The sequence below is a fragment of the Loktanella sp. D2R18 genome (assembly GCF_003318235.1).
In the GTDB taxonomy this organism is placed as follows: Bacteria; Pseudomonadota; Alphaproteobacteria; order Rhodobacterales; family Rhodobacteraceae; genus Yoonia.
Genome location: NZ_QOCG01000006.1, coordinates 285,804 through 400,232, shown reverse-complemented (window position 1 = coordinate 400,232; position 114,429 = coordinate 285,804). Strand labels below are relative to the sequence as shown.

113 protein-coding genes and 2 tRNA genes (2 of these 115 running past the window's edge) are annotated in these 114,429 nt (G+C 55.8%); 50 read left to right on the top strand and 65 right to left on the bottom strand.

Annotation, left to right across the window (positions count from 1 at the left end; translation table 11 throughout):
* Positions 1–39, bottom strand: the beginning of a protein-coding gene (locus DS901_RS04725) for a GntR family transcriptional regulator (RefSeq protein ID WP_113775760.1). It extends 615 nt beyond the left edge of the window; only the first 39 of its 654 coding nucleotides appear in the window; it begins with the start codon at positions 37–39; its stop codon lies off the left edge, out of view.
* 100 nt (positions 40–139) lie between these two features.
* Between DS901_RS04725 and DS901_RS04720 the strand changes: the two genes are divergently transcribed.
* Complete coding sequence (locus DS901_RS04720) at positions 140–787, top strand: pyrimidine 5'-nucleotidase (protein WP_113775816.1); 648 nt, start codon at positions 140–142, stop codon at positions 785–787.
* Between the two features lie 38 nt (positions 788–825).
* On the top strand, positions 826–2,019 hold the full coding sequence (locus DS901_RS04715) for a UbiH/UbiF family hydroxylase (RefSeq protein ID WP_113775759.1): 1,194 nt from the start codon (positions 826–828) through the stop codon (positions 2,017–2,019).
* On the opposite strand, the gene DS901_RS04710 is transcribed toward DS901_RS04715, so the two are convergent.
* Together DS901_RS04710 and DS901_RS04705 are read right to left on the bottom strand one after the other, a co-directional pair.
* Positions 2,016–2,468: an Lrp/AsnC family transcriptional regulator gene (locus DS901_RS04710; protein ID WP_113775758.1), complete on the bottom strand. Its 453-nt coding sequence runs from the start codon at positions 2,466–2,468 to the stop codon at positions 2,016–2,018. The genes DS901_RS04715 and DS901_RS04710 overlap by 4 nt on opposite strands.
* Positions 2,465–2,920, bottom strand: coding sequence for an Lrp/AsnC family transcriptional regulator (locus DS901_RS04705; protein WP_113775757.1), 456 nt, complete (start codon positions 2,918–2,920; stop codon positions 2,465–2,467). Before DS901_RS04705 ends, DS901_RS04710 begins: the two co-directional genes overlap by 4 nt.
* A 133-nt stretch (positions 2,921–3,053) precedes the next feature.
* On the opposite strand from DS901_RS04705, the gene ilvC reads away from it, so the two are divergent.
* Positions 3,054–4,076, top strand: coding sequence for a ketol-acid reductoisomerase (gene ilvC / locus DS901_RS04700; RefSeq protein WP_113775756.1), 1,023 nt, complete (start codon positions 3,054–3,056; stop codon positions 4,074–4,076).
* A 59-nt stretch (positions 4,077–4,135) separates the two neighbouring features.
* Here the strand turns inward: ilvC and DS901_RS04695 are convergent, their stop codons facing one another.
* Positions 4,136–4,813, bottom strand: a complete 678-nt coding sequence (locus DS901_RS04695; protein ID WP_113775755.1) for an ArsR/SmtB family transcription factor — start codon at positions 4,811–4,813, stop codon at positions 4,136–4,138.
* 70 nt (positions 4,814–4,883) lie between these two features.
* Between DS901_RS04695 and DS901_RS04690 the strand changes: the two genes are divergently transcribed.
* From DS901_RS04690 to DS901_RS04675, 4 genes are all read left to right on the top strand, one after another.
* A complete protein-coding gene (locus tag DS901_RS04690) occupies positions 4,884–5,207 on the top strand; it encodes an NIPSNAP family protein (RefSeq protein WP_113775754.1) in 324 nt (107 codons plus the stop codon).
* Positions 5,204–5,548, top strand: a complete 345-nt coding sequence (locus DS901_RS04685; protein ID WP_113775753.1) for an antibiotic biosynthesis monooxygenase family protein — start codon at positions 5,204–5,206, stop codon at positions 5,546–5,548. Before DS901_RS04690 ends, DS901_RS04685 begins: the two co-directional genes overlap by 4 nt.
* A gap of 13 nt (positions 5,549–5,561) precedes the next feature.
* The gene (locus DS901_RS04680) at positions 5,562–6,461 is read left to right on the top strand and encodes a DMT family transporter (RefSeq protein WP_113775752.1); all 900 of its coding nucleotides are present in this window, start codon (positions 5,562–5,564) and stop codon (positions 6,459–6,461) included.
* A 78-nt stretch (positions 6,462–6,539) separates the two neighbouring features.
* A complete protein-coding gene (locus DS901_RS04675) occupies positions 6,540–7,382 on the top strand; it encodes a DUF533 domain-containing protein (protein WP_113775751.1) in 843 nt (280 codons plus the stop codon).
* A gap of 20 nt (positions 7,383–7,402) precedes the next feature.
* On the opposite strand, the gene glmM is transcribed toward DS901_RS04675, so the two are convergent.
* The 8 genes from glmM to DS901_RS04635 all read right to left on the bottom strand — a co-directional run bounded on the left by glmM (position 7,403) and on the right by DS901_RS04635 (position 17,882).
* The gene (glmM, locus tag DS901_RS04670; protein WP_113775750.1) at positions 7,403–8,746 is read right to left on the bottom strand and encodes a phosphoglucosamine mutase; all 1,344 of its coding nucleotides are present in this window, start codon (positions 8,744–8,746) and stop codon (positions 7,403–7,405) included.
* Positions 8,747–8,749: 3 nt separating this feature from the next.
* On the bottom strand, positions 8,750–9,754 hold the full coding sequence (folP, locus tag DS901_RS04665; protein ID WP_181820765.1) for a dihydropteroate synthase: 1,005 nt from the start codon (positions 9,752–9,754) through the stop codon (positions 8,750–8,752).
* Entirely contained in the window at positions 9,754–10,671 is a 918-nt protein-coding gene (locus DS901_RS04660) for a dihydroneopterin aldolase (protein WP_113775748.1), read from the bottom strand. The genes folP and DS901_RS04660 overlap by 1 nt, the downstream gene beginning before the upstream one ends.
* A gap of 99 nt (positions 10,672–10,770) precedes the next feature.
* Positions 10,771–11,439 carry a cell wall hydrolase gene (locus DS901_RS04655; RefSeq protein WP_113775747.1) on the bottom strand — a complete coding sequence of 223 codons (669 nt, stop codon included), beginning with the start codon at positions 11,437–11,439 and terminating at the stop codon, positions 10,771–10,773.
* Between the two features lie 177 nt (positions 11,440–11,616).
* The gene (locus tag DS901_RS04650; protein WP_113775815.1) at positions 11,617–14,169 is read right to left on the bottom strand and encodes a putative PEP-binding protein; all 2,553 of its coding nucleotides are present in this window, start codon (positions 14,167–14,169) and stop codon (positions 11,617–11,619) included.
* Between the two features lie 88 nt (positions 14,170–14,257).
* Positions 14,258–16,438, bottom strand: coding sequence for a glycine--tRNA ligase subunit beta (glyS, locus tag DS901_RS04645; protein WP_113775746.1), 2,181 nt, complete (start codon positions 16,436–16,438; stop codon positions 14,258–14,260).
* Positions 16,438–16,926 (bottom strand): DUF6446 family protein, encoded by a 489-nt coding sequence (locus DS901_RS04640; protein WP_404932334.1) that lies wholly within the window; start codon positions 16,924–16,926, stop codon positions 16,438–16,440. The genes glyS and DS901_RS04640 overlap by 1 nt, the downstream gene beginning before the upstream one ends.
* Positions 16,927–16,961: 35 nt before the next feature.
* On the bottom strand, positions 16,962–17,882 hold the full coding sequence (locus DS901_RS04635; protein WP_113775744.1) for a glycine--tRNA ligase subunit alpha: 921 nt from the start codon (positions 17,880–17,882) through the stop codon (positions 16,962–16,964).
* Between the two features lie 177 nt (positions 17,883–18,059).
* Between DS901_RS04635 and DS901_RS04630 the strand changes: the two genes are divergently transcribed.
* Positions 18,060–19,802 (top strand): trypsin-like peptidase domain-containing protein, encoded by a 1,743-nt coding sequence (locus DS901_RS04630; RefSeq protein WP_113775743.1) that lies wholly within the window; start codon positions 18,060–18,062, stop codon positions 19,800–19,802.
* A gap of 141 nt (positions 19,803–19,943) precedes the next feature.
* Here the strand turns inward: DS901_RS04630 and DS901_RS04625 are convergent, their stop codons facing one another.
* A complete protein-coding gene (locus tag DS901_RS04625) occupies positions 19,944–20,462 on the bottom strand; it encodes an acyloxyacyl hydrolase (protein ID WP_113775742.1) in 519 nt (172 codons plus the stop codon).
* 529 nt (positions 20,463–20,991) lie between these two features.
* On the opposite strand from DS901_RS04625, the gene DS901_RS04620 reads away from it, so the two are divergent.
* Positions 20,992–22,383, top strand: coding sequence for an IS1182 family transposase (locus DS901_RS04620; RefSeq protein WP_113775741.1), 1,392 nt, complete (start codon positions 20,992–20,994; stop codon positions 22,381–22,383).
* Positions 22,384–22,594: 211 nt separating this feature from the next.
* On the opposite strand, the gene DS901_RS04615 is transcribed toward DS901_RS04620, so the two are convergent.
* The 4 genes from DS901_RS04615 to DS901_RS04600 form a co-directional block, all read right to left on the bottom strand.
* Positions 22,595–24,043 carry a TrkH family potassium uptake protein gene (locus tag DS901_RS04615; RefSeq protein WP_113775740.1) on the bottom strand — a complete coding sequence of 483 codons (1,449 nt, stop codon included), beginning with the start codon at positions 24,041–24,043 and terminating at the stop codon, positions 22,595–22,597.
* Between the two features lie 107 nt (positions 24,044–24,150).
* Positions 24,151–24,915, bottom strand: a complete 765-nt coding sequence (locus DS901_RS04610; RefSeq protein WP_113775739.1) for a gamma-glutamyl-gamma-aminobutyrate hydrolase family protein — start codon at positions 24,913–24,915, stop codon at positions 24,151–24,153.
* Positions 24,916–25,094: 179 nt separating this feature from the next.
* Positions 25,095–25,523, bottom strand: coding sequence for a GlcG/HbpS family heme-binding protein (locus DS901_RS04605; protein WP_113775738.1), 429 nt, complete (start codon positions 25,521–25,523; stop codon positions 25,095–25,097).
* A gap of 40 nt (positions 25,524–25,563) precedes the next feature.
* Positions 25,564–27,690 (bottom strand): malate synthase G, encoded by a 2,127-nt coding sequence (locus DS901_RS04600; protein ID WP_113775737.1) that lies wholly within the window; start codon positions 27,688–27,690, stop codon positions 25,564–25,566.
* Positions 27,691–27,914: 224 nt separating this feature from the next.
* Between DS901_RS04600 and pepN the strand changes: the two genes are divergently transcribed.
* The 4 genes from pepN (at position 27,915) to DS901_RS04580 (ending at position 33,426) form a co-directional block, all read left to right on the top strand.
* Positions 27,915–30,467: an aminopeptidase N gene (gene pepN, locus DS901_RS04595; RefSeq protein WP_113775736.1), complete on the top strand. Its 2,553-nt coding sequence runs from the start codon at positions 27,915–27,917 to the stop codon at positions 30,465–30,467.
* A gap of 50 nt (positions 30,468–30,517) precedes the next feature.
* Positions 30,518–31,387 carry a 1-acyl-sn-glycerol-3-phosphate acyltransferase gene (locus DS901_RS04590; RefSeq protein ID WP_113775735.1) on the top strand — a complete coding sequence of 290 codons (870 nt, stop codon included), beginning with the start codon at positions 30,518–30,520 and terminating at the stop codon, positions 31,385–31,387.
* Between the two features lie 73 nt (positions 31,388–31,460).
* On the top strand, positions 31,461–32,975 hold the full coding sequence (gene gatB, locus DS901_RS04585; protein WP_113775734.1) for an Asp-tRNA(Asn)/Glu-tRNA(Gln) amidotransferase subunit GatB: 1,515 nt from the start codon (positions 31,461–31,463) through the stop codon (positions 32,973–32,975).
* A gap of 79 nt (positions 32,976–33,054) precedes the next feature.
* Entirely contained in the window at positions 33,055–33,426 is a 372-nt protein-coding gene (locus tag DS901_RS04580; protein ID WP_181820760.1) for a DUF4177 domain-containing protein, read from the top strand.
* On the opposite strand, the gene DS901_RS04575 is transcribed toward DS901_RS04580, so the two are convergent.
* Positions 33,427–33,678 carry a BolA family protein gene (locus DS901_RS04575; RefSeq protein ID WP_113775733.1) on the bottom strand — a complete coding sequence of 84 codons (252 nt, stop codon included), beginning with the start codon at positions 33,676–33,678 and terminating at the stop codon, positions 33,427–33,429.
* Positions 33,679–33,756: 78 nt separating this feature from the next.
* Between DS901_RS04575 and DS901_RS04570 the strand changes: the two genes are divergently transcribed.
* Positions 33,757–34,392: a J domain-containing protein gene (locus DS901_RS04570; RefSeq protein ID WP_113775732.1), complete on the top strand. Its 636-nt coding sequence runs from the start codon at positions 33,757–33,759 to the stop codon at positions 34,390–34,392.
* A gap of 51 nt (positions 34,393–34,443) precedes the next feature.
* On the opposite strand, the gene DS901_RS04565 is transcribed toward DS901_RS04570, so the two are convergent.
* The 5 genes from DS901_RS04565 to DS901_RS04545 form a co-directional block, all read right to left on the bottom strand.
* On the bottom strand, positions 34,444–34,995 hold the full coding sequence (locus DS901_RS04565; protein WP_113775731.1) for a hypothetical protein: 552 nt from the start codon (positions 34,993–34,995) through the stop codon (positions 34,444–34,446).
* A gap of 310 nt (positions 34,996–35,305) precedes the next feature.
* The gene (msrB, locus tag DS901_RS04560; RefSeq protein WP_113775814.1) at positions 35,306–35,767 is read right to left on the bottom strand and encodes a peptide-methionine (R)-S-oxide reductase MsrB; all 462 of its coding nucleotides are present in this window, start codon (positions 35,765–35,767) and stop codon (positions 35,306–35,308) included.
* 123 nt (positions 35,768–35,890) lie between these two features.
* Positions 35,891–36,460 (bottom strand): fasciclin domain-containing protein, encoded by a 570-nt coding sequence (locus tag DS901_RS04555; protein WP_113775730.1) that lies wholly within the window; start codon positions 36,458–36,460, stop codon positions 35,891–35,893.
* Positions 36,461–36,641: 181 nt separating this feature from the next.
* Positions 36,642–37,316, bottom strand: a complete 675-nt coding sequence (locus DS901_RS04550) for an anti-sigma factor (protein WP_113775729.1) — start codon at positions 37,314–37,316, stop codon at positions 36,642–36,644.
* Positions 37,313–37,855, bottom strand: a complete 543-nt coding sequence (locus DS901_RS04545) for a sigma-70 family RNA polymerase sigma factor (RefSeq protein WP_181820759.1) — start codon at positions 37,853–37,855, stop codon at positions 37,313–37,315. The genes DS901_RS04550 and DS901_RS04545 overlap by 4 nt, the downstream gene beginning before the upstream one ends.
* Before the next feature lie 152 nt (positions 37,856–38,007).
* On the opposite strand from DS901_RS04545, the gene cobS reads away from it, so the two are divergent.
* The 5 genes from cobS to DS901_RS04520 all read left to right on the top strand — a co-directional run bounded on the left by cobS (position 38,008) and on the right by DS901_RS04520 (position 43,725).
* Complete coding sequence (cobS, locus tag DS901_RS04540) at positions 38,008–38,994, top strand: cobaltochelatase subunit CobS (protein WP_113775727.1); 987 nt, start codon at positions 38,008–38,010, stop codon at positions 38,992–38,994.
* Between the two features lie 167 nt (positions 38,995–39,161).
* Positions 39,162–39,524: a hypothetical protein gene (locus DS901_RS04535; protein ID WP_113775726.1), complete on the top strand. Its 363-nt coding sequence runs from the start codon at positions 39,162–39,164 to the stop codon at positions 39,522–39,524.
* Between the two features lie 81 nt (positions 39,525–39,605).
* A complete protein-coding gene (cobT, locus tag DS901_RS04530) occupies positions 39,606–41,486 on the top strand; it encodes a cobaltochelatase subunit CobT (RefSeq protein WP_113775725.1) in 1,881 nt (626 codons plus the stop codon).
* A gap of 37 nt (positions 41,487–41,523) precedes the next feature.
* Complete coding sequence (locus DS901_RS04525) at positions 41,524–43,308, top strand: aminopeptidase P family protein (RefSeq protein WP_113775724.1); 1,785 nt, start codon at positions 41,524–41,526, stop codon at positions 43,306–43,308.
* A gap of 75 nt (positions 43,309–43,383) precedes the next feature.
* A complete protein-coding gene (locus DS901_RS04520) occupies positions 43,384–43,725 on the top strand; it encodes a DUF427 domain-containing protein (RefSeq protein WP_113775723.1) in 342 nt (113 codons plus the stop codon).
* Here the strand turns inward: DS901_RS04520 and DS901_RS04515 are convergent.
* From DS901_RS04515 to DS901_RS04450, 14 genes are all read right to left on the bottom strand, one after another.
* A complete protein-coding gene (locus tag DS901_RS04515) occupies positions 43,722–45,410 on the bottom strand; it encodes a chloride channel protein (RefSeq protein WP_113775722.1) in 1,689 nt (562 codons plus the stop codon). The genes DS901_RS04520 and DS901_RS04515 overlap by 4 nt on opposite strands.
* 684 nt (positions 45,411–46,094) lie before the next feature.
* Entirely contained in the window at positions 46,095–47,750 is a 1,656-nt protein-coding gene (recN, locus tag DS901_RS04510; RefSeq protein WP_113775721.1) for a DNA repair protein RecN, read from the bottom strand.
* Between the two features lie 24 nt (positions 47,751–47,774).
* A complete protein-coding gene (locus DS901_RS04505; protein ID WP_258546651.1) occupies positions 47,775–48,569 on the bottom strand; it encodes an outer membrane protein assembly factor BamD in 795 nt (264 codons plus the stop codon).
* Positions 48,570–48,747: 178 nt separating this feature from the next.
* Complete coding sequence (gene lpxC / locus DS901_RS04500; protein ID WP_113775719.1) at positions 48,748–49,665, bottom strand: UDP-3-O-acyl-N-acetylglucosamine deacetylase; 918 nt, start codon at positions 49,663–49,665, stop codon at positions 48,748–48,750.
* 199 nt (positions 49,666–49,864) lie between these two features.
* Positions 49,865–51,478 carry a cell division protein FtsZ gene (gene ftsZ / locus DS901_RS04495; RefSeq protein ID WP_113775718.1) on the bottom strand — a complete coding sequence of 538 codons (1,614 nt, stop codon included), beginning with the start codon at positions 51,476–51,478 and terminating at the stop codon, positions 49,865–49,867.
* 175 nt (positions 51,479–51,653) lie between these two features.
* Positions 51,654–52,988, bottom strand: a complete 1,335-nt coding sequence (gene ftsA / locus DS901_RS04490) for a cell division protein FtsA (RefSeq protein WP_113775717.1) — start codon at positions 52,986–52,988, stop codon at positions 51,654–51,656.
* The gene (locus DS901_RS04485; RefSeq protein WP_113775716.1) at positions 52,988–53,884 is read right to left on the bottom strand and encodes a cell division protein FtsQ/DivIB; all 897 of its coding nucleotides are present in this window, start codon (positions 53,882–53,884) and stop codon (positions 52,988–52,990) included. Before DS901_RS04485 ends, ftsA begins: the two co-directional genes overlap by 1 nt.
* Positions 53,872–54,069 carry a hypothetical protein gene (locus DS901_RS18660; protein WP_113775715.1) on the bottom strand — a complete coding sequence of 66 codons (198 nt, stop codon included), beginning with the start codon at positions 54,067–54,069 and terminating at the stop codon, positions 53,872–53,874. The genes DS901_RS04485 and DS901_RS18660 overlap by 13 nt, the downstream gene beginning before the upstream one ends.
* Positions 54,070–54,145: 76 nt before the next feature.
* Positions 54,146–55,084: a UDP-N-acetylmuramate dehydrogenase gene (gene murB, locus DS901_RS04475; RefSeq protein ID WP_113775714.1), complete on the bottom strand. Its 939-nt coding sequence runs from the start codon at positions 55,082–55,084 to the stop codon at positions 54,146–54,148.
* Entirely contained in the window at positions 55,084–55,341 is a 258-nt protein-coding gene (locus DS901_RS04470) for a DUF2484 family protein (RefSeq protein WP_113775713.1), read from the bottom strand. The genes murB and DS901_RS04470 overlap by 1 nt, the downstream gene beginning before the upstream one ends.
* Positions 55,338–56,741 carry a UDP-N-acetylmuramate--L-alanine ligase gene (murC, locus tag DS901_RS04465; RefSeq protein WP_113775712.1) on the bottom strand — a complete coding sequence of 468 codons (1,404 nt, stop codon included), beginning with the start codon at positions 56,739–56,741 and terminating at the stop codon, positions 55,338–55,340. Before murC ends, DS901_RS04470 begins: the two co-directional genes overlap by 4 nt.
* Positions 56,742–56,756: 15 nt before the next feature.
* A complete protein-coding gene (locus DS901_RS04460) occupies positions 56,757–57,857 on the bottom strand; it encodes a UDP-N-acetylglucosamine--N-acetylmuramyl-(pentapeptide) pyrophosphoryl-undecaprenol N-acetylglucosamine transferase (protein WP_113775711.1) in 1,101 nt (366 codons plus the stop codon).
* Positions 57,854–59,023: a putative lipid II flippase FtsW gene (gene ftsW / locus DS901_RS04455; protein WP_113775710.1), complete on the bottom strand. Its 1,170-nt coding sequence runs from the start codon at positions 59,021–59,023 to the stop codon at positions 57,854–57,856. The genes DS901_RS04460 and ftsW overlap by 4 nt, the downstream gene beginning before the upstream one ends.
* 151 nt (positions 59,024–59,174) lie before the next feature.
* Positions 59,175–60,527: a cellulose binding domain-containing protein gene (locus DS901_RS04450; protein WP_258546650.1), complete on the bottom strand. Its 1,353-nt coding sequence runs from the start codon at positions 60,525–60,527 to the stop codon at positions 59,175–59,177.
* A 183-nt stretch (positions 60,528–60,710) separates the two neighbouring features.
* On the opposite strand from DS901_RS04450, the gene DS901_RS04445 reads away from it, so the two are divergent.
* Positions 60,711–61,889, top strand: a complete 1,179-nt coding sequence (locus DS901_RS04445; RefSeq protein WP_113775708.1) for an NAD(P)/FAD-dependent oxidoreductase — start codon at positions 60,711–60,713, stop codon at positions 61,887–61,889.
* Between the two features lie 18 nt (positions 61,890–61,907).
* On the opposite strand, the gene murD is transcribed toward DS901_RS04445, so the two are convergent.
* The 6 genes from murD to DS901_RS04415 form a co-directional block, all read right to left on the bottom strand.
* A complete protein-coding gene (murD, locus tag DS901_RS04440) occupies positions 61,908–63,305 on the bottom strand; it encodes a UDP-N-acetylmuramoyl-L-alanine--D-glutamate ligase (RefSeq protein ID WP_113775707.1) in 1,398 nt (465 codons plus the stop codon).
* A gap of 100 nt (positions 63,306–63,405) precedes the next feature.
* Positions 63,406–64,413 (bottom strand): alpha/beta hydrolase, encoded by a 1,008-nt coding sequence (locus DS901_RS04435; protein ID WP_147249850.1) that lies wholly within the window; start codon positions 64,411–64,413, stop codon positions 63,406–63,408.
* Positions 64,406–64,684 carry a DUF4389 domain-containing protein gene (locus tag DS901_RS04430; RefSeq protein WP_113775705.1) on the bottom strand — a complete coding sequence of 93 codons (279 nt, stop codon included), beginning with the start codon at positions 64,682–64,684 and terminating at the stop codon, positions 64,406–64,408. The genes DS901_RS04435 and DS901_RS04430 overlap by 8 nt, the downstream gene beginning before the upstream one ends.
* 9 nt (positions 64,685–64,693) lie before the next feature.
* On the bottom strand, positions 64,694–65,662 hold the full coding sequence (locus DS901_RS04425; RefSeq protein WP_113775704.1) for a Gfo/Idh/MocA family protein: 969 nt from the start codon (positions 65,660–65,662) through the stop codon (positions 64,694–64,696).
* 128 nt (positions 65,663–65,790) lie between these two features.
* On the bottom strand, positions 65,791–66,690 hold the full coding sequence (gene rpoH / locus DS901_RS04420; RefSeq protein ID WP_113775703.1) for an RNA polymerase sigma factor RpoH: 900 nt from the start codon (positions 66,688–66,690) through the stop codon (positions 65,791–65,793).
* Between the two features lie 159 nt (positions 66,691–66,849).
* Positions 66,850–67,878: an RluA family pseudouridine synthase gene (locus DS901_RS04415; RefSeq protein WP_113775702.1), complete on the bottom strand. Its 1,029-nt coding sequence runs from the start codon at positions 67,876–67,878 to the stop codon at positions 66,850–66,852.
* Between the two features lie 311 nt (positions 67,879–68,189).
* Here DS901_RS04415 and DS901_RS04410 point away from each other — a divergent pair, with 311 nt between their 5' ends.
* Positions 68,190–68,816: a LysE family translocator gene (locus DS901_RS04410; RefSeq protein ID WP_113775701.1), complete on the top strand. Its 627-nt coding sequence runs from the start codon at positions 68,190–68,192 to the stop codon at positions 68,814–68,816.
* Positions 68,817–69,614: 798 nt separating this feature from the next.
* On the opposite strand, the gene DS901_RS04400 is transcribed toward DS901_RS04410, so the two are convergent.
* Positions 69,615–69,691, bottom strand: a tRNA-His gene (locus tag DS901_RS04400).
* A gap of 140 nt (positions 69,692–69,831) precedes the next feature.
* Between DS901_RS04400 and DS901_RS04395 the strand changes: the two genes are divergently transcribed.
* The gene (locus tag DS901_RS04395) at positions 69,832–70,023 is read left to right on the top strand and encodes a DUF6324 family protein (RefSeq protein ID WP_113775813.1); all 192 of its coding nucleotides are present in this window, start codon (positions 69,832–69,834) and stop codon (positions 70,021–70,023) included.
* Here DS901_RS04395 and DS901_RS04390 read toward each other — a convergent pair.
* A complete protein-coding gene (locus tag DS901_RS04390) occupies positions 70,010–70,468 on the bottom strand; it encodes an MmcB family DNA repair protein (protein WP_113775699.1) in 459 nt (152 codons plus the stop codon). The genes DS901_RS04395 and DS901_RS04390 overlap by 14 nt on opposite strands.
* Positions 70,469–70,778: 310 nt before the next feature.
* Here DS901_RS04390 and DS901_RS18655 point away from each other — a divergent pair, with 310 nt between their 5' ends.
* Positions 70,779–70,925 carry a hypothetical protein gene (locus DS901_RS18655; RefSeq protein ID WP_181820758.1) on the top strand — a complete coding sequence of 49 codons (147 nt, stop codon included), beginning with the start codon at positions 70,779–70,781 and terminating at the stop codon, positions 70,923–70,925.
* A 311-nt stretch (positions 70,926–71,236) separates the two neighbouring features.
* A complete protein-coding gene (locus DS901_RS04385; RefSeq protein WP_113775698.1) occupies positions 71,237–71,752 on the top strand; it encodes a GNAT family N-acetyltransferase in 516 nt (171 codons plus the stop codon).
* On the opposite strand, the gene nusB is transcribed toward DS901_RS04385, so the two are convergent.
* The 5 genes from nusB to DS901_RS04360 form a co-directional block, all read right to left on the bottom strand.
* Positions 71,749–72,216: a transcription antitermination factor NusB gene (gene nusB, locus DS901_RS04380; protein ID WP_113775697.1), complete on the bottom strand. Its 468-nt coding sequence runs from the start codon at positions 72,214–72,216 to the stop codon at positions 71,749–71,751. The genes DS901_RS04385 and nusB overlap by 4 nt on opposite strands.
* Positions 72,213–72,752 carry a 6,7-dimethyl-8-ribityllumazine synthase gene (locus DS901_RS04375; RefSeq protein ID WP_113775696.1) on the bottom strand — a complete coding sequence of 180 codons (540 nt, stop codon included), beginning with the start codon at positions 72,750–72,752 and terminating at the stop codon, positions 72,213–72,215. The genes nusB and DS901_RS04375 overlap by 4 nt, the downstream gene beginning before the upstream one ends.
* Positions 72,752–73,882, bottom strand: a complete 1,131-nt coding sequence (gene ribB, locus DS901_RS04370) for a 3,4-dihydroxy-2-butanone-4-phosphate synthase (RefSeq protein WP_113775695.1) — start codon at positions 73,880–73,882, stop codon at positions 72,752–72,754. The genes DS901_RS04375 and ribB overlap by 1 nt, the downstream gene beginning before the upstream one ends.
* A gap of 116 nt (positions 73,883–73,998) precedes the next feature.
* The gene (locus DS901_RS04365; protein WP_258546646.1) at positions 73,999–74,568 is read right to left on the bottom strand and encodes a hypothetical protein; all 570 of its coding nucleotides are present in this window, start codon (positions 74,566–74,568) and stop codon (positions 73,999–74,001) included.
* Positions 74,565–75,161, bottom strand: coding sequence for a riboflavin synthase (locus DS901_RS04360; protein ID WP_113775811.1), 597 nt, complete (start codon positions 75,159–75,161; stop codon positions 74,565–74,567). Before DS901_RS04360 ends, DS901_RS04365 begins: the two co-directional genes overlap by 4 nt.
* 130 nt (positions 75,162–75,291) lie before the next feature.
* On the opposite strand from DS901_RS04360, the gene DS901_RS04355 reads away from it, so the two are divergent.
* Both DS901_RS04355 and DS901_RS04350 read left to right on the top strand, forming a co-directional pair.
* A complete protein-coding gene (locus DS901_RS04355; protein WP_113775694.1) occupies positions 75,292–76,563 on the top strand; it encodes a capsule biosynthesis protein in 1,272 nt (423 codons plus the stop codon).
* 4 nt (positions 76,564–76,567) lie between these two features.
* Positions 76,568–78,568 carry a capsular polysaccharide biosynthesis protein gene (locus DS901_RS04350; RefSeq protein ID WP_113775693.1) on the top strand — a complete coding sequence of 667 codons (2,001 nt, stop codon included), beginning with the start codon at positions 76,568–76,570 and terminating at the stop codon, positions 78,566–78,568.
* Here DS901_RS04350 and ribD read toward each other — a convergent pair.
* The 3 genes from ribD to DS901_RS04335 form a co-directional block, all read right to left on the bottom strand.
* Positions 78,565–79,653 (bottom strand): bifunctional diaminohydroxyphosphoribosylaminopyrimidine deaminase/5-amino-6-(5-phosphoribosylamino)uracil reductase RibD, encoded by a 1,089-nt coding sequence (gene ribD, locus DS901_RS04345; protein ID WP_113775692.1) that lies wholly within the window; start codon positions 79,651–79,653, stop codon positions 78,565–78,567. The two genes, DS901_RS04350 and ribD, sit on opposite strands and share 4 nt — an antisense overlap.
* Entirely contained in the window at positions 79,650–80,117 is a 468-nt protein-coding gene (gene nrdR / locus DS901_RS04340; RefSeq protein ID WP_113775691.1) for a transcriptional regulator NrdR, read from the bottom strand. The genes ribD and nrdR overlap by 4 nt, the downstream gene beginning before the upstream one ends.
* 137 nt (positions 80,118–80,254) lie before the next feature.
* Complete coding sequence (locus DS901_RS04335; protein WP_113775810.1) at positions 80,255–80,662, bottom strand: secondary thiamine-phosphate synthase enzyme YjbQ; 408 nt, start codon at positions 80,660–80,662, stop codon at positions 80,255–80,257.
* Between DS901_RS04335 and DS901_RS04330 the strand changes: the two genes are divergently transcribed.
* The 3 genes from DS901_RS04330 (at position 80,645) to DS901_RS04320 (ending at position 83,895) form a co-directional block, all read left to right on the top strand.
* On the top strand, positions 80,645–82,357 hold the full coding sequence (locus DS901_RS04330) for a tetratricopeptide repeat-containing sulfotransferase family protein (RefSeq protein ID WP_181820757.1): 1,713 nt from the start codon (positions 80,645–80,647) through the stop codon (positions 82,355–82,357). The genes DS901_RS04335 and DS901_RS04330 overlap by 18 nt on opposite strands.
* Positions 82,358–82,424: 67 nt before the next feature.
* Complete coding sequence (locus DS901_RS04325) at positions 82,425–83,114, top strand: nitroreductase family protein (protein WP_113775689.1); 690 nt, start codon at positions 82,425–82,427, stop codon at positions 83,112–83,114.
* Positions 83,115–83,268: 154 nt separating this feature from the next.
* Positions 83,269–83,895, top strand: coding sequence for a hypothetical protein (locus DS901_RS04320; RefSeq protein ID WP_113775688.1), 627 nt, complete (start codon positions 83,269–83,271; stop codon positions 83,893–83,895).
* Between the two features lie 20 nt (positions 83,896–83,915).
* Here DS901_RS04320 and DS901_RS04315 read toward each other — a convergent pair whose 3' ends face one another.
* The 4 genes from DS901_RS04315 to dnaG form a co-directional block, all read right to left on the bottom strand.
* On the bottom strand, positions 83,916–84,188 hold the full coding sequence (locus tag DS901_RS04315; protein ID WP_113775687.1) for an HlyU family transcriptional regulator: 273 nt from the start codon (positions 84,186–84,188) through the stop codon (positions 83,916–83,918).
* A gap of 215 nt (positions 84,189–84,403) precedes the next feature.
* Positions 84,404–84,670 carry a hypothetical protein gene (locus DS901_RS18530; RefSeq protein ID WP_147249849.1) on the bottom strand — a complete coding sequence of 89 codons (267 nt, stop codon included), beginning with the start codon at positions 84,668–84,670 and terminating at the stop codon, positions 84,404–84,406.
* 51 nt (positions 84,671–84,721) lie between these two features.
* Positions 84,722–86,695 carry an RNA polymerase sigma factor RpoD gene (rpoD, locus tag DS901_RS04310; RefSeq protein ID WP_113775686.1) on the bottom strand — a complete coding sequence of 658 codons (1,974 nt, stop codon included), beginning with the start codon at positions 86,693–86,695 and terminating at the stop codon, positions 84,722–84,724.
* A gap of 124 nt (positions 86,696–86,819) precedes the next feature.
* On the bottom strand, positions 86,820–88,790 hold the full coding sequence (gene dnaG, locus DS901_RS04305) for a DNA primase (protein ID WP_113775809.1): 1,971 nt from the start codon (positions 88,788–88,790) through the stop codon (positions 86,820–86,822).
* Positions 88,791–89,135: 345 nt separating this feature from the next.
* Here dnaG and DS901_RS04300 point away from each other — a divergent pair, with 345 nt between their 5' ends.
* From DS901_RS04300 to DS901_RS04290, 3 genes are read left to right on the top strand one after another with little or no spacing between them, the layout of a single operon-like run.
* On the top strand, positions 89,136–90,680 hold the full coding sequence (locus DS901_RS04300; RefSeq protein WP_181820756.1) for a Tad domain-containing protein: 1,545 nt from the start codon (positions 89,136–89,138) through the stop codon (positions 90,678–90,680).
* Positions 90,677–91,243 (top strand): TadE/TadG family type IV pilus assembly protein, encoded by a 567-nt coding sequence (locus tag DS901_RS04295; protein ID WP_258546645.1) that lies wholly within the window; start codon positions 90,677–90,679, stop codon positions 91,241–91,243. Before DS901_RS04300 ends, DS901_RS04295 begins: the two co-directional genes overlap by 4 nt.
* Complete coding sequence (locus tag DS901_RS04290; protein WP_113775684.1) at positions 91,233–91,826, top strand: TadE/TadG family type IV pilus assembly protein; 594 nt, start codon at positions 91,233–91,235, stop codon at positions 91,824–91,826. Before DS901_RS04295 ends, DS901_RS04290 begins: the two co-directional genes overlap by 11 nt.
* On the opposite strand, the gene DS901_RS04285 is transcribed toward DS901_RS04290, so the two are convergent.
* Entirely contained in the window at positions 91,823–92,308 is a 486-nt protein-coding gene (locus DS901_RS04285) for a hypothetical protein (protein WP_113775683.1), read from the bottom strand. The genes DS901_RS04290 and DS901_RS04285 overlap by 4 nt on opposite strands.
* Before the next feature lie 91 nt (positions 92,309–92,399).
* Between DS901_RS04285 and DS901_RS04280 the strand changes: the two genes are divergently transcribed.
* The 3 genes from DS901_RS04280 (at position 92,400) to glpX (ending at position 95,040) form a co-directional block, all read left to right on the top strand.
* Entirely contained in the window at positions 92,400–92,630 is a 231-nt protein-coding gene (locus tag DS901_RS04280) for a hypothetical protein (protein ID WP_113775682.1), read from the top strand.
* Positions 92,631–92,686: 56 nt separating this feature from the next.
* Positions 92,687–93,973: a homoserine dehydrogenase gene (locus tag DS901_RS04275; RefSeq protein WP_113775681.1), complete on the top strand. Its 1,287-nt coding sequence runs from the start codon at positions 92,687–92,689 to the stop codon at positions 93,971–93,973.
* Positions 93,974–94,074: 101 nt separating this feature from the next.
* A complete protein-coding gene (gene glpX / locus DS901_RS04270) occupies positions 94,075–95,040 on the top strand; it encodes a class II fructose-bisphosphatase (RefSeq protein WP_113775680.1) in 966 nt (321 codons plus the stop codon).
* 349 nt (positions 95,041–95,389) lie between these two features.
* Here glpX and DS901_RS19115 read toward each other — a convergent pair whose 3' ends face one another.
* A complete protein-coding gene (locus DS901_RS19115) occupies positions 95,390–95,521 on the bottom strand; it encodes a zincin-like metallopeptidase domain-containing protein (RefSeq protein ID WP_404932337.1) in 132 nt (43 codons plus the stop codon).
* A gap of 457 nt (positions 95,522–95,978) precedes the next feature.
* Between DS901_RS19115 and DS901_RS04265 the strand changes: the two genes are divergently transcribed.
* The 8 genes from DS901_RS04265 to DS901_RS04230 are packed head-to-tail and all read left to right on the top strand — an operon-like array spanning position 95,979 to position 103,977.
* Positions 95,979–96,965 carry a 3-dehydroquinate synthase family protein gene (locus tag DS901_RS04265; protein WP_181820754.1) on the top strand — a complete coding sequence of 329 codons (987 nt, stop codon included), beginning with the start codon at positions 95,979–95,981 and terminating at the stop codon, positions 96,963–96,965.
* 37 nt (positions 96,966–97,002) lie between these two features.
* Complete coding sequence (locus DS901_RS04260) at positions 97,003–98,220, top strand: MFS transporter (protein ID WP_113775678.1); 1,218 nt, start codon at positions 97,003–97,005, stop codon at positions 98,218–98,220.
* Positions 98,221–98,229: 9 nt separating this feature from the next.
* Entirely contained in the window at positions 98,230–98,871 is a 642-nt protein-coding gene (locus tag DS901_RS04255) for a 6-phosphogluconolactonase (protein ID WP_113775677.1), read from the top strand.
* Entirely contained in the window at positions 98,868–99,983 is a 1,116-nt protein-coding gene (locus DS901_RS04250; protein ID WP_113775676.1) for a DegT/DnrJ/EryC1/StrS family aminotransferase, read from the top strand. The genes DS901_RS04255 and DS901_RS04250 overlap by 4 nt, the downstream gene beginning before the upstream one ends.
* Complete coding sequence (locus DS901_RS04245; protein WP_113775675.1) at positions 99,973–101,088, top strand: MDR/zinc-dependent alcohol dehydrogenase-like family protein; 1,116 nt, start codon at positions 99,973–99,975, stop codon at positions 101,086–101,088. Before DS901_RS04250 ends, DS901_RS04245 begins: the two co-directional genes overlap by 11 nt.
* Entirely contained in the window at positions 101,085–101,798 is a 714-nt protein-coding gene (locus DS901_RS04240) for a ribulose-phosphate 3-epimerase (protein ID WP_113775674.1), read from the top strand. The genes DS901_RS04245 and DS901_RS04240 overlap by 4 nt, the downstream gene beginning before the upstream one ends.
* A complete protein-coding gene (locus DS901_RS04235; RefSeq protein ID WP_113775673.1) occupies positions 101,795–102,886 on the top strand; it encodes an ROK family protein in 1,092 nt (363 codons plus the stop codon). Before DS901_RS04240 ends, DS901_RS04235 begins: the two co-directional genes overlap by 4 nt.
* Positions 102,883–103,977 (top strand): alcohol dehydrogenase catalytic domain-containing protein, encoded by a 1,095-nt coding sequence (locus DS901_RS04230; protein ID WP_113775672.1) that lies wholly within the window; start codon positions 102,883–102,885, stop codon positions 103,975–103,977. The genes DS901_RS04235 and DS901_RS04230 overlap by 4 nt, the downstream gene beginning before the upstream one ends.
* 20 nt (positions 103,978–103,997) lie before the next feature.
* On the opposite strand, the gene DS901_RS04225 is transcribed toward DS901_RS04230, so the two are convergent.
* Complete coding sequence (locus DS901_RS04225; protein WP_113775671.1) at positions 103,998–104,621, bottom strand: NUDIX hydrolase; 624 nt, start codon at positions 104,619–104,621, stop codon at positions 103,998–104,000.
* A gap of 1,097 nt (positions 104,622–105,718) precedes the next feature.
* Here DS901_RS04225 and recJ point away from each other — a divergent pair.
* On the top strand, positions 105,719–107,473 hold the full coding sequence (gene recJ / locus DS901_RS04215; protein ID WP_113775669.1) for a single-stranded-DNA-specific exonuclease RecJ: 1,755 nt from the start codon (positions 105,719–105,721) through the stop codon (positions 107,471–107,473).
* Positions 107,474–107,561: 88 nt separating this feature from the next.
* Positions 107,562–107,636: transfer RNA gene (locus DS901_RS04210), tRNA-Glu, on the top strand.
* A gap of 236 nt (positions 107,637–107,872) precedes the next feature.
* Here the strand turns inward: DS901_RS04210 and DS901_RS04205 are convergent.
* Positions 107,873–108,271, bottom strand: coding sequence for a hypothetical protein (locus DS901_RS04205; RefSeq protein WP_113775668.1), 399 nt, complete (start codon positions 108,269–108,271; stop codon positions 107,873–107,875).
* Between the two features lie 300 nt (positions 108,272–108,571).
* On the opposite strand from DS901_RS04205, the gene DS901_RS04200 reads away from it, so the two are divergent.
* Positions 108,572–109,000, top strand: coding sequence for a VOC family protein (locus DS901_RS04200; protein WP_113775667.1), 429 nt, complete (start codon positions 108,572–108,574; stop codon positions 108,998–109,000).
* A complete protein-coding gene (locus DS901_RS04195; RefSeq protein WP_258546644.1) occupies positions 108,994–109,710 on the top strand; it encodes a DUF1194 domain-containing protein in 717 nt (238 codons plus the stop codon). The genes DS901_RS04200 and DS901_RS04195 overlap by 7 nt, the downstream gene beginning before the upstream one ends.
* Here DS901_RS04195 and DS901_RS04190 read toward each other — a convergent pair.
* Both DS901_RS04190 and DS901_RS04185 read right to left on the bottom strand, forming a co-directional pair.
* Entirely contained in the window at positions 109,707–110,228 is a 522-nt protein-coding gene (locus DS901_RS04190) for a MarR family winged helix-turn-helix transcriptional regulator (protein WP_113775665.1), read from the bottom strand. The two genes, DS901_RS04195 and DS901_RS04190, sit on opposite strands and share 4 nt — an antisense overlap.
* 97 nt (positions 110,229–110,325) lie before the next feature.
* On the bottom strand, positions 110,326–111,045 hold the full coding sequence (locus tag DS901_RS04185; protein WP_113775664.1) for a helix-turn-helix transcriptional regulator: 720 nt from the start codon (positions 111,043–111,045) through the stop codon (positions 110,326–110,328).
* Positions 111,046–111,126: 81 nt separating this feature from the next.
* Here DS901_RS04185 and DS901_RS04180 point away from each other — a divergent pair, with 81 nt between their 5' ends.
* The gene (locus DS901_RS04180) at positions 111,127–112,071 is read left to right on the top strand and encodes an alpha/beta fold hydrolase (protein ID WP_113775663.1); all 945 of its coding nucleotides are present in this window, start codon (positions 111,127–111,129) and stop codon (positions 112,069–112,071) included.
* 37 nt (positions 112,072–112,108) lie between these two features.
* On the opposite strand, the gene DS901_RS04175 is transcribed toward DS901_RS04180, so the two are convergent.
* The gene (locus DS901_RS04175; protein ID WP_113775662.1) at positions 112,109–112,381 is read right to left on the bottom strand and encodes a succinate dehydrogenase assembly factor 2; all 273 of its coding nucleotides are present in this window, start codon (positions 112,379–112,381) and stop codon (positions 112,109–112,111) included.
* Complete coding sequence (locus DS901_RS04170; RefSeq protein WP_113775661.1) at positions 112,378–112,773, bottom strand: helix-turn-helix domain-containing protein; 396 nt, start codon at positions 112,771–112,773, stop codon at positions 112,378–112,380. Before DS901_RS04170 ends, DS901_RS04175 begins: the two co-directional genes overlap by 4 nt.
* A gap of 82 nt (positions 112,774–112,855) precedes the next feature.
* Here DS901_RS04170 and DS901_RS04165 point away from each other — a divergent pair, with 82 nt between their 5' ends.
* Together DS901_RS04165 and DS901_RS04160 are read left to right on the top strand one after the other, a co-directional pair.
* Positions 112,856–114,058: a pyridoxal phosphate-dependent aminotransferase gene (locus tag DS901_RS04165; RefSeq protein WP_113775807.1), complete on the top strand. Its 1,203-nt coding sequence runs from the start codon at positions 112,856–112,858 to the stop codon at positions 114,056–114,058.
* Positions 114,055–114,429 carry the 5' portion of a hypothetical protein gene (locus tag DS901_RS04160; protein WP_113775660.1) on the top strand. 30 nt of this gene lie beyond the right edge of the window, so the window shows 375 of its 405 coding nt (coding positions 1–375); the start codon lies at positions 114,055–114,057; the stop codon falls past the right edge of the window. The genes DS901_RS04165 and DS901_RS04160 overlap by 4 nt, the downstream gene beginning before the upstream one ends.

Sequence of the window (114,429 nt, the reverse complement as noted above, 5' to 3'; positions counted from 1 at the left end):
AGCATAAGCATCTTTTTGGGTCGCGCGCGGGTCATGCATGGCGTTGGCCTTTCTTAATTCGCTGACACTACCCCTGCCCGCGCCCTGCAATCAAGCCAAACCGATTGCGCTGCCAAAAACAGGCGCATACTGTCCACGCATGGTAGCGCAGCATTTTGAACATATCGATACGTGGGTTTTTGATCTCGACAACACGTTATATCACCCGTCGGCTGATCTTTTTGGTTTGATGGACCCGCGTTTTGCAGATTACGTCATGCGCGTCACCGGATATGATGCCGACCGCGCCGCGCAATTGGCGATAGACTATTGGCACAGCCACGGATCAACAATGGCCGGATTGATGGAAGAACATGACGTTGATCCGCATCACTTTTTGGCCGATGTCCACGACATAGATATTTCGCATCTGACGCCTGACCCAGAGCTGGCCGAAACGATTGGCACCCTACCCGGTCGCAAAATTGTCTACACCAATGGCTCAAATAACCACGCCGCGCGGGTTCTTAGGGCGCGCGGGCTGACACATGCGTTTGACGCTGTCTTTGGCATAGAAGAGGCTGCTCTTACCCCCAAACCTCATGCGCAAAGCTTTGCCACCGTATTCGCACGCGCAGATGTGATACCGACCACAGCAGCCATGTTCGAGGACGAAGCGCGCAATCTTGTGGTCCCCCATGAATTGGGAATGCGCACCGTGCATGTACACGAAGACCCGCTGGATGCCACACATGTTCATCATGGCACCGATGATCTGAGGGCTTTCTTGTCGCAGGTGACGCGCTAGCCCTTTTCGTGCAGGGCGCATAGGCCTATGTCTAGCTTATGAAACGCAAATCAACCGATATATTCATCGCTGGCGGCGGGGTCGCCGGTCTGACCGCCGCAGCCGCCTTTGGCACGGCCGGATTTAACGTCACGATTGTGGATCCGACGCCCCCGGTGACGGTTGAAGACGCGCGCGGTGCAGACCTGCGCACCACCGCATTCTTGCAGCCAGCGCAGCAGTTTCTACAGAACGCCGGTCTGTGGGAACGGCTCGCTGAATATGCAGCCCCCTTACAAATCATGCGCATCGTGGATGCCGCTGCGGAGCCGCATATCACCCGCGATTTTGATGCCTCCGATATTTCAGACAAACCATTTGGCTGGAACCTGCCCAACTGGCTGCTGCGCCGTGAAATGGTCGCGCGGCTTGATGCGCTGCCCAATGTTGATTTCCGGCCCGGTACCGGGTTCAAATCCATGCTGGCGCGGGATCATTCGGCCATCGTTACCCTCTCAGACGACGGCCAATTGGATGCGCGTCTTGTGATCGGCGCGGATGGACGCAATTCTGTGGTTCGTCTCGCCGCTGGCATTTCTACCCGCGTAAAACGCTATGGCCAAAAGGCCGTGACATTCGCCGTCACCCATGACGAGCCCCACAACAATATATCCACCGAAGTTCACCGCGCGGGTGGCCCGTTCACCTTGGTGCCGCTGCCTGATCACGATGGCAAACCCTGTTCCGCCGTGGTCTGGATGGAAAGCGGGCCAGAGGCATTGCGGCTAAGCCAATTGGACGTCCCCGCATTTGAAGCGGCTGCCAACGACCGATCGGCCGGGATCAATGGCGCGCTAACGCTTGCATCGCCGCGCAGCGTTTGGCCCATTATCAGCCAGATCACCGATGAAATCACCGGCCCGCGGATGGCGTTAGTTGCCGAAGCGGCCCATGTCATGCCACCAATCGGCGCGCAGGGGTTGAATATGTCACTGCGCGATATGGCGTGCTTGCTTGATCTTGCGCTGGCGGCACCTGACACATTGGGTGACCGGACGATGCTAGACAGCTACGCACGCGCCCGGCACAGTGATATTAAGCTACGGATCGCGGGGATTGATGCGCTTAACCGTGCGTCAATTGCGGGCGGCGCGCTCACGCAGGACTTGCGCGCACAGGGGATAAAGATGCTTTATGGGCTTTCGCCCGTCCGGCGCAAACTGATGGAGATGGGGCTCGGCGTCGGCGGTTAAAGCGGGCCGGGCAGCCGTTCTTCCGACAAAAGCACATTTGCTTCGACATTGCCCACACCGGGCAAGGTCATCACACGACGCCGTAAAACCCGTTCAAAATCGGCCAGATCACGGGCAACCACGCGCAGGCGGTAATCATAAAGCCCCAAAACATGTTCGACCAACTGCACCTCAGGGATCGCTGACACCGCCCTTTCAAAATCCTCAAGGCTGATACGCCCCTTTGTTGCCAGTTTAACGCCCAAGAACACAGTCACCCCAAAGCCAACTTTTTCCGCATCCAGCATCAATTGTCGCCCGGCGATCACCCCCGCATCCTGTAACCTACGCAACCTGCGCCACGTCGCCGGTTGGCTAAGCCCAAGCTTTTGACCAAGCTGCGTCGTCGATTGATCCGCGTTCAAAGCTACCGCGCGTAACAGCGCATGATCGATATCATCCAAATTCATAGCGGCAGGCTTTCATCATGTTTGACTTGAGCAACCGTCATCAGGGCCTCAATATCCGCGATATGCGGCAGGGTCAGAATTTCATCGCGATAGACACGCTGATAATCGGGCAAGTCACGGGCGATCAGTGATAGCCGCACATCGACACGCCCCAAAAACGTTTGCATTTCAATCACGGCCCGCACATTGCGCGCGGCGGCCATAAATTCATCAAACGCGCGCGGCACGGTTTTGTCCAAGGTCACGCGCAGGCTCACCTCAATTGTATAGCCCAAAACGCGCCAATCGATGATCGCACGCTGCCCTAATAACACGCCATCTTGACGTAACCGATCTAACCTGCGCGTCACCCGCGCAGGCGTCAGTCCCGCAAGTGCGGCAAGGTCGGGAAAAGGCTGCGTCGGGTCACTTTGCAAAAGGCGCAAAATACGGCGATCAATATCATCAAGCATAAAAATCTATATAAACCGAATTATGACGCATAACAATTTTATTCTTTCCGCAAATACCCCAATATCAACACTCGCAATTCACAGGGACGCCAGTCATAAACCGCACAGGACTAAACTCATAAAGGATGCGGATATGCGCGTTTATTACGATCGCGATTGCGATGTTAACCTGATCAAAGACAAAAAAGTCGCTATTCTTGGCTATGGCTCACAAGGTCACGCGCATGCGCTGAATCTGCGTGATTCCGGCGCGAAGAACCTTGTTGTGGCGCTGCGCGAAGGGTCCCCTTCACAAGCCAAAGCCGAAGGCGAAGGCCTCAAAGTTATGGGCATTGCCGAAGCCGCAGCTTGGTGTGATGTGATCATGTTCACAATGCCCGACGAATTACAGGCTGAAACCTACAAAAAATACGTCCACGACAACATTAAGCCGGGTTCCGCAATCGCGTTCGCCCACGGCCTGAACGTGCACTTTGGTCTGATTGAGCCAAAAGAAGGCATCGACGTGATCATGATGGCGCCAAAAGGCCCAGGTCACACAGTACGCGGCGAATACACCAAAGGCGGCGGCGTGCCCTGCCTGATCGCGGTTGACACCGATGCGTCTGGCAAAGCCCAAGAAATTGGCTTGTCCTATTGTTCCGCAATCGGTGGCGGTCGCTCTGGCATCATCGAGACAAACTTCCGTCAGGAATGTGAAACTGACCTGTTCGGCGAACAAGCTGTTTTGTGTGGCGGTATCGTTGAACTGATCCGCATGGGCTTTGAAACCCTTGTTGAGGCGGGTTACGAGCCTGAGATGGCTTACTTTGAGTGCCTGCACGAAACCAAGCTGATCGTTGACCTGATCTATGAAGGCGGCATCGCGAACATGGATTATTCCATCTCGAACACCGCGGAATACGGTCAATACGTCACCGGCCCGCGCATCCTGCCATATGAAGCAACAAAGAAAGCGATGAAAGAATCGCTTGCTGACATTCAGTCCGGTAAATTTGTGCGTGACTTTATGCTTGAAAACGCAGTTGGCCAGCCAACAATCAAAGCGTCCCGTCGTGCAAACGACGAACACCAGATCGAACAGGTTGGTGCAAAACTGCGCGCAATGATGCCTTGGATTTCCGAAGGCAAAATGGTCGACAAAGCAAAGAACTAATCTGACTTATGTTAGATGACGAGGGGCTGGCGAAAACGCTGGCCCCTTTTTGCATGATATCACCCGACTGGGAATGCTTTCTCAAAAGCGGTGGTTCCTTGCGCGTTGAATATCAACGCCCGGCTCTGATTGTCGCGTTGAACCCAATGAAGCTCCTCCATCCGCGCGAGCATCGCCCGCCCCAGTGATCCGGCCAAATGTGTGCGACGTTCGCTCCAATCCAGACAGCTTCGGCAGAGCGGTGCACGCATTGCATCCAGCGCGGCAAGGTCCACCCCAAATTCGGTGACAAAGGCGCGTCCAGTATCTGTCAGGACTGGCGCATCGACATCATTCCGTAGAAATACACGTTGCGTCAAACTAGCAAACATTTGAACACCTAGATGGCCCGCTAGGTGATTATAGCACACTCGCGCGCGCCGTAAGGCGATGTCTTTGGGGCCCGTGCGTGTACGCCGCACGTCGCTGGCCAACCCCATCAAGCTTTCGAGCGCCACAGCAACATCACCATGCGCCAAGGCAAAGTATTTGTGCCGCCCTTGTTTGCGCACCTGCAGCAGCCCGCCATCAACCAGCTCGGCCAAATGGCCGCTGGCGGTTTGAGGTGTCACCCCGGCCTCGACGGCCAATTCAGTTGCGGTCAGGGCCACGCCCGTCATCAGCGCGGTCAATATATTTGCGCGGGCGGGATCGCCAATCAGCGTGGCAACGCGGGATATGTCGGGACCTTCTTTCATACTTCGACCGTAACCGAAGCATCTCGGAAAATCCACAGGCTACAACAACGTATCAACACAGGAGATACACATGCTGACCTGCATCATTCGCTACCAAATCGACCCTACTAAAAGGGCACAATTCGAAACCTATTCGCGCAATTGGGGGCAAGCCATTCCACGCCATGGCGCCGACCTTATCGGCTACTACGCCCCACATGAGGGCTCATCAACACTTGCCTACGGCATCTATAATATCCCGTCGCTTGCCGCATATGAGACCTACCGCGCGCGGCTGAGCGCTGACCCGCTTGGGCGCGAAAACTATGAATTTGCTCAAAAAGAAAAGTTCATCCTGCGCGAAGATCGCACTTTTTTACGCTGCGCCTCTCTTCCGCATGGGGTTTCAAAATGATCGCCGTGATATTTGAAGTTACGCCAGCGCAAGGACAAAAGAAGGCCTATTTGGATCATGCGGCAAAGCTGCGCTCGCTTTTGGAAAATATCCCCGGCTTCATTTCGGTGACACGGTTCCAAAGCCTCGCAAGCGCTGACACACTCTTGTCACTGTCGTTTTTTGAAGACGAAGATGCCGTCGCAGCATGGCGCAACAGCAAACCCCATCGCGAAAGCCAATCAGCCGGCCGATCAAGAATTTTCGCAGATTATCGCATCCGGATCGCGACGGTTTCGCGCGACTATAGCTTGCATGATCGGACGCAGGCCCCCACTGATAGCAACCAATTACATCTGTGATCGGACCTAAAAAATGACCACCCAACCCAGCCTTTCGAACTGGCTTTCCATTCTTGCGCTTGGGTTAATCTGGGGCGGGACATTTATGGTCGTGTCGATTGCATTACGCGGCTACGGGCCGCTCACGGTGGCTTGCGCACGGACCACATTGGGGGCGTTTGCGCTCTTGACCCTAATGGCAGCCCTGCGCCGCCCCCTGCCCGATTTTACGCCGATAATGGTGAAATATTTATTGGTGATCGGCTTATTGAACACCGCCATCCCCTTTGCCTTGCTCAGTTGGGGACAGCAATTTGTGCCCTCGGCCTTTGCCGGGATTTCAATGGCTGCGTTGCCACTGTTTGTGCTGCCGCTGTCGCATCTTTTCACCGACGAAAAGATGGATATGCGCAATAGCCTTGGGGTGCTGTTAGGTTTTATAGGGGCCGCGATTCTGATTGGGCCCGGGATCTTGCGAATTGGCACAGGGATGGAACCATTGGGGCAAATTGCCTGTCTTCTTGCGGCGCTTTCATATGCAGTTTCAAGCATCATGACCCGCCGCTGCCCGCCGATCGACCCAATCACCATGGCCGCGCTATTGCTAGCTGTCGGCGCTTGCGCACTGATCCCTGCAATGCTGTTAGTCGAAGGGGTACCGCACGCGACCGACACAACAACCACGCTCGCGATTGTATTTTTGGGCGTCGTGCCGACCGCTCTTGCCGCGCTGATCCGCGTCACCGTGATCCGGTCAGCGGGCAGCATATTCTTGACGCTGGTAAACTACCAAGTCCCCGTCTGGTCAATGATTTTTGGCGCGCTGATCCTAAGCGAAGCCCTGCCATGGCGGTTTTTCGCAGCGCTTGGGTTAATCATGTGCGGGCTTATCGTCAGCCAATGGAAAGGCCTTAAGAAACTCTTACCCGGATAGAAAGTTTAGCAACAATGCGTCATACTAAGGCCCCATTTTGCCCTGCAATTGGCATTCAAGAAACAATCGGAGCCAATTATGCGATCTTTATTCACAGGCCTTATGGCCGCATTTCTTTTAACTTCATTCGCCACACAAGCCGAGGCCCGGCGCGGCGGCGGTTACTCCACAGCCCAAGAGCTATTGTTTGTTGCGCCAACCGAATTAGGCACCCCAGATAAACCACTCGCGCTGTGTCACTTGGTGGAAACCAATTCCGTGATTTTCGTCAATTTTTGGCGCTCGATGCAGGGCTATGCAATCGCTGAAAACGGCTGTCAGACCGATAGCTATTATGATTTTGACGCCGAAGGACTTAAACTTGCCCAAGCGGCAGGCGTGATCGATACGGATATCCCATCGGTGCCAAAACTATCGCTTGCAGAAATCGCCGGCGGCTTTTGGGGTTTTGGCGCGATTGGCCTGCTATTGATCTTTGCCGCACTCAAGGCAGCGAAAGCAGCCGCGCGCAAGAAACAGCGATTGGCGTTGATGGCAAATGGATCGCGGGGGGCAAAAGCCATTTTGGACGCGATGTGCCATGCCGCAAAAGCTGATGGGCGCGTTGATCCATCAGAGATCGCAACGATCAAATCCGTCGCAGAGCAAATGACCGGCGAAGTGTTTTCTGAAGACACTGTAAAACAAATGACCGACCTTGCGAACACAGGCCTGAACGATGCGGGTTATAGCGCCTTAATCAAAGGATGCAGCAAAGAAGAGCAGCTTGATATGATGCGCGGCGTTCTTCTTGTTGTTGCGGCAGACGGACACTTTGCAGGTAAAGAAAAGGAATTTGTCGGCGGGCTCGCCAAGGCAATGAAAATGGGACCGGATATCATCACCAGCCTACTGGCCGAAATCACGGCACCGAAAACCTAGTAGATCAAAAGCGTGGCGGCCTAGATGGCCGCCGCGACCTCAGCCACGATGCCATCGACGGTTTGCGCGAGCAACGCATCGTCTTCGCATTCTGCCATCACACGGATCAGCGGTTCGGTCCCTGATTTACGGATCAGCAGACGCCCTTTACCAACCAGCGATGCTTCGGCCGCTTTAATCGCATCCTGCACGGCTTGCACCGCAAGCGGGTCTTGCCCCGCCGTGTAGCGCACGTTTTTGAGCATCTGCGGGACGGTCTCAAAGCTCTTGCTCAACTCGCTCGCCTTCTTGCCGGTCTCGATCATCGCGGCAAGGAATTGCAGCCCCGCAAGCAGCCCATCCCCCGTCGTCGCAAAATCGGTCATCACGATGTGACCCGATTGCTCTCCGCCTAGGTTCCAGCCATTTGCGCGCATCGCTTCGACAACATAACGGTCTCCGACTGAGGTGCGCTCCAGACGCAGACCGCGCCCATCAAGGTACCTTTCCAACCCAAGGTTGGACATCACTGTCGCGACAAGCGTGCCGCCGTTCAACCGCCCCTGATCCGCCCAACGCCCTGCAAGAAGCGCCATGAACTGATCACCATCAGCGACTTGCCCCTTTTCATCGATCATCATCACCCGGTCCGCGTCTCCATCTAGGCAAATCCCGACGTCGGCACCAGTTTCAAGAATCTTGGCCGCCGCCGTTTGCGGGCTGGTAGAGCCACATTTTTCGTTGATGTTCAGCCCATTTGGCGAAACGCCGACAGGGATCACTTCGGCGCCTAGCTCCCAGAGAACTTCGGGCGCAACCCGGTGTGCAGCGCCATTTGCGCAATCAATCACGACCTTCAGCCCATCCAAACGCATCCCATATGGGAAGGTGGATTTGATCCGTTCGGCATAGCGAAACCGCCCATCATCCACACGTTTTGCCCGACCGATATTTTCGGCCTGCGCTGGGGTGATGTCGCTTTCGATCAACGCTTCGATCTCGGTCTCGGCCTCGTCTGACAGCTTAAACCCGTCTGGCCCAAAGAATTTGATCCCATTGTCATGGTGCGGATTATGGCTAGCTGAGATCATGATCCCCACATCTGCGCGCATCGACGTGGTCAACAGCCCAACCGCCGGTGTCGGCACAGGCCCCAGCAACAGCACATTCATGCCCGTACTGGTCAACCCGGCTGTCAGCGCATTTTCAAACATATAGCCAGACAGGCGCGTATCTTTGCCGATCACGACGCGGTGCCCATTGGAGCCGTCATTGCGAAAATAACGCCCGGCGGCGGCCCCAATTTTCAACGCCATATCGGCGGTCATTGGATAGGTGTTTGCTTTGCCGCGCACGCCGTCCGTGCCAAAAAATTTACGTGCCATATTTTAAACTGCCCCGTTGATTGCCCAATCCAGGTCAAGCGCCTGTTTGGTGGCGCTTATATCGTGAACGCGCAGCAGTTGCACCCCTTGACGCGCACCGTGCAAGGCCACGGCAACCGATCCCGACACGCGATCTGCAGCATCTTGCCCACCGCTCAGCGTGCCGATAAATTTTTTACGCGACGCGCCCAACAGTACCGGGCACCCCAAGGCGTGAAACAACGATAATCCACGCAGCAAAGCCAAATTGTGATCCAGCGTTTTGCCAAAGCCAATCCCCGGATCAACGACGATGCGGTCGCGCGCTATACCGGCTGCAACCGCATGATCGATACGCTGTGCAAGATAGTCATACACATCCAGCAAAACGTCATCATAACGCGGATCTTGTTGCATCGTGGCAGGCGCTCCTTGGGCATGCATCAGGCAGACAGGCGCGCTTGATTGGGCCACGACCTGCGCGGTCTCAGCATCATAACCTAGTGCGGCAACATCATTGACCAGGTTTGCACCAGCGTTGATCGCCGCACTTGCAACGGGTGCTTTGCGTGTGTCGATCGAAATAGGAACGTCGCTGCACGCTCGGATCGCGGCAATGACAGGTGCAGTGCGTGCGATTTCCACGTGCGCCGCTACCGTGTCGGCGCCGGGCCGCGTGCTTTCGCCGCCAATGTCAATGATAGATGCCCCAGCTTGCGCCATTGCAAGTGCGTGCGACAGGGCCACATCTGCACCCGTAAACTGCCCACCATCCGAGAAACTATCCGGCGTGACGTTCAAGATGCCCATCAAATGTGGACGGGTCATCGCCATTCCTGCAATTGGCGTATGTGGACGGGTCAATCGGGACAGTATTTCAGCCGGAATGTCATCCGCTGCGATCCATTGATCGGTTTGCCCACGTTGCCTTAAAATAGCCTGATCAAACCAACAAGCACCGCCCGCCAATTGATACGCACCGGGCGCGCGATCTGCCCCCATACGCATAACCGGTTGGTAGTAGATCATCATACCAGCACTGCACCTTGGCCGTCATTCACACGCGTCGGTACAGAAGATGTTGGCGCATCGGCCCCGATAACAAGCAATTCTTTGGCTTCTATTTCTTGGGCGAACCACGCCACAAGCTGCGCGGCATCGCGCGGGCTGGCAGATGGTCCATCAACCGCATCCAGCACGATTTTTGATGGGGCCCAAATACAAATCTGGTCGTTTTTCATCGCCCAATCCAATTCGGTCCGCGTGCCCACCACCATACAGCGGCGGTCACGACTGGCGAGCAGCCACGCGTTTTGTTCAATGGCCAAAAGGTCAATCCGGCGCTGTGCCAGCGGGTTTTGCGATTGCGGCGCAGCCACATCCGCGGCACCAACACAGATAATCAACGGCGCGTCACGATCTGAAAGCTGATCAATCCATCCACCTATATGCGGCGAGGCAACAGCTTCGTTGGACAGATAGACCACACGCGGATGCGGGGCCTCGACATGGGATTGCCCGGCGTCAGCGACACCATCACGCGCACGCAAGATTTCCACCCCAAGCGAAAACGGCCCGCGATCCAGTTTCTCAATCCGTACAAAGACGCGTTCGGCTTGCGGCTCTAGCAATATCCGTTCTGCCACACGTGCAGCGAGGGTTTCGAGCAAGTTGATCCGCTCAGCTTCAAGCTCGATCCCGATGGCTTCGGTGACTTTGTCATATGAAAGGATCCGGTCAACATCATCGTCGATCACACCCAGCGGCGAGACCTCAACAACCACGTTAAAGCGTACCCGCTGCAAATGCCCGCGTTCTTGTTGGAACGCACCGATTTCGACCTGCACGGTATAGTCGCGCAGGGAAATTCGGTCACATGGGGTTTGGCTGCTGGCTTCTGCGCGTTCGCTCGGATGCGCGAATGCGAGCCGGATTTCATCTGTCATAGGCGCGTCCTGTCAATCAACGTCAATTGCGGATCGCATATAGATCAAATTCGGGTCGGGCAACCGCCAGCCACGACACCAGCCGTGGCAATGGCGACGTTATTTCGACGCGGTCCGGACCGGCTGACGGTAAAAGTAGTGCGACCCAATTGATGCGGTCCGCGGGAAACGTTGTGCCCAAGATGGGCTAACAGCTTTGGTATGGTAATGCGTCGCACCACCGGTCAAAACGCGCGGCGCGCCATCAATCAAAATACGTGCAACTTTGCCCACGCGTTCCCAAGCGCGAGGTTCGCTGATCACTTCAGCACGCCCGTCACAGGTATAGGTAAACTGGCAAGCATAACGACGCCCTGTGCCCTGATTAATCACACCGCAAAGCGTTCCCGGATAAGCGCTGCTATCCACACGGTTCAAGATCACCTCGCCAACGGCAAACAGCCCCTCAACGCTTTCGCCGCGCGCTTCGAAATAAAGCGCCTCGGCCAGACATTCCCATTGTGCGCCGCCGCTCGCTACGGATTGCGTCGCAAGATATTCAGCGTTGTAAATTTCGCCAGTTTGGGTTTGTACACCACGTTCATCAGCTGGGGGAAGGCTCGTTAGCAGGCTCAGTCGGCTATCAGGGACGACAGAAAGCGCATCGCGCTCTTGACCAAGAATTGCACCGAGGCGGCTTTCCAAAACTTCGTCCGCAAATACGGATTGCGCGCTCAAGGAAACCGATGCTGCAACAACCGCGACCCAAACTGATTTAAGAAACGTCATATTTTCCCACCAAGGAGACCACGCGGCAAAGCCCCACGCAAGCGTCGGTGTCTTTAGGGGAAAGAATGCGCTGCGTCTACCCCTTCAAATGGGGGCGCGACAAAAGACGCCACGGAATAGCGTCACTTGCGATACTAAACGCAATATCAGAACATTTCCAAAGCAAATGCAACAACATTATTTGGCTAATTTTGCATTAAGTTGATCCGTAAGCGCCAGCTGCGCCGCGGTGAGTCGCGCGACAGGCACACGGAAAGGTGAACAAGATACATAATCAAACGCATGTTCCCGGCAAAACGCAATTGCCGTTCGACTGCCCGCATGTTCGCCACAAATCGACAAGGTCACATCCTTGCGGCTCTTGCGGCCCCGCTCTGCCCCCAGCGCCACGAGTTCGCCGACACCTTCGACATCCAGCGTGTGGAACGGGTCTTCGGCGTAAACGCCTTGCTGGACATAGGCTGACATGAATCGGCCAGCGTCATCGCGCGACAGGCCGTAGGTCATCTGAGTCAGATCATTGGTCCCGAACGATAGGAATGACGCATATTCAGCGATATCTTCCGCCCGCAAGGCCGCGCGCGGCGTTTCTACCATCACGCCAAGGCGATAATTAAGCGCCGATTTACTCTTGCTCAGCACTGCATTTGCAACGGAATCAACACGGGTTTTCACAAGTTCCACTTCGCGCATCGCACTGACAAGTGGGATCATAATTTCCGCAGAAATATCGACGCCTGCTTCGCCGACCGCGACCATCGCCTCAAAAATCGCTTGGGCCTGCATGTCGTAGATTTCAGGGATCGCGATGCCAAGACGCACGCCGCGCATCCCCAACATCGGGTTATATTCTGACAGCGCGTTCACCCGTTCGGTGACATCCGACAGCGGCAGCGCAAGCTGTTCTGCTAAATCGCGCAGGCCAGCTTTGTCCGAAGGTAGGAATTCATGCAACGGCGGGTCAAACAGGCGCACGCACACGCTTTTACCTGCCATGATCGTAAACAGAGCCTCAAAATCACCGCGCTGCATCGGCAACAAACGGTCAAGCACCGCACGCCGATCATCAGAGCTTTCGGCGAAAATCATTTCGCGCATGACCCCCAACCGATCCCCGTCAAAGAACATATGTTCCGTGCGACACAGCCCGATCCCTTCGGCAGCAAAATTCTGGGCAGCTTGGGCATCGGCAGGGGTATCCGCATTCGCGCGCACGCCGATATCACGGTAATCATCGGCCCATTCAAGTAAGGTCTGAAAGGCCCCATCAAGCGCAGCTTCGAGCATGGCGGGCGCGCCAGCAAGCACTTCGCCCGTGGTTCCATCAACGGTGATCACATCGCCCTTGGCAAATTTGCGCCCGTCCGGGCCGCTGATCACAGATTTCTTCCAGTCAATCGTCAGATCAAAGGCGCCCACAACGCACGGCAGCCCCAAACCGCGCCCGATCACCGCCGCGTGGCTGGTCACACCGCCACGCATGGTCAGCACAGCCTGCGCCGCATGCATGCCGCGAATATCTTCGGGGGTGGTTTCACGGCGCACCAGCACGCAGGCTTCACCACGTGCCGCACTTGCTTGGGCTTCAGCGGCAGTTAAGACAATACGCCCCGACGCAGCCCCCGGACTGGCGGCAATGCCGCGCACGATCAAATCGCGTTTGGCGTTTGGGTCGACCTGACGGTGCAGCAATTCTGAAAGGGCTGCGGGTTCAACGCGCATCACGGCCTCTTCACGGGGAATAATACCATCCTGAGCCAAGGCAACGGCAATCCGCACAGAGGCACGCGACGACCGCTGCACACGGATCGCATCGAGAATAAACAGCTCTCCACGGCTTAGTGTGAATTTAATCTGCATTTCCTCGCGTAGCCTTTGGCGGGCCAAAGCCCCATACGCCAACAATTGGGCGAATACCGCAGGGCAGCGTTCCTCGAGCGATGGGCCGCGCCCATCTTTGCACAGATAAATCGCGCCGTCCGCCTCGCGCAGGCCTGGCCTGCCGTTGCTTTGAGGCAGGTACCGGCCTCGCACGCGCGGCAAACCAGATTGATCATCAACATATTCAATCTCGCCAGAGCCGCTTTCGTCCGGCCCAACCCCCAAGGCCATCGCCTGCACCACAAGGCCCAGCCCCGCATCAATAGGCGCGCCCTTCGCCTGACGCAGCAATCGCGCCGTTGTGCCATCCCATGCGCGTGCCATTGATCGCAAAACCTCGGCCAATTGCACGCCGACGTCTTGGGGGAACACCTCGTCTGTTTCGAATTCATAGGTGGCCAGCATCGCCTTAAGACTGGCAGCATCCGCGACATCCGGCAGATAAAATTCGTCTGGATCAAGCCGCGCCACATGCACTGCATAGGCCTGCACAAATCGCAGATAAATCTTGGTCGCTTCGGCTTCGCCAAGCTGTTCGACCAATTCCGCGTGGCGCGCATCATTCATACCAACATGCAGCATCGCACCCGGCCCGCCCCAATCAGGATCAAGGCTGGATGGGCGCACCGACAAAAGCGGATTTTCACCAAACGGGGCAATCAGCGCCGCCATATCCGGCATCTGCCCAACGGCGATGTCGCGCACCGCATCAAAGGACAGCGCCACAGTCATCGGCACCGGCATATCCAAACGGATCAGCCGTTGCAGACATTTCGCACGCCCACCATGCACATCCGCCAACATTGCTGCCGTGGGCGTGATCAAGGTGAGTGGCTGAATTTCCGTCATATGCTGCACTGCGGCGAACCTCTATACTGTCGGTGCAGCATAAAGGATTGCCTACCTATTAAGCAAAGGAAACTTAACAGTCTTGTGACTAGCCGTCGATCTTGGTCAGATCGGCGACAGACAGGCACAGATTTCTGATGCGTGACAAAAGGTTAAGCCGGTTTCGGCGCAGCACTTGGCTATCGGCATTTACCTGCACATCGGTAAAGAACGCATCAACAGCGGGACGAATTGCCGCCATCGCGGCCATCGCAGTGCTGAAATCTTCAGCAGCCATCGCAGGCGCGATCTTTGCATCTGCCGCATCAAGCGCCGCAAACAACGCCTTTTCGACGTCATCTTCGGCGAATTTGATGTCGGCGCCATAGGAATATTCAACACCGTCTTTTTCTTCGGCCTGCGTCAGGATGTTATTGGCGCGTTTGAACCCCTGAATAAGGTTTTCACCGTCATCCGTGGCCAATGTTTCCGCCAAAGCCTCTGCCCGTTTGACCAAGAGCGTCAAATTATCATCGCCGTCCATAGCAATGCATGCGTCAATGATATCGTGACGGATACCCTTGTCTTTGAGGAATACTTTCAAGCGGTCGTGGAAGAAAGAGAGGAGATTAGACCCTAGCGCAAGGCTTCTTTCTTCCCAGAAAACGTTTCGGCGTTCACCATCAACGTCAATGCTCGCATCAGTTGTGCGCTGCCAAACCTCGGCGAAGCAAGTCCACCCATCGCCCATATTTGGACGTACCTCTCGCATGTACTGGTTGCTCATTGCGTCCAACAGAGACAAGGTAACGTTGTTTTCCAACACCAACCGAATAACCCCCAACGCAGCCCTGCGCAGCGCGAATGGGTCTTTTGATCCTGTCGGCTTCTCGTCAATCGCCCAGAACCCGGTCAGCGTGTCGATTTTATCGGCCAGCGCTACGGCTACGGATACGGGCGCGGTTGGCACATCATCAGATGGGCCGAGCGGCGAATAGTGTTCTTGGCAGGCGGCGGCGACGGATGTGTCCAGCCCGGCCTCGGTTGCGTAGTAGCGGCCCATCAACCCTTGCAGTTCAGGGAATTCATATACCATTTCAGACGACAGGTCGGCCTTAGCCACGCGTGCGGCTTGTTCGGCCAATTCTGGGTCTGCGCCAACCGCAGGTGCGATTTCACGGGCCAGTGCTGCGATGCGCTCAATCCTGTCTTTCTGGCTGCCCAGTTTGTTGTGGAAGGTCACGTTGGACAGGCTATCCAGCCATGGGTCCATCCCCGCCTTTGCCACACGCAAATCATTTTCCCAAAAGAATTTCGCATCCGCCAAACGGGCGAACAGCACCTTTTGGTTCCCCGCCAAAATGGTCGCGCCATGATCGGCGGTTTCCATGTTGGCGACGGTCACAAACCGTTCAATCCGGTTGGTTTTGGGATTGCGCACGGAAAAGAATTTTTGGTGCTCTTTCATCGATGTTTGCAGCACCTCGGGCGGCAGGCCAAGGAAGTCATCAGCGATCTGCCCTAACAGAACAACAGGCCATTCGACCAGCCCGGCAACCTCTGCCAACAATCCGCGATCCTCGACCACTTCAAGCCCCAGCGCAAAGGCTTGGTTTGTGGCATCATGCCAGATGAGTTCCGCACGTTCATCGGCGCGCAGGATTACATGGGCGCGTTTCAACTTCGCCTCGTAGTCGTCAAATCCGGTGACGCTAAACGCATCCGGCGCAAGGAAACGATGCCCGCGCGTGCTGTCGCCCGACGCAATTCCGTCGATATCCACTGGCACGACCTGCGCGCCTGCCTCGTCCGACAGGATACAGATGATGGAATGTAAGGGACGCACCCATTTCAGCGGGCCGTCGCCCCAGCGCATGGATTTCGGCCATGGGAAATTGCGGATCGTTTTTTCAAGCACTTCGGCGATGATATCGGCGGCCAGACGCCCCGGCTTTTCGATCACGGCAAAGTACACTTGACCCTTTTTATCGTCGCGGATTTCCAGGTCTTCGCGTGTCACCCCTGCCCCGCGCAAAAACCCATCGATCGCTTTGTCAGGCGCGCCGACCTTGGGTCCTTTACGTTCTTCACGGGTGGCTTTGCTTTCGGCGGACAGCCCATCAAGCGACATCGCCAAGCGGCGTGGTGTCGAAAACGCCGCAGCGCCTGCATAGGTTAAGCCAGCCTCGACCAGACCATCCGTCACCAGTTTTTTCAGATCATCGGCCGCACGCGTTTGCATACGGGCTGGGATTTCTTCGGAGAAGAGTTCAATCAGCAGATCAGGCATCAGTTCTGGCTTTCGGGTGGGCAGGTTTCTGGGGCTGGGTTGCCGTCAAAGACGACCGCGCCACATTCATTGATTTCGTGCCACGCATAGGCGCGGCCATCGGGGTAGACGGCAACAATGCGGTCAATCCCGTAGTGGATGTTTTCGGTCCCCAGAAACGCAATCGCATCCCCGGTTTCAAGGTCCGCGCCGATTTGGTCAGCGTCAAAGCAGTCGAACCAACCGGGCGCAACACGCGGTTCCGCATCATCCGCGATGACATAGGTTTCTGTCAGCATGGCTTGGCTCAGGGCCGTGGTGAAACACGCACGGTACCGGATTGGACTGCTATCAGAATCGATGGCATCAAAGCTATCGTAGATGATCGGCTCTGCCTCGCCTGTGACAACAGAGGTCAGTTCAACCTGCGCATCCGCAGCGCCGACCTCGACATAATAAGCATAGACCTGAAGGTAATAAAGCGCGGCACCCGCGATCAGTGCTGTCATGATAATCCCCACAATTGCGATACGAGCGCCGGACATTAGGCTGCCGCCCCGCCGGCTTCGGTTTGCACGAAGGCATCGGCGCATTGTTTGGCCAGCGCACGCACGCGGCCGATATAGGCTTGGCGTTCGGTCACAGAGATCACGCCGCGTGCGTCGAGCAGGTTAAACAAATGGCTGGCTTTGATGCATTGATCATAGGCAGGGTGGGCCATGATGATACGTTTGCCGGTTTTGGGGTCGTCGGCTGGCTGTTCAAGAATGCGTTGGCATTCGGCCTCGGCATCTTTGAAATGTTGCAGCAGGATATCCGTGTCAGCCACGTCAAAATTCCAGCGCGCGTATTCTTCCTCGGTCTGTTTGAACACATCGCGGTAGGTCAGCGGGCTGGGTGATTGCGGGTCATTGAATGGCATATCCATCACGTGATCCACGCCCAAGATATACATCGCGAGCCGTTCCAGCCCGTAGGTCAATTCACCGGATACAGGTTTGCAGTCATAGCCGCCAACCTGTTGAAAATAGGTGAATTGCGAGACTTCCATTCCATCGCACCAGACTTCCCAACCAAGCCCCCACGCGCCAAGTGTCGGGCTTTCCCAATCGTCTTCGACAAAACGGATGTCGTGCAGGGATGCGTCGATGCCGATCGCCTTGAGCGATCCGAGGTAGAGCTCCTGTAGATCCGGCGGGCTGGGTTTGATCAGGACCTGATATTGGTAGTAGTGCTGCAAACGGTTCGGGTTTTCACCATAACGGCCATCGGTTGGGCGGCGTGACGGCTGCACATAGGCGGCGGCCCATGCTTTGGACCCAAGCGCGCGCAGGGTTGTGGCAGGGTGAAACGTGCCTGCGCCGACTTCCATGTCATAGGGTTGCAAAATGGCACAGCCTTTGCTGGCCCAATAAGTTTGAAGCCGCAGGATGATTTCCTGAAAACTGCGTGGTTTGTCTGCCATGATGACCCTCATCTACAATTATGTGTTCAATAGGCTGCTGTGCCCAAAGGGTCAATTGGGCAACGGCTTGTCAAAAAATGTTCGGAATGTGTAAAAACTGTGGCAGCAAGTCTTGCGTCCGACACAATCCCGCGCCAGTGATGGTGTGTTGTGACTAAAAATGCCTTCGGAGTTGAAATGATCAAAGTAATTGCAGCGTTTGTCCTATTGAGCGTTTCGACGGTTTCAGCGGCGGCACAAGAACATTTCTGGGTTCAAGTCGAAGCCCAAACCGCATTGACCAGCGCACAAACCCGCGCACGTGAATATGCAAGCACCCTCGACGATGTGCACGGCTTTTACTTGGGTGACGGGTTCTACGGTATCTTTATCGGCCCCTACACAGAATCGAACGCAGAAACCGCATTAGAAACTCTGCTACGCCTGCGCGTGATTCCAAGCGATAGTTTTGTCAAAGACGGACGCCGTTTTCAGCAGCAATATTGGCCCGTTGGGGGGCGCGCGCCAGAGCCAGCACAGCTGCCCGGTACCCCCTCAGAAACTGTAGATCCGGTCACGCAGATTGCCGCGCCGACACCGCCGGCCGCGCCAAGTGGCGAAACCGTCGCTGAGGCCCGCGCAAGTGAATCAGCGCTTGACCGCCCCGCGAAAGAGGAACTGCAAGTCGCGCTCCGCTGGGCTGGGCATTATAATGCAGCCATTGATGGATCATTTGGGCGTGGCACCCGCGCGGCGATGCAAGCTTGGCAGGCTGCGAACAATGAAGAACCTACTGGGGTTCTGACCACCCGTCAGCGGGCCAAATTGTTTGAGCAATACAATAGCGTGCTTGAAGGTACCGACTTGCGGCTTGTGCGCGACGACGCTTCTGGCATCCAGATGCAAATCCCGACAGGGCTTGTTGCCTTTACCGAATATAAACCGCCTTTCGTGCGGTTTGACCCCAGTGTCGCCGAGCCCCAAGCCCAGGTGTTGTTCATTTCGCAATCGGGCGACGCGGGCCGCCTCGTGGGTCTGTATGAAATTATGCAGGTGCTTGATATCGTGCCAACAGAGGGTCCACGCAACCTAACAAGCACCGGATTTGAGATCGAAGGCATCAGCGATGAACTGCATTCCTATACTTCGGTCAGCCTAGAAGGCAACGATATCAAAGGGTTTACGCTCGTATGGCCTGCGGGCGATGACGCGCGCCGGACCCGTGTGCTCGACATCATGAAAGCCAGCTTTGAACGTCTTGATGGCACGCTTGATCCGGCGATCGTCCCCCCTGGCGAAGATCAATCCATCGATTTGGTCTCTGGCCTTACCGTACGCCAACCGACATTGTCGCGCTCTGGTTTCTATGTTTCCCAAGACGGCGTTGTCGCAACGACACCCGAAGTCATTGCGCAATGTGACCGCATTACAATTGACCGCGAAACGGATGCCGAAGTGATCGCAAGTGATGCAGAGCTGGGTGTGGCTCTTTTGCGCCCGACCACAGAAATCGCTCCACACGGCTTGGCCGCTTTCCAAACCACCACGCCACGCCTTCAGGATCAGGTTGTCGTTGGGGGCTACCCCTATGACGGTGTGCTGAGCGCGCCAACCCTCACGTTTGGGCAGGTCATCGATATTCGCAGCCTGACCGGCGATGATCGGTTGGGACGTCTGTCTATCTTGCCCCAGCCAAGCGATGCGGGGGGCCCCGTGTTCAATAAATCCGGCGCTGTGATTGGTATGCTGTTGCCACGGATCGATGGCAATTCACAAGTTCTGCCCGCCGAGGTCAACTTTTCACTTGATGCAACACAAATCGTTGCACTGATGGAAACACATGCCATCCCCGCGACGATGAGCGATACAGTAGCAGAGATCAGCCCAGTACAGATGACCCGCAACGCCGCCGATATCACCGTATTGGTCAGCTGCTGGTAGCCAGTTGCGGAACGCCAACCATTTAGACCCAGATCGGCGCATTAGCTGCAACCCTTTCCTAGGTCTGCTTAGAGGACATTTCCGCCATTCGCGCGTTTTCCGACAATGGCAAAAGCCAGCCAAAAGAAGACTTGGACGGCTCTATCCGTTCCAGTTGGTCGTCCAACGGATGGCAAGAGTCTCGCGGCTCGGGCTGTCATCGAAAAAATCTGCATTGGACATACTGTCGTAGGTGATCGTCAGGTTACTGCCGTTGTCAAACGTATACCCAATACCAAGTCCCGCCCGAAATTGCAGCGTTCCATCAAGATCAGCGCCGTCGCCTTGCCTGTAAAAGCCAGGCATCAGCGTGGTTTCGATGAACAATGGAGTGTCGAAAACATATTGGCTGCTCCACTTCCCGCCGATCCCGAACCATGCAGCCCCATCGGTTGTAAGCGAAAGGCCATAAGTGGGGCGAAAGGGGCCGCGTCGACGATGGCTGTCGTAGCCAAGGTAAGCCTCATTTGCACTCGGAAATTCATCAGATTGCAGTTGCCCCAGCTGATAAAATATCTGTGGTTCTTGCTTTTCGGTACGAAGGCAACCGTTGGGGCAATCATTCAATGTCATATCTGTCAAAGTCGTCAGCAGCCAGATTAGACCAAGTGTACCGTCCATGATGTGATCCTATTTTTTTGTGCCCGTTGGAGCCTGTCGAAAGGTGTAATAAGGTGTAATAAGGTCAGTAAAACTAAGTCGCATATCTGTCTGTAGAAGCCAGCTCAACAATATGCCTTACGTAATCTCTCCAAAAAATCGGGTTTTGAACTTTAAACTTACATCTTGCGTGACCGCAACACAAAGACAAGGTACAGCGCGTCAATCGCCGCAACAATGGGCATTTTCCTCATGGCTGATGTATGCAGCGCCCCGAGGCTGACAACCCCAAGGCAGCCGAGAAAGATTGAATTTACCCCGCACGATAGCGCCCCCTCGACATGCTACGAGCGGGTCGGTCATTCTGATCATTGATACAACACCCGATCAGCCTTATTGCTGAGAACAAGAGGCGGTGCGAACGCCATAGACTGTTCTGGGTTTGCAATTTTGCAGTGTCCGCCTTTAGCCTATTCTGTTGAAAAACTCTTGTTGATTTAGGCCCTGACGGCTGATTCAATATCTGTATTGATATTGGAGATTGATCGCGATGATGGGACCACGTCAGGAAGCACAATCTGCTCTTTTCTACGATTTCTCGATAGAGGATCACGTCCCCGTCGATCACGTTCTACGGGCTATTGATAGTGTTATCGATCTGTCCAGCGTTCGAACACATCTGACCGATTTTTACAGCTCCACTGGCCGGCCCTCAATTGATCCAGAATTGATGGTGCGGATGTTGTTGGTGGGATACGTCATGGGCATTCGATCAGAACGACGGCTGTGCGAAGAGGTCCATCTGAACCTCGCCTATCGTTGGTTCTGCAAGATGGATTTGTCGGATCCAATTCCCGACCACTCGACCTTTTCCAAGAACAGGCATGGTCGCTTCCGCGACAGCGGTGTGCTGCGTCATGTGTTCGAGACAGTGGTCGCCCAGTGCATTGAAGCAGGCTTGGCGAGTGGCCAAAGATATGCCGCCGATGCCAGCATTATCGCAGCAGATGCCAATCGCCAAAAATCCACGCCCAAGGCAGATTGGAGCCCAGAGGCTATCGATCCTGACAGTGCGCCACGAGCGGTTCGGGAGTACCTCGACACGCTAGATGATGCTGCGTTTGGTGCAGCCAGCCCAGTTGTGCCCAAGTTCATCTCACATTCGGATCCAGCATCCCAATGGACCGGCGCTCGCGGCGGGCCTGCATATTTTGCTTATTCTACGAACTATCTGATCGATACCGACAATGCGGCAACCTTGGATGTAGAGCCCACGCGATCCATTCGGCAGGCTGAGGTAGGCGCGGTTCGAACGATGATTGATCGCGTGCAGGAGAAGCATGACTTAATGCCAAAGCGCCTTATCGCTGATACGGCTTATGGCTCAGGCCCCATGCTGGACTGGCTGGTAGAGAAGCGTGGGATTGCGCCGCACATTCCTGTCATCGATAAATCAGGCCGTACAGATGGGACATTCGAACGTGCCGACTTCACGTTTGACGCCGAGAACGACCTCTACATCTGCCCAAACGGTAAAGAGCTCAAACAGTTTCGACGCGCGTATAGAACGCCACGACCAAGTTCGAATAAAGATGAAACGAAGCGTTACCGGGCCCGCAAGCCCGACTGCGATGTTTGTCCGCTGAAGACACGCTGCTGCCCCAAAGAGCCTCAACGTAAAGTGACAAGACCGATCTACGAAACATCGCGCGATGTTTCCCGCCAATTGGCGCAAACCAGGCAATACAGCGTCTCGTGCAAGTTGCGCAAAAAGGTTGAGATGTCTTTCGCGCATCTCAAGCGCATTCATGGTCTGAGTAGGCTACGATTACGAGGACCATGCGGCGCACATGATGAATTTATCCTCGCAGCAACCGCCCAGAACCTTAAAAAGTTGGCAAAACTAACCCCAAACCAAAGCCGTGTTGGAAAAGCGGCATGACAAAGCCACATAACCAGATTGTTCAGCGAATATCAGTTCGGGAAACAGCGAGTTTTTCAACAGAATAAGCGCGCCGCTGCCGTTCAGGCACCACGCAGCATTCGCCACTCTGGGCTCACTGGAAACATTCTCAACAGCCGATCCCAAAGTCCGCTTTGTTTATCGGGGGCAATGTTGTGACGTGAAGGGCAAAGTCATTAGACCTTCGGCATCAGGTTTTCCAAAACTTGATGGAAAGAATGGTCAACACGACCATGATCTCAAGCCGTCCAATAAACATCGCGGCGGACAGTATCCATTTTGCGCTGTCGTTGATGTGCACATAGTTCCCCGCTGGGCCGATCTCTGTTCCGAGGCCCGGACCGATGTTCGCGATTGCGGTGGCCGCCCCCGAAATTGACGTGATAAAATCAAGCCCCGTCATTGCCAGCAACACCGATGTCACGCCCAACAGCAAAACAAAGGCCACGAAAAAGGCCATCACTGAGCTCATGACATCTTCGCTGATGGCACGCCCTTCAAAGCGTGGCGTAAAAATACCGTGCGGCGAATGGATCTGGCGGATCTGTGCTTTGATCGAAGCAAACAGGATTTGGTAGCGGAAAATCTTTACGGAACAGGCAGTGGAACCCGCACAGCCCCCTACCAACCCAATAAAGAAAAATATTACTACAGGAAATGGCCCCCATGTCATGTAGTCCGCGCTCGAATAGCCGGTTCCAGACATAATCGACACGATGTTAAACAGCGCTTCGCGGAACGCAAGTTCGGTAAATTCGCCTTCACGTCCCCACACCCAAGCGGTCACCAACAGCACGGTTACCGCAATCACGGTAAAGAATGCACGAACTTGGCTGTCGCGCCAAAGCGGCCGCGCAGAGCCTGCCATCAACTGCACGAACCGCACGAATGGAAGCGCCGCCAAAACCATAAACACGGTTGCGATATAATGTGCGGCCGCACCAAAATCGCCAAAGGACGAGTCGTAGTTCGCCATCCCCCCCGTAGAAACAGTGGTCATCGCATGCACCATAGCGTCAAACGGCCCCATGCCCGCCGCCCCATAAGCCAACCCACATGCCACCGTAAGCCCGATGTAGATGACCGATATGCTGCTTGCGATTTCTCCCGCACGGGGCAGGATTTTTCCCATTGTCTCAAATGCTTCGGATCGAAAAATTTGCATCCCACCGACCCGCAGTTCGGGCAAGAACACCATCGCCACAACAATGATCCCAACGCCGCCCAACCATTGTAAGGTTGCCCGCCAAAGTTTGATCCCATCGGGTAGCATGTCCAGCCCTTCGAATGTGGTCGCCCCTGTCGTGGTCAGCCCGGACATGGCCTCAAAAAACGCATCGGTAAAGCTGGCATGCGGCACCCCGATCATAAAGGGCAAGGCCCCGAATATCGGCAAGGTCAACCAGACAAGCGTGGTCAGCAAAAACGTCTGCCGCAACGTTAAGCCCTCAGCAAGCCCGTTTGCGCAGGCCATCGCCACCAAAGCACCGGTCAAAATCGTAATGACCGCGCTTTCAAAGAACACCGGCCAATGCCCGTTTTGCGCGATTGCATCCGCACCCAGCGCAGCCAGCATCGTCACACCAAGCGCCGCAACGAGCAGACCAATAACATATCCAACAGGGCGAAAATCAATCATATCGCAGCGTTGAACCGACTTGGCACCAGTGTCAAGAATTCACACGGGTTTCTCCGCGCATCCATGCTGCTTAAGCCCCATAAGGTGGGTTGTCGCAACAGCTTTGGTCAAACGGCCATGGCAACCGGACGTGCGGCCCATGCGCGACAGGCGGCTCCAAAAGCCTCGAACAAGGGGCGTGAAACCGGATCATCGCAGGCGTTCCATTCTGGGTGCCATTGCACAGACAGCGTAAAGCCCGGCGCATCCGCGATATAGATTGCTTCAGGCGTACCATCAGGCGCATGCCCATCGACCACCACACGTGGACCAGCCTGCTTGATCCCCTGCCCGTGCAGCGTGTTGGTCATAACGTCTTGCGCGCCCATCAGCGCCTGAAAAGGGCCATCGGGCGCGAACGTCACCTTATGACGCAGCGCAAATTTTTCATCCAATGTGCCATCGGGGGGCATCCGGTGGTTATCACGCCCGGGCAGATCGCGAATTTCAGGATACAGCGTGCCGCCCATCGCGACGTTTACTTCTTGGAACCCGCGGCAGATGCCCAAGATCGGCTGCCCACGCGCCACGCAGGCCCGGATCAGCGGCAATGCGATCCCATCGCGTGCGCGATCAAAGTCACCATGCGCGGGGGTCGCATCCTCACCGTATTCTTCGGGGTGCACATTTGGGCGGCCACCCGTGAACAAAAACCCGTCACAGCGTGCCATCAACGCATCAAGACAGACCATCCCTGCGCCCGTGGGTACGATCAAGGGTAACCCGTCTGCCACATCAGCGACGGCGCGCACATTCATTTCTCCAGCGGCAAATGCCGGGTACTCATCGTTCAAAAGATGCGCATTGCCGATAATCCCAATGACTGGTTTCATAAGGTAGACCTTTCCTATGCCCACTAGATAGCGCGCAGGCGTCGCCAAGAAAAGATAAGCAAGCGCACAATCGCGCCGTCCCAAATGCACAGCCCGCCAAATTGGCGGTCCGCTAGAAAAACGCACAAAGCCGCGCCTTTTTTCAAAAAGCGCGGCTTTGATTTGGGAGTAAATGAGGTTTAGGCTTCGCCGATCAACCCGGCCCCTTCAAGCCCTGCCATGCCCGCAACGACATCGTTGTCAGATGTGTCGCCTGTCACGCCAACAGCACCGATAACAGCACCGCGCTTATCACGCACCAAAATCCCACCCGGCACAGGCACAACCTGACCGCCATAGACGCCATTCACGGCTGCCATGAAATAACCCTGCTGTTCCGCGCGCGCCATCTGTGCAGTGCCCGCGAGCCCCAGCATGACTGCGCCGTAGGCTTTGCCCTGCGCGATACCAAAACGCCCCGGTGCCGCACCATCCGCGCGTTCAAACGCTTTCACGTGACCGCCCGCGTCAAGCACGACGATCGACAGGGGCTTAAGGCCCAATTCTTCGCCCTTTGCCATCGCTTTGCGAATGATGGACCGGGCTTTACTTGCTGAAATTTCTGCCATGTTTCTTACTCCTCGTAGGGTGGATCTTGATCCACCTGCGTTAGTGATTGCGTTGTGCTTTCAATTCCAACCGGCGTTGATGCAACACGGGTTCGGTGTAACCAGAAGGCTGAATCCGCCCCTTAAAAACCAAATCACAGGCCGCTTGAAACGCGATCCCGTCGAAATTGGGGGCCATAGGAAGGTAAGATGCGTCGCCTGCGTTTTGCCCATCTACCACAGCGGCCATTTTGCGCATCGCGTCCATGACTTGCCCTTCGGACACCACATCATGGTGCAACCAATTGGCCAAAGCTTGGCTCGAAATCCGGCAGGTCGCCCGGTCTTCCATCAGGCCCACATTATGGATGTCAGGGACCTTAGAGCACCCCACACCCTGGTCAATCCACCGCACCACATAGCCCAAAATACCCTGCGCGTTATTCTCAACCTCACGGGTGATCACATCGGCGGACCAATTGGCGTTCGCGGCCACTGGCACCGTCAAAAGATCTGCCAAAGTCCCGCGCGCACCGCCCGCTTTGATCTCGTCCTGACGGGCGATCACATCGATGGCGTGGTAATGGGTCGCGTGCAACGTGGCCGCCGTTGGCGACGGCACCCACGCACAGTTCGCTCCAGATTTTGGGTGACCGACCTTGGCTACCAGCATATCAGCCATCAAGTCGGGCATGGCCCACATACCTTTGCCGATCTGCGCCTTACCCTGCAAACCGCAGGCCAGCCCGATATCAACATTGCGATCTTCATAGGATTTGATCCACGCGCTATCCTTCATTTCGCCCTTAGGGACCATTGCCCCAGCTTCCATGCTGGTGTGGATTTCATCGCCCGTGCGATCAAGGAACCCGGTGTTAATAAAGGCCACACGGGATTTGGCCGCGCGGATACATTCCTTGAGGTTTACAGATGTGCGGCGCTCTTCGTCCATAATACCCAGCTTGACGGTATTTGCAGGCAAGCCCAGCACAGTCTCAACCCGATCAAAGGTTTCGCAAGCGAATGCGACCTCTTCAGGGCCATGCATCTTGGGTTTTACGACGTAGACGGAGCCATGCAGCGAATTGCCGCCATCGCGCTGCAGATCATGCATCGCAATCAAGGTTGTACACACGGCATCCATCAGGCCTTCACCAACCTCATGCCCATCAGCGTCCAAAATCGCGGGGTTGGTCATGAGATGCCCGACATTCCGCACCAACATGAGCGACCGCCCCTTATGTGTCTGCGCACTACCGTCAGGTGCTGTGAAATGCACATCTGGGTTCAGCTTGCGGGTAAATGTCTGACCGCCTTTTGTGACCTCTTCTTCAAGGTCTCCACGCATCAGGCCAAGCCAGTTGGTATAGGCGACGACCTTATCTTCTGCATCAACCGCAGCAACAGAATCTTCGCAATCCATGATGGTGGACAGGGCGGATTCGAGCACGATATCGGAAATACCGGCCGCATCCGCGCTGCCAATCGGACTGGTCGGATCGACGACAATTTTGATCAGCAGACCGTTGGCGCGCAAGAATACCTCTGCATCGGCATTATGGCCTGCAAATTGCTGCGGATCACCGAGCGCAGGTGACAAAACCCCATCCACAACGGATAGGGCCGCAATATCCCCCCAAGACCCATCAGCCAGCGGCGCAACCTTATCCAGATGCGCCCGCCCCCAAGCAATCACGCGCGCACCACGTGCCGGGTCATATCCCTTACCGCTTGGCAAATCGCCCAGCGCGTCAGTCCCATAGAGCGCATCATAAAGGCTGCCCCAACGGGCATTGGCCGCATTCAGCGCAAAACGTGCATTGGTTATTGGCACCACCAATTGCGGCCCCGGCAAGGTCGCGATTTCAGGGTCAACATTGACGGTTTCAATCGCGAAATCAGGGCCTTCTGGCACCAAATAGCCAGAGGTCTCGAGGAATTTTTGATAGGCTGCGGCGTCATGCCCCGCGCCGCGGTTGGTCACGTGCCAATCATCCAATGCGGCTTGCATATCTTCGCGTTTTTGCAACAAGTCGCGCCCGCGCGGCCCCATTTCTGCGACCAGATCAGCGAAACCGGCCCAGAACGCGTCAGCGCTCACGCCCGTCCCAACAAGCCCCTTTTCATCAATGAATTGGGCAAGTTCAGTTGCGACCTGCAACCCGTGCTTTTCGATCCGATCGGTCATGGCGTCTCTCCCTGTCGGTTGCCGCGCGCAGGCAGCAACGGTGTATCATCCGATATGGTTAGAACAGTTGGATCAAGTAAGCAACAAACGCGGTAATATATTTTTACCAATTAGCAAGGCGCCGCCAAATACACCTATTCGAAATGCAAGATAATCACCGCCGAACCTAGGTTGCAGCGGGTCAGATGCAGGCATAACGTCGGCACAAAGCATAAGGACCCCCCATGTCAAACCACGCCCCCCAAACGATCTACCTGAAAGACTACACCGCCCCTGCATTTCTGGTGGATAGCGTGCATTTGACGTTCAAGCTCGCCCCCACGACGACACGGGTGGTGTCGCGCATCGCCTTTCGGCCCAATCCAGATGCGCAATCGCGCGACTTCTTCTTGCACGGCGAAAAACTGCGTTTGATCGCGGCCACGATTGACGGGCAAGCGATCACCCCCGATGTGACCGCCAACGGCCTGACCTGCCCCGTGCCTGACGCGCCTTTCGTGTTTGAAGCTGAGGTTGAAATCGCCCCCGAAGCCAACACCGCGCTAGACGGGCTTTACATGTCCAACGGCATGTATTGCACCCAATGCGAGGCCGAAGGGTTCCGCAAAATCACCTATTACCCCGACCGTCCCGATGTCATGGCGATATTTACCGTGCGTGTCGAAGGTGATCTGCCCGTCCTCTTGTCGAACGGCAACCCTATCGCAAAAGGCGACGGTTGGGCCGAATGGCATGACCCTTGGCCCAAACCGGCCTATCTGTTTGCCCTTGTTGGTGGCGATCTTGTGAACCATGCCGACCAGTTCACCACGATGGAGGGGCGCGATGTCGCCCTGAATATTTGGGTCCGGCCCGGTGACGATGAAAAGAAATGCGCCTTTGGGATGGGGGCGCTCAAGGCCTCGATGAAATGGGATGAAAAGGTCTATGGGCGCGCCTATGACCTAGATATTTTCAATATCGTTGCTGTCGATGACTTCAATATGGGGGCGATGGAAAACAAAGGCTTGAATATTTTCAACTCTTCCGCTGTTTTGGCCAGCCCAGAAACCGCGACGGATGCGAATTTCGAACGGATCGAAGCGATCATCGCGCATGAGTATTTTCACAATTGGACCGGCAACCGCATTACCTGCCGCGATTGGTTCCAACTTTGTCTGAAAGAAGGGCTGACCGTATTTCGCGATCAGCAATTCACCGGGGATATGCGCGGCCATGCGGTCAAACGCATCGATGATGCACTGGTCCTGCGCGCGCATCAATTCCGCGAGGATGGCGGCCCATTAGCCCACCCTGTCCGGCCCGCCAGTTTTGTCGAGATTAACAATTTCTACACGGTCACCGTTTATGAAAAAGGCGCCGAAATCATCGGGATGCTGAAACGGCTGGTCGGGGATGATGCCTATAAAAAGGCGCTTGATCTTTATTTTGACCGGCACGATGGCGATGCAGCCACAATCGAAGATTGGCTACAGGTATTCACCGATGCGACCGGGCGCGACCTGACCCAATTTGCGTTGTGGTATAGCCAAGCAGGCACGCCGCGCGTCACCGTGCGCGACGCATTCAAAGACGGCACCTATACGCTGACCCTATCCCAAGAAACACCGCCGACACCGGGCCAGTCGGACAAAGCACCAATGCTGATCCCTGTGGCAGTGGGCTTGCTGGATCATGCTGGCCAAGAACTCGTAGCGACCCAAGTGCTTGAGTTGACGCAAGCAACTCAAACCTTCACCTTTGAAGGGCTACAACACAAACCGATCCCGTCGGTTTTACGCGACTTTTCGGCACCCGTGATCCTTGACCACCCGCAAACTGCGGCGGAACGTGCGACCCTCCTTGCGCATGACACCGACCCGTTTAACCGTTGGGACGCGGGGCGCAATTTGGCGCAGGATGTTTTGATTGCCATGCTGCGCGATGACACAGCGCCTGATAGCGCTTTTCTGGACGGGCTTGCCGCCGTGTTGCGCGATGATGAACTTGATCCGGCCTTTCGCGCACTTGTCCTGACCCTGCCCAGCCAAGAAGACACAGCCCAAGCCTTGGTCGACGCGGGCCACACCCCGGATCCGACAGCTATTGCGCGCACCCATGAGGCGCTGACCCTTCATATCGCCCAGCATTTGCAAGACACATTGCCGCGCATCTACGCGGCGATGACAGTGACTGGTGCCTATACCCCCGACGCGATCAGCGCAGGCAAACGCGCGCTTGGGAATCGGGTTTTGGCGCTAATGTCAAAACTTGACGGCGGCAAACAAGCGACGCAGCAATATGCGCAAGCCGACAATATGACCCAACAAATTGCCGCGCTCGCGGCTTTGCTCAAAATCGGCAAAGGTGTTGATGAGCTCGCCGCATTCGCCGCCCAATGGCAACAGGATCGGCTTGTCATGGATAAATGGTTCGGGTTGCAAGTCAGCTGCGCCAGCCCTGATGACGCGGCCAGCGTGGCGGCCAAACTGACAAAGCACCCGGCGTTTACCATGAAAAACCCTAATCGGTTCCGGGCGGTATTTGGCGCGCTCAAGGCGAATACAGCGGGGTTCCATGCGCCGATGGGCGCAGGCTATGACTTGCTGGCAGATTGGCTGATCAAGCTTGACCCGATCAACCCGCAGACCACCGCGCGGATGATCACATCATTTGATACGTGGACACGCTATGATACCGACCGGCAAGACAAGATGCGCGCCGCGTTGACGCGCATCGCGCAGACGCCAAATCTGTCGCGCGACACCACGGAAATGGTGACCCGTATCTTGGGCTAAGGGCCTATTCGTGTCGCACAACCGTTACGCGCGCTTTGTAATCTGCAAAGATGGAACATCGCATTCAACCACTGATCGCCGAGCGCGCGCCTTGGCTTTACAAAGACCGCCCCGGCACCAAGATCATGCGTACCGGGTTGCACCGTATACTATCTTACGACACGACGCTTGAAATCGCGCGAACCTTTGCGCAGACCCCGGCCCCCGCGATCATGGATCAGATGGGTGCCCGATTGGCGCAATCGGTCACTGCACGCGGTTTAGGGCACCTGCCCGCGCATGGTGCCGCATTGGTGGTGGCCAACCACCCCACGGGGATCGCCGATGGAATCATCTTGAACCACCTTTTGGCCAAAGTACGGCGTGATACGTATTTCTTTGCCAACAGCGATATTTTGCGGGTGCTGCCGCAGATGGACGAAATGATCGCCCCGGTGGAATGGCGGGTCGAAAAACGCTGCCACGCCAAGACACGCGCAACCATGGCCTATGTGCGCAAGGCGACCAATGCCGGGCGCATGGGGGTGATTTTTCCTTCGGGTCGCTTAGCCAAACGGCGCGGGCTGCGGCTTTACGAGCGGCCATGGATGGCATCGGCGGCAATGCTTGCACGCAAATTTGATATCCCGGTGATCCCGGTGAACATCCAAGCGCGCAATTCGGCCCTGTTTTATCTGTTTGACGCGTTGCATCCGACCCTGCGCGACATCACCCTGTTTCACGAGACGCTGAACAAATCCAAGCAACCTTTCCATGTTGAGATTGGTGAACCGATCTCGGCCAGTGCGATCCCGAAAAACCCCGAAGCGGGAATCGCGCTCTTGCGCAAAGCCACGCTTGCGCTTGGCGGCAAAGACGCGCCTGCCGTAAATATGGTCACCACATCGCGTCCTTGGTTAAAGTGGCCGCAAGCGGACTGATCGCAGCCTTGTTGTCTTGAAGCCCGGCCCCGGTTCTTTTAGACAGCTTTCAAACTTGCCAAAGGATGCGCAGATGCTCGACCTGACTTATGAAACGCCGACCCCAAAAGTAATCGCAGGCGCCAAGCACGACTGGGAACTTGTGATCGGGCTGGAAGTACACGCACAGGTGGCGACCAAAGCGAAACTGTTTTCCGGCGCATCAACCCTTTTTGGGGCAGAACCTAACAGCAATGTGGCGTTTGTTGACGCAGGCATGCCCGGCATGTTGCCCGTTATCAACGAAGCCTGTGTCGCGCAGGCCGTGCGCACCGGGCTTGGCCTGAAAGCAGAAATCAACCTGACATCTGCCTTTGACCGCAAAAACTATTTCTACCCTGATCTGCCCCAAGGCTACCAAATTTCGCAACTCTACCACCCGATTGTGGGCGAAGGCGAAGTCCTGGTCGAAATGGGCGACGGCACTGCGCGCAATGTGCGGATTGAACGCATCCACCTTGAACAGGACGCAGGAAAGTCGATCCACGATATGGACCCGAATATGTCGTTCGTGGACCTGAACCGGACCGGCGTTGCCCTAATGGAAATCGTCAGCCGTCCCGATATTCGCGGCCCCGAAGAAGCCGCAGCCTATGTGCTGAAACTGCGTCAAATCCTGCGCTATCTGGGCACTTGCGACGGCAACATGCAAAACGGCAACATGCGTGCGGATGTGAACGTGTCGATCTGCCGTCCGGGCGACTACGAAAAATACCAAGCGACCCAAGACTTTAGCCATTTGGGAACGCGTTGCGAAATCAAGAACATGAACTCGACCCGGTTTATTCAAGCCGCGATCGATGTTGAGGCACGTCGCCAGATTGCCCTTCTCGAAGATGGCAAAGAGGTGGTGCAAGAAACACGTCTTTATGATGCGGATAAAAACGAAACGCGCTCTATGCGGTCCAAAGAAGAGGCGCATGACTACCGCTACTTCCCGGATCCAGATCTTCTGCCGCTCGAAATCGAACAAGCATGGGTAGACGATATCGCGGCCTCATTGCCCGAACTGCCTGACGCCAAAAAGGCCCGGTTTATCGCAGATTTTGGACTGTCTGATTATGACGCGTCAGTCCTGACCGCCGAAGTGAACAACGCCGCCTACTTTGAACAGGTCGCCGAAGGGCGCGACGGGAAACTGGCCGCAAACTGGGTGATCAACGAATTGTTCGGCCGTTTGAAAAAAGATGATGATAAGTCAGTCGACGACAGTCCGGTCAGTGCCGCGCAGTTGGGCCAGATCATCGCCTTGATCAAAACCGATGTGATTTCAGGAAAAATCGCCAAAGACGTCTTTGAAATTTGCTACACCACCGGCCGCGATCCAGAAGAGATCGTCGAAACCGAAGGGATGAAGCAGGTCACTGACACGGGCGCGATTGAAGCCGCCGTCGATGAAATCATCGCGGCCAACCCTGCACAGGTCGAAAAGGCAAAGGCCAACCCCAAGTTGGCCGGTTGGTTTGTCGGTCAGGTCATGAAAGCCACGGGCGGCAAGGCCAACCCAGCAGCCGTGAATAAAATTGTTGCAGCCAAGCTGGGATCATAGACGCGTGATCATGGCGCTAGGCTCTTGGAAATCTGAACCGTTAGCGCTAATACTTGGGGTCTAATAAAGGGGTGACGGAATGTCATACGAATATATGGTCGTACCGGCGCCAACGCGCGGGATAAAAGCCAAAGGCGCGCGAACCGCCGAAGAACGGTTTGCAATCGCGCTTGAAACAAAGATGAACAAAATGTCCAACGATGGCTGGGACTATATGCGCACCGACACATTGCCTGCTGAGCAGCGAGAAGGTCTGATGGGCAAAACCACTGTTTACCAAAACATGCTGGTGTTTCGGCGCGCCAAAAAAGCGCAACGCCCAGCGACACCGGCGGCTGCGCCTGTTGTCGCAGCCCCTACCCCTCCCAAGCCTGCGCCGAAGGTCGAACCGGTGAAAGAAGTCGCACCCGTGAAACCCGTATCAGATGACGCAGGTGACGCAGACGCGTAGCTACTTGATATCAATCGCGAGCGCATGAATGCGACCGATAATATCCGGCCCCAAAGCCTCATGAATAGCACGGTGGCGCGCAATGCGTGACATGTCATCAAACTGTGCGGATGCGATCATAATACGCCAATGGCTTTCGCCCGACCCGTCATCTCCTGCGTGGCCCGCATGCTGCGCACTTTCGTTAATCACTTCCAGAACCGTTGGTGAAAATACCGTCAATGCTGTGCAAATTTCTGCCTGAATTGCCATTATTTTTCGTCTACCCTCTTCAATCTCACGCTGTGGGGTTTAAAGTCTGTTGTCCGAGTCGGAAAGGTGAGACACGCCATGAAAAAGAATGATCCCTTTGGTTTTGACATGTCAGTGTCGAGTTCAAAGAAGAAAAACCCGCGTGGGCGCAGGGGCCTATCAGGTGCGTCGGAAACGTCGCAGCGTATTTGTAGCCACGAAGGCTGCGAAGAAGAGGCGAAGTTTCGCGCACCCAAATCGCCTGATATTTTGGACGACTATCACTGGTTTTGCCAGCAGCATGTGCGCGAATACAACCTAAAGTGGAATTTCTTTGAAACCACGACAGAGGCAGAGCTTGCTGCGCAGATGACCAACGACCGTGTATGGGAACGCCCAACAAAGCCAATGAAGCGCAGCGTCGAAGAACGTGCTTGGGCGCGTTTAGGCATTGAAGACCCACATCAAGTGCTCGGTGAAAACGCCACGCGCAATCCGGGTCGTGGCGCCCCAACAGGGCGTAAGCTGCCGCCAACTGAGCGCCGTGCGATCGACGTTTTAGAGGCCAAAGACAGCTGGTCAAAACCACAAATTCGCAAAGCCTACAAAGCGCTGATTAAGGTCTTGCACCCCGACATGAATGGCGGTGACCGCAGCCAAGAAGAACAGCTTTCCGAGGTTGTCTGGGCTTGGGACCAAATCAAAGTCAGCAAGCACTTTCGTGATAAAGACTAAAAACAAAAGGGGCCACTGGCCCCTTTTTTACTCGCTAAAATTTGTACGCCTTTAATGCAGGTGATTGCGTTTGTGATACAGGTTCGCCTGAGACAAGGCGCTCAATTGCCCAATTGCAGTACTGTCGGTCTTGCGTGTGACTTCGCGCAGCCCTTTGGTGCGCCGCGCTAAAAGTCCATGCGCCATCAGCACGACCCCAAACCAGGCGGCGGCAAGCCATGGCTTCAACCCGAAGGCCGCAACCAGCATAATTGGCGCAAAAACTGTTCCTGAAAGCGGCGCAATTAATGTGCCAGCAATCACCGCCGCCACAAGTGCCATCGCACAACCGCCGACCATCGCGCGCGCAACGCCAAGTTTACCGGGCATGCCCATCCAGCGGCGGGTTAGGTATAATGCAATCAACCCGCTTACCGCGCCGGTTAACACGATCCCGGCCTCTGTACCAAGGGGCGAGCGCGCGAGCACATCCGCCGCATTATTGCCTGACATAACAAAGAGGGTCATCCCTGCAGATGTCGCCCCGATAGCGGCATAGGCCGTTGCTAGCGCTTTTCCTCCGCGCGAAAGATTGAATAAATCCCCAAATACTTTTGCCATCATACGCCCTCAAAACTCGTCTCTACTCAGGTCACCATACGAGGTAGATGGTTAACAATCCGTGCCAAACATCACAGAACTCCACCTTGCACGCCATCTTTATGCCATATTTGCCTTATTTTCACAACATTTATTGAAAATTGCGCGTGAGGTAAAATTGTCAAAAAAATATAAGCGATGTCAAAGACCTATCGCACGAGATCGCACCATAGCCGATCAAATTTCGAAACAGTGACTTAAATTGAGAAAAACTGTATCCATAATGGATACTGATAACCTGCTGAGCGATTCCCTATCACGACCCCCAGGTCAATTAGGCCGCACGGAAAACCAAGCTTACCCCGTTCAAACAATGACGCTTGCCTGTGGGCTGCGGGCCGTCATTAAAAATATGCCCCAAATGGCTTCCGCAACGGCGGCAATGACATTCGGTGCGCACAGAGAACAACTTGCGGTCCTCCATCGTGCCAATTGCATTTGGCAGGCTTTCGTAAAAGCTGGGCCACCCAGTCCCGCTGTCATATTTTGCCTCGGATGCATACAGCGACAAATCGCAGCCGCGACAAAAATAGGTCCCGGGCGCATAATTTTTATCAAGCGGCGACGAGCCGGGGCGTTCGGTCGCTTCGTGACGCATCACTTGATATTGCAAATCGGTTAGCATCGCCCGCCATTCAGCATCAGCACGGGTTACCTCGAAGGTTTCTTGCGCAAGGGCCGCACCCCCAGACAATAGGGTGGCTAACGACGTAACAACAAATTCTCGGCGGTGCATAATCATTCCTTTCAACGTTAGATTATAATAGCGCATCGCCGTGTTACAGGCGATGCACCTTGCCGTGAGGGCGGCGATTATTCATGCTTATTTACCTACTGACATGCCGCCCATCACAACCCCTTAGCCTGCAACAGCAGGCAGCATGACCGTGTCAATCACGTGGATCACGCCGTTTGATTGCTTCACGTCCGCAACGGTAACAGTGGCGATTTGGCCCTGCTCGTCTTCGAGCATGATTTCACCGTTGTCATATGTCGCTTGCAATGTGCAACCACCCAAGGTTGGGACCGGGTGGCTGCCATTATCATCCGCGATCATTCCCTGAATGGCGTCAGACATCGCGTTTGCCGCAACAACGTGGCAGGTCAGGATTTGCGCCAGACGGTCTGCGTTCTCTGGCTTCAAAAGCTCTTCGACAGAACCAGCAGGCAGCTTTGCAAATGCGTCATCGGTTGGCGCAAATACGGTGAACGGACCTTCGCCAGACAATGTTTCAGCAAGCTCAGCCTGTACAACCGCCGCCACCAATGTCGTGTGGATCGGGCTATTCACGGCGTTTTCAACGATGTTCTTGGTTGCCAGCATTTCTGCGCCGCCAACGGTTGGGTTCATGGCGTGGCTATCGGCAAATGATGTGCCCGCAATAAATGTCATAGCTACGGTCGCCGCGATTGTTTTTGTAAAAGTCATTTTGGTCTCTCCTAGTTTATCCGCAGCGTGTTTGCCGCGGTCGAGAGAAGCCACGCAACAATCACAGCATGAGTTTCAAAGTTTCGCATATTTTTTCGAATTTTTTTACAAGGCACTGAATAAAAAGAAAAAGCCGCCCCATTTTTTGGGGACGGCTATTACCACAATGGTGTAAGTTGCTTTATACGCTGCTAAAAGGGGCCAAGGCGACGACGTCACCCGTTGGTGCACCTGTTGGGGACCCGCCGAGGGGTTCGTCGCTGAGCGCGAGAATACCGCCCGCAACCCGTGCGGCCAGATCAGCAGCGATCTGCACCTGCCCTGTTTGCGCATCAGGCAATAGTCCCAGCGAAATCGGTGCGTCATCCCCAGCGATGAGCCACATCTCAAGTACGCGCCCGTCAGCAGGGGCACCCGCAACGCGGTTAAGCAGCAGTGTGTTTGTGTCAGGGTCAAACGTTGCATCGACGCGCAGGTCGATGTCCGCACCAACCAGCCCAGCAACAAGATCATTGGTTGTTGGATTTGGCGCCGGAAGCACAACGGTCATCACTGCCGCCGCCGTGACGACCGCGCTCGCAGCACCTGCAAGCCAGCCGAACCAGTTGCGGCGCAACTGTGGCGCATCGAACAAACGCGCGGATATAGCGTCGAATGTCGCCTTGGGTGGGGTCACTGGCGCAATATCGTCTGTCAGGGTAACGAAATGTTCCTGCCAATGCGCAAGCTCTGCCCGCAAAGACAGGTCACTATTCATATCCGCCTCAAACGCGCGCGCCTGTGCCGGGGTCAATAGGCCCAGCGCATATTCGGCAGCGGCCGAAAGGGGGGCATCATCTGTGACGTCATCAGTCATTGTGACAGACAGTCCTTAAGTTTGATCAGGCTGCGACGCAGCCATGTACGCATTGTATTCAGCGGAACCTGCATTGCATCAGCAAGATCCTGATAGGTGTCTCCATCTAGATAGACCCGACGCACCGCTTCTGCGCGGTCTTTGGGCAACTCATCCAGGCAATCGTTTATTTGCGCGCGCGCTGACGACGCGATTGCTTGTTGTTCGGGGCCTGGCGCCGAATCCGCCAGTTCGGCAACTTCGTCCAGTCCTGCTTGGCCTTTCTTGCGGGCGCGCAGCCGATCGATTGCGTGATTGCGGGCAATTGTAATCAACCATGTCATCGGGCTCAGCCCATTCGTTTGATAGCGGTCCGCAGCCCGCCAAACTTTGATAAAAACCTCTTGTAATGCGTCGTCAGCTTCGGCGCGGTTATTTAACACACGCAAGGTCACACCAAAAAGTTTCGCCGAAGTTGCACTATATAATGCAGCAAAGGCCGCGCGGTCGCCCAAAGCGACACGGCCAATATAAGTTTCGATATCTTCGCGTGTTGCCAAGTCTGCCTCCGGGTTTGTGCGACAAAACCACAAATCACAGTGCGCGCCAATCGCAATTCGCAAACTTTCGCGTGGCCTCTGGTACTTGCAGCGGCACGCGATATGTTGCATCCCGGAACACAACATTCGACGATAGATGCAAAGGCACGCACATGGCTGACGGTACATTAGATATGAACGCAAAACCGACCGAAGATATTTCGGTCCGCGAAGTTTTTGGCATCGACAGCGATATGAAGATCAAGGGCTTTGCAGAAGCCACGGATCGCGTGCCTGAAATCGACGGCACCTATAAGTTTGATCCAGATACCACCCTCGCGATTTTGGCCGGTTTTGGCTATAACCGCCGGGTGATGATCCAAGGTTACCACGGGACTGGTAAGTCATCGCATATTGAACAGGTCGCGGCCCGCCTGAACTGGCCAGCCGTGCGTGTGAACCTTGATAGCCATATTTCACGGATTGATTTGATCGGGAAAGACGCGATTAAACTGCGTGACGGCGTACAAGTCACCGAATTCCACGAAGGCATCTTACCATGGGCGCTGCGTAACCCCGTCGCGATTGTGTTTGATGAATACGATGCGGGCCGGGCGGATGTGATGTTTGTCATTCAGCGCGTGCTTGAAGCTGACGGCAAACTGACCCTGATGGACCAAAACGAAATCATTACGCCCAACAAATACTTCCGCCTGTTTGCGACCGCCAACACCGTTGGTTTGGGCGACACCACGGGGCTTTATCACGGCACGCAACAAATTAACCAAGCCCAGATGGACCGGTGGTCGCTGGTCGCGACGCTCAACTATCTATCGCATGACGCGGAAGCGGCCATCGTTCTAGCAAAATCACCGCATTTCAACACCGAATCCGGCCGCAAGACGCTGAGCCAGATGGTGACTGTCGCAGACTTGACCCGCACCGCATTTATGAACGGCGATCTATCGACTGTCATGTCGCCGCGCACCGTGTTGGCGTGGGCAGAAAATGCGCGCATTTTCCAAGACGTCGGCTATGCGTTCCGCCTGTCATTCCTGAACAAATGTGACGAGCTTGAACGCCAAACCGTCGCTGAATTCTACCAGCGATGCTTTGACGAAGAACTGCCCGAAAGCGCCGCAAGCCTCAGCCTCGGTTAGGCCGCTCAAAATACTGATATCCGCGCGTTACTAAAGCCGCGCGGATATTGACCAATTTTCATAGATTTCACCAAAAGCGCCCACAGACGCGAAACCGCCGCGTGGTGGCCACAATCCCGTCCGTTTTGTCAGCATTATACTGGCGACGACACAACCGGGAGCAGACCATGAAAATGAAAATTGGCACAGCGTTGCCTTCGGATTACGTGGTCAGCCACGCAGACCTCACAGATGCAGCAACCACATTGATAGCCCAGACATTGCTACCGCTCTTTGCGGAAAGCATGACCGAAGAGGTCGCGCGCGCCAATGTCGAGGGCATCGTCACTGAGCTGGCCTATTTGTTTGACGAAGGCGCCATCGAAATCGGTGGCAAAACCTATTTGCCACGCTTGGCCTTTGTCGACGAGGCTGGTGCCACCTTGCCCGGCGTCGCAGAGCTGACCACGATGCACGAATTTGTCGAAGATCTTTTTGATATCGATCCAGCCGCGCAAATCACCTTTGAAGAGCTTGAATTCGATGAATAGCGGGCGGTAGATTTGCCTGTCTAGGCTCTGGTCATTGCGGCGTTGCGCCTTTAGTTTGCATCTTAACAAAGGACGCAGCGCATGAAGAACCCGACCGACAACCCCGCAGATCCGTTTAAAAAAGCGCTGGCCGAGGCGACCAAGACGATGGCCGATGACACAGAGCTGTCGGTCACCTATTCTGTTGATCCTGCAGGACAAACCGCTGATAGCATCCGCTTGCCGCAGGTCACGCGGCGCATGACCCGTGACGAAGTGCTGCTTGCGCGCGGCACGGCTGATGCCTTTGCGCTACGCCACAAATTTCATGATGCAAACCTTGCCGCCCGCTATATGCCGCAGGGCCAAATGGCGCGTGATCTGTACGAAGCAATGGAAACAGCCCGGATCGAGGCCGTAGGCGCACAACATATGCCCGGCACCGCAGGCAATATTGATGCGAAAATAGAAAACGAAGCCACGCGCAAGGGCTATGACCAAATATCGAACGCCTCTGACGCGCCGTTGGCCGTTGCAGCAGGCTATATGATCCGTCAGTTGGCGACAGGGCGCGATCTCCCCAAAGGCGCGGACAATGTGCTGGACCTATGGCGCGGATTTATCGAAGACCATTGCGACGGAACACTTGATGGATTGGGCGATGTGCTGAATGATCAGCAGGCATTCGCCAAACTGGCGCGCCAGATGATCAGCGACATGGGCTATGCCGATCAATTGGGGGATGACCCTGACAGTCTTGACGATGACCAAAACGACGAGGCTGAAGACGGCGGCGACGAGGATCAAGAGCCCGAAAGCACAGGCGATGACGATGACAGCGACGGTGAAGAAGCCGACGCTTCGCCCGAGCAGTCACAAGACGAACAACAAGACGCAAGCCAAGCCCAAGTCAGCATGGATGATCAGGCCGATCAGGACATGGGCGAAGAAGCCGAAATGCCAGAAGGCGAAGCCCCGCTTGATCCGCCTGCCCCGCAACCTGTGTCTGATGCAGACCCAGAGTACACTGTCTATAGCGCAGAATTCGATGAAGAAATCGGCGCCGAAGATCTCGCAGAACCTGCTGAATTAGACAGGTTACGCGCCTATCTGGATCAGCAGCTTGAACCGCTCAAGGGCGCAGTTAGCCGATTGGCTAACAAATTACAGCGTCGTTTGCAGGCGCAACAGAACCGATCATGGGAATTTGACCGCGAAGAAGGCATATTAGACGCTGGACGACTTGCCCGCGTGGTTGCATCCCCGACGACCCCCCTGTCGTTTAAGATCGAAAAAGACACCGAATTCCGCGATACGGTCGTGACATTGTTGCTTGATAACTCTGGTTCTATGCGCGGTCGCCCAATTTCAATCGCAGCCATCTGTGCCGACGTGATGGCGCGCACGCTAGAACGTTGCGACGTGAAGGTCGAGATCTTGGGCTTTACCACGAAGGCCTGGAAAGGCGGGCAGTCGCGTGAAAAATGGCTCGGTGATGGGCGCGCGGCAAAACCGGGACGGCTGAACGATCTGCGCCATATCATCTATAAGTCGGCGGACGCCCCGTGGCGGCGGACGCGTCCAAATCTTGGGTTGATGATGAAAGAAGGACTGCTGAAGGAAAACATTGATGGTGAGGCACTCGAATGGGCGCACCGCCGCGCAGTGAATCGGCCAGAGGCACGCAAAATCTTGATGGTGATCTCTGATGGGGCACCTGTCGACGATTCCACGCTGTCCGTGAACCCGGCAAATTATCTCGAAAAACACTTGCGCGACGTTATCGCCATGGTCGAAAAACGCAAAGCCGTCGAACTGGTCGCGATCGGGATCGGTCATGATGTGACCCGCTACTATGAACGCGCGGTGACGATCACGGATGTGGAACAGCTCGCTGGCGCGATGACCGAACAGCTTGCGGGCTTGTTCGATAGCGATCCGCGCAAACGGGCGCGTGTTCTGGGCATGCGCAAGGCCAGTTAGGCACAAATTTCGTCCGCACTTACGATAGGGGCATTCCATGTTTCAAACTTTTGCGGCGCAGACTTCGCCGGAACAAGGCCCGCCCCGGCTAATGGCTTTGCGGGCGCAAATGCAAACCGCAGGTGTCGATGCCTTCATCGTGCCGCGTGCCGACGCCCATCAGGGTGAATATGTCGCCCCGCGCGATGCGCGGCTTGCGTGGTTGACGGGGTTTTCAGGCTCTGCAGGTTTTTGTGTGGTGCTTCCCGATATTGCCGGCGTGTTTGTGGATGGGCGCTACCGGGTGCAGGTCCGCGCCGAGGTTGCGGATGTGTTTACCCCCGTGCATTGGCCGGAAACGCAGCTTGCAGATTGGGTCCTGACACATTTGCCCAAAGGCGCGGTGATCGGCTTTGATCCGTGGTTGCATAGCGCGCAAGAGATCGCATCGCTGACGAAGAAACTAAGCGCATACGACCTGCGCGCGACAGATAACTTGGTCGACGCCATCTGGCACGATCAACCCTCTGCACCGTCCACCCCGTTCTTGGTCCAACCGATTGAATTTGCAGGCGAACCCCATACGGAAAAACGCATACGGATTGCAGATACCCTTACCGCAGATACAGCGGTGATTACCCTACCTGATAGCATCGCATGGCTGCTCAATATCCGTGGGACAGATATTGCGCGTAATCCCGTTCCCCAAGGTTTTGCGATCTTACATGCGGCGGGCAAGGTCGATCTTTTCGCCGGGCCGGGCAAGGCAGACGGTATCCGTGAACACCTTGGGTCTGATGTGCAGCTGCACGACGTCAGCGCATTTTTGGATAGCGTTGCCCAACTCTCGGGCTCCGTCCAAATAGACCCAAAATCCTGCCCTGACATCGTTGTACAAACGCTGATCAGGGCCGGTGCATCGGTTCAACATTGCGCAGATCCGTGTTTGTTGCCTAAGGCCATCAAAAACTCGACCGAAATCGCAGGGGCAAAAGCCGCACATCACCGCGACGGCATTGCGATGGTGCGCTTTCTTGCGTGGCTAGATGCCGAGGCACCAAAGGGCGCGCTGACTGAAATCGATGTGGTCACCGCACTTGAAGGTTTCCGCGCGCAGACCAACGCACTACGCGACATCAGCTTTGAAACCATTTCTGGCGCTGGCCCAAATGCGGCCATCGTGCATTACCGCGTCAATGAAAATACGAACCGTACCGTCAATCCCGGTGAATTACTGCTGGTCGATAGCGGTGGCCAATATGTTGATGGGACAACGGATATCACACGAACAATTGCGGTTGGCATCCCGACCGAGGATCATCGCAAATGCTACACACGGGTCCTGCAAGGGATGATTGCAATCAGCTGCATCCGGTTCCCCAAAGGGGTCGGCGGGCAGCATTTGGATGCGCTGGCGCGCGCGCCGCTTTGGCTGGCAGGTCAAGACTATGATCACGGTACCGGGCATGGTGTCGGCAGCTACCTAAGCGTCCACGAAGGCCCGCAAGGTATTTCGCGCCGTTCCGAAGTTGCGCTGGAAGCGGGGATGATTCTATCGAATGAACCCGGCTATTACCGCGAGGGCGCATTTGGTATCCGGATCGAAAACCTGATCACGGTCATCACTGCCCCTGCCCTGCCCGGCGCGGATGCGCGTGATATGCTTGGCTTTGACACGCTGACCTATGTGCCACTTGACCGACGGTTGATTGATAAATCCCTGCTCACAGATGCAGAACGCGACTGGATTGATCAGTATCATGCGGATACAGTCGCGCTTCTTGCTTCGCATCTTGATGCGACAACTTGCGCATGGCTGAAAGCGGCCTGCGCGCCGCTTTGACATAAAACTGTCACGGCCCCCCCATACCACGCTACGGCGGTCATCGATTGCCGCCCCTACCAAAGGAATTCGCTTATGGCTGACCACATTCAAATTCGCCCTGCAACCGGTACTTGGGTCGTGCGCGCTGGCGGGGCCGTTCTAGGCGAAAGCCAGAACGCACTTGAATTGACCGAAGGCGATTACCCAGCCGTGATCTATTTCCCACGCGGCGATATCGCTATGGCGTTTCTAGAGCCGTCCGACACAACATCATCATGCCCACATAAGGGCACGGCGTCTTATTTTTCAATTGTCGCAAAAAGCGGCCCTATCGCGGATGCGGTGTGGTCCTATACGGATCCAAAGGCAGATGTTGCCGCAATCAAAGATCACCTCGCGTTTTACAGCACTAAGGTAACCGTCGAACAGGTCTAGGAATGTTCCTCGGCTGCGGTCGCTGACAAGGCTTGGTTCATCGCCTTCAGCGCATCAACCTGAAAAAGCGCGCCCCATAATGCGGGCGGGTTATCTTCGCCGCCCAATGTGACCACGGGAATAAACATATGCCCGCCCTGATCAAACATCGGCATCGCCTGTTCAAGCGTGGCGTTGCCGTCGATATAGACACCGTCACGGATAAGATCCCAACACGCATCCTCAGCGGCTGCGCGCGGCGTATCGGTAGGGCGCATAATGGTCGAGACTTTGAATGTCGCTAAAAGATAGGCCTGTGGCCCAGCAGCAAGATGCACATTGCGCCGTTCAAGCTGCGTAAGGAAAAACGACCGATCCACTAGCCGTGACGCGAGCGCCGTTGACAGGGATACAGCCACCATCACCGCAAGCCCGGTCTGCCAATCGCCCGTCAGTTCAAACACAATCAACGTCGTCGAAATCGGCGCGCCCAATACAGCAGCCGCAACCGCGCCCATCCCAGCCAAAGCATAAAGCGTACCTTCACCTGACACCGTTGGGAAAATCGCCGTTGCGACGGCCCCAAAAGCCAAGCCAGTAAGCGCCCCCACCATCAACGACGGGGAAAACACGCCCCCGCCCATACGACCGCCCATGGTAATGGCCACGGCAATGACCTTGAGAACGCCAAAGATGATCGCTTCATGCAGCAATAATTGCCCCGTAAGCGCCGCAGATGTCGTCTCGTAGCCGACACCAATGACATGCGGCCACCAAATGGCCAAAATCCCCACCAACCCACCTGCGATCGCAGGGCGTAAAAAACGGGGGAGCCCTGTTTCGTTTTGAACATAGGTGCCAAAATTATCGGCCCAAAAGATGGCCTTCATCAAGATGACGGCCACGAGCCCACAAAGCATGCCGAGGATTAAAAACGCAGGCAGTTCGACATAAAACGCCAAGGTTTGTTGGGTCGGCAAGATAAATTCGGTCACATCGCCAAAGGCCAAACGATTGATCACCGTCCCCGCGACTGATGCAATCACGATCGGCGCAAAAGCGTGCACGGCGAAATGGCGCAAAACGACCTCGAGTGCAAAAAGCGCCCCGGCAATCGGCGCGTTAAAACTCGCCGAGACGGCAGCAGCAACAGCACACCCCAACAGATCGCGACCTGTGATTCCATTGGCATTGATCCAACGACAAATAAGCGTTGAAATGACAGCGGCAAGGTGAACCACCGGACCTTCGCGGCCAGTAGAACCGCCAGACGATAGGGTAATGAGCGAAGCAAAAGCCGATGCAAGCCCCCTACGCGCCTCGACACGCCCCTCTGACAGGGCTGCGGATTCGATCACATCCCCAACAGAACGCACGCGCCCGTCATCGGTAAACCGATCCAGAATGATCCCCACAACCAGCCCGCCAACAATAGGAATTGCGATGATTAGGTACCAATCAAGCCCCGCAACATGGCTATGTAGGCGCGTCACATCATCGGTGCCGTAAAGTGTCGCTTGAATGTAGTCGATGCCCAGCCGAAACAGTAACGCGGCCAGCCCTGCACAGACCCCTATCGCCAAAGCAATAAACCAAAACTGAATTTGCGTGGGGCCACGAGTTTTGATCACATGCGCGGCTTCAAAGCATGCGGCCTTTGTGTCGCCAATCGCTTGATCTAGCAGTTTCTTAATCGGCTCGCCCATGCCGTTGGTAATCCCAAAACTTTAAATGCCCCGTTTAGGCCGTCCATCTTGGTGTAAGCGATCCACGGGGCCAGTCCAAGTACCCAGCGTAAAACAGTGTGTGTTTGTCTAAAAGCGAATCAAAACTCCAGATTCGTACCAAGCCCCACCCGCAGCAGGTGTATGATGGAAGCCCAGAATGTCAGTCCGCATTGCAGATCATCAAAACCACACGAAACAACTAAAAGTTGCTTTTTGCATTTCTACACGTCGACAAAAACATAGGTGCTGTTTCTTTTTACATTAGTATCAACACTTAACGATCCTGAAAACGATTACGTATATGTTGAAGAAAACTCCCAATTTTTTATAAAACATTTAACTACGCTACAAAGTTGCAGGGAAAATACCCAAAATAGGTCAGCCATGATGATATACTTTGGTACAGGTTGATTGAAGGCCACCCGCTCTGGTAGATTGTTACTTAGAGGAAATTAGTCCTCTGGTATTAGCTAGTTTATAAATCGTTTGACGGTTATTCAGCGATTTCTGTGTTGAGAACGAGGCACGGTTAAGGTCTCTCTCAAGACGACGGTGTGAGATACGTACCTTCGACGTGAGTGGAAAAGGTACGTCATAATGAGTGGGTCGGGTAACAATTTCTAGGGGTGGGATATGTGCAATTTCGCGTATTCCGCCCCTAACTTATTTCTGACCTGAAATAAGCGCCTGAGCCGCTGCACGCGCCGCGTCGGTGACCCGGTCACCCGAAATCATCCGCGCAATTTCGTCGATTCGATCGTTGGTATCTAGCGCGACAACGGTGGATGTCGTCGTAACGTCATCTTGCCGTTTTTCGACCCGCCAGTGGTGCCCCCCCAAGGCGGCAACTTGAGGCGAATGCGTGACGACCAAAACTTGCCCGCCGTCTGCCAATTCAGCCAAACGGCGGCCAACAGCATCAGCCGTAGCCCCGCCAACCCCACGGTCAATTTCGTCAAAGATCATAGTTAGGCCGGACTCGGCCTGTGTCAAACAGACTTTCAACGCCAATAAGAACCGGCTGAGCTCACCGCCGGAGGCGATTTTATTGAGCGGCCCAGCGGGCGCACCGGGGTTGGTAGCAACGGTAAAGGCCACTGTGTCCTGACCCGATGGTCCCGGCTCTGCGGCTGCAATATTCGTCGCAAAAATGGCGCGCTCCATTTTCAGCGGGGCCAGCTCTGCCGCCATCGCCTGATCCAATAGCTGTGCCGCTGCACGGCGCTTGTCAGTCAACCTAGTCGCGGTTTCTGCATATATGGCCTGCGCCGTCTGTAGATCACCGTGAAGCGCCTGCAGATCACGCGCACCATCATCCAGCAGCGCCAAGCGGGCGCGCAACCCATCGGCAAACCCGCGCAGATCATCCGCCAGCACCCCGTGTTTGCGGGCCAGACCACGAATAGCGAACAGCCGTTCTTCGACATTTTCAAGATCAGAGGTATCGAACGACAGCGCATCCAAGCACTGAACGATCCCGTTTTGCGCCTCATCCAGCGCAAGCTGCACCCTCTCAATCGCAGCAAGCGGTTCATCAAGATGGCCTTCGGCCTTATCCGCGACACCGATTAACCAACGCGATGCATCGCTCACCATGCCTTCGGCACCATTGAGGCTTAGCGCCTCTCCGGCTTTGGCAATATCGGTGCGGATCTTTTCGGCCGCTTGCATCATCCGGCGTTGCGTATCAAGCGTCGCCTCTTCGCCCGCTTCGGGCGAGAGCGCATCAAGCTCGGCTACGGCGTGGCGCAGGTAGTCTTCTTCGGCTTGCGCTTCGGCGATGCGGGCCTCGGCGGCGGTCAGTGCTTTTTGTGCCTTGGCCAATTGCTGCCATGCCGCGCGAGTCTTGTCCAAATCTGGCGCAAGCCCCGCATAGCTATCAAGCATCTGTTGATGCCCACGCGGGTTTAGCAGGCCACGGTCATCATGTTGCCCATGCAATTCAACCAATGTTTCCGAAAGGTTACGCAAGACTTCACCGCTGACACGGCGGTCATTGATCCACGCTGTTTTGCGGCCATCACGGGTATTTACGCGGCGTAGGATCAGCTCATCTTCAGCTGCGATCCCGGCATCCGCAAGTACAGCTAAACCCGGATGCCCATCGGGCAAATCGAACCAAGCGGTGACCTCGCCTTGTTCGGCACCTTGACGCACGAGTTCAGCACGCCCGCGCCAGCCCAGCACAAAGCCCAACGAATCAAGCAAGATAGATTTTCCGGCCCCGGTTTCCCCGGTCAGTACATTCAGCCCCGGTTGAAACGCTAATTCCAGCCGGTCAATGATAAGCATATCCCGGATATCAAGACCCCGTAGCATATCAGCCCCCGAATCTTGCGCCGATTACAGCCATTCGCCGCGCACGACCTGTCGGTAAATCGACGACAGCCAATTGTCGCCGGACACTTCGGTCGACAGCCCTTGCCCGGTCAGCAACGCGTAGCTTGATTCGTACCATTCGGTTGACCGGTAGTTATGCCCCAAGATCGCGCCCGCGCTTTGCGCTTCAGCGGTGAGCCCAAGTGACAGGTACGATTCGACCAAACGGTGGAGCGCTTCGGGCGTGTGAATAGTGGTTTGGAAATCTTCAACCACGGTGCGGAAGCGGTTCGCCGCCGCCGCATAGTGGCCACGCTTGAGATAGTAACGTCCAATTTCCATCTCTTTTGCAGCCAAATGATCAAAGGCAAGATCAAATTTCAACACTGCAGAGCGCGCATATTCGCTGTCTGGATAGCGTTCAATCACCGTCCGCAAAGCCTGCAAGGCCTGGAACGTCAGCCCTTGATCGCGGCCGATATCATCGATCTGGTCGTAGTAAGACAGTGCCAAGAGATAGGCTGCGTAAGGTGCATCCTGTTCGGCTGGGTAAAAGTCCAAGAAACGCTGCGCGGATGCACGGCTGTTTTGGTAATCTTCATCGCGGTGATAGGCGAATGCCTGCATGATCAGCGCGCGTTGGGCGTATTCAGAATAAGGATATAGCCGTTCAATTTCGCCAAATGTAAAGGCGGCATCATCTTGATCACCCCGCGCCAACTGCTGTTCGCCGCGCGCAAAAATCTGATCAGCGGTCATTTCATCCAGCGGGGCAGTTGGATTACCCGCGCCGCAGGCGGACAAAAGCGCAAAAGCCATTGCGGCGCCAACCTGCGTTGTCCGCATGCGGAATGTGTTCAAGCTGACTGACATCGAGCGACCTCATTACTGACGGCGCGTGTAAGGCACGCACCAATTGTTAGGGATCGGTCTAGCATAGAAAAATCTGGTGCAAAATGCCTTTTGAGCACCCGGTGATCAACTGTGCGTCGCGGCTTTACGCAACAGCGTGAAGATCGGCCATGCTCACCCCGACACCGGGCAAACGCGCGGCGATTTTTGCATCACAATTGACCCAGCGCCATGCGCTCGAATCCGCAAATAATGCATGTAAAAGGCGGTTCGTCATCGCATGCCCTGCGCGCGTTCCAGTATAGCGCCCCAAGATCGGCGCACCTGCCGTGTAAAGATCACCCAAGGCATCCAGCATTTTATGGCGCACAGCTTCATCAGCGTGGCGCAACCCGCCGGGTGTCAACACATCGGCCCCGTCAACAACCACCGCATTTTCCATCGACCCACCAAGCGCCAGCCCATTGGCACGCATTGCATCCACATCCGCAGAGCGGCAAAATGTCCGGCTATCACACAGCTCGCGCACGAATGTGCCATTCGCCATATTCAGTGTTTTATGCTGTTTGCCGATCGCAGCATCCGCAAAATCAATCGCAAAATCGATTTGCAGCGACGTTGCAGGCGACAATTGTGCAAAAGCGGCGCCGTCTGTGACGGACAGATCTTTGAGAATTTCAATCGCGCGCAGCGGTGCAGTCAGCCGTGTCAGGCCGGTCTTTACAATGCCACGGACAAAGGTCACCGCGCTGCCATCCAAGATCGGCACTTCGGGACCGTCGATATCGATAAGCACATTGTGAACACCACAGCCGGAAAGTGCGGCCATCAGGTGTTCAATTGTCGACACGGTCACACCATCCGTATTCACCAAACGGGTATTCAATGGCGATACAATGACTCCGTCCCATTTTGCAGCAAGCTGCGGCAAGTCAGACAAATCAACACGGCGGAAAACAATACCCGAATTTGCAGGAGCCGGATGCAAAACAACTGAAACAGGCGCACCTGAATGCAGCCCAGTGCCTTCAAAGGCCGTTTTTGTTTTCAATGTGGTTTGCACGGCTTAAGGGCGCCTTTGATAGTTACGGTGTTGTTAACATTCCTAATACCAAGGGGTGCGCGGCTCAACTCACTCTTTACAACGGTATGAAACATCACATGGCAAAATTATGACGATCCAGCTAGGGCATTGTCGTAAAAGGAAAAAGGTCGCCCCGGGGCGACCTTCTCAAAGTATTAACGCGGCGTCACCAGAAGGCTTAGTTTGCCTGACGACGCAAGAACGCAGGGATTTCGATGCGGTCTTGGTCTTCGTTCGCTTCGGGTTCTTGGTGCAACGGCGTGACCTGAGGTTGCGCACGTGTTGGCTGCGCAGCAGAGGCTTCAGCCTGCGCACCGGTCATCCGGTTGATCAAAGAATTGATGCCGAACCGCGGTTTTTCAGCTTCTTCGACGGCAGGGGCTTGCGCTTGTGGCTGCGCCGGCGCGGCCTGATGACCAGGCGCACGGCTGACTGCTGCTTGCAAACGTGCCAATGCTTCGGGCGACGGAGTTCCCGGCGCACGTGGCGCGACAAAACTATCCGCTTCTGTCACAGTCGGTTCCACACGTGGTGTGTAGGCAGGCGGCGGCAGATCGTCTGCAGCTGCAACAGTTGGTTGTACAGGCGCAGGCTGCGGTGCAGCAGCCGCTGGCATATCCAAGTCTTGGAACAGCGTCCGTTCTTGTGCTTGTGGCTGCGGCGCCGGTGCAGCCATCTGAGCCGCTGGTTCTTGCACAGGTGCTGGCGCCGGTGTCGGTGCAACAGCAACCGGTGCAGGTTCTTGCACAGGTGCAGGGGCAACTTCGGGCTGTGCCAAAGGTGCGGCCATGCTGCGACGTGGCAGCGGCGTATCGGCGTTGCTCATGACGGCATCGATACCTGTTGCAACCACGGAAACACGCATTTTGCCTTCCATTGCTGTATCCAGCGTAGAACCAACAATGATGTTCGCTTCTGGATCGACTTTTTCGCGAATTTTGTTGGCCGCTTCGTCCAATTCGAACAATGTCAGGTCGTGCGAGCCAGTGATGTTGATCAGAACGCCCTTCGCGCCTTCGAGGCTGATTTCGTCAAGCAGCGGGTTCGCGATGGCTTTTTCTGCCGCTTGGATCGCGCGGTTTTCGCCTTCGGCCTCGCCGGTGCCCATCATCGCCTTGCCCATTTCATCCATGACAGCGCGGACATCCGCAAAGTCGAGGTTGATCAGACCGGGACGCACCATCAGGTCAGTCACACCTTTAACACCTTGATACAGAACATCATCTGCTAGCGAGAAAGCTTCGGTGAATGTGGTGTTTTCATTGGCCAGGCGGAACAGGTTCTGGTTTGGAATGATGATCAGCGTATCCACAACCTTTTGCAGGGCTTCAATGCCTGCGTCAGCTTGCTTCATGCGTTTACCGCCTTCGAATTGGAACGGCTTGGTCACAACACCAACAGTCAGGACGCCCAATTCACGGGCTGCTTGTGCGATGATCGGGGCTGCACCTGTCCCGGTGCCGCCGCCCATACCTGCCGTAATGAAGCACATGTGCGCCCCAGCAAGGTGGTCAACGATTTGTTCAATGCTTTCTTCGGCGGCAGCGGCCCCAACAGTTGCGCGCGCGCCCGCACCCAAACCTTCGGTCACTTTCAGACCCATCTGGATTTTCTGTTCAGAGCGTGATTGCTGCAGCGCTTGCGCATCCGTGTTTGCAACAACAAATTCGACACCCTCAAGCGCCTGTTCAATCATGTTGTTTACAGCGTTGCCGCCCGCGCCACCCACACCAAATACGGTGATCCGTGGTTTCAGTTCTTCGTGTCCCGGAAGGGAAAGGTTCAATGTCATTGCTCGATCCGCCTGTTTTTATGAGCCCGTCCCACCGGGCGCCTGACTGCTTATTACGTCCATCCTAACGAGGTGATGCCGAAAGGTCACGGGAAAAACACAAAATTACCACCAAATCTGGACAAAAATTGATCGACACCCGCTTGATTTCGCGCAATCGGCAAAATGTTGCGCATTACCAGTTGTCTTTAAACCATTTAACAGCCCGTTTGAGCGAACGCGCCGGGTAGCGATCCGCCGGAATTTCGAAATCCCACCATTCATCTTGCGGGTTGGACGCAAACAGCGACAGCCCAACTGCGCTTGAAAATGCGGGACCAATCGCGGCTTGTGGCAGACCTTGCACCCGTAATGGACGCCCGAGCCGGACCTGCTGACCTAGAATTTTACTGGCCAACCCATCAAGGCCCGGAATCTGGCTCCCCCCGCCCGTCAACACGATCTGCTGGCTCGACAGATGCTCAAACCCGGCAGCATCAAGGCGCGCGCGGACTTCTTCAAGAATTTCTTCCACGCGTGGGCGCATGATCCCGATCAATTCAGCCCGGCTAACGGTGCGGCGATCATGTTCCCAATCGCCGGTTTCGCCATCCGTCTCGATCATTTCGCGGTCATCCATTCCCGTCGCGACGACACCGCCGTAAAAAGTTTTAATCCGCTCAGCCGTCGCAGCAGGGATTTGCAGCCCCATCGAAATATCAGAGGTAATATGGTCGCCGCCCATGCGCACGGAATCCGCATAGATCATGTGTTTTTTCATAAAGACGGAAATGCTGGTCGACCCGCCACCCAGATCAATACAGGCCGCGCCCAATTCTTGCTCATCCTCTACCAGCGATGACATCCCCGAAACATATGCCGAAGACGCGAGCCCCGCCAGTTCAAGATCGCATCGCTTGATGCAATAGAACAGATTTTGCAATGTCGCCGTATCAACCGTCAGCATATGCATATCCGTGGTCAACTGGTGCCCAATTTGCCCACGCGGGTCGGCAAGACCAGACCGGTTATCAAGTGTAAAATTCACGGGCTGCGCATGCAGTACTTCGCGATCAGCGCCGTAGTCGGGCACATCGCAGTTGGCCATCACCTGACTGATATCTTGTTCTGTCACAGCACCGCCCGACACATCGAGCGCACCATCCAAACCGTAAGATCGCGGCCGTCCCCCCGAAAGCGACGCGATTACGTGATCCACACGGACCTTGGCCATCTTTTGCGCAGCCTGAACGACGGTGCGAATAGCGCGTTCGGTTTCTTGCATTGCGTCGATTTCGCCAAAGCGGACACCGCGCGACCGTGTGGTCGCCGCGCCAATCACCCGAAACTGCGATTGCCCGGCCATTGAACCCACGCCGTCGACATTGCGAAACTGTTCTGGCCCGTCAAAACGCAGCACCAGACAGGCAATCTTTGATGTGCCCACGTCCAAAATCGCCACGACGCCGCGCTGCATTGCGGCTTTGCGCATTTGACGCATCGCGCGTTGGTTGTCGTATAGGTCGCCCATTAGTTGCCTGCCCCGTTTGTCGATACTGTTTCATTCACGCGGCGCATCGCCGCGACGGCCTCTTCATTCATCCGCAAGGTGGGGCGGTCTGCATTGCGCATATCCACAACCGTGACATCGCGGTCCAACATGTCTTGGGCTGCGTTCAGCGCCACGACCCGGTCAAGCGCGGCAACAGCCCCCTCGCCGGGTAAAAGGATGCGTTGTTCGCGGTCCAACACGATGTCCCAACGGCGTTCACCCATACGCACCAGGCCACGCACACGCGGGCCGAGCGGCCCGGCAGCCGCGTAAAGCGCAAGCGCTTCTTGGATATGTTGTTCTGCCCCGTCGCCTGCGATCAACGGCAGATCAAGCCGATCTGACCGCGAAGTCACAAAGCCAGAATCCACGCCCTCTGCGTCGATCAACCGCAAGGTCGCCCCATCGCGCCAAAGCGCCGAAGGCACACGCGGCGTCAACCGCACCTCAAGCGTGCCAGCAGCGCCGACGCGGACGCTTGCGGATTTCACAGGGGCCAAGCTTTCAATCGCAAGGCGGGTTTGTTCGAGATCCACATCAAACGAGGACACCGGATAATCGCTGGGCAGCAACCCGATAACATCCGTCATTGTCGCTTGATCGGCACCTGTAATGGTCATCGCTTTGACCATAAACTGTGGGCGGTCCTGAAATTGCTGAATGGCCGTTTCAATCTGCGCCGCAACCGCAGCCCGGTTTGCTGCGTTAGAAAAATGCGTGCCAAGGATTGTCGCGATCAGCGCGATTGGCACCCCGATACGCACCGTCGCACGAAACCCCGGCGTCAACAGCAATCGTTGGTAACGATAGCCCAGCTTAGATGGGGCCGGATCATGCGGCGCGGCATGGGCCGGGCGTCGGATCAAACCTCGCATGACGCAACCTCTAACACCCAAACGCCCGAAGACGCGGCCGACGGGCCGTCATCAGTCAAAATAACTTTGCACTGTTCGCCCCGAAAACCTGTCTGCGAATCCATGATGATCGACGAAGCGCTTGCCTGCGCTGTCATCGAAGGATCAAAAATTCCAACATCTTCCGGGTTTGCCCTGCTCGACATACCCAACCACCTTTTTGCGGATCTTTGTGACCCGTCATTTTGTGACCCATTTTGGATCAAGCCATTTTTTGGCCCATTATTCCGCGGGATCGCTGCCTGTACGTTCGCCAACCCGCATAATTTCCCACTCTAGTCTAATCGCTTGCGAATCGTAAACCTTTTTCCGCACCAACTCACCCAAATCCTCAAGATCGGCGGCTGTGGCCCCACCCGCATTTGTTAAAAAGTTGGAGTGTTTCACATTCATCACAGCGCCGCCAAGCGTAGCACCGCGCATCCCGGCCTCATCAATGACCTTCCATGCCTTGAGATCATGCACATCATCGGCACGCCCCGTGGATGAAAACCCTGCCGGGTTGCGGAATGTCGATCCGGCGGTACGGTCTTTCGTGGGTTGCGTTTCGTCACGTTTAGCAAGCTGATCCACCATGCGTTGCGCCAACTCTTCGGGGGCTGCCTTTGGGGCTGCAAACCGTGCGCCGACAATAATTGCCCCCTCGGGTAAATTGCTTTGACGGTAAGCCAATTGCAGCGCGGCGGTGGGTAGTTCCTTAACCTCGCCCGCGCGCGTTACGATTTTCACTGCGATCAAAACATCCGCGACATAGGCTCCATAGCAGCCCGCGTTCATCCGCACAGCCCCGCCGATTGTGCCCGGTATTGTGCGCAAGAAGGTCAAATCGCGCCCAGCTTGTGCCGTCTTGCGGGCGACATGCGCATCCAGGGCCGCCGCGCCCGCGACCACATATTCACCGCTAGCATCAATGCCATTGAACCCGCGCCCCAACCGGATCACCACGCCGCGAATGCCGCCGTCGCGCACGATCAGATTACTCCCGACGCCCATGGGAAAGACAGGTACGTCGGCGGGCAGCGCGGCAAGAAACGCACACAGGTCATCCAAATCCGCAGGCTGGAACAGCACATCCGCCGGACCACCCACACGCATCCAAGTGAGATCAGCCAATACGCGATTTGCGGTCAACGTGCCCCGCACCTGTGGAAGATCATGCATCAGAGGTCCTTTCGTGTACGCAATTTGTCACGCACCCAACGGTAAAGATAATAGAGCGGCCAGCGAAAAACAGATGCACCCAAGGTAAAGACGGCAAGCCCGATCCATGCGCCATTCGCAACCACGACCCAAATCAAAATTGGCAACCCGATGGCCATCAGCACATAAGCCCGCCGCCAATGATTGTCGTTCGACGGGATCGACTGCATCACAAATGCCAAAACAACCCAAAGCGCGGCTGCAAGCAGCGACATCATTTTGCGGCAAGCCGTGAAGGCAAGCGGTTGGCCCAAGCGCTGATCGTCCCTGCCCCAAGACAAACAACCATATCGCCCGGTTTTGCGGTTTCACGCACCAGTTTTTCAAGATCATCTTCGGATGTCACACTGCGCGCATCACGGTGACCATGACGGATTAAACCTGCAACAAGATCATCGCGGCTCGCACCCGGAATTGGGTCTTCGCCCGCCGAGAAGATATCGGAAATCCCAACGACATCGGCGTCGTTAAAGCAGGCGCAAAAATCATCAAAGTGATGCGATAGGCGGCTAAAACGGTGCGGTTGATGTACTGCAATCACGCGGCCCTCTGTCGCTTGGCGTGCAGCCTTAAGCACGGCAGCGATTTCAACCGGGTGGTGGCCGTAATCATCGATGATAGTCACGCCGCCCACTTCACCAACTTTAGTAAAGCGGCGGTTCACGCCTTTGAACCCTTTGAGAGCCGCGCGAATTTCGTCGCGTTTCATCCCAAGGTGCCGGGCCACAGCCACAGCGGAAAGCGCATTCGACACATTGTGGTCGCCGGGCATGGGTAATTCACAGCCCTCAATCGTCGTGCCTTCGTCTTGCAGCGCGATGTCAAAATGCGCCACGCCTGCCACATAGGTCAGGTTGATCGCGCGCACATCTGCTTGGGCGTTAAACCCAAATGTCGTCACGCGACGGTCTGTGATCCGCCCCACCAAGGCTTGCACATCGGGATCATCGGTGCAGCAAACAGCCAGCCCATAAAACGGAATATTTGACACGAAATCGTCAAAGCCTTTGTGCAGCGCTTCTTCGGTCCCCCAATGTTCCATATGTTCGGGGTCAATATTGGTGACAATCGCAATAGTCGCGGGCAGACGGTTAAAAGTGCCGTCGCTTTCATCGGCCTCGACCACCATCCATTCGCCCTGCCCCATGCGCGCATTGGACCCGTACGCATGGATAATCCCGCCGTTGATCACGGTTGGGTCGATCCCGCCTTCGTCTAGCAAAGCGGCGACCATCGTTGTTGTGGTGGTTTTGCCATGCGTGCCCGCGACGGCGATATTGGATTTGAGCCGCATCAATTCCGCCAGCATTTCTGCGCGGCGCACGACTGGCAGACCTTGGGCGCGGGCCATGTCTAATTCTGGATTACCGGGTTTAATCGCGGATGAAATCACCACCACAGCCGCACCATCTAGGTTCTCAGCGCGTTGCCCTTCAAAAATGGTGGCCCCCAAAGATTTCAATCGGTCGGTGATCTTTGACGCCTTTAGGTCGGAACCTTGCACCGCATAGCCATGATCCATAAGCACTTCGGCAATACCCGACATACCAATGCCACCGATCCCAACAAAGTGAATCGGTCCAATATCCAACGGCAGTTTTGTTGCAGCAGCGTTCATCGCATATCTTCCATCTTATTTTTGGGCCGGGCCGGCCAGTTCTTCGACAAGAGCAACCAAACGGTCGGTCGCATCAGGAACGCTGCAGGCAATGGCCGCGCGCGACATCTGCAACGCGCCCGCTTCGTCTGTCAGCAGTTTTTCAATCATCGCGGTCAGCGGCGCGACCTCAAATTCTGCTTCAGTCATGATCACGGCAGCACCGCTTTCAACCAACTGGGCAGCATTCGCAGTTTGTTCGTCCCGGATTGCACCAGCGTAGGGGACCCAAATTGCGGGACGTCCAATTATGCTGACATCTGCAACCGTCGACGCGCCTGATCGTGAAATGACCAACTGCGCTTGCGCCATGCGGTCGGGTACATCTGAAAAAAACGTCTCGACATCGGCGCTGATCACTTCGTCCGCATAGTATTTTGTGACGCGGTCCAAGTCTTCAGCGCGGGCCTGATGGCTGACACGCACGTTGCGGCGGATATGTTCGGGCAGTGCAGAAATCGCAGGCGGCACAAAATCTGACATGATCCGCGCGCCTTGGCTGCCACCCAACACAACAATCGACATTGGGTAATCGCCCGGCGGAATATAAGGCGCAGCGGCACGCTCCAAAACGGCCGCGCGCACAGGATTACCTGTATGCTCGCCGGTCACGCCTTTGGGCAGCGCGGTTGGCCAAGTGCCACAGGCCACTTTATTCACACGCTTGGCGAACAGTTGATTTACCCGTCCCAAAACACCGTTTTGTTCGTGGATCATCCGCGGAACGCGCAAGACCCAAGCAGCCGCCATGGCTGGGATCGTCGGATAGCCACCAAAACCGACGACAACCGCGGGGCGGTCGCGCAGCATGCGCCATTTAGCTGCGGCAATGCCGCCTAAAATCCGAAACGGCACGGCAAGTTTAGCAAGGATACCACCGCGCGCGAATGTGGCGCTGCCGACGACGTTGACTTCGACTGCGTCAGGGAAGCCACTGGTATATCGCGCGCCGCGCGCATCCGTTGATAGGCGGACACGCCAGCCCTTTTCCAACATAGCCTCTGCCAATGCCTGCGCCGGGAACATGTGCCCGCCGGTGCCGCCTGCCGCAATAATCATCAGTGGTGATGTCGTCATCTGTCTGCCCTACGCCGCAAAATATCTTCCATCTCGCCTTGCGGGCGCACGCGGGTAAATGCAAGTAACATTCCCACCGTAATGCCCCCTGCAATCAGCGATGATCCGCCGTAAGACACAAACGGCAACGTCATACCCTTTGCTGGCAACAGACGCACAGCAACCCCCATGTTGATCATTGCCTGTACGCCGAACACGCAAGCCAATCCTGTGCCGGCGAGGCGAATGAACGGATCGCGTTCCTTCATCAAACGTAGTAGGGAACGGACAACAATCACGCTATAAAGCGCGATGATCACCAGCACACAGATCAGGCCATATTCTTCAGCGGCAACAGCAATGATGAAATCCGTATGCGCGTCTGGCAGCGACCATTTCACTTGGCCTTCGCCGACACCGACACCAAAAAACCCACCTTCTCGAATCGCGTTTGTTGCGTAGCCAAGCTGCGTTGTCGGATCAAGATCGGCCGAAAGAAAGCCGTCAATGCGACGTGCAAAGTGTTCGGAACTATTATAGGCAACCATCCCGCCCAAGACGACGAGCCCAGCAAGCACCATTAGCAACAACATCGGCGCGCCAGCCACGAAATACATCACGCCCCATGAAAACAGGATCAGACAGGCTTGGCCAAAATCGGGCTGCATCGCGAGGATCAGCACGATCACAACGGTCAGCACAAAAGAATAAAGTTTCCCCGGAGGGCCACCCAACTGTTGTGACGCAGCCAGCAACCATGCGGACATGACAATAAAGCCGGGTTTCAGAAATTCAGAGGGCTGCACCGAGGCAAAACCAAGCGAATACCACCGCGTCGCGCCTTTCCCGAAATCAGTCCCCAAAACGGGCAGCATTGCCAGTGCGGCAAAGGCGCAAAGAAAACCGATCACCGCCAAACGCCGCACCAGCGTTGGCGACATCATCGACACGGTGAACATCACCACCATCGCAGCACCGCCAAAAATGGCCTGCCGGGTCACGTAGTGAAACGGATCAAGCCCGTTTTTCGCGGCCAACGGCGGCGACGACGCAAGCCCAAGCAACAAACCAACCCCAAAAAGGATCAAAATGCACGACAAGGTCCATTTATCAATTGTTCGCCACCACCGTGGGATCACCGGATCGCCGGATTGTACCGGGACCGCCCCATAGACCATTTCTGTCATGGATCACCGCCTTACTGCCTCAACCGCCCGTTTTCCGGGTCTAAGCGCAGCATAACCAGCATTTGCGTATGATTCTACTGAAATTGTTGACAGCCCCACTGATGGCTTCAAGTAGGGCTGTGCATCTATGTAACCACCTGTTTTTGCGGAATTACCCCGCCATTATATCCCCATAGTAGGGATCCAAAATGAAATTGTCCGCGCTTAAGTCGTCCAACGAAACCCCAGATAACAAAACGCTTGCGGTGTTTGACTGCGTCAACAAAACCCCATCAGCGGTCTGCACCATGGCATCAAACGGATCGTAACCGAGATCACCCTGCGTATTGAGATACAAAAGGTCCATCGTAACATCAAAATCCGTCACTGTGTCATGGCCTTCGTCAGCTTCGACAAGGAAAATAACATCCTGCCCTGTTCCAGTGGTAATCACATCGTCGCCAGCCCAGCCCGAAATCTGATCGTTGCCGCTGCCTGCGTCTATCGTATCATTCCCCGAAGACCCGAGCACCAGATCGTCACCTCCGCCCGCATCGATGTCACGCACTGTCGTATCTGCGAACATCAAAACATCTGCGGCGCTAGACCCAATGACGCTCTCAAAATTTGTCCAAACGGAATCAAAACTGTCCGCCCCCGCGGCCCCGACTACAACGGACGTACCATCAGGCAACGCGCTGACACCTTGGTCAAAACCCGACAAATCCAACGTATCAATACCTGCGCCGCCATCGATTTGATCGTTCGCGCCCGCAACGGCAATAGCAATATCATCGCCAGCTAACATATCCCCGACAGTCCCAATCGCGTCCCCGTTCCAGACGTCATCGCCTTCGGTAAATACCGGAGGCGCGCTTACGGTAACTTCAATCCACTGCGTCAGGTTATCTGCTTCGTTTTCTTCTTCCAATGCACCCGCGGGATCAGCAACGACAGCGACCCAATACGTGCCAGGATCCAGATCGGCAGCCTCCAGATCAAACGAAACGTTTTGCTGTGTTCCCGTTGCCAATGCCGTCAAGGCTTGCGTTTCCAGCACATCAGTAACCGCGTTAAAGTCAGGAAACGTGGCAACGACCAAAGAAAGTGTCGACGCATCCGCATCAGCCGCACCATTCGAAGTTACGGTCGCAACGATCGTACCCGTTTGGTCATGGTCGAACGACACATCATCAATCGAAATCTCGTCCAGTGCTAGATTTGAAAGGCCTGCGTCACCGCCGAATATTTCGTCATTAATTGAAATCGGTGCGATACTGTCAAACGCGCCCAAACCGACAAAACCAAAGCTTGCGCTGGCTCCTGCAGTCAGATTTGCATTATATCCCATAGCCTGTACAGTATATGTATTCCCAGCCTGAGAGATAATCTGCGCATTCCAGATACTGGTAATATCGCCGTCGAACGTGAATTCATACACCCAGCCATTGATCGTTTGCATTGCAATCACAGTCACATTTACAACGAATCCAGCCCCCCAGTTATTCGCGGCGCTAACATCAATGGTTGCGCTATCAGATGTTGCTTAAATCATTATTTTTCTCCTAAAATATCTGTTTAAGTATGTAGCGTTGAATCACGGCCTCATTTCAACCTCAAGATAACTTAGCCCCAAAATCACGCAACCCAGAAGACGCATACATGCACTGCACTTGCATGCGACAGCGTTCCACGGCACATCAACCTTATGGATATCAACACACTGATCATTGGGGCGGGCGCCGCTGGCATGATGTGCGCGGCACATGCTGGCCCCGGCACATTGATTGTCGATCATGCCAAGTCCCCCGGCGAGAAAATTCGCATTTCAGGCGGGGGGCGCTGTAATTTCACGAATATGGACGCTGGCCCTGCCAATTTCATCAGCCAAAACCCGCATTTCTGCAAGTCCGCGCTGAAGCGTTATACCCAGTGGGATTTCATCGCCTTGGTCGATAGCTACCGGATCGCTTGGCATGAAAAGACCTTGGGGCAGTTGTTTTGCGACGATACAGCCAAGGACATTGTCGCGATGCTACGGTCGGAAATGGACAAAGCGGGCGCACAGCTTTGGCTGCAAACGTCTGTCGACAATATTCGCCATGACGGCCACAATTTTCGCGCGACCCTGATGCGCGAAGGGAAGATCACGGAGGTGATTGCAAAGAACCTCGTGGTGGCTTGCGGCGGTAAGTCTATTCCCAAGATGGGGGCAACAGGTTTTGCCTATCAAATCGCCGCGCAGTTTGACCTTCCTGTCGTAGAAACCCGCGCGGGGCTTGTGCCGTTTACCTTTGGCGAAGATCGCTTCAAGCCACTTGCAGGCGTCGCCCTGCCCGCACGGGTCAGCGCGCATGGCCCGGCGTTCGACGAGGCATTGTTGTTCACCCATCGCGGGCTATCTGGCCCGGCTATTTTACAAGCGTCTTCCTACTGGAACGCAGGCAACACAATCGATGTGAATCTCGACCCTGCTGAGGGTTTGCTAATTTTTTTGAGAGCTGCGCGGCAAAACCAAGGGCGCAAAGCGCTGACCACGGTAATGGGGCAATATTTGCCCGCGCGATTGGTGGATTTTTTGAGCGCCGATCTGCAACTGACAGGCAATATCGCCGATCAAAGCGACACCCGCTTGCAAGAAATTACCGATCAAATCACTGCGTGGATACTGACCCCATCGGGCACCGAAGGGTATCGCACCGCCGAGGTCACATTGGGGGGCGTTGATACAGATGCGCTCTCGTCCAAAACGATGGGTGCGAAATCGGTTCCGGGTCTCTATTTTATTGGCGAGTGCGTTGACGTCACAGGCTGGCTAGGCGGCTATAATTTCCAATGGGCGTGGTCATCAGGTTGGGCCGCAGGGCAAGCCATCGCCAACACGTAGGGTGGATCTTGATCCACCTTACGTTATCGCTGCGTTCACACAGGCAATAAAATCGTCACCGCGTTTCTCAAAACTGTCGTATTGATCGAACGAGGCCGCCGCAGGGGCCAGCAAAACCACGTCGCCCGGCTGCGCATCTTTGACAGCCTGTGCGACCGCAGCTTCCATCGTGCGGACCACCTGTGTCGAGGCGCCTTCTAGCTGGCGCGCAAAATCAGCGGCCTCGCGCCCGATCACATAGGCTTTGGCGACGTTGTTTAGATGCGGCAGCACAGCCCCCAAACCACCTTCTTTTTGCAGCCCACCGCAAATCCAACGGATATTTGTGAAAGCTTGCAACGCCTTAGCCGCGCTATCGACGTTGGTTGCCTTACTGTCGTTCACGTAGCGTACACCGTTATGATCCGCGACCAATTGCGAACGGTGCGGCAGACCTGGATAGCTGCGCATTGCGGCTTCGATCCCTTTGGGACCAAGCCCAAGACTGCGACACACGGCATAGGCCGCGCAGGAGTTTTGATGGTTATGCGCGCCCGGCAGCCCGGCAATATCGCGCAGATCGATTGCGCCAACCTGACGGCCCTTACGCATTTCAGCCAAAAACCCTTTTCGCGCGAAAACACACCAGCCTTGGGACAGTTTGCGGCCGGAAGAAATCTGGATCACACGGTCATCACCGGCGCCTTCGATCAGCTGATTGGCCAGATAGCGGCCTTCGGGTTCGTCCACGCCGATAATCGCGCGGTCTGGCCCGCCTTCCGCAAAAAGGCGACGCTTGGCTGCGAAATATCCGCCCAGCCCCGCGTGTCGATCCAAATGATCAGGCGACAGGTTTGTGAACACAGCGACATCCGGGGTCAATGATCGTGCAAGGTCAGTTTGATAGGAAGACAGTTCCAGCACGACAACTTCGCCATCATGCGCGGGGTCGATATCAAGCACCCCACGCCCGATGTTCCCTGCCAATTGCGCAGGGCGCCCGTTTTCAACCAAAATATGATGGATCAAGGCCGATGTCGTGGATTTACCATTCGACCCGGTGACCGCAACAATACGCGGGGCCACATCAAAATTATCCCACTCGGAGGTTGCAAAGGACTGAAAAAACAACCCGATATCATTGTCGACAGGCACAGCGGCGTCCCATGCGGCCGCAATCGCTGCATTTGGATGCGGATAGAGATGCGGAATGCCGGGGCTGACGATTAGCTTGGCAATCCCGTCAAATGCGCCCGCCTTGGTCAAATCACGAATTTCAAGCCCGGCCTCTTGCGCGCTTTCGCGCGCAGGAACGCTGTCGTCCCAAACCACCACATCTGCGTCACCCGCCATAAGCGCGGCTGCCGCCGCACGGCCGGATCGTCCCAATCCCAAAACGGCAAGAGTTTTATTTGCGTAGCCCTGAACTGGAATCATCGATGCCTCACTTCAATATTCGTTGTGACATTGCCCCGTGCGGCAGGGCCCGCGCAAGAGAGCAAAGCGCATTTGCGCCGTCTTTTCGGCATTCCCCAAATTAATCTAAGACAAGCCCGCTACCGGCCAGCCCACCAGCTTCACCAAGTTGACGCAAGAGGCCGATAGCACTGGGTGCAGTGACCGCCACCATATGCCCCATATGCGCAAGTGAGCTCATGCTCGTTAAGTCGATAATTACGGTGCCCAATTCCGCAATATCGTCAGAGACGCCCAATTGCCCGACTTTGGAACGCCCACCAATCAACAGCGACGACAGCGCGAGCGCCTGATCAGAGCTATTGGTCAAAATAATATAGGGGCTTTCGCGATCCCCAATCACCCCGACTTGCCTGCGGAAGATGTCTGGATCAATGTCAGGAGAAAGCAACACCACCGCCCCGATGTCATCAAGCACGCGGGTATTTCGTGCAATTGCAAGCTGGCGCATCGTCTCCATTGTTAAATGCGCCCCCAAAGAATGCGCAACAATCGTTATCGATTTATCAGAGCCTGCTGAAATCGCCTTTAGAAAATCAGCAAAATCATCGCGCGCAAACAGCACGCTGTCACGGTCGTAAACATATCCCGCAGCCACGCCCGCCGAATCCCATGAAAAGAGCGCCTGCGTATTGTTGAACGCGAAATCATGCCCCATCTGCGCAAACCGGAACACTGCCTCAGTCGTGGTTGTATTATACCCGTGGACATAGATGACGATTTCGTCACCCGGTCCGGCGGCAAGCGCATCGACAAATCCATCGCGCGCTTGGGGGCGATAGCTCTCCATCGTAAACCCACGGGTTGGATCGTAGATATGTTCGATATGGCCAACCCTGTGATTGGGCGGAATCGCCACATCAACCTGTGCGTAGTGTAACGCTGCGGTACGGTCGGCGTACTCCTCTTCCTTCGCGTTTGTGACCCTTTGTTGGGTCGCAACGAATACTGTCCGCGTGGTCGATCCCTGCTCTCCGGGAGATACGGTTATGCTGTAAGGATGCGCGCACCCCAACAGCGAAACCAAACTGGCCGCAGCGAGAACGCCGCGCAAAACCCGCCTAGTCAAGTTCAGTCCATGGCCACGGCTTCACTTCACTGGCCGCAACTTGATAACGGGCAGCTTTGGCCATCCAGACACCCATCGTCGTGCCAATCTCAGCAAGCTGATCATTCGGTTCACGTTTTTTCATTGCCATGATGATGAACTGCGCGACAGTCAGCAGCCCCAGCAAGGTGCTGGCCATGCTCATCATCACCGCGATGATCACCATGTGGATCAAGCGCATCCATAGGCTTTCAAAGTCAGATTCGGCTTCGGTGTTGTTTTCTTCGGCCATGCCGATCTCCTATCTTTCGCCAGCGGCGAAAACCATATCCACCATCTTTTGCGTTCCGCGCGAAAATTCAAGAGGGCACAGATAATTACTGCCTGATTGTGCCGCTTTGCAGAAATTTTCGACCTGCGACACATATTGGTTCACCCCAGCAAAGCGTTCGGTGGTCACAGTGCCGGCATCCGTTTCCAGCTTTAGGGTCGCTTGATCAAAGACATTTGCGTTAAATGGGCAGGTCAACTGCAACACACCTGCGTCCCCGTGGAACGTGATGTTTTGACGATTAAACATGCGCATCGAAACCACCGCGGAATAGGTAAAACCCGGAAAATCAGCGGCCACTTGAGCGAAAACATCAACATCGTTTTCAAGCGCTAATTTCGCATATGGCACGGCCTCGGGCTCTGCACCGGTGACATAGCGCGCGGCACCAAACGTATACACGCCGATATCGCGCAGCCCCCCGCCGCCAGCTTTTGCCTGATTTCGGATATTGTCTGCGTCATCGTTGAAATATGAAAATACCGCATCGACATGTTTCAATGCGCCGATCGCGCCACCCTGCACCAATGCGCGTGCGCGCGCGAACTGCGGGTGATGCACGATCATAAATGCCTCTGCCGCGAGCTTTCCGGATTGATCGCGCGTGGTAATCAACGCATCGAAATCGGCATCGTGCAGAGCGATGGGTTTTTCGCACAACACATGTTTACCCGCCTCCAACGCCTTGATCGCCCATTCCACATGCAGGTGATTGGGCAGTGGGATATAGACCGCATCAATCGCTGGGTCAGCAAGCAAAGCATCATAGTCATGATGCACACGAAGCCCCGGCGCGAAGGCTTGGAACGGTGTGGCCTTATCGGGGTTCGATGTGGCCAGCGCAGCAAATTCAGCCCCACGCGCTGCGTGAATAGCCGGTGCCATATGGTTTAATGCAAAATTCGCAGCGCCCAATACGCCCCAACGCAATGGTGTCATGTCTCTTCCCCTGTTTTGGCCGGATGTTAGCGCTAATATCTAACAAAGGGAAACATGATGCGCAGCGAAAACAATAAACCCGCCAGACTTATTCTGACGGGTTTAAGCGTGGGTGTTTGAGCGGCCAATTACGCAGCCGGAGTCAACATGCCCTTTTCTTTGGCCAATTCCTGCATCTTTTCTTGCAGTTTTTCAAAGGCGCGCACTTCAATTTGGCGAATGCGTTCACGGCTCACGTTGTATTGGCCGCTCAAATCTTCAAGCGTGACGGTTTCATCAGAAAGGCGGCGCTGCACGAGAATGTCTTTTTCACGGTCGTTCAAAACGTCCATGGCTTCAGCCAAAAGCGCGCGGCGCACGTCCATTTCATCGTGCTCTTCGTAATCGCCAGCAGTATTCGCACTCTCATCCTCAAGCCAGTCCTGCCATTGCATCGTGCCTTCACCGTCAGAGCCGACTTGCGCGTTGAGTGACGCATCACCGCCAGACATCCGGCGATTCATCGAAATCACTTCGGTTTCGGTCACGCCAAGATCATTGGCGATGCGGGCCACGTTTTCAGGGCGCAAATCGCCCTCTTCCAGCGCACCGATCCGATTCTTGGCCTTGCGCAGGTTAAAGAACAGTTTTTTCTGCGCCGAGGTCGTGCCAAGTTTCACCAGCGACCAAGACCGCAGGATGTATTCTTGGATCGATGCACGGATCCACCACATGGCATAGGTCGCCAGACGGAACCCTTTTTCAGGATCGAAGCGTTTCACAGCCTGCATCAAGCCCACGTTCGCTTCCGAGATCACTTCGGCCTGCGGAAGCCCGTAGCCCCGGTAGCCCATCGCGATTTTTGCGGCGAGCCGCAGGTGCGATGTGACCATCTTATGTGCCGCGTCGGTATCTTCATGATCCACCCAGCGCTTGGCCAGCATGTATTCTTCCTCAGGTTCCAGCATCGGGAACTTGCGGATATCTTGCATATAACGGTTCAGACCACCCTCTGGGGTTGGTGCTGGTAAATTCTTATAGTTGCTCACTGTCGTGCCCTCCTATGTTTAAAGGCTTAACATGGATATGGTTACGCTAATACGACGTTTCAAGTCTACTTATCCATTTTCTGTAGCTTTAATATGAACCGCTCAGAACGTCAGTGCGAGGGGAAATACCGTGCGCTCACGCACATGGGATCGAATATTTCAACCCTCCCCACCCAAATCGCGCAGCAAGCCACGCATGTCAGCGGGCAAATCAGCCTCAAATTCCATGAATTCTTCGGTAACCGGATGGGTAAAACCCAAGGTCGCTGCGTGCAACGCCTGCCGCGAGAACGCAGACACCGCTGTAACACCCTGCTCTCCGACGGCCTTTGGTGACAATTTGCGCCGCCCCCCATAGACTGGGTCACCGATCAACGAATGCCCACAATGCGCCAGATGCACCCTGATCTGATGGGTACGCCCCGTTTCTAGCCAGCATTCTATCAAGGCGGCACAGGGCGGCATCCCCAAGGGTTGCACAATCCGCGAACGCGTGACCGCATGCCGCCCGGTAGTAAATGACACGGCCTGACGCTGGCGGTCCGTTTTATGACGCCCCAAAAATGTTTGCACCTTCAGGATATTTCCCGGCTCGAACGAGGTGCCTTTGATGCCGCGCAGGCGTGGATCATTGGCGTCAGGCACACCGTAACATATTGCCAGATAACGGCGTTCAACTGTGTGAGCCGCAAACTGCGCGGCCAAATGATGGTGCGCGCGGTCAGATTTAGCCGCAACCAACAACCCGGTGGTTTCTTTATCGATCCGGTGCACAACGCCGGGGCGCTTCATCCCGCCAACACCCGACAGGCTGTCACCGCAATGATGGATTAACGCATTGACCAATGTACCGCCCGGTGTGCCGGGCGCCGGATGCACAACCATGCCTGACGGTTTATTCACGACGATCAGATCATCATCTTCGAATACGACTTCAAGCGGGATATCTTCACCCACGATATGGCTTTCTTGGGCAACTTCGACCGTGACCGCGATTTGCGCACCCTCAGCGACGCGGTGGCGCGGGTCTGTGATCACGGCACCATCAACAGTGATCGCGCCTTCTGCAATCAACCTGGCCAAGCGCGACCGGCTGAGCGACGCATCATCTGGCACATCACGGCCCAAAGCCTTGTCCAACCGCGGCGGTGGGGCCGCTTGGATCACAAAGGAAATCACATCAGACATAGCAAGTCGGCTTTCGCAAAGAATTCGGGTGCCAAAGGTGCTGGCGGATTAGGTTCCGGGGTTTGCGGGATTGGCCAACAAATAGCAAGTGTGCTGGGCGGCGTTCAAATATAGGACGTCGCGCAATGTGACCGAGACCGGACATTGGCGTTACCTGCGCTGGAGGCGAAAGTAGCGGATGATGCGCCATTTCGCTGCGCTACGCATGAAGGTCCGTTTCCCACGGCCATACCTAGCGGAACTGTCTTGATCGGTTGACTCCTGGGATGGAAGCCTCCTTTGTTGTTCTCACGCAGTAAAGGGACGATGCGATGGAACTTCAGGCATTCTTGATCTTCGCGACGACACAGGCCGTCATGATCGCGTCGCCCGGTCCGTCCGCGATCCTCGTGGCGTCGCAAGGCGCGACGAGCGGCTGGCGCATGACGGTTTTCCAGATGTTCGGGATGATGGCCGCAACGGCGATTTACTTCGTTATGTCGGCGACGGGGCTGGCCGCTCTCATCCTCGCGTCCAACCTTATCTTCCAAATTATTAAGTGGGTTGGCGTCGCCTACCTTGTCTATCTTGGCTTAACCGCTTTGCTCAGCCGCTCGGGTGGGTTCTCGGTCGCGCGGAAGGGCAAGGTGAGGTCCCGGAAGGCTCTTTTTTCGCAAGGCTTTGTCGTGGAGTTTGCCAATCCCAAGGTGCTTCTATTCTTCGCGGCCATCCTGCCGCAGTTCCTCGACACCGCCGCACCGATTGCGCCGCAGATGATCATCATGGGGCTGACGGGGGCTGCGATGCAGTTTGTGATTTACTCAGGCTATGCGAAGCTTGGGGGCACGCTTGCCAATGGCGACCTGCGCGTCTGGATCGTCGGTCTGATCAACAGAACGGCCGGGGCAGCACTTATCTTTGCGGGCATCAAAATGGCGAGCGTCACCGCCGAACGATAGGGTGCGCCCATTTGTGAAGTCTGAATGAAACGGTTTGGCCGTTGCGGTGGCGGCCTTTACTCCTTCCGGAACGCTCCCACGGCCAAGTCTAGCCCTTTTCGGAACACCATGCTGCGACCGCAGCGCAATCCGCCAAAGCCGCCGTCCATGCTAACCGCAGCATCACGTACATTGGGCTCTTTGCTGCCATTCGCTGCACTTGCATCCAGATCGGGATATCAAAAGTACCGCCGATGGCCGCTTCGCGGACAAAGCGACAACGGCACCCCTTAAGGTTTTCCGCTACTTAGCATACTCAGAAAACCATACTTCCATCCCGACCATTACGAGTGTTTGCATCGCTGAGACAGACAGGGTGCCTCCGCCACCACTCGCGTCTGGTCTTAGGCTGAAACCGATATCAGCAATGTAGCTTCCCTTCGGAAGGTTCTTTCCGTCTTTCTCAAGCCAACGTTCAAATTCAAAGAGTTGGGGGGGGTAATTCCCAGTCATCATCGCAAAGCCACGCTACAGATTTGGGTTTCTCCTGAGAGGGTGCGGCCTCCTCGAAGTTGGCGAAAACATTGATGGGCACTCATAACCTCATTATTTGGCGATGCCGCTACCATGCAAGAATTTCAGGGCGCAAAACAAGAGGAACTCGTCGAGTATTCTGGGTATCTATTTCTGTCCGAATGGGCTCATAGCTGCCATTCGCTGCATTCTTCTCGAAAGTCTGGTTTTCAATCTTCGGGACGTAGATATAGGTGAGGTCAAATTTGACCGTCTATTTACATCAAATACTACAGAATTTGAGAGTGGTACCGCCTCCCCGGCTTGAACGGGGGACCCCTGGTTCCACAAACCAGTGCTCTAACCAACTGAGCTAAGGCGGCATTGCGCGTGATTTAGCGGCAGGTGCACACGAATGCAAGACCCTCGTTCAGAAAACCCGCAACAAAGCGATCCGTTGCACGACACCCTTGCCAATAGCGCCCGCCCCCTTGTAGGAAACCTCAGCAATAAGGGAAAGATCATGGGCATTAACAGCGAACGCGACATCGAAGCGAATATGCAAATCGGGCCAACCGACCACGGAATGGTACGTATCTTTATCGAGGCTGGCGGCACAGAGATCCCAATGGATTTTGAACCCGAAGAAGCCGAAGAGATTGCCGAAGAAATTCGCGCCGCCGTCATTGCAGCCCGCGCAATCAAAACGCGCTAGTAAATCCCGGATCTTGCGCCGCCTGCGCCCGCGTGGCGGCGTGGCGCGCAAATTTCTGAACCATGAGCTTGCGGCGCGCTGGCGCCAGCTTTGCCTCTGGCCCCATACGGATAATTTCTGCGCCGTATCCATCTGCGATGATTACCCCGGAGCTCTCTGGCAACAGATCCGTCTGGAATTCGGTATCAACCGCCCAGAAATACCGGTCGCAATAAGCAAGATACCCCCGCCATTTTTTGTCGCACATGAAATCTGCGCGGCTGGATTTACATTCAACGATCCATATCTCGCCCTTTGGCCCCAGCGCCATAACATCGACGCGCAAACCTGATGCAGGTACCAGCTCCAACACGCTCACAAAATCATAGCTGCGTAAATGCCGTGCCACACCGCGTGCCAACATTTGCCCCGGCACATAACTGCAAGACTTATCTTTTGTGCTCATAGGATAAATATGAACAATAAGTGAACAAAGATCAATCCGCAGGCTTCATCACAAAGAATCGGACGAGATTAAGGTCAACAATTCCCATAAAAACACGGCATTTACTGCGTTTTCCGCATCAAACCAAGTTTTATCGTTACAACACAACAACTAAGCAAAGTTTCGCCACCCAAATAGCCGAAAGCTCCGGATACTTCATGACTGAAATAAGGCACGTGACCTTGGGTAATCTTCAAATTCACCCCTCTTACGTCACGATTTCGACCAGTTCTTGGGGAAATATATAACCACAGATTAATAGGAGCCTTTCATGTCATTGTTTAGCGGAATCACTGTTTACGAAGTATCAATGGCGTTGATCATGGTCGGCTTGGCGGAACGCGTACTTCTGGCCTATGCACCGATTGAGATGGTTGGCCCGAACGGTTGGCTGATCAAAGGCGATGTCAAAGAATAATCTGCCTCCCCTACTTGCCCTACCCCATAATCCCCCCTACCTGTAAACACGGCGGGTTTCTGCGCTCCTCGTTATACCGGGTACAAATCCAGCGGCCTTAAGCAAATCCTCGGGGGCTGGCTCTGTTCTGATCTTGGTTAGTTTACCTGGCGCCCACCTGTACATACAGGTCCTCAGGATTAGTTACCCCAACGGCTGCCGCGGTTCCCGCCACCTTCCCTGACTCATGATGCAAAGCCTTCCCAAAGCCCGACATTGCGCCTAGGTTCCAGGCTGCGGCCAATGCCAATATCATCAGAGAAGTTGCACCTATGTCCAATGCACAAATTTTAACAACCGAGCGGCTTAGGCTGGAACCTTTTGCTCCTGCCCATGCGGACGCATTGTTTGCGATGAATTCCGATCCTGATGTAATGCGATTTCTGGGCGGTGTACAAACACGTGAACAAACCGAAGAAGGTATCGCCAAAGTACAGGCCCGCTGGGCAACGCTTGGATATGGGTGGTGGGCGGTATTCTTAAAAGACACCGACACGATTATTGGCGCCGCATGCCTGCAAAACCTCGCGCACAAGGATGATGCGCCGCTTGAAATCGGTTGGCGCTTGATGACGCAGTATCATGGCAAGGGCTATGCAACCGAAGCCGGGCAAGCCGCGATGGATTTTGGTTTTAACCAGATTGGCGTACCCTACATATGTGCCGTTGCGATCCCGGAAAACGCGGCTTCACAACGTGTGATGAAGCGATTGGGGATGCGCTATGTCAACATCCAAGTACATTACGATGAAATTTGCGCCTATTACGAGATCGCAAAACCCGACTAGAACTTCTCGGGCTGTGCCTCGCGGGCCATATGGTCCAGCACTGCGTTCACGAATTTCGGCTCTTTGCCGTCATGTGAAAACGCCTCTGATACGGCGACAAATTCGCTGATCACGACTTTGGGCGGGGTGTCGCCCTTTTTCAACTCTGCCCCGGCGGCGCGAAACAGCGCGCGCCATGTCGGATCAATGCGGGCAATCGGCCATTTGGCCACCAGCGCACGGTCTGTCATTTGGTCAATCGCGGCTTGTTCATTCACGGCCCCGTCCATCAGGCTACGAAACGTTTCCAGATCGCCTTCGATCATTTCAACGTCATCATAGGTCGCACCAAAGCGGTGATCTTCGAATTCGCGCATGACCTGATCGACAGTCTGCCCAGAGGCCTCCATCTGGAATAGCGCCTGCACAGCATAAAGCCGAGCAGCGGATTTCATTTTGCGACGTTGGTTGTTCGAAATGGTCATGCGTTTGTTTTGCCGTCTGTTTGACCCGCGAGCAATATTTCTTGGGTAAAGCCCACCGGTTTTTCGGATTGGCCCCACTTACGGGCGAGCGCGACAAGGTGCAAGGCCGCAGCGGCCGCGCCGCCACCTTTATTCATCTGCGCAGGATCGGCGCGTACTTCGGCTTGCGTGCGGTTTTCCACGGTCAGGATACCATTGCCAATGCAAACACCTTGCAGGCCGAGCAATTGAATCGCACGCGAACTGTCGTTGCAAACAGTATCATAATGCGTCGTTTCCCCCCGGATCACACAGCCCAGCGCGACGTAACCATCAAAGTTGGACATGCGCTCGGCGATCCCGATGGCGGTTGGGATTTCCAGTGCGCCGGGAACTTCGACGATATCCCATGTTGCACCGGCTTTTTCGATTTCAGCCTTCGCACCTGCAATCTGATTATCCGAGATGTCTTTATAATAGGGCGAAGCGACGATCAGGATTTTGACGGGTTTCTCAAACGCTGGCAAAGGCATGATGTAGTGGGACGGTCCGGCCATTATCCGATCTCCGAGATTTTGCGTGTGCCCGTGATTTCGAGCCCGTAGGCATCAAGCCCTACGACTTTTGGCATCGGCGAATTGGTAAGCAACTCAATTTTATGCAACCCAAGCGAGCTTAGGATTTGCGCGCCAAGCCCATATTGGCGTAGCGTTTTTGGCGAGGCCTCGGCATCAGGGTCGACCTGCATATGCAAATCACGCAGCAACACGAGCGCCCCGCGCCCCTCATCCGCGATGGCTTGCATTGCGTCGCCAAATTCATTGCGTCGCCCCTTGGGCCCGGTGCCAATCACATCCAACATTGGATCTAACGCATGCATCCGTACCAGCACGGGATCATCGGTGGTAATGTCCCCTTTGACCAACGCAATATGTTCCGCCCCTTGGGTTTCATCAGTGTAAATCCGCATTTCCCAATCGCCGCCAAATTCGGATTGAATCTGGCTGGTCTCGCGGACGCGCACCAAATTGTCATGACGGCGACGGTAAGCGATCAGATCGCTGATCGTCCCGATCTTTAGCCCGTGCAGTTGCGCAAATGCGATCAGATCAGGCAGGCGCGCCATTTCGCCGTCATCTTTCATGATCTCACAAATCACGCCGGATGGGTTGAGCCCGGCAAGGCGCGAAATATCAACGGCGGCTTCGGTATGGCCGGCCCGAACCAAAACGCCACCGTCGCGCGCGCGCAGCGGAAACACGTGACCGGGGGTGGCAATATCGGCAGCACCTTTGTTGGCATCGATGGCCGTAGCCACGGTCCGCGCGCGATCATGTGCCGAAATCCCGGTACTGACGCCTTCGCGGGCTTCGATACTGACGGTAAAGGCCGTTTCATGGCGCGATGAATTATACGACGCCATCAAAGGCAGGCCCAGCGCATCAATCCGCGCGCCCGGCAAGGTCAGACAAATCAACCCGCGCCCATGTGTGGCCATAAAGTTGATCGCGTCGGGCGTTGCCATTTGCGCTGGGATCACCAAATCACCTTCGTTTTCGCGATCTTCATGATCCACCAGAACGAACATACGCCCATTGCGTGCATCTTCGATGATGTCTTCAATCTTGCTAATCGCATCGGCCCAATCCTGTTCGACTGGACCGGGCGTTTCGAAATTTTGGCTCATGCGGATCCCCGAAAAATAAGTCCTCTCGCAGATAGACCAGCTGCCGTCCTTTGAAAAGGGTGGTGGATCGAGATCCACCCTACGACGTTGCGATCATCCCCCCCGTAGGGTGGATTTCAATCCACCGCCTGCGCGAAATAAACATCCGCGGGCAAATACGCGGCCATTTTCGCGGTTTCGACCCATTCGCGTTCAAATGCCGTATCGCCAACTAAGATGACGCGACCGGAAGGGGTACGCGTATCGCGCGCAATCGCGCCGAACTGATCCCGCACAGCAGACCAGCTATCGGCAAACCTTGGCGCACGGTAGGCGTCATCGATCTGGGGGAGTGCCGCCAAATGGGGCACGGGTACCGGTGCATGCGCCAAACCGATGCGCTTCACACCGGTCAAAGCATCCAACTTATCCGCCCGTTCAACCGACATCACCTGCCCCGCACGCAAAACCCGCAACGCATTGTTTGAAAACATGAAGCCAATCACATCGTCGCCCGAACTTGCGCGAATACCAGCATATGCCTTGTATGGCAGACCAAGCTGCGCGGCACGCCGCACGCGCATGCGAATAACCTCGACCGGCAGGGTCGGCATCAGTTGCTTGCGCGCCTTGGTCCAGACATGTTTGCGCCAGCTATGGCCAGGCGCGACCACCCGCCCGGAATTATGTCCGATCCCCGCGATCACGCGAATTCCTGCAACCGCGCCACGTAGCGCGCCATTGTGTCGATTTCGATGTTGATCATGTCACCCACCACGACGTCGCCCCAGGTCGTTGCGGTCTTTGTATGCGGGATAAAGTTGACCCCGAACTCTGCACCGGACACTTCGTTAACAGTCAACGACGTCCCGTTCAGTGCAACCGATCCTTTGGGCGCAATAAATTTGGCTAGCCCTTCGGGCGCACGGAATGTCACCCGGGTGCTATCACCTTCATCATGCATCGAAATCACCTGCGCGACCCCGTCCACATGGCCGGACACAATGTGCCCGCCAAGCTCATCCCCGACCTTTAGCGCGCGTTCAAGGTTCAGCCGCTTTCCCACCGCCCAGTTGCCAACATTGGTTGCGCTCACGGTCTCGGCTGAGATTTCGACATCAAACCAGTTGCGCGGTGCAGCGCCCAGCGCAATCACCGTCAGGCACACGCCGTTGCAAGCGATAGAGGCCCCGATGTCAATCCCGTCAACATCATACCCGGTCGCAATCCGCGCGCGCAGATCGCCGCGTTGCTCAAGCGTGATCACCTCGCCGATATCTGTAACAATACCTGTAAACATGCGCGTGTCCTTCTTTTCTAGCCCTTTTGACCTAGCCCGTGTCGCCCGCCCGCGCAAGCAACTGCGCATCATCATATGTTTACGGTTAAGCGCTTACCTCGGCGCATCCGAGCAGCTATAGAAGTAGGTGATGAATACGCAACGCAACTTTTTGTTTCTTCAGGGGCCGCACGGGCCGTTCTTTGCACAGCTCGCAGCCATGTTGCGCGCGGCCGGTGCAAATGTGCACCGTGTTGGATTTAACGCAGGCGACCGTGTGTTTTGGGGGCGTATGCCCAACTATATCCCCTACCGGGGGGCGCCTGCAGACTGGCCGGATCGACTGCAAGAGATTTTGCATAGCCGCGCAATCACCGATATCGTCATCTATGGCGACACCCGCCCGATCCATGCGCAGGCCGTTGCCGCAGCTAAGACCGCAGGTATCCGTGTCCATGTCTTTGAAGAAGGATACCTGCGCCCCTATTGGGTCACCTATGAACGCGGCGGGTCAAACGGGCATTCCGAATTGATGGGATTGCAAGTAGCGGACATGCGCCAAAGGCTTGCCGCGGGCACGACCGATATCCCAACCCCGCCATCCCATTGGGGGGATATGCGCCAACATATTTTCTACGGGGCACTTTACCACTGGTTTGTGATGTTCTGGAACCGTGGCTATCCGCAGTTCAAACCCCACCGCGCGCTTCCCATACACCGCGAGGCAATATTATATTCAAAACGCCTTGGCCTAATGCCGTTCCTCGCGCTCAGCCGGATTTATGCCACCCATAAGATCAAGAAGGCGGGCTACCCCTATCACATTGCGCTGTTGCAGCTTGAACATGACGCGAGCTTTCGCGCGCATTCATCTTTTGAAGATATGCAGGCATTTTTGACGCTTGTGATTGACGGGTTTGCGCAGGGGGCCAAGGCGCATCACCATCTTGTTTTTAAGGCCCATCCGTTAGAAAATGGGCAATCCCCTTTACGCAAAATGATCCGTGATCTTGCGGGCGCCAAAGGGATCGCGGACCGGGTGCATTATGTGCGCGGCGGTAAGCTTGCGGGGCTCTTGGCCCAAGCGCGCAGCGCCGTCACCGTGAACTCCACAGCGGGACAACAGGCACTGTGGCGCGGCATACCGCTGCGCGCCTTTGGCACGGCGGTCTATTCGAAGCCTGAATTTGTCTCGGACCAACCCCTGCCAGCATTCTTCGCAAATCCAACGCGACCCGACGCAGATGCGTATCGCCACTATCGCCAGTTCCTACTGCAAACCTCGCAGATCCCAGGCGGTTTCTATGCGACCAAGGGCCGCCGCCAGCTGAAACGTCAGCTCGTTGATAAAATGCTCAGCGACACAGGCCCCTATGCAAGCACGCAGTCTCCGTCGCATGCTACATTCAAAGTTGTAAGCTAAGCTGATGTCCGCGCCCGATCGCAAAAACCTCTTTGTCTACAATGGCGGACTTTTGACCAAGGGACGCGTGCGCCGCATTGTCGAATTGGCTGGATATAATATCCGGCTTGGCGTGCCAGGCGCAGGCGATTTAGTCGGCGTTTGGGGGCACAGCCCCACCGCGCCGCGCGGCGAGGCAGTCGCTGATCACAAAGAGGCGGATATCGTCAGGATCGAGGATTCGTTTTTGCGCTCGGTCGGGTTGGGCCGTGATGGCGACGCGCCGATTGGTCTAAATATCGACAGGCGCGGCGTGCATTTTGATCCAAGCATCCCATCCGACCTCGAAACGATCCTCTCTGAGGATCCGCTTGATAACACCGCACTTTTGAACCGCGCCCGCGCCGGAATTGAAACGCTCAAATCTGGGCATTTATCTAAATACAACGCCTTCGACCCCGCGCTGCCCGTGCCTGATCCGGGCTATGTTCTCGTTGTCGATCAAACCCGCAAGGATGCATCAATCAAGGCCAGTGGCGCAGATAGTAACACGTTCCGCGAGATGCTGTTTTTCGCGTTAACCGAACATCCGGGCGCGCGGGTCATCATCAAAACCCACCCTGAAACCGCCGCCGGACACCGGGATGGGTATTTTTCTGAAAAAGACTGTGACAGCCGCATTCAGCTATGCGATGCGCCGCTATCACCTTGGGCGCTGCTTGAAGGGGCGATTGCAGTCTATACGGTGACTTCGCAACTTGGGTTTGAGGCAATATTGGCCGGGCATAAACCTGTGGTCTTTGGCCAACCGTTCTATATGGGATGGGGGCTGTCTGATGACCGCAAACCGTTGCAACGTAGGCAACGGAAACTAACGCGCGCGCAGCTATTTTCAGGCGCGATGCTGATCTATCCCAAATGGTATGACCCGTTTCATGACCGGCTGTGCAGCTTTGAAGAAGCCACCGCAACCTTAGCCGTGTCAGCGCGGGCGTGGCGCGACGATCACAAAGGCTGGGTCGCCGCCGACATGCGCATGTGGAAACGCGCGCCACTGCAAAAACTGTTTGGCGCGCAAAAGCGCGTAATCTTCGCCAAAGGCAAATCTGCTGCGAAACGCGCGGACGTGTCTGGCCGTAAATTGATGCGCTGGGCCAACACAGGTGCCATCGATGCCACATTGGTCGAAGACGGTTTTTTGCGATCCCGGGGGTTGGGCGCAGATTTGATCGCCCCGCTCAGCCTCGTGCTCGATGAAATCGGCATATATTATGACGCGACCCGACCTAGCGGGCTTGAAAATTTGATCAATAGCGCGGCAAATTTACGCGAAGATGAGCGCGCAAGGGCGGCGGCTTTGATCTCGCGTATCCTTGATGCGGGTCTGTCGAAATATAATCTGTCAAAACAAGCCCCGATCGACATGCCAAAAGGGCGCCGCATTCTTGTGCCCGGACAGGTCGAAGATGATGCCTCTATCCAGTTGGGCTGCACAGATGTCACCACCAATCAAGGCCTGCTACAAGCCGCACGCGCCGCAAACCCTGCGGCGATCATCGCCTATAAACCTCACCCAGATGTCGAGGCAGGGCTGCGCCCAGGCGCGGTGCCCAGCGCGCTGCAATGGGCCGATATCATTCTTGCTGACGCCGATCCGATAGCCGCGCTTGATCGCGTCGATGAGATTTGGACCCTGACCTCACTTTTGGGGTTTGAGGCCCTGTTACGCGGCAAAAAAGTCACCTGTTTGGGGATGCCATTTTATGCGGGTTGGGGGCTGACCGATGATCGGGCCCTGCCAATCCCACGCCGCCACGCGCGGGTTGATATTGTTGCGCTGACCCATGCCGCGCTGATCGCCTATCCGCGCTATTTTGATCCGATCACCGGGCTGCCCTGCCCGGTCGAAGTCGTTGTCGACAGGCTTGAAAACAACGATTTACCCGCGCACGGCAAGATGAACCGTAGCCTTGCAAAACTGCAAGGCATCTTCGCAAGTCGCGCGCATCTTTGGCGCGGGCGCTAATCCCGTCGCCAGCTATGCATAATATCCCCTCCCAAGGGCTGCACCTGCTCTAAGGCAAAGCGCGGGGCATGATCCAAACGATCAACACCCATCGCGGCCAGCGACGGTGTGCCTTCTGCACCCATGGCCATCCCTGCGGTAAACACGACCAAGCGATCGACCAGCCCCGCAGACAAAAGCGACGCGGCCAACATACCGCCCCCCTCGCAAAAAACGCGGGTTATGCCCTTTTCTGCAAGGGCTATCATCGCCGCAGCGGGGTCGACCTGCCCGGCTGAAACGCTGCACGGAAGGCTGACCGCCCCCTGCTGCACCCATGCAGAGGCATCGCTGGTTTTCCCATGGCATATCCACACCGGGGTTTCCTGTGCGGATTGCGCCAAATGGCAATCTGCGCTGATCTTCATGCCGCGCGACACCACCACCCTAACGGGTTGGCGGTCAATGCCCAAACCGCGCACGGTCAAGGTCGGATCATCCGCGCGTACCGTGCCTGCACCAACCATCACCGCATCATGACGCGCACGCATCATATGTACGGCGCGGCGGGCCTCAGGCCCTGTTATCCATTGGCTTTCACCCGTCGCGGTCGCGATGCGTCCATCCAGCGTCCCCGCAAGCTTGAGCGTCACAAAAGGACGGTTTTCAACGATACGCAGTAAGAAACCCGCGTGATCGGCCCGTGCTTGGTCTTCCAAAATACCCGTGGTCACCATGATACCGGCGGCTTGCAACATTTCAACGCCACGACCAGCAACACGCGGATCGGGATCCCCCAAAGCAATCACCACGCGGCCAACACCCGCTGCGATCAGCGCCGCTGCACAGGGTGGTGTTTTGCCATGATGCGCACAGGGTTCCAACGTGACATAGGCCGTCGCACCGCGCGCAGCATTCCCTGCCTGCGTCAAGGCGACCGGCTCCGCATGCGGGCGTCCACCATCGGCGGTGCGTCCTCGCCCCACAATCACCCCATCGCGGACAATCACACAGCCGACCGCAGGGTTCGGCCACACGCGGCCCATTCCACGCCGCCCCAAATTCAGGGCCAGCGCCATAAATCTTTCGTCAGATTTTAGGGTCACTCTGTTTCAGGGTCGCTAGGGCGCAGTTCACTGACGAATTTATCAAAATCATCCGCCGCTTGGAAGTTTTTATAAACGCTCGCAAAACGCACATAGGCCACGGTATCGATCCGCGCGAGGCTTTCCATCACGATTTCACCGATGGTGCCTGACGGGATATCGGTTTCGCCCATGCTTTCCAACCGGCGCACGATCCCGCTGATCATCTGATCCATACGATCAGGTTCAACGGGGCGTTTTTGAAGCGCAATGCGGATAGAGCGTTCGAGCTTGGGACGGTCAAAATCTTCGCGACGACCATTGGTTTTGATCACCACCAGATCACGCAGCTGCACACGTTCATAGGTCGTAAAACGTCCGCCGCAGGCTGGGCACAAACGCCGCCGCCGGATTGCAGAATGATCTTCGGCAGGTCGTGAATCTTTGACTTGAGTGTCAACATTTCCGCAAAAAGGGCAACGCATATCCGGTCCTCATCAGCTAGCGATGGGGGCATCCCCCCAAGTTATCCACAGGCACTATAGGAACCCCCACAAGATTTGGGTAGAGGGCAATTCATGCCCCTACATACAGCAGATGAACCGTTGCGAAATAGACTCGGTCAGGATGACAAATGCGCGACGACCCGGCGGTGATGCGCGGCATTGCGATGTTCAAATAGATAAATGCCCTGCCAAGTCCCCAAGGCCAACCTGCCTTCGGTGACCGGAATGCTTAGCTGCACAGGTAACAATGCCGCTTTAATATGTGCGGGCATATCGTCTGGCCCTTCATATTTATGGGTCAAATAAGCCATCGTTGGATCCGTGGTCGGCGGCACCAAGCGGTGGAAAAAATTCTGCATATCGACACGCACCTCTGGATCCGCGTTTTCTTGGATCAAAAGACTGGCTGACGTGTGCTGCACAAAAAGCGTCAGCAAGCCAGACCCACGCACCCAAGCCGCCACCTGATCGGTAAATTCGTAAAGCCCTGGGCCATTGGTCGATACTTGGAAAACTGTTTGCATACAGCCATACTGCGCAAACAAAACAGCAGGTACAAGACCCGTCACACGGCGCACAAACCTTGTGACTTGTGCGAAAACGTGGTTTTCAGCCCCCACAACAACGCAGTGAGATCCCAGATGGCCAAAGCTTCAAAATCCCCACTCATTCCGCAAGCCAAAGAGGCTGAAGCAGCAGGTCAGCTTCTTCTTGCCGAACGTATTTTGCACACGGCCGCCAAAATCACGCCCAAAGACCCAACCGCTTACGCGGTACTAATCCGCCTTTATACACGCAAGATGAAAAAGACGGATATGGCCATTGCACTGTTGCCTAAGCTTCTTAAACTCGCGCCCAAATCGGCCTTAGCACATGAGCTAGCTGCAGAATGTTTTTGTAAAAAGAGAATGTATGTAAGCGCCAAAGAACATGCAGATAAGGCCGTAAAATTGGGACCGAAATCTCCTGATGGCCTATATGTTGCGGCGACTGTCTATTTCGACCTCGAAGAATATGATAGGGCGACAAAATGCATGGAAGCATGCCTCGCCATAAGGCCGAAGCATCTGCCCTCCCGTCTTCTCTATGCCAAATCGCTTCGCGGTGCTGGTGACCTACAGAAGGCAGAATCCATCTGTCGCAGCATATTCGAAGAATACCCTGACAGCCTACCAAACTACTCTATCTGGCACCAAGCCTGCAAGATAACCGCCGATGATCCAATTTATCTACATATCCGTGACACTGTTTACCCAACTCTGGTCGAAAAAAAACTTCCTGGGCGCGTAGTACTGCTGCGCATACTCGGTAAGGCTGAAAACGACCTTGGGAATTTTGAAACCTCGTTTCAACATTACGCCGAAGCCAAAGCTCTGGCTGGGAATACGCACGACCGTACTGCGAACAAGCTGTTCGTAAATGCCGTAGTATCGGGCGTATCGCGGGCAGATTTTTTTGGGTCGGCAGGCTCCGAAAGCCAAAGCCCCGTTTTGGTCGTGGGCATGCCACGTACAGGCAGCACCTTACTCGAACAAATTTTATCTAACCATCCGCAGATTGGCGGTATCGGAGAAAGTAAATACCTGCGTGAGGCCGCTAGCAAAGCGGGCGTAGATTTCCAAGACGGCTCCTCTTTGGCTGACACAATCCGCAAGATCACGCCGGATCAAGCGCAAGAGCTTGCTGCAGAGTACCTGCAAAAATCGACTAATGCGCAACCTGGAATGCTGCGTATCGTTGATAAGAACCTGCACAACTTCGAAATCTTGGGCCTCTATGCAAAACTGTTCCCAAAGGCGCGTATTATCAACGCCCTGCGTGACCCGATGGACAATTGCGTCTCGTGCTACCTTGCTCCTCTCAGTAACTTCCACAGCTACACCCAAGACCTAACGTCGCTTGGTCAATATTATTCCGAGTTCCGGCGCCTTATGGACCACTGGAAAAAGGTGCTGCCAAACCCGATCATGGAGGTGCACTACGAAGACGTCGTGGCCGACACCGAAGGCAAAGCGCGCGAAGTCATCGACTTCCTGGGCCTTGACTGGGATCCAGCCTGCCTTTCGTTCCAGGAGAATGTAAACCAAGCACGCACGATCTCGACGTGGCAAGTGCGCCAACCGATCTACAAAAGCTCGGTCAAACGTTGGGCGCGTTATGAGCAGCACCTTGATCCCCTGAAAGCCGAACTCAAGCACTTCTACCCGGACGGTTTTTAAGTTTTGCCAATGCCTTGGCAGCGGTGCCGCTATCGGGTTAACTCTCCCCAACTTCAGGGAGCCAGCAATGTTTGCAAAAGATAAAATGTCCTATGACGCCATGCCGTTACCCGATCATTTGGAGCTAACGGATGCCGAGGCACAAAAGGCGGCCAGCGATTTTCGGGCCTTTATGGCCAAGCGCCACTCTGTGCGCGATTTCACCGATCAACCCGTGCCACGCGCCATCATTGAAGATTGCTTGATGACTGCGGGCAGCGCGCCGTCGGGGGCCAATCATCAGCCGTGGTTTTTTGCGGCAGTATCTGACCCAGCACTCAAAGCGCGTATTCGCGAAGAAGCCGAAGTTGAAGAGCGCAAATTCTATGACGGCGGTGGTAGCGATGAATGGATCAAAGCGCTCGAACCCATTGGCACCGACGCCGACAAACCGCATCTGACGACAGCGCCTTGGCTAATCGTGATCTTTGCGCAGCGTTGGGGTGAATTTGACGATGGCACGCGGTATAAAAACTACTACGTCCCTGAAAGCGTCGGCATCGCGACCGGTTTTTTGATCGCGGCACTGCATAACGCCGGACTGTCGTGCCTGACGCATACGCCCAACCCGATGAAATTCCTGAATGCTGCACTTGATCGGCCGGACTCTGAAAAACCAGTGATGATCCTGACCGTTGGACACGCTTCGAAGGAAGCGACGGTGCCCGCAGTGGCGAAATACAAAAAACCGCTCAAAAAAATCGCACAGTTCTACTAATCCTTAAATCTAGGCAACTCTTGGCCGCCGCGACTGTCGTTTCAGCGGCGGCCTGCCTATCAAGCGATTCGATTGTCAGACATATTGCCACACCCCACCTCCAAACATATGAAACTTATAAGGAAAAAAGATTATCAAACACCAGTGAGTCCAAATGCAGCAAGAAATAATTGACGTCATCCGGGTCGTTCACTTGGCATGTTTCGCTGTTGGCATGGGCTCGGGGGTCTACTTTGATTTCCGGACGCTCAGCCGGCTCAATAGCCCTTTTGATGAATTTGACATCCTCGAATTCGAGCGTGTTCATAAAGTTGTCTTTGCAGCCTTACTCGGGCTTTGGATCACAGGCGTTATGTTGGTCTATATCCGCACTGGTTTCGATCTTGATAACTTCTCGCCAAAACTGATCCTCAAACTGGCTGTCGTCACTGTTTTGACACTGAACGCTTTCTACATTGGCCTATCGGTCCTGCCCCGTGTTGCGGCCGCGGTGGGGCACCGCGCCTGCGAGCTTCCACTGCGTTACATGATGCCAATGACGCTAGCTGCGGCGCTATCGATGTTTTGTTGGCTTGGCGGTTTGATTTTGGGCGCAAGTGTGGTTCTGAAAACTGCGGATTGGACGGTGCTGGTTACCTTCTTTTCTTGGCAGTTTGTCATCGTTGTTATCGGCGCCGTTGCAGGATTTGTGGCACTGCGCGCGGCGCTACAGCTCTACAACATCTTGCTGACACATCGGATGAACCGCAACACAGACTCCGCGATTTTTCAGAACCGCTAACCCCCACGCGACGGTACAGCCTAACGGAAAATACTGTCGCCCTGCTGGTCGATGACCACACGGGCCTTGGCTGCGGATTCCTTGCACGCGACGTCCTCGCTTTCGAGCAGATCCGCGCGGATGAGGTGATGCAGCTTCACCTCGCCGTCGATTTCCTTTTCGATCCTTGCCGCCAGACGAAATTTCCCGCCCTCACGGATCGGCTCTGGGGTGATGGTATAGCCGTTGTAGTCTTCCGAAGGGATCACGGCAGGCGCGGCATTGCCGCCGAAAAGGCGTTTGAAAAGGGACATGAGGAGGCTCCGACTATAGGTTTTCCCAACCCTACCGTTTACGCCAAGAAATCAAAAGAGGGCAGCGCCTGATCCTGGTGCGAAGGCCGTCTTCCAAAAGGTCCAGTGGACCTTTTGAGGCCGTAGCGCGCGAAAGCGCAGGAAGCACGCAGTGCGCCCTCCCGTGGGGAAGGTCGGGCGCTGACCGATGCGGGGCATCGGACAAGTTATTCGGCTTATTCTGCCATAAGGCTAGAAACGACGGGTAGGAGTTGCAAAACCGTGCCGACACAGATCATCCCCAATCCCCACATAGCACAAACCGAAGCCTTTCGAATTGCTCTCGCAAGAGGCGATGATTTCCAATCATCTTCATCATCTGAAGCGATCCTTGCTACGGCCACATGTCCCGCTGCGTCTTTCGAGGAATACACCCCATAAAAAGTTACAGAAGCACCTAACATAGTTAAGATCAAACCACCTGCAGTTAACATTTCATACATTTAACCACCTCCAAAACAAAAACGCCCCCGTTTCCGGAGGCGCCATTTTGATTACTGATCCAAGAAGCTCCGCAGCTTCCTACTCCGGCTTGGGTGCTTCAGCTTCCGCAGCGCTTTGGCTTCGATCTGGCGGATACGTTCGCGGGTCACGCTGAACTGTTGACCGACTTCTTCGAGCGTGTGGTCGGTGTTCATGCCGATCCCGAAACGCATGCGCAGCACGCGTTCTTCGCGTGGGGTCAGTGATGCCAGCACCCGCGTCGTGGTTTCCTTCAGGTTTTCCTGAATAGCGGAATCCAGCGGCAGAATCGCGTTTTTGTCTTCGATGAAGTCGCCAAGCTGGCTGTCTTCCTCGTCGCCAATTGGCGTCTCCAAAGAAATTGGCTCTTTCGCGATTTTCATCACCTTGCGGACTTTTTCCAAAGGCATTTGCAGTTTCTCTGCCAATTCCTCTGGTGTGGGTTCGCGGCCAATTTCGTGCAGCATCTGGCGGCCTGTGCGGACCAATTTGTTGATCGTTTCGATCATGTGGACCGGAATACGGATCGTGCGCGCCTGATCCGCGATAGAGCGCGTGATCGCCTGACGAATCCACCATGTCGCATAGGTCGAGAATTTATACCCACGGCGATATTCAAACTTATCAACCGCTTTCATCAGACCGATGTTCCCCTCTTGGATCAGATCCAAGAACTGCAAACCACGGTTGGTGTATTTTTTGGCGATTGAAATCACGAGCCGAAGGTTGGCTTCGACCATTTCTTTCTTGGCCTGACGCGCCTCTTTTTCACCCTTTTGCACTTGCTGTACGATGCGGCGGAATTCGGTGATGTCGACGCCGACATATTGGCCGACTTGGGCCATGTCGCCGCGCAGTTCTTCGATTTTATCTGTCGATTTCTCGATCATCATCTGCCAGCCGCGGCCAGCTTTTTCGCCCATTTCTTCAAGCCAGTTCGGGTCAAGCTCGCGACCACGGTAGGCGTCGATGAATTCGCGGCGGTTGATCCGGGCTTGGTCAGCCAGTTTTACCATCGCGCTGTCGATCGACATGATGCGGCGGTTGATGCCGTAAAGCTGGTCAATCAGGGCTTCGATACGGTTGTTATGCAGGTGAAGCGAATTCACCATCAGCACGATTTCGGACCGCAGCTTTTGGTATTTCGCTTCTTGCTTTTCATTGAACGAAGAATCTTCGTTCAACGTCGCAGACATCCGCGCGTCTTGCATTTCTGACAGTTCACCAAAGTCGTGTGCGATGACTTCAAGCGTTTCAAGAACACGCGGTTTCAGCGCAGCTTCCATTGCAGCCAGCGACATGTTTGCCTGATCTTCGTCGTCGTCATCGTCGTCTTTGGCAATCGGGTTGCCGTCGGCGTCTAGTTCTTGCGGCTTGTCAGTTTTTTCTGGCGCGCCAGCGACCGGGGCGACAACAGGTTCTTCCTCATCGCCGATCTGATCACCAAATGTGGTCTCAAGGTCGATCACATCGCGCAGCAAAATATCTTCGGACAAAAGTTCATCGCGCCAGATCGTAATCGCTTGGAATGTCAGCGGGCTTTCACACAGCCCAAGGATCATCGTGTTGCGCCCGGCCTCGATCCGTTTGGCAATCGCGATCTCGCCTTCGCGCGAAAGCAATTCAACCGATCCCATTTCACGCAGATACATGCGGACAGGGTCGTCAGTGCGGTCCAGTTTTTCAGCTTCGGCACCGCCAAGCGCCACTTCACGCGAACCTGCGACGGTGGCTACTTCGGTGCCGGCTTGGTTTTCTTCGGTCTCTTCGGATTCTTCTTCTTCGGTGACCTGAATGCCCATTTCGGACAGCATCGACATCACGTCTTCGATTTGATCGGATGAAACCTGTTCAGGTGGCAGCACCGCGTTCAGTTGATCGTAGGTAATATAGCCCCGCTCACGCGCATCGGCGATCATTTTCTTGACCGCAGCTTGGCTCATATCAAGACTGATATCGCCATCTTGGTCCGCATTTTTACGATCGTCGTTGTCTTTCGCAGCCATCAAAAGGACCTTTCAAAGTCGTCGTTTCCGCGCCAAAGTGATTCGGCTGATTCGGTTAGCGTCGAATCAAACCTGCATTGCACTGATTCGCAAGCAGATCGCGCCTTGTTTTCAAAGTATGTTGCTATTCGGGTTTCTGCCCATCGTCATCGCCACCCATGCCGATCTGCGCAAGCAGTTGATCAAGCGCGCTCAGCTCGTCTTTTTTCAATCTCGCACCGTTCTTATGCACAGAATATTCTGCCTTATCATCGCCATCGCCACGCCCTGCCCGATCAATCGCAGCAGATGCCTGCGCCAAGCGCCAAGTCAGCCCCTCATCCGCGATGCCAGACAGGTCTTCGACCGCGTCTTCGATTTCGCGCACCTGCCCCAAACGGGCATTCAACTTGGCGAACTCTTCGGCCAAACACATGCGGGCAATTTCATCATCACCTGCGCGCCGAATGGCAGGGCTAATAGCGACATGGCGCTGCGTCATCAGATTTTCAAGAACCATAGGCCCAAAAGCTTCATAAATAACGTCACGCAGGTCTTGGGCGCCCATATTTCGCAGCAGGCAGGCCTGAATATCGCTGTGGGTTTGGTCGCTGCACTGTAACCGTTCAAGCGCGGCCTCGAATTCAAGCGCGACCGCCGGGTTCGCAACGATTGTGGCCAAAATCACAACTTCGCGCAGATAGTCTTCTCGTGCGGCCCCTGTCCCCAACGCTGAGTTCTTACTGCTGACGGCCGGGCTAATATCGCGCTGCCACGCGGCCTGTTTACCGGGAGTCCATTTGCGTTGCGGGCTCTGCGCCCGGCTCGAGCGTCGATTGCTAAAGAGATCCCAGCGCAGCTCTTTGATCGCTTCGCCGTAATGCGCGCGGATAGATGGGTCCGCGATCAGTTTTATCTTTTCACGCAAAGCCTTATCAAGCGCGGCTTTACGTTCGGGGCTATCATAAACGCGCCCTTCGGTTTCACGTTGCCACAGCAATTTTACCATCGGAATCGCACCATCGAGCAACTTTTGCATCGCGCCAGCACCCTGCGATTTGATCAGATCATCGGGATCCAAACCTTCGGGCAGCAACGCAAAGCGCAAGGATTTGCCAGCTTCGAGCAAGGGCAACGCGATGTCGATCACCCGCATGGCTGCGCGCAGCCCGGCCTTGTCGCCATCCAACGCGATGATCGGCTCATCCGCGATCCGCCACAAAAGGCGCAGCTGATTGTCCGTGATCGCGGTGCCCAACGGGGCGACCGTGGCTGTGAACCCCGCCTCTGCCAAGGCGATCACATCCATGTAGCCTTCGGCGACGATCAGCGGCTTGCCCTTGCCCGCAGCTTCGCGGGCAGGACCGTGATTATAGAGACTGCGCCCTTTGTCGAACAAATCTGTTTCGGGCGAATTGTAGTATTTCGCCGGGTGGTTCGGGTCCATAGCCCGACCGCCAAAGCCAATCGCGCGCCCGCGTGCATCACGGATTGGGAACATAATCCGATCACGGAACCGGTTGTAAAGCCCGTTCCCCCGATCACTTTGCGCAGCTAAGCCTGCGTCTATAATTAGTTTCTCGTCAACACCTTTGCCCTTTAGGTGTTCCAGCACACCACCCTGCGCCGGGGCAAAGCCAATATCCCAGCGCCCCTGCGCCTCTGGGTTTAGGCCTCGCCGTTCAAGGTAATCGCGGGCCTCTCCGGCAGCCCCCGTTTGCAATTGCATCCGGTGAAACTGCACCGCCTGTTCCATCACCTCGACAAGCTGCGTGCGCCGGTCCGATTTTTGCTGGGCTTGCGGGTCGCTCGCAGGGATCTGCATCCCCGCCTCGCCCGCAAGAATGCGCACGGCTTCCATGAAATCGACATTCTCGGTTTCGCGCACGAACGTGATCGCGTCGCCCTTTGCGTGGCAGCCGAAGCAATAGTAAAACCCTTTGCGATCATCGACATGAAAACTAGCAGATTTTTCTTGGTGGAACGGGCATGGCGCCCACATGTCACCTTTGCCCTGGTTCGATTTGCGCGTATCCCACATGACTTTGCGCCCCACCACCTGCGTCAATGACAGTCGGGTCCGCAATTCATCAAGAAAGCCGGGCGGTAAACTCATGGCGCCATTATCGCGCAGATTCGCGCCGAACGCCATTGGCGTTGTGCACGCCCAATTAACCCTGCGCCGAATCGGTAATGGCACCTAAGATTCGGTGAATTAACCATTCCCCGGGCACGAGGTGGCGACAACTTGCCGATTTCGCAGACCATAATATAGGTAATTTTGGAAACAATTCTGCATATTGCCATATATTGAACAAATTCATCTGCGAACAATGAGCGCAACTGCCGACCGACGCCATAATTTCGCCATGTACTCTTTTGAGCTTCATTAACGATTATACAGGCAGGCCGGGTTGCCATATACTCAGACTGAGATTTTGCCATGGGGATAAATCAGCCAATGACCATTAGAATTCAAAAACCTGCACAGTCGCAATCCAGTAGACTTCTGCGCCGCTTCGTTAACGACGAAGATGGCGGCTTGATCGTGATGACGCTAATTCTGCTGATCACGATGCTGCTAATGGGCGGCATGGCTGTCGACTTTATGCGTTTTGAATCTCGGCGCGCCGAATTACAAAGTGTTGCTGATCGCGCCGTGCTTGCCGCGGCCGAGCTTGACCAAGAGCTTGATCCCCAATTGGTTATCGATGACATGTTCGAAAAAACCGGGTATGGTGACAATATTTTGTCGACAACAATTGGCGGCGATTCAGTAACATCTCGCTCTATTTCTGTTTCGACAAACCTTGATATAGACACGTTTTACCTTCGCCTCGCCGGCATCGATACGCTTTCTGTCCCAGCACATTCCGGCGCGATTGAAGGCGTGGGAAACGTTGAAATCTCGTTAGTTTTAGATATCTCTGGATCGATGGGCTTTGACGGGACCGACGCAGATGGAAATACTGTAGACCGCATTGATATTCTGCAGCCAGCAGCGAAAAGTTTCGTTACTGCGATGCTGACAGATGAGCTTGAAGACCGCGTATCCATTTCGTTGGTTAATTATTCAGAAAACGTCAACATTGGTGACTATATTTTTAGTAAATTGACGTTACAGCAACCAGAAACGTGGTATGAAATTCCCGACGACGAATTCCTGCCCGAAGATGAGCGTGTAGGTGGTGTAACAACGAACCCCAGCCGCTGCGTCGATTTCAATGACGACGAATTTGAAACAACCGTATTTGATACCACGCGTGCGTATTATCAGGTTGAGACATTTGATTACACCAGCAGCAACAGAACATCGACGATAACGACTCCCCGTTGCCCAACAGAAAGAGCTGGCGACTTCGAACCTCAAATCGTTCCGCTTTCACAAGATCTTACCGAACTAACGGATGCGATCGACAGCCTAGAGCCGACGCTCAACACTGCTATTCATAAAGGTATGAAGTGGGGGGTTTCACTGCTTGACCCGTCAATGCGTCCAATTTTTGATGATACCACGGGCGAAATTGACCCTGTCTTCGCTGGAACGCGTCCATTGGACTACACTGCATCGAGCGATGGCATATCGACCGTAAAATATGTTATTCTTATGACTGACGGAAACAACGTAGCCGGCACTCGCCTTGATCCGTCTAACTACGATTCTTACGAAGAACGGGCAGTATTTACTCAATATCCGCTGCAATACTGGATGAGAGACAGAAACTGGGACGATATTGAGCCTCAGGTAACCCGTCCGCGCGACTACGAGGACCTCCTATACACAAAGTATTCCGCGACGGATGCGAATACGCTTCTTGAGAACATTTGCGACGAAGCAAAAGCACAAGACATCATTATTTATACCATCGCTATGGGTGCTACGAGTTCACAAATGCAGGATTGTGCATCGTCGGAAGCGCATTATTTCAATACTCAGGGCGGTGAATTGGAACAGATTTTCGCTGATATTGCGGAACAGATCACCCAATTGCGGTTGAGCCTATGATGACTCGATTGCGAAAGTGGATCGGCGCATTCAACGCTGACGAATCTGGAGTTGTCACCGTTGAATTTGTGATCGTCTTTCCGATCTTCTTTGGCTTCTTCCTGATGACATATGAGATGGGCATGATTTCACTGCGCAATGTCAGGCTTGAACGCGGCATTGACATGGCCGTGCGCGAAGTACGGATCGGGGTGATGGCCGAGCCAACAAGTGAGCTGCTCAAGGAAAGCATCTGTAACTACGCGAAAATGCTACCAGATTGCGAAAACCAGTTAGAATTGGAAATGCTTGTCCGTGACGTGCGTGCGTGGGTAGATATCCCCACAGATGTTGCCTGCATCGACCGCAGCGTGACAACACAAGCCGCCGTTGAATTCTCAAACCTCGGAAACAATGATGTTGTGTTTTTGCGGGCCTGTATTCGTGTCGATCCTTTTTTGCCAACAACAGGCATTGGTAAAGCCATTGTTGACGCGGCAGAAGGCGACGACGCAGCAGGGTCGTCATACGCATTGGTCGCATCGGCCTCATTTGTAGTGGAGCCATTCGCAGATGAAGATTAAGTCACTCCTGCAAGATTTTCGTGATGACGAAAGCGGCGTTATCGCAATCGAGCTATTGCTTGTCGTACCAATTCTGGTTTGGGCTTTGCTGTCGACACTTGTCTATTTCGACGCGTTTAAGACTGAATCGATCAGTACACGTATGAGCATGACAATCGCAGACATGTTCAGCCGTGAGGTCGAAGTCGACAACACGTTTATCAATGGCGCACATGATTTGCTTGAGGCGCTTACACCCTCTGCGAACGCGCCAGATATGCGCATTACAGTCTATACATTTGACGAGAGCGACGATGAGTACGACCGCGTCTGGTCACGTCAAAGGGGCGGCTATTATTCTAACCATACTAACGCTACGCTGCGTGCAGAGTCTGATCGCTTGCCTGTTTTGTCAGATGGCGACAACGCGATTCTTGTTGAAACACACACTGAATATTCGGCGCCATTTTCGATTGGTATCGGGCCGTTTTTAGAAACTGACTTGGACGATCTCAGCTTTAACACGTTCACAGTCATTCGCCCCCGTGACGGAAACGTATGTTTCATTAAGAATAACGGTGACCCACTTTGTAGTGACGATTAGAGCCGCGCTGCGGTGATGCGTAACGCGATTTGTTCAGCCATAAATTTGGCTTGACCCGCCGACGTCACACCACCGACACCAACCCGGCGTCCAAAACGCCACCAAAGCCCCGGTGCCCAAGCCCGGGGTTTTTGGTTTTTTAGTTTCAGGGTAAACCCGTTGGATGGCTTAAACGCGAACGCCCCACGGTCAACAGCCACAATTTCATCCATACGAGCCAAGACAAACCCGTTAGTGGCGCGCAGTTCTGTATCGGTCAGTTCGATTACCCAAAGCGTACTGCGGCGCATCGTCTCCGCTAGCCAAAGCATCGTGACACCAAAGGCCAGCATAAACACGAGCCAAACCGGGGATGGCGGCTGCACAAGTGCCGTGTAAATCACCAATCCGCCCAATCCGAGCAAAACCCCAAATGCGAAAATGCGGCGCACCGCAGTGGTTTGCACAGTTGCGTGAACTTCGTTTGTTTCAGATTGAGACATCGTAAACCCCTGTTTTGTTAAACCTGATCTAACCGATGTCTATGCGATTGCCTAGTTGCGCTAAGCGGCGCGGAATGCAAAACATCATACCATGCGTTTTATGCCTCTCTTCTTTGTCGTTCTGATCGGTTGTGCCGAATTTCCGGCGCTCGACGGCACGATCAGTGATACCGCCCGTGCGGCCCCCTACCCGACGCTAACGCAGCTACCGCAAAGCGCAGAAATCGAAGGCGTCGCGGATGCAGGGCTTTCTGCCCGCGTTGCGGCCTTGCAAGCCCGTGCAGCCCGGTTGCGCCAGATCGACATCGCCGCGTTGCAGTAACCCGTCCCTTTCGCTAGTACGGCGGTAAGACAAACCAACGATGGACGGACCCCGACATGACGACACCACTACGCCTTGGAATTGCGGGTCTGGGCACCGTTGGCGTTGGCATCATCAAGATTGTTCAAAAGCACGCAACCTTGCTCGAACAACGTGCAGGGCGCCCCATCGTGATCACCGCAGTGTCTGCGCGGTCCAAGGATAAAGATCGCGACGTCGATCTGTCTGGCTTTGCTTGGGAAGATGACCCTGTTGATCTGGCCAAACGCGACGATATCGATCTGTTCATCGAGGTCATGGGTGGCCATGAAGGCCCCGCCAAAGACGCCACAGCCGCCGCGATCATTGCTGGTAAAGACGTCGTGACCGCCAACAAGGCCCTGCTTGCGATCCACGGGCAAGCGCTCGCAGAATCGGCCGAGGCAGCCGGCCGCGTGATCCGCTTTGAAGCCGCTGTCGCCGGGGGCATCCCCGTTGTCAAAGCCCTGACCGAAGGGCTCGCTGGCAATGATATTTCGCGCGTCATGGGCGTGATGAACGGCAGCTGCAATTACATCCTGACCCGGATGGAAAGCGCGGGGCTCAGCTATGATGCGGTCTTTGATGAGGCAAACAACCTCGGCTATCTCGAAGCAGACCCTGAACTTGACGTTGGCGGGATCGACGCCGGGCATAAGCTGGCGCTTTTGGCGTCGATTGCCTTTGGCACACAGGTCGACTTCGACGCGGTCGAACTTGAAGGGATCGGCGCGATCACCATCGAAGACATCCATCAAGCCGCCGATATGGGCTATAAGATTAAGCTGCTAGGTGTGGCCCAATTGACAGGCCGCGGCCTTGAACAACGGATGTCGCCTTGCCTTGTGCCCGACACATCACCTTTGGGGCAGTTGGACGGGGGCACCAATATGGTCGTGCTTGAAGGCGACGCGGTTGGACAAATCGTGCTACGCGGTCCTGGAGCTGGCGAAGGCCCAACGGCAAGTGCGGTGATGGGCGATGTGATGGATATCGCGCGCGGAATGCGCATGTCGACATTCGGGCAGCCCGCAAACACGCTGCGCAATGCGCGTGCGGCGCGTGCGGCGGTGCCTGCACCCTACTATTTGCGGATGCAGTTGGTCGATAAACCGGGCGCATTGGCCAAAGTGGCCCACGCTCTGAGCGAGGCAGGCATTTCCATCGACCGGATGCGCCAATACGGGCACCAAGAAACCGCCGCACCTGTATTGATTGTGACCCATAAAACCACCCGCACCGCGCTCGAAGAGGCGCTTGCAGATTTTGCAAAAACCGGCGTTGTTTCGGGCACACCCGTCGCAATTCGTATCGAGCAAGTCTAAGCCTGCTTTCTCAGCGCGTAACGTAGCAGGTTAGCGCAAACAGTATTGCAGCCATGCCCTAGACACGGTTTAGGGGGATTGTTCATCAAAGGATCCAGACCGTGACCAAAGCCGCCGATTTCAACGACCGCTCACTCTCGCTTGGGCTTGCCCGTGTTTCCGAAGCTGCGGCCATTGCCTGTACCCCATTGATCGGGCGTGGCGATGAAAAAGCCGCTGACCAAGCTGCGGTCGATGCGATGCGCACCCAGCTTAACAAGCTTGATATTGCTGGTGTTGTGGTCATCGGCGAAGGCGAACGTGACGAAGCGCCGATGCTTTATATCGGTGAAGAAGTCGGCACCGGGACCGGCCCCGGCGTTGATATCGCGCTCGACCCGCTCGAAGGGACAACGCTGACTGCAAAAGACATGCCAAATGCGCTCGCGGTCATCGCAATGGGGCCGCGTGGGTCTATGCTACACGCGCCAGACGTCTATATGGACAAATTGGCGATTGGCCCCGGCTACGCCGATGGTGTCGTCACGCTGGACATGTCACCCAGCGAACGTGTGGCCGCATTGGCTGCGGCCAAAGGCTGCACCGCGCGCGATATCACCGTCTGCGTGCTCGAACGGCCGCGCCACGAAGACATGATTGCCGAACTGCGCAGCACCGGGGCCGCCATCCGGCTGATCACTGATGGCGATGTCGCGGGCGTCATGCATTGCGCAGAACCAGACATCACAGGTATCGATATGTATATGGGCTCTGGTGGCGCGCCCGAGGGCGTGCTGGCAGCCGCCGCGCTCAAATGTATGGGTGGACAAATTTTAGGCCGCCTGTTGTTCCGCAACGATGATGAACGGGGCCGCGCGACAAAGGCCGGGATCACAGATTTTGACCGCGTCTACACACGCGACGATCTGGTAACCCAAGATGTGATTTTTGCGGCCACAGGCGTCACTGATGGATCACTGGTGCAAGGTATCAAGCGCGAAGTCGGCTATGTCACCGCCGAAACAATCCTCATGCGGTCCAAAACCGGTTCCGTGCGACGGATGATCTACCGCAACCCGGTTTCCTGAAACCCGTGTCAAAATAAGTCTTAATGGACAAAAGTGCTTACCGGGCGTTCGTACAGAACGCAGCGAACGACTGGTGTGAGCCCAAGGCGGACGTGCTGGAAATGTGCTGCGCGCGCTCGCAGCGCGAAAAACTCTGCAAGTGCTCGATCATCGGTGCTGCCGTGCGGCGGCAAAACCAGTCATTCATGCTTCGCGCAGCGCAAGTGGGGCGGGCAAAAATGAGGTCGCGGACAAACCAAACTTTGGATATTCGGCCTTCGCTGGCGAGGCACGTCTTCGCATGGAATCTTGCATCATGTGAGCGATGCCTGATGTGACCTGCGGCGCGAAAAACTTCCCGATTGTCGTCTCAAAGGGCGTTGATCCACCCCTCGACCTTTGCTGCTGACTGCTCGAGATCCGTTTTGAAACCGCGCTTTACGCCAAGAATGCTCACTGCAATCTCAGCGATCAGTTCCTCGAAAGCATAGTCCTTTTTGATGATAAGAGAATGAATTCTGTCACGTCCACCGGAAAGTTCAGGCGAACGTTCTGAACCGTCTTGCCATTTTTGACCTCGTTTTCGAAGGCATTGCCGAAAGTCGTAGAAGTCATTTTCGTTTGGCCATCGCGATCCCGGTACTCGGCCGTAAAACGAGCTTATAGGAGGCAGTGAGCCGTGTTACCAAACATTTAATAAAATGTCATAATGTTGATACAAATTACCCTCAGGTTGAATGGATGCCGATCTGAACTACAGAAAAGTGTATTCAATTAAAGAAGCGGAAGAATAATTGAGAGAACTATGTTTATCGGCGCAAAAATGCGCAGAATTTGAAGTCACAGTAAGTCGAGGCTCCTTTCAAAACGATATCGCAGACAGTTTCGATGGGTTAAGGGGGAGGAAATGCGTCCTCGTCACGACCCCCACTGTCTGGACGCTGTATGGCGAAAACGCCGTGCGAGCGCTGAAAAAATCCGGGACAAGTCCCGAAGTGCTCGTTCTGGAGTTGGGCGAAGAACGTAAATTCATGCCGTCAGTCCTGAAAGTTGCGCAGTGTGCGCAGCGTGCGGGGGTGGATCGGCATGGCATTTTAGTCGCGCTCGGCGGCGGTGTCGTCGGCGACATCGTGAGCTTCGCGGCCTCAATGATCCGCCGCGGTGTAGGGCATGCGCGCATCGCGACGACGCTGATGGCGCAGATCGACGCGGCCGTTGGCATCAAGGGCGGGGTGAATTTCAATCAAAGCAAGAACTACCTTGGCTGTTTCCATCCACCCGAAGAGGTGCTCGTCGATCCCGACCTGCTTAAGAGCCTGCCGCTGGCGGCTGTGCGGCAGGGCATGGCAGAGATCGTGAAGATTGCGATGATCCGCGACCGGCGGCTGTTCGAAATGCTGGAGGAATGTGGCGAGACGCTAATCGGCACGCGCTTCGCGCAGCCGGTGGCGGTAGCGGATGAGGTGATCACGCGGTCGATCGACGGGATGCTGATCGAGTTGTCCAGCAACCCTTACGAAAACATGACGCTGGAGCGCTATGTCGATCTCGGCCACATGATCTCCCCGGCGCTCGAGGCGCAGAGCGGCTATACACTGCACCACGGCGAAGCGGTGGCGATTGATTTGGCCTACACCAGCTGCATCGCGAACGATGCCGGGCACCTCTCTGATGAGGACCTGCTGCGGGTAATTGGACTGTTGCGCCGGCTTGACCTGCCGACCAACCACGCCTTCTTGAACGAGGCGCTCGTGCTCAGGGCCTTCGAAGATACCGAGAAGCACCGCGGCGGGGCGCTTAACTTGCCAGTTCCGACAGGGATCGGGACCTGCGATTTCATTCGCTCCCGTGCCGAGTTGTCCGATGCAACGGTGACGCGAACGCTGATGCGACTGGCGGAAACCGAGGACATGCTGTCCGAAGCCGACCTTTGCGTAGTTATCTGACCGGCTTTTCGAGCGCCGAAATATCCAGAGAAAATCCATGAAAAAACTCTCCGCATTCGCGACCTTGCAGGTCGCGAACCTCTTTTCCGGTGCGGGATCGGCCATCTCACTGTTGGCAATCCCATGGGTCCTTGTGGAGACGACGGGAAACCCAGCGCTGATTGCAGGGTATTTCCTCGTCTCGCAGATCTGCCTCCTCCTGCTGCTCCCGGTATTCGGCCCGACGGTGGACAGCCTCAATCGCAAGACCATCGCGATCGTTCTGCAGCTGGGCGGGTTGGGGGTTCAGCTAGTGGCGGCCTACAGCTACACGCTTTGGCAGTCGCACTGGATCCTACTTTTCTCCGCCTCGGTGATCCTAGTGCTGCGCGGCCTTGACCAAGTGATACGGCAGAGCATCGCGCAAGCACTCGTCGACAAAGAGCAATATCGCTCGGCCAACAAGAAGATCGAGTTCGTCCGGCAAGGTGTCACCTTTGCCAGCGGCATCGTGGCCATTCCGATCTACCATTTCGGCGGGATCGTCTTTGTCTTGCTGGTGGATGCATTCACCTTCGCCTTTGCCGGCTTGTGCCTCTCGGTCCTGCCGCGGCTGAAGATGACTCCACAGCTTCAGGGCAAGGCCAGCCTGTTGCAATTGGCGCGGGATTCTGTGGACCTGATTCTGTCTCGCCCGCGAGCCTCAATCTTGCTCGCGGTCAGCACGATTCCTACCTGCGCGGTGGTGGCGATGAACATCATATACCCGGACCACTTCCGCAGCTTTCTGAACGAGAGCTCGGCAACCTACTACTTCCATGACAGCATCTATGCAGCCGCTGCCATGGCCATGGTGATCCTCTGGGGCACGCGGCAGCATAGCCCGCCGGACCTGTGTAAGCTCTTGTCCCTACCGATGGCGGCTTTTCTGTTTGGGGTTGTTCTTATCGCGACGGTGCCGAAACTGGAGGCGACCTATGCCGCGATTGCCATATTCGCGATGATAGCTGCCTACATTCGCATGAACCGCTCCACCTACATCATGGATTCATTCGACGATGCCGAGCAAGGCAGAGCGAATGCAACAGTCGAATTGTCGGCCACGATGATCTCCATCGTCCTGACAGCCGGGCTGGGGTATCTAAGCAAGCTCGTCGGGGTACAGTATCTCTGGAGCGTTTTTCTCGTCATCGGAGTACTTGGGGTAATCGTCCTCTTGATGACGCCTGGTACCAAGTCGCTCGCCTCGCCGTCCAAGTTGGACGGACCAAGATAGGAAATCAACATGTTACATTATCATGATACCTCTACGGGCGCCGCGCTCCACGTCGCCGATGCCCTATACCGGGTGCTTGCCAACCAACCCGTGCGGGGATGTATTGCGCTAGGGGGTGGTTCGACCCTTAAACCCGTGGCTCGGGAACTGGCCCGGCGCCTCCGGGATGCGACGGACGCGCGCCGTCCGGTCGATATCTTCGTCACCGACGACTTCGTCGATCCTGGTGAGGGCTCGAACCTCCGGATGTTGCAGGAAGCCTTTGCCTGTGTGCCGGATGTGACGCTGCATGCCACAGAGGCCGCCGTCGCAATGGAGCAGATCACTGGGCGCGCGCAGTTCGACTTCGTCGTTCTCGGCCTCGGAACCGATAGCCACACCGCAGCGGTGTTCACCGCTGAGGATATCGCGAACCCGGACAGACTCCTTAACACGACCTGTCCCCAGGGCACGGCGCGACGCTCTCTCGGGCTCGCGGCCATCGCGACGGGGCAGCATATCGCCATCGTGGCGACGGGAACTTCCAAGGCTGAAGCGGTCGCGCAGATATTTCACGGCAGCCCAGCCTCTGCCGGGGTGCTGGCTCGGCTACCGCAGGTTGAGATTCACGTCGACCCCGCGGCAATGCAGAAGGTGGGGAAACCTCAATGAACGTGAAGAGATACAATTACGAGGCGCAGTTTGCAGGAATTTCCGGTACCGTGGAACAGGCCATCGGCAAAGCGCTGCTCAGTGGGAACTACATTCTCGGCACGGACGTCGATTCTTTCGAGGCGGATTTTGCGGCCTATTGCGATACGCGGTACTGTATCGGCGTGAATTCCGGCACCGATGCGTTGATTCTCGCGCTGCAGGCTTCGGGGGTCGCCCCAGGGAACCGAATAGCAGTGCAGGCAAACACCTTCTTCGCAACGGTGGCGGCGATCTGCCTGACGGGCGCGACACCGGTTCTGGTCGATGCTTGTCCGGAGACCTTCCTGATGGATCTCGACAAGCTGGCGACTCTCGACGCGCTCGACTTCATTTTGCCAGTACATCTTTTCGGGTTAGCCACCGACATGGACCGGCTCTTGGAGATCGCGGGACAACACGGGGCGCAGGTGATCGAGGATTGCGCGCAGGCCCACGGCGCCAGATGGGCGGGCCGCCCAGTCGGCAGTTTCGGGCGGGTGGGTTGTTTCAGTTTCCATCCCAGCAAGAACCTAGCAGCGGCCGGAGATGCTGGGGGATGCGTGACAGGCGATGCCACGGTCGATCAACGTCTGCGCATGCTTCGCCACCTCGGACAAGCCGAGCAGAACGACCACACGATCGTTGCGCGCAATTCTCGGCTCGACGTGTTGCAATCCATCGTGCTACGCGCCAAGCTGCCTTCGCTTGATGAGTGGAACCAGCGCCGCCGCGAGATCGCCGCGCGCTTCCGCGTCGGGCTGTCCGGGCTGCCGGTGTCGTTTCAGGCAGAGGGGGAGCCGGGCACGCACGTGTACCACCTGTTCCAATTGGCCACGGACAATCGCGATGCCCTGCTGAACGCTTTGTTGGCGCAGGGGATCGATGCGACGGTGCGCTACCCAGTGCCGATCCACCTGCAACCCGCCTATGCCCATCTCGGCCACGCCAAGGGCGACTTCCCGGTCGCGGAACGGCTGGCGCGGCAACTGCTCTGCCTGCCGATCCGCCCGGACATGAGCGATGCGGAGGCTGATGGCATCGTCGAAGCGGTGCACCATTATTTCGAAGGAGCCAGTGGCCATGCCGCCTGAAACGATAAACCAACCACTGGTCTACAACGCGGTGTCGCTTGTAGACGGAACGCCAAAATGGACGCGGGAAACATGGACCGGTGCAGCGCCGAACTTCGTCGCGCGGGTGCGGGTTGCGGGGCTGTGCCGCTCGGACCTGAAGGAAGCCTTCGGGCGGCGTGACGTACGCCGAGATTTCGGGCATGAGATGGTGCTAGAGGTTCTTTCAGAGGAGGCTGGGGGCGGGCTGCGGTCGGGACAGAGGGTCGTCTTCGATCCGCACGTTGCGCTCCAGCGTAGTACCGGCTTTGCCCCTATGTTCTACGCGCGCGCGGACGCCGGGACGCTGAGACGAGCCTTCGTCCCGGTGCCGACAGGGATGGAGGACAATATCGCGGTCCTTGCCGAACCGCTTGCCTGCGCAGTGCACTCAGCGGAGCGCGCGCTAGCATATTTCCGCACCGCCACGCAAGGGCAGGCGCCGCGCAATGTGGCCTTCACCGCAGCGGGACTATCCTCCGTCTTGCAGGCCTGCGTTCTGCGGCAATCGGGCCTGTCCTGCGACATCTACAACCGCAGTCCGGCGCGCCCTGCCTACCTAAGGGATCATACGCCGCTCGAGCGGCACGGGATCAATGTCCCTCGCGAGGCTTCCGAGGAGAATTTCGACATTGTCGTGGTGTCGGATGCTTTTTCCGACGAAGCCTCAATCGGGCGGGCCCTGCGCATGGTGCGGCCCGGCGGGCTGGTGCTCCTGTTCGGCGGCACCAAAAGCGGCGAAACCTCCGCGCTCCTGTCGCTGCCGAAGGACGCGCTACGCCGATCAGAAGGCTTCGTGCAAGTTAATGTCGGGGGCAAGCCGGTGACCGTTGGGGGTACGCATGGCGCGCTGCGGGCGGACTTCAGCCGGGCGCTAGCCCTGCTCAGTACGCCCTCATGGCAGCCCCTGTTCGTCGCGCTCGTAGAGCGGAGCATCCCGGTTCAGGAACTGCCGGAACTGCTGCAGCGGCTGCAGGCAGGACAAGAGAACAACTTTCTGAAAACACTTGTCAAAACGACGATCCATGAAAATACCGGACTGACGGTTTCCGCACTCCGGCAAAATGATAAGGACACTTTCCGATGACGCATGCCGACAAGCTCTTCGACTTCCCCCCCGGGGCGACGCCCCCAATCGTCATGGCCCCGGCCCTGCTGGGCGGACCCTTCATTAGCATGCAGGCCAGCGCTGAGGCCTGTCTCGAGGGTGGCGCGGACGTGCTGCACCTCGACGTAATGGACGGCCATTTCGTGCCCGATATCACCTTCGGCGCGAAGATGATCGCCGAACTACGGGCCAGGCTGCACGTCGAGACGGTCCTCGATGTGCACCTGCTGTGTGCCGGGGTGGATGAGAAAATCGACGCGTTCCTCGAAGCGGGGGCGGATGTACTGAGTTTCCCGCTGGAGACCTCGAACAACCCCTATCGCAGCCTCGAGAAAATTCGCGACCGGGGCTGTCGTGCCGGGGTCGCGATCCTGCCTGCGACGCCGCTCTCGGCGTTGGAGGAGCTTCTGCCGCTTATTGATCTTGTGGTCGTCATGACGGTGCATCCGGGCGAAAGCCGCCTCCTGGACACGATGCCCGGCAAAGTGGCTAGGTTGCGCGCGATGATCGACTCTTCCAGCCACCGCGTGCGGATCTGCGCCGATGGCGGGGTCAAGCGCAACACCATCGGCGGGCTGGCGGCGCACGGGGCGGACTGGATAGTTGCGGCATCGGCGGTTTTCTCTGGCGGTGAGATCGCAGGCAACATCGCTGGGCTGCGACAGGACGCCGACGCGGGACGGCAATGACACTTTCGGTGCAGCGGGCACCGGCGCAAGCGGGGCAGGCGATCGCGATGGATATCGGCGGCACGTGGTTCCGCTCGGCACGCGTTGGAGCGGACGGCGGTCTCTCGGACCGCCGCAGCGCGCCCGCGCTCAGCGCGCGTAACCACCCGGAAAAGACTGCGGCTGATCTCCGGGCCGCGCTTTTCTCCTATCTAGTGGCAGAGGCACGGCATCATGCGGACCGCGCGCCGGGGATCGGCGCGGTAGGGGTTTCCATGGGGGCCGCGATGCATCACAGAACTGGCGTGATCTGGAACTCCGGGCCGCTCTGGGGAGCTTGCAGCGATCCCTTCGACCTCGGCAGCGCGCTGCGGCAACGGGCGCCGGAGTTCGACTGGCACGTGACGAACGATGTCAGCGCGGCACTCCTGGCGCTCGTTACCGGGGACGGGCATCCTGTCGTTAGCGATACCTGCTATATCACCGTCTCAACAGGCATCGCAGCGCGGATCTGGTCCGCCCGGGCGGGCGGCATCGTCATCGACGATATTGCGGGCCTTCAGGGCGAGATCGGCCATTTGCCGGTTACCGCCACGTTCCGGGGGCGTGTTCTGCCGCTGACCTGCGATTGCGGCGGCGCACATCACCTGAACGCTGTGTCTTCAGGCAGAGGGATGGAGGCCGTGCTTGAGCATGTACGCGAAACCCATCCCGGGATCGCCCACGGGCTGGGGCTGGCTCAGGGGGGCGACCATATTACAGCGTTCGGGACAGCGCTGGATCGCGATGCTCATTTTGCGCACGATATCTTGTCGACTTGCCTGCGTCCGCTGGCGCAGGTCGTCCTGACCATGATCGCTGCGAACCCGGCCATCGCGCGCATTCATTTCGGCGGCGGGGTCCTGGACGGCCTCGGGCCGGAGCGCTGGCGCGATGCGCTCATCGGGGAACTCGAAACCTATGGTGCCTACCAGATATCCGAGCGTCACCCGGCTTTCTTCAACGAGTTGGTCCGCATCGTCGACGGCGGCGATCTCGGCCTGCTGGGGGCGGCGCAGATAGCGACGCGCGGCGCGCCGGTCTTCCTGTCGGCGGGGGGGGCAATATGATGCACGCTGCGATCACCCTAACCGGTCCGGGACGGTTGGGCTACAGCCGCGATCCGGTCCTGCCGTTACCCGAGGGGGCGCTGCGTATCATGCCGCGCTTTGCCGGGGTTTGTGGCACCGATCTCGACATTATCCGCCGCACACGCAGCGACATGCCCAGCGTGCTCGGGCACGAGGTGGTGGCGGAAGTTACCGAGTGCTGCGCCCAGTTTTCTGCTGGCGGAGCTGGCGGGCGGATCGTCGTGGTCAACCCGGTTTCTGACGCCGACCAAACCCGCAATTTCGGGCATTCAATTCCCGGCATCTGGGCTCAGCAACGGGTTGTCACGCAGCAAGAAATCGCCGACGGGCACCTCTCGGCCTGGCACTCGGCGGAGATCGGGCCGGAAAGCGCGCTGGCGGAGCCGGTGGCCGCCGCGCTCTACGCGCAGGGGTTGATGGGGCTCGACGCGGGCCATGCCGCGCGGGTGCTGATCCTCGGATCGGGCGGCATCGCGCTGACGCTGGCCCTTGTCCTGACCGGGAAGGGCCACTCCGTTCTACTGTCACCCAGCGATACGGATCATGCAGCGCAACTGGCGCAGGGACTAGACAGTTTCCCCGGTGTGCAGATCGTTCCGCGAACCGCCCTCACGCAGTGCGGCTTCCGCGTCGATGCCGCGGCAGTGATGGTTTCGCGTGGCGGGTGCCGCGCCGCGATCGGGCAAGCGCTCGCCGTGCTGGAACCCGGTGGTGTCCTCGATCTTGTCTCGTCGGTGGCGCCCGGTGTGTCGCCCGCCTGCGGCAGGTTGAGCTTCGACGATCTCGCGGGGATCCGCTGGCGTAACACGCGCGGCACCCCGACCGCGGGTGCCTACCTTGACGGACAGGGTCCGAACGGGCCCTATCGGGTGACAGGGCAGCGCGGGACCTCGGCGGATCAGATTGCGGCGGCCGTGATGCTGATCGACGCCTACAGCACGCGGTTCCGACGGCTCGTGTCGCATGTGGTTCCCTTCGAGGAGGCCGCCGCCTTCGTCGAGGCCGTGGCCCGTAACCGCGCGCTCCGAATCGACGGGCGGATCGTTACGAAGGCGGTCATCGCGTTCTGACGCGGCGCAGCGGTTTGGGGTCAGTCGAATAGCGGCGCCCGCCCGGGATCGGCGGAACAGGCGAAGGCCGCCTTGATGTCACTCTCCAGCACCCGCTTGTGCGACAGGGGCGGAAGCGCGTCCGGTGTGAAGAACCCCACACTCGTTGTTTCGAGCCCCGTGCTAGGGATCTGATCGTCACCGGCCTCGCAGAGGAAAAACAGTTTGTAATAGTCAAAGAGATCGGAATCGTAGGGGTTCTGTGCCTTATGGCGCAGGGCGTAGAGCTGCAAGACCTCGACTGACAGCCCAGCCTCCTCGAGGAATTCCTTGCGGATGTTCTGCGCAGCGGACAGGCCGACATCCGCGAAGCCTCCGGGCAGAGACCAAACTCCGTCCCTGTGCTCGCGCACGAGCAGGATCCGCCCCTCCCGGATCAGCGCGCCGCGCACGTCGATCTTGGGCGTGGCGTAGCCTTCCGAGGAGCTTGCCAACAGGCCCTCGATCTCGGCCACCGGTGCGTCGGCGAGCCGCGCCATCATCGCGATCGCGATTTGCGAGATCTCTGTATAGCGCTCTATGTCGAAAGGGTCCCTCGCGAAATGTCGCCCGGAATCGGCGATCGCCTTCAAGCGTTTCGTGTTAGCCAGCCATTCCAGATCCATGGGGCGTCTTTCCAAAAAAGTAGGTAGGAGTTTGGCAGAGTATGGTATCCGGTCTGGGTAGGTGGTCAAGATGCTTCTTCGTGGATTGTACTGGAGTGGGTCTCTGAAATAAGCGGTTTCGTTTTGGGTCTGTCGGAAACTGGACCCGTCATGATTTGATGTTGTCCTGGGTTCTCATTTACGCAGCCTGAGCATGGCTGGTGGACACGCTCGCCCGCATCCTAGATTACAAGATCAACCGCGTCGACGATCTACTGACTTGGAAAACAGCGATATACGGCGGCTGGGCCCGACGCTTACCGCGCTTAGTCAATTCACCAAATTTTTGAGCGCACGTGGTGCGAGCGTTTCATCAATTTTCCAATTTCTCGCAGGCGGAGCACCTATGGATTATTCTCATCAGCATTTGATGTGAATTTTGCTAGGATATCGGCATAGTAGTTTGATGCTATGGAAATCGAAGCGAATAAGTGGATTTCGGTGCGAAACTTTGGGTTTTGGTTGGCAACTAAGGTCTGTGTGGAGACAACGACAGACCGAGAATGCGAGGTCTTTGTCATCCAGCCTATCGCCAACTGGGTCGGTTCGAGCGGAGTTGGTGTCGCAAGCTTTGGTTTGGCATCATTCGCGTAAAAAGCCCAGTATCAACTACAGTCACCGTCACTTGGTGAACGACCCACGTGTTGCTGGGGACGGGGATTAATCGTTGAAGCCGACTTTGGCGCAACTGCATCAAATTCACGCTCCGTCCGCACCTCGCTGGTCGGACCAGGTTGCGGCAAATGTGCGGTCTCGGTTTGGGCCATGTTAACGCTGGTGAATGTCCGGTTCGGTGACCTTCGCCGAGGTGCAGCGGTCGGCCTGCCGCAACCGCAAAAGGATGCTGCGTCAGCAATAGCCGCATGTGCACAAGTCCGGTTTGTCCGCATAGCCGCCGTCACCATATGCAACGGTGGAGGTCCGCTTTGGGTTAAAAATGCTTGGTGTTGTGGTCAAAGGTCACTGTCCCTCTGATTTGACAGGCTAAAAAACTCCACGGCATCGATACGTAAATTCGCCGTGGCACCGGCTGCTTATTTTCATTACTGTCCCACGGTATGACACAGTCCAAAGCATTTCTTAACGTCACCCAATCTGCAACCGGACGGCGTTGGGTCGGCCCCTCAATCGAAGAAGATCGCCTTTCAGAGGCGATGACCCAATCCACGGGGCTGCCTGCCCCTTTGTGCCGGACCTTGGTGCGGCGTGGTGTGGCCGATGACGCGACCGAAGCCTTCCTCTCTCCCACCCTGCGCGACCTACTGCCTGATCCCCACGATCTGCGCGACATGGAAAAAGCCGCCACACGGTTCTTGCGCGCTGTTGATAGACGCGAACGCATTGCTATTTTTGCGGATTATGACGTCGATGGCGGCACTTCTGCAGCGCTGCTGATCAATTGGCTGCGTGACATGGGACTAGACAGCACGCTCTATATTCCGGACCGCATCGACGAAGGCTACGGCCCCAATGATGAGGCCATGGCGATGCTGGCAAAGGACCACGACCTGATCATCTGCGTGGACTGCGGTACGCTTTCACACGGACCAATCGCTGCGGCCGACGGGGCCGAGGTTATCGTGCTTGATCACCACCTTGGCGGCGAAACCCTACCCGATTGCGTGGCCGTGGTGAACCCAAACCGTCAAGACGAAAGCGGCGATCTGGGGCATCTGTGCGCCGCTGCCGTCGTATTTTTGATGCTTGTCGAAGCCAATCGACAGATGCGAGCCGCCGGTGCCAAAGGGCCGGACCTGATGGCGATGCTCGATCTTGTGGCGCTGGCGACGGTGGCTGATGTCGCCCCCCTGATTGGGGTGAACCGCGCTTTTGTACGCCAAGGTTTGACCGTCATGGGGCGACGGCAACGGATCGGCTTGACCGCGCTCGCTGATGTGGCGGGGCTGGACCAAGCGCCGACCAGCTATCACCTGGGGTTCTTGCTGGGGCCACGGGTGAATGCTGGTGGGCGGATTGGGCAGGCAGATCTTGGTGCGCGGCTACTAGCAGCGACAAACCAGCACGAGGCCGAAGCCATGGCCAGAAAGCTCGATCAGCTCAACACAGAACGGCGCGAAGTCGAAGCACAGGTCCGCGACTTGGCGCTTGAACAGGCGACGGCCCGCGGGCTTGATGGGCCGCTGGTCTGGGCGGCTGGCGAAGGCTGGCACCCCGGCGTTGTTGGGATCGTCGCGTCGCGGCTTAAAGAAGCCACCAACCGCCCCGCGATTGTGATCGGACTCGACGGCGATGAGGGCAAAGGATCGGGACGTTCTGTGTCCGGCATTGATCTTGGCGCGGCGATCCAACGCGCCGCCGCTGATGGGCTTTTGATCAAAGGCGGCGGGCATAAGATGGCCGCCGGTCTGACTGTCGCCCGCGATCAGCTGGACGCTGCAATGGACCGGATCGGCGCGCTTTTGGCGAAACAAGGGGCCGCCGACATTGGCCCCGCTGATTTGCGCCTTGATGGGCTATTGATGCCGGGTGCGGCAACTGTCGAATTGGTCGAACAGATTGAACAGGCCGGACCATTCGGCGCAGGCGCCCCTGCCCCACGGTTTGCGTTTCCTGATGTGCAAATCCTATTTGCCAAACAAGTCGGGGCCAACCATCTAAAAATCACCTTCGGGGACGGGCTGGGCGCACGGATCGATTCTATTTGTTTTGGTGGCATGGATGGGCCGATGGGGCCGATGCTTATGGGGCATAATGGCGCGCGATTCCACTTGGCCGGGCGGCTCGAGATTAACACATGGCGGGGGCGGCAGTCCGTGCAACTGCGCCTCGAAGACGTGGCACCTGCCCACTAAATAACTTTCGGAACAAAAAGTAAAAATAAATCAAAATACCTCTTGCGCCCTACGCGCAGTTTTTCTAAAAGCGCCACACACCAAGTGCGGTCCCTTCGTCTATCGGTTAGGACGCCAGGTTTTCAACCTGGAAAGAGGGGTTCAATTCCCCTAGGGACTGCCATTGGTGTGATACCCCCCAATAAACGACTAGCGTATAGCAGAGCGTTCCTAACGATACGTCCATTGTAACGTAGCTTAGTGACCATCTTCCGACGAAAGCCCTCGGCAACCGGCCGACACGCAAGATCGGCAAAAGCACCATGACGAATGTTGCCCTTTGCCGATCTCTATTAGGTTCACATACACATCGTTTCAGGACCTCGGCCCTCAAGGTACAACCCCATGCCGATCACCCCATTATTCACAGTCGTGAGCAACAAGATGTGTCGTGCTGCCAGAAGTCTCAAACGAATAGGTGCCCTGTTCCTCGGCTTCTTTCATCACGTCATCAACATGATTATCGAGATAGCGTTTTAGTTCGTCTTGGTCTCCGCTCTCTACGTTTGCAATATCAAAGAGGATAGGGTTGATGAACGCTTGCACGTCTCTTTGCGTCGTTGCGACCAATTGCACACGGCAATTGCTACCAACTTCGTTGATCCAACGTGTCACAACGGTTGTGATCTCCGATTCAGTAAGCGCATCAATCCGCGCCCGTGCCTCGTCTAACGCGTCAGCTTGCGCCTGAGCCGCGACCGTTATCAGAGCAACTGCACACATCGCCATGCGCTTGCGAACGTTCATCTCGAAATTCATGTTTTTTCCATTTTTGTAAAAGGTGAAAGCAGAACAAGATACTGAATAAATGCGTCCAATACACGCTCATCGAAAGTGAGGGGGTATGGATAAAAATCCTCGTAATTCAGGATATTAGTATGGGCAATACAGCAATGCCTCCGCCTGCGCTGAATACACGAAAACGTTATAGGTATGACGTTTCCGCCCCAACACGCGTCCACGATTGTCTCGGCCGCAAAGCATTTTGTAAATCACCATGTTATTTTCCGCGTTCCCACCTTAGTCTCATTGATGAATGCTTTACGAAGGAACAGACTGATGCCAATCAAATATCTGCATACAATGGTGCGGGTCAAAGACCTTGAAAAAACCATGGCGTTCTTTGCCTTGTTGGGGCTGAAAGAAACCAAACGCCATGATGTTGAGGCTGGGCGTTTCTCATTGATATTCATGGCCCCCGAAGGCCAAGAGGACTGCCCAATAGAGCTGACCTATAACTGGGATGGTGACGATGAATTGCCGACAGATAGCCGCCACTTTGGGCATCTTGCCTATGAGGTCGACGATATTTACGCGACCTGTCAGCACCTTATGGACAATGGCGTGACGATCAACCGCCCGCCGCGTGATGGCCGCATGGCGTTTGTGCGTTCGCCGGACAATATTTCTATCGAACTATTACAGGCCGGAAACAACCAGCCGGTAGCGGAACCATGGGCAAGCATGGAAAACACAGGCCATTGGTAAAAGCCACCCTCTTTGCCGGGCTTTGCACCATTGCAAACCCGGCTGAGGCCTGCCGCCTTGCGCTCGTCTTAGCGGTAGATGTGTCGTCTTCGATCGATGCCGCCGAAGACCAATTGCAACGCGCGGGGCTTGCCGCTGCCCTGATCGCGCCCGATGTGCAAACCGCCTTTATGGCCAGCCAAGACCCGGTCGCCTTGTTCATTTTTGAGTGGAGCGGGCGATACAACCAAGACGATATCCTGCCCTGGACCATCATCGACGACCCCAACGACCTGTATTCTGCCGCGCAAACCGTTTTGGATAGCAGCCGCGGTCATGACGATTTCCCGACTGCGATGGGATATGCGCTTGGCCATGCGGCGATTCAGTTGCAAAGCGCGCCACCTTGCGACTTTCACATAATCGATGTTGCGGGCGACGGTATCAATAACGAAGGGTTTGGTCCCACGCAGGCTTATGCCGCCTTTCCATTTTCCGGGGTTACGGTGAATGGCTTGGTCGTTGAAAGCAGCGCCGATAGCTTCGATGCGAACCCACTGACTTTCTACCGAGATCAAGTGATCCGTGGACCTAGCGCATTTGTTGAGATCGCCAATGGTTTCGCCGATTATGAAAACGCGATGCGCCGCAAATTGATCCGCGAGGTCACGCCGCTTATCATGGGTGAGGCAACGCACGGATTGCAAAGCATCGCGATTTTGTCGCCCTAATAGATATAGCGGATTTGTTCGGTCCAGTACCGTTCGACCCGCCGCAGTGATGCGGTGATCATGTCTAGACCGTCGTGATCAAGCACTTCACGGTCAACCAGCCCATCAGCATGTGTCAAAAACAGCTTTGCGACGATAGCGCGGACATTGCGCCCCTTTTCCGACAGGCGAACGCGCACGGACCTGCGATCAATTTCACTGCGTTGGTGATGCATATAGCCAAGATCAACCAGCTTTTTCAGATTATATGATACGTTGGAGCCTTGATAATAGCCGCGTGTTTTCAATTCGCCCGCTGTGACTTCATTATCGCCGACGTTAAACAGCAAAAGCGCCTGAACCGCATTGATTTCAAGGATACCCACGCGTTCGAACTCATCTTTGATCACATCAAGCAACAAGCGATGGAGCCGTTCAACCAGTGTTAATGCGTCCAAATAGCTTGCCATGAAGCTGGCACTACGCGCGGCCGCAAGCCCTGACGGGTTTGGACCATCAATGTCGGTATGAATGCTCATCTCTATTACTCCGTCTTCAGCTTGGGTACTTGGCTAAAACAAAATAAAAAACATTCAGTTAAATGCTAAAATTGTAACGATTTTTCAAAATACAAACTCAAGGATGCTGATCCCTGACGGGGCGCACCCCATCATCAAACTGCACATGACGTCGGCGAAAAACGCGCTCTGCGACGCAGCTTGGACCAGTGATGCGATCCATACGGAAATGACGAAAGCCGTTTCGGGTGGGATCCCAAGACACCAAATACCAAAGCGGCGGCAGGATCAGCATGGCTTGCGGTTCTACTTCTCTACACGTGACCGCCCCCTTTGCATCGCGATATTGAAACCGAAGATATTGCCGTTCAAGAAAAGCCGTTTCAAATGCGGGCAGTAACGCGGGGTCCATCGCGCCCATGTCCGCAATATTCACCTGTGGCGCAAGCGGCCCAACGTAAAGGCAATCCAAAAACCGGCGCAGGTCGCGGATTTTATCCGAAGGCAGCGCCTTTTCGATCTTCGCAAGCCCCGCGTCCGCAAGCCCCGCAAACGGCAGGTTCCCAGCCGCGCGCATAGATGCCACGCTGATCAGTAAAGCAAAGACCTCTGCCACCGACAGTCGCGCCGTGGTCTGCAATGATTGCGGATCAAGCTGAAGCCCGCCGCCGCGCCCCGGTTCAGAATGAATGACGAACCCCTCATCGCGTAGCGCGCAGATATCGCGCAACACGGTCCGCCGCGATGCGCCGACCTCTCGTGCAAGCTCCGCAATCGTTGTAGTGCCGTTGCGGCGCAGGCTGCGCACAAGTGTATCTTGTCGATGACGCGGGTTCATTTTTGCAGGTTACCAACAATTGGTGCCAAAATTTGGCACTAATTCAATTTAGATCTTCTTGCATGATGCAAGCAAGGAGAAATGACATTGCAAACTTATCCAACTGACTTTCCGACTCCGACCCAAATTCACGTGAATGGGGTGGAACTTGAGGTCTTTGAAGCAGGCCGCGAGAACGCGGGAAACCCCATTTTGCTGTGCCACGGCTGGCCTGAGCACGCTTATTCTTGGCGCTATCAAATCCCCGCACTTGTGGCTGCCGGTTACCACGTCATCGCGCCCAATCAGCGCGGCTACGGGAATTCATCCTGCCCAGATGCGGTCGAGACTTATGACATCACGCAGTTGGCCGGGGACCTGATCGGCTTGCTTGATTACTTTGGCTATGAGAACGCGATATTTGCCGGACATGATTGGGGGGCGAGTGTCGTCTGGGGGTTGGCCTTGTTGCACCCCGCGCGGGTGAGCCGGATCATCAACCTCGCCCTGCCGTACCAAGCGCGCACCCCAATGCCGTGGATTGATTTCATGGAAGAGTTTTTTGGCGGCGACCATTATTTCGTCCACTTCAATCGCCAACCCGGCGTTGCCGATGCCATCCTTGACGCGAACCGTACGCAGTTTTTGCGCAACTTGTTTCGGAAAAACCTGCCCCAAGCCGCACCGGAACCGGGTATGATGATGATTAATCTTGCACAGGCAGAAACAGCGCTTGGCGACCCTTTGATGGGCTCGGATGATCTGGAGGTCTATATCAATGCATTTCAGCAATCCGGTTTTACCAGCAGTATCAACTGGTATCGTAATCTGGACCGGAATTGGCACCTGTTAGCCGATGTACCCCCGGTGATCAAAGTTCCAACCTTGATGATCCATGGCGACCGCGACCTGATCCCGCAGTCAGAAAACCTATCTGAGTTTGTACCAAATGTTGATGTGGTCAGCTTTGATTGCGGCCATTGCATTCAACAAGAAAAGCCGTCCGAGACAAATGCAGCAATACTGGATTGGCTGGCCAAATCATAAAATCTGCGCCCGCGGGCCAAAACCGGCGGGCGTGACTTTATGCAGGGCGTGTCACCCCATGCGCGCCTTTGGTGATCTGTGCGATCAGCGCGGAGTAGGATTCAGGCACAGGAAATTGCCCGCCGATCCAGCCATAGATGTCGTGATCATTCTCGGCCAATAACGCGTCATACAGGGCCAATTCGGAATCATCCATTTCGCTCAAATGCACGTCCGAAAATGCGGATAGGATCAGATCCATTTCCTTAATGCCGCGCCGCATGGACCGCATCCGCATCCGTTTGATCATGGCCTCACGTGTTTCGGTCATGGCTGTTCCTTAATCGCTGTACGCAGTCGTTTTTCGAGCTGCCCCAGCTTTTTCGCGGATTGGCTCATTTGCGAGCGTAAAAGGCGTATTTCAGACAAAAGGTCGATCAGGTCAGACGATATCAGCGTTGCGTCTTCGGGGGCATCGGGGCCTTCGCCTTCGCCCGTCAGAAGCCAGCTAAGCGACACCCCCAGCAAACCTGAAAGCATCTGCAAGCGGTTTGCGCGGGGTTCTTTGGTGTCATTTTCCCAGCCTTCAATCACCGAAGTTTTTACGCCCAACCGGCTGGCCAATGTCTTTTGCTTGAGCCCCGCCGCCTCGCGTGCACCCGCAAGACGATCCCCAAATGTTGCCGCTTCTTCACCGAACCAATCGTCATTTACGTCTGTCATTTGCAATATCCTTGTTGCTTGCGCTCATAGGTTGCCCCATCCTATGACAGGCATAACAGCAAATTACCACCGGATGACCACTATGACCTTTCTTTCAGCGACTCTTGACCGTGTGAAGCCGTCACCGACAATCGCCGTCACCACCAAAGCCGCCGAACTCAAAGCGGCTGGGCGCGATGTTATCGGGCTGGGCGCCGGTGAGCCGGATTTTGACACCCCACAAAACATCAAAGACGCAGGCATTGCCGCGATTGATAATGGCAAAACAAAATACACAGCCGTCGACGGCATCCCTGAGCTGAAGCAAGCGATTTGCGCAAAATTTGTCCGCGACAATGACCTGACATATACCCCCGCCCAAGTGACCGTCGGCACGGGTGGGAAACAAGTGCTTTACAACGCGTTCATGGCCACGCTGAACCCCGGTGATGAGGTGATCATCCCTGCCCCCTATTGGGTTAGCTACCCCGATATGGTGCTGCTTGCAGGCGGCGAACCGGTCACGGTTGCGGCATCGCTGGAAACCAAATTTAAAATCACCCCAAAACAGCTAGAGGCCGCAATAACCCCCAAGACCAAATGGTTCTTGTTCAATTCGCCCTCAAACCCCACAGGCGCTGGCTATTCATGGGATGAGCTGAAAGCGCTTACAGATGTCTTGGTCCGCCACCCGCATGTCTGGGTGATGACCGATGATATGTATGAACATCTGGCCTATGGTGATTTCAAATTCTGCACGCCTGCACAGGTCGAACCGAGCCTCTATGACCGCACATTGACCGTCAACGGCGTTTCCAAAGCCTATGCGATGACGGGCTGGCGTATTGGCTACGCCGCCGGACCAGAGCCATTGATCAAGGCCATGCGCAAGGTACAATCGCAGTCCACCTCAAACCCCTGTTCCATCAGCCAATATGCGGCGGTCGAGGCGTTGAATGGAACCCAAGATTTCCTTGCGCCCAATAATGATATGTTCGTGCGCCGGCGTGATCTGGTTGTTGATATGCTCAATGCCGCGCCCGGCATTGTCTGCCCCAAACCCGAGGGCGCGTTTTATGTCTACCCGTCGATCGCGGATTGCATCGGCAAGACCACCGCTGCTGGCACCGTGATCGAAAATGACGAGGTCTTTGCAACGGCCCTTCTTGAAGAAACCGGCGTTGCGGTTGTGTTTGGCGCGGCCTTTGGCCTGTCTCCGAACTTCCGGGTCAGCTACGCCACATCAGACGAAGCCCTGACCGAGGCCTGCACCCGCATCCAAAATTTCTGCAAAGGGCTTACATGAACGATCTGCCGCCATACTATTTTCGGGTCCGCGATAACGGCGCGGCTGTGTTTCGGCTTGATACCGCAAACCGGCAACGCCGGATTGAGATGGAGCAGATCGCGGTCGTGAATACCAATCGCGGCGATTACAAAGCGCATGGCGACTATCATTTGACCGCCGAAGACAGCGCGGCGATTGACGACTGGCTGGCAAAGCGCCGCGCGTTGCTCGCCGCACGCGACATGGATTATATCCATCGCACGATTGATCAAATGAACATTGCAACGCAATGGGCACAGTCAAAAGCCAGTGACGATCAGCTTGAGGCCGTCACTGATCGGTTCTTGCTAGCGATGCATGATCTGCGCAGCGTGCTGGTGCGCAAAAAA

Excerpts from the sequence above, each read along its gene's own strand:
- DS901_RS04360 (WP_113775811.1), bottom strand. The coding sequence starts at position 75,161 with ATGTTTACAGGTATTGTTACAGATATCGGCGAGGTGATCACGCTTGAG.
- DS901_RS04230 (WP_113775672.1), top strand. The coding sequence starts at position 102,883 with ATGATGCACGCTGCGATCACCCTAACCGGTCCGGGACGGTTGGGCTAC.
- DS901_RS04245 (WP_113775675.1), top strand. The coding sequence starts at position 99,973 with ATGCCGCCTGAAACGATAAACCAACCACTGGTCTACAACGCGGTGTCG.
- cobS (WP_113775727.1), top strand. The coding sequence starts at position 38,008 with ATGGCTGACGGTACATTAGATATGAACGCAAAACCGACCGAAGATATT.
- pepN (WP_113775736.1), top strand. The coding sequence starts at position 27,915 with ATGTCAAACCACGCCCCCCAAACGATCTACCTGAAAGACTACACCGCC.
- murD (WP_113775707.1), bottom strand. The coding sequence starts at position 63,305 with ATGATTCCAGTTCAGGGCTACGCAAATAAAACTCTTGCCGTTTTGGGA.
- ribB (WP_113775695.1), bottom strand. The coding sequence starts at position 73,882 with ATGAGCCAAAATTTCGAAACGCCCGGTCCAGTCGAACAGGATTGGGCC.
- recN (WP_113775721.1), bottom strand. The coding sequence starts at position 47,750 with ATGCTACGGGGTCTTGATATCCGGGATATGCTTATCATTGACCGGCTG.
- DS901_RS04375 (WP_113775696.1), bottom strand. The coding sequence starts at position 72,752 with ATGGCCGGACCGTCCCACTACATCATGCCTTTGCCAGCGTTTGAGAAA.
- DS901_RS04320 (WP_113775688.1), top strand. The coding sequence starts at position 83,269 with ATGCAGCAAGAAATAATTGACGTCATCCGGGTCGTTCACTTGGCATGT.
- DS901_RS04390 (WP_113775699.1), bottom strand. The coding sequence starts at position 70,468 with ATGAGCACAAAAGATAAGTCTTGCAGTTATGTGCCGGGGCAAATGTTG.
- DS901_RS04170 (WP_113775661.1), bottom strand. The coding sequence starts at position 112,773 with ATGACAGACGTAAATGACGATTGGTTCGGTGAAGAAGCGGCAACATTT.
- DS901_RS04675 (WP_113775751.1), top strand. The coding sequence starts at position 6,540 with ATGCGATCTTTATTCACAGGCCTTATGGCCGCATTTCTTTTAACTTCA.
- DS901_RS04300 (WP_181820756.1), top strand. The coding sequence starts at position 89,136 with ATGACCATTAGAATTCAAAAACCTGCACAGTCGCAATCCAGTAGACTT.
- glyS (WP_113775746.1), bottom strand. The coding sequence starts at position 16,438 with ATGCCTGATCTGCTGATTGAACTCTTCTCCGAAGAAATCCCAGCCCGT.
- folP (WP_181820765.1), bottom strand. The coding sequence starts at position 9,754 with ATGATCTACTACCAACCGGTTATGCGTATGGGGGCAGATCGCGCGCCC.
- DS901_RS04445 (WP_113775708.1), top strand. The coding sequence starts at position 60,711 with ATGGATATCAACACACTGATCATTGGGGCGGGCGCCGCTGGCATGATG.
- DS901_RS04525 (WP_113775724.1), top strand. The coding sequence starts at position 41,524 with ATGTTTCAAACTTTTGCGGCGCAGACTTCGCCGGAACAAGGCCCGCCC.
- DS901_RS04355 (WP_113775694.1), top strand. The coding sequence starts at position 75,292 with ATGAATACGCAACGCAACTTTTTGTTTCTTCAGGGGCCGCACGGGCCG.
- murB (WP_113775714.1), bottom strand. The coding sequence starts at position 55,084 with ATGCATGATCTTCCACAGGTGCGGGGCACGTTGACCGCAAATCGCGTA.
- murC (WP_113775712.1), bottom strand. The coding sequence starts at position 56,741 with ATGAACGCTGCTGCAACAAAACTGCCGTTGGATATTGGACCGATTCAC.
- nrdR (WP_113775691.1), bottom strand. The coding sequence starts at position 80,117 with ATGCGTTGCCCTTTTTGCGGAAATGTTGACACTCAAGTCAAAGATTCA.
- DS901_RS04425 (WP_113775704.1), bottom strand. The coding sequence starts at position 65,662 with ATGACACCATTGCGTTGGGGCGTATTGGGCGCTGCGAATTTTGCATTA.
- DS901_RS04690 (WP_113775754.1), top strand. The coding sequence starts at position 4,884 with ATGCTGACCTGCATCATTCGCTACCAAATCGACCCTACTAAAAGGGCA.
- ilvC (WP_113775756.1), top strand. The coding sequence starts at position 3,054 with ATGCGCGTTTATTACGATCGCGATTGCGATGTTAACCTGATCAAAGAC.
- DS901_RS04280 (WP_113775682.1), top strand. The coding sequence starts at position 92,400 with ATGCGTTTTATGCCTCTCTTCTTTGTCGTTCTGATCGGTTGTGCCGAA.
- DS901_RS04290 (WP_113775684.1), top strand. The coding sequence starts at position 91,233 with ATGAAGATTAAGTCACTCCTGCAAGATTTTCGTGATGACGAAAGCGGC.
- DS901_RS04460 (WP_113775711.1), bottom strand. The coding sequence starts at position 57,857 with ATGACGACATCACCACTGATGATTATTGCGGCAGGCGGCACCGGCGGG.
- cobT (WP_113775725.1), top strand. The coding sequence starts at position 39,606 with ATGAAGAACCCGACCGACAACCCCGCAGATCCGTTTAAAAAAGCGCTG.
- DS901_RS04705 (WP_113775757.1), bottom strand. The coding sequence starts at position 2,920 with ATGCTTGATGATATTGATCGCCGTATTTTGCGCCTTTTGCAAAGTGAC.
- DS901_RS04295 (WP_258546645.1), top strand. The coding sequence starts at position 90,677 with ATGATGACTCGATTGCGAAAGTGGATCGGCGCATTCAACGCTGACGAA.
- DS901_RS04575 (WP_113775733.1), bottom strand. The coding sequence starts at position 33,678 with ATGGCAATTCAGGCAGAAATTTGCACAGCATTGACGGTATTTTCACCA.
- DS901_RS04520 (WP_113775723.1), top strand. The coding sequence starts at position 43,384 with ATGGCTGACCACATTCAAATTCGCCCTGCAACCGGTACTTGGGTCGTG.
- DS901_RS04485 (WP_113775716.1), bottom strand. The coding sequence starts at position 53,884 with ATGCGAGGTTTGATCCGACGCCCGGCCCATGCCGCGCCGCATGATCCG.
- DS901_RS04325 (WP_113775689.1), top strand. The coding sequence starts at position 82,425 with ATGTTTGCAAAAGATAAAATGTCCTATGACGCCATGCCGTTACCCGAT.
- glmM (WP_113775750.1), bottom strand. The coding sequence starts at position 8,746 with ATGGCACGTAAATTTTTTGGCACGGACGGCGTGCGCGGCAAAGCAAAC.
- DS901_RS04165 (WP_113775807.1), top strand. The coding sequence starts at position 112,856 with ATGACCTTTCTTTCAGCGACTCTTGACCGTGTGAAGCCGTCACCGACA.
- rpoD (WP_113775686.1), bottom strand. The coding sequence starts at position 86,695 with ATGGCTGCGAAAGACAACGACGATCGTAAAAATGCGGACCAAGATGGC.
- dnaG (WP_113775809.1), bottom strand. The coding sequence starts at position 88,790 with ATGAGTTTACCGCCCGGCTTTCTTGATGAATTGCGGACCCGACTGTCA.
- DS901_RS04180 (WP_113775663.1), top strand. The coding sequence starts at position 111,127 with ATGACATTGCAAACTTATCCAACTGACTTTCCGACTCCGACCCAAATT.
- DS901_RS04185 (WP_113775664.1), bottom strand. The coding sequence starts at position 111,045 with ATGAACCCGCGTCATCGACAAGATACACTTGTGCGCAGCCTGCGCCGC.
- ftsZ (WP_113775718.1), bottom strand. The coding sequence starts at position 51,478 with ATGACATTGAACCTTTCCCTTCCGGGACACGAAGAACTGAAACCACGG.
- DS901_RS04570 (WP_113775732.1), top strand. The coding sequence starts at position 33,757 with ATGAAAAAGAATGATCCCTTTGGTTTTGACATGTCAGTGTCGAGTTCA.
- DS901_RS04720 (WP_113775816.1), top strand. The coding sequence starts at position 140 with ATGGTAGCGCAGCATTTTGAACATATCGATACGTGGGTTTTTGATCTC.
- ftsA (WP_113775717.1), bottom strand. The coding sequence starts at position 52,988 with ATGGGCGACCTATACGACAACCAACGCGCGATGCGTCAAATGCGCAAA.
- DS901_RS04710 (WP_113775758.1), bottom strand. The coding sequence starts at position 2,468 with ATGAATTTGGATGATATCGATCATGCGCTGTTACGCGCGGTAGCTTTG.
- DS901_RS04515 (WP_113775722.1), bottom strand. The coding sequence starts at position 45,410 with ATGGGCGAGCCGATTAAGAAACTGCTAGATCAAGCGATTGGCGACACA.
- nusB (WP_113775697.1), bottom strand. The coding sequence starts at position 72,216 with ATGACCATTTCGAACAACCAACGTCGCAAAATGAAATCCGCTGCTCGG.
- DS901_RS04255 (WP_113775677.1), top strand. The coding sequence starts at position 98,230 with ATGTTACATTATCATGATACCTCTACGGGCGCCGCGCTCCACGTCGCC.
- DS901_RS04225 (WP_113775671.1), bottom strand. The coding sequence starts at position 104,621 with ATGGATCTGGAATGGCTGGCTAACACGAAACGCTTGAAGGCGATCGCC.
- DS901_RS04205 (WP_113775668.1), bottom strand. The coding sequence starts at position 108,271 with ATGAATTTCGAGATGAACGTTCGCAAGCGCATGGCGATGTGTGCAGTT.
- DS901_RS04680 (WP_113775752.1), top strand. The coding sequence starts at position 5,562 with ATGACCACCCAACCCAGCCTTTCGAACTGGCTTTCCATTCTTGCGCTT.
- DS901_RS04175 (WP_113775662.1), bottom strand. The coding sequence starts at position 112,381 with ATGACCGAAACACGTGAGGCCATGATCAAACGGATGCGGATGCGGTCC.
- recJ (WP_113775669.1), top strand. The coding sequence starts at position 105,719 with ATGACACAGTCCAAAGCATTTCTTAACGTCACCCAATCTGCAACCGGA.
- DS901_RS04550 (WP_113775729.1), bottom strand. The coding sequence starts at position 37,316 with ATGACTGATGACGTCACAGATGATGCCCCCCTTTCGGCCGCTGCCGAA.
- DS901_RS04385 (WP_113775698.1), top strand. The coding sequence starts at position 71,237 with ATGTCCAATGCACAAATTTTAACAACCGAGCGGCTTAGGCTGGAACCT.
- DS901_RS04555 (WP_113775730.1), bottom strand. The coding sequence starts at position 36,460 with ATGACTTTTACAAAAACAATCGCGGCGACCGTAGCTATGACATTTATT.
- DS901_RS04335 (WP_113775810.1), bottom strand. The coding sequence starts at position 80,662 with ATGCAAACAGTTTTCCAAGTATCGACCAATGGCCCAGGGCTTTACGAA.
- DS901_RS04620 (WP_113775741.1), top strand. The coding sequence starts at position 20,992 with ATGATGGGACCACGTCAGGAAGCACAATCTGCTCTTTTCTACGATTTC.
- msrB (WP_113775814.1), bottom strand. The coding sequence starts at position 35,767 with ATGCACCGCCGAGAATTTGTTGTTACGTCGTTAGCCACCCTATTGTCT.
- ftsW (WP_113775710.1), bottom strand. The coding sequence starts at position 59,023 with ATGACAGAAATGGTCTATGGGGCGGTCCCGGTACAATCCGGCGATCCG.
- DS901_RS04190 (WP_113775665.1), bottom strand. The coding sequence starts at position 110,228 with ATGAGCATTCATACCGACATTGATGGTCCAAACCCGTCAGGGCTTGCG.
- DS901_RS04565 (WP_113775731.1), bottom strand. The coding sequence starts at position 34,995 with ATGATGGCAAAAGTATTTGGGGATTTATTCAATCTTTCGCGCGGAGGA.
- DS901_RS18660 (WP_113775715.1), bottom strand. The coding sequence starts at position 54,069 with ATGTCGAGCAGGGCAAACCCGGAAGATGTTGGAATTTTTGATCCTTCG.
- DS901_RS04415 (WP_113775702.1), bottom strand. The coding sequence starts at position 67,878 with ATGTCTGATGTGATTTCCTTTGTGATCCAAGCGGCCCCACCGCCGCGG.
- DS901_RS04505 (WP_258546651.1), bottom strand. The coding sequence starts at position 48,569 with ATGGCTTTTGCGCTTTTGTCCGCCTGCGGCGCGGGTAATCCAACTGCC.
- DS901_RS04535 (WP_113775726.1), top strand. The coding sequence starts at position 39,162 with ATGAAAATGAAAATTGGCACAGCGTTGCCTTCGGATTACGTGGTCAGC.
- DS901_RS04695 (WP_113775755.1), bottom strand. The coding sequence starts at position 4,813 with ATGAAAGAAGGTCCCGACATATCCCGCGTTGCCACGCTGATTGGCGAT.
- DS901_RS04660 (WP_113775748.1), bottom strand. The coding sequence starts at position 10,671 with ATGACAGATGAAATCCGGCTCGCATTCGCGCATCCGAGCGAACGCGCA.
- DS901_RS04260 (WP_113775678.1), top strand. The coding sequence starts at position 97,003 with ATGAAAAAACTCTCCGCATTCGCGACCTTGCAGGTCGCGAACCTCTTT.
- gatB (WP_113775734.1), top strand. The coding sequence starts at position 31,461 with ATGCTCGACCTGACTTATGAAACGCCGACCCCAAAAGTAATCGCAGGC.
- DS901_RS04605 (WP_113775738.1), bottom strand. The coding sequence starts at position 25,523 with ATGGCAGAAATTTCAGCAAGTAAAGCCCGGTCCATCATTCGCAAAGCG.
- DS901_RS18655 (WP_181820758.1), top strand. The coding sequence starts at position 70,779 with ATGTCATTGTTTAGCGGAATCACTGTTTACGAAGTATCAATGGCGTTG.
- DS901_RS04590 (WP_113775735.1), top strand. The coding sequence starts at position 30,518 with ATGGAACATCGCATTCAACCACTGATCGCCGAGCGCGCGCCTTGGCTT.
- DS901_RS04610 (WP_113775739.1), bottom strand. The coding sequence starts at position 24,915 with ATGAAACCAGTCATTGGGATTATCGGCAATGCGCATCTTTTGAACGAT.
- DS901_RS04635 (WP_113775744.1), bottom strand. The coding sequence starts at position 17,882 with ATGGCAGACAAACCACGCAGTTTTCAGGAAATCATCCTGCGGCTTCAA.
- DS901_RS04410 (WP_113775701.1), top strand. The coding sequence starts at position 68,190 with ATGGAACTTCAGGCATTCTTGATCTTCGCGACGACACAGGCCGTCATG.
- DS901_RS04395 (WP_113775813.1), top strand. The coding sequence starts at position 69,832 with ATGGGCATTAACAGCGAACGCGACATCGAAGCGAATATGCAAATCGGG.
- DS901_RS04600 (WP_113775737.1), bottom strand. The coding sequence starts at position 27,690 with ATGACCGATCGGATCGAAAAGCACGGGTTGCAGGTCGCAACTGAACTT.
- DS901_RS04655 (WP_113775747.1), bottom strand. The coding sequence starts at position 11,439 with ATGACGTTTCTTAAATCAGTTTGGGTCGCGGTTGTTGCAGCATCGGTT.
- DS901_RS04350 (WP_113775693.1), top strand. The coding sequence starts at position 76,568 with ATGTCCGCGCCCGATCGCAAAAACCTCTTTGTCTACAATGGCGGACTT.
- DS901_RS04625 (WP_113775742.1), bottom strand. The coding sequence starts at position 20,462 with ATGGACGGTACACTTGGTCTAATCTGGCTGCTGACGACTTTGACAGAT.
- DS901_RS04580 (WP_181820760.1), top strand. The coding sequence starts at position 33,055 with ATGTCATACGAATATATGGTCGTACCGGCGCCAACGCGCGGGATAAAA.
- DS901_RS04200 (WP_113775667.1), top strand. The coding sequence starts at position 108,572 with ATGCCAATCAAATATCTGCATACAATGGTGCGGGTCAAAGACCTTGAA.
- DS901_RS04630 (WP_113775743.1), top strand. The coding sequence starts at position 18,060 with ATGATCAAAGTAATTGCAGCGTTTGTCCTATTGAGCGTTTCGACGGTT.
- DS901_RS04285 (WP_113775683.1), bottom strand. The coding sequence starts at position 92,308 with ATGTCTCAATCTGAAACAAACGAAGTTCACGCAACTGTGCAAACCACT.
- DS901_RS18530 (WP_147249849.1), bottom strand. The coding sequence starts at position 84,670 with ATGTATGAAATGTTAACTGCAGGTGGTTTGATCTTAACTATGTTAGGT.
- DS901_RS04315 (WP_113775687.1), bottom strand. The coding sequence starts at position 84,188 with ATGTCCCTTTTCAAACGCCTTTTCGGCGGCAATGCCGCGCCTGCCGTG.
- DS901_RS04640 (WP_404932334.1), bottom strand. The coding sequence starts at position 16,926 with ATGACAGCACTGATCGCGGGTGCCGCGCTTTATTACCTTCAGGTCTAT.
- DS901_RS04430 (WP_113775705.1), bottom strand. The coding sequence starts at position 64,684 with ATGGCCGAAGAAAACAACACCGAAGCCGAATCTGACTTTGAAAGCCTA.
- DS901_RS04715 (WP_113775759.1), top strand. The coding sequence starts at position 826 with ATGAAACGCAAATCAACCGATATATTCATCGCTGGCGGCGGGGTCGCC.
- DS901_RS04235 (WP_113775673.1), top strand. The coding sequence starts at position 101,795 with ATGACACTTTCGGTGCAGCGGGCACCGGCGCAAGCGGGGCAGGCGATC.
- DS901_RS04650 (WP_113775815.1), bottom strand. The coding sequence starts at position 14,169 with ATGACGGAAATTCAGCCACTCACCTTGATCACGCCCACGGCAGCAATG.
- DS901_RS04685 (WP_113775753.1), top strand. The coding sequence starts at position 5,204 with ATGATCGCCGTGATATTTGAAGTTACGCCAGCGCAAGGACAAAAGAAG.
- DS901_RS04275 (WP_113775681.1), top strand. The coding sequence starts at position 92,687 with ATGACGACACCACTACGCCTTGGAATTGCGGGTCTGGGCACCGTTGGC.
- DS901_RS04240 (WP_113775674.1), top strand. The coding sequence starts at position 101,085 with ATGACGCATGCCGACAAGCTCTTCGACTTCCCCCCCGGGGCGACGCCC.
- DS901_RS04250 (WP_113775676.1), top strand. The coding sequence starts at position 98,868 with ATGAACGTGAAGAGATACAATTACGAGGCGCAGTTTGCAGGAATTTCC.
- DS901_RS04470 (WP_113775713.1), bottom strand. The coding sequence starts at position 55,341 with ATGATGTCGCTGCTTGCAGCCGCGCTTTGGGTTGTTTTGGCATTTGTG.
- DS901_RS04615 (WP_113775740.1), bottom strand. The coding sequence starts at position 24,043 with ATGATTGATTTTCGCCCTGTTGGATATGTTATTGGTCTGCTCGTTGCG.